The organism is Streptomyces sp. NBC_00690 (genome assembly GCF_036226685.1).
In the GTDB taxonomy this organism is placed as follows: Bacteria; Actinomycetota; Actinomycetes; order Streptomycetales; family Streptomycetaceae; genus Streptomyces.
This window is the reverse complement of record NZ_CP109009.1, coordinates 8,381,989-8,497,331: the sequence shown is the minus strand read 5'-3', so window position 1 is coordinate 8,497,331 and position 115,343 is coordinate 8,381,989. Positions and strand designations below refer to the sequence as shown.

Annotated in this window: 36 protein-coding genes (2 of these 36 only partly in view); 15 read left to right on the top strand and 21 right to left on the bottom strand. The window is 67.6% G+C overall.

Annotated elements, in window-relative coordinates; genetic code table 11:
- On the bottom strand, positions 1-2,585 hold the 5' portion of the coding sequence (locus OID54_RS36110; protein ID WP_329026682.1) for a non-ribosomal peptide synthetase. It extends 916 nt beyond the left edge of the window; the window shows 2,585 of its 3,501 coding nt (coding positions 1-2,585); its start codon is at positions 2,583-2,585; the stop codon falls past the left edge of the window.
- 175 nt (positions 2,586-2,760) lie between these two features.
- On the opposite strand from OID54_RS36110, the gene OID54_RS36105 reads away from it, so the two are divergent.
- Positions 2,761-4,518 (top strand): ABC transporter ATP-binding protein, encoded by a 1,758-nt coding sequence (locus OID54_RS36105; protein ID WP_329026680.1) that lies wholly within the window; start codon positions 2,761-2,763, stop codon positions 4,516-4,518.
- Entirely contained in the window at positions 4,518-6,275 is a 1,758-nt protein-coding gene (locus OID54_RS36100; RefSeq protein ID WP_329026678.1) for an ABC transporter ATP-binding protein, read from the top strand. Before OID54_RS36105 ends, OID54_RS36100 begins: the two co-directional genes overlap by 1 nt.
- Before the next feature lie 255 nt (positions 6,276-6,530).
- On the opposite strand, the gene OID54_RS36095 is transcribed toward OID54_RS36100, so the two are convergent.
- Genes OID54_RS36095 through OID54_RS36080 form a run of 4 tightly spaced genes read right to left on the bottom strand, consistent with a single transcriptional unit; the run spans position 6,531 to position 15,872 of the window.
- Positions 6,531-10,826, bottom strand: a complete 4,296-nt coding sequence (locus tag OID54_RS36095) for a non-ribosomal peptide synthetase (RefSeq protein WP_329026677.1) — start codon at positions 10,824-10,826, stop codon at positions 6,531-6,533.
- Entirely contained in the window at positions 10,823-11,581 is a 759-nt protein-coding gene (locus tag OID54_RS36090; RefSeq protein WP_329026675.1) for a thioesterase II family protein, read from the bottom strand. Before OID54_RS36090 ends, OID54_RS36095 begins: the two co-directional genes overlap by 4 nt.
- A complete protein-coding gene (locus OID54_RS36085; RefSeq protein ID WP_329026673.1) occupies positions 11,578-12,363 on the bottom strand; it encodes an alpha/beta fold hydrolase in 786 nt (261 codons plus the stop codon). Before OID54_RS36085 ends, OID54_RS36090 begins: the two co-directional genes overlap by 4 nt.
- Complete coding sequence (locus OID54_RS36080; protein ID WP_329026671.1) at positions 12,363-15,872, bottom strand: non-ribosomal peptide synthetase; 3,510 nt, start codon at positions 15,870-15,872, stop codon at positions 12,363-12,365. Before OID54_RS36080 ends, OID54_RS36085 begins: the two co-directional genes overlap by 1 nt.
- A 126-nt stretch (positions 15,873-15,998) precedes the next feature.
- Between OID54_RS36080 and OID54_RS36075 the strand changes: the two genes are divergently transcribed.
- Together OID54_RS36075 and OID54_RS36070 are read left to right on the top strand one after the other, a co-directional pair.
- A complete protein-coding gene (locus OID54_RS36075; protein ID WP_329026669.1) occupies positions 15,999-17,621 on the top strand; it encodes a (2,3-dihydroxybenzoyl)adenylate synthase in 1,623 nt (540 codons plus the stop codon).
- A gap of 336 nt (positions 17,622-17,957) precedes the next feature.
- The gene (locus OID54_RS36070) at positions 17,958-19,184 is read left to right on the top strand and encodes a hypothetical protein (RefSeq protein WP_329026667.1); all 1,227 of its coding nucleotides are present in this window, start codon (positions 17,958-17,960) and stop codon (positions 19,182-19,184) included.
- Positions 19,185-19,243: 59 nt separating this feature from the next.
- Here OID54_RS36070 and OID54_RS36065 read toward each other — a convergent pair whose 3' ends face one another.
- From OID54_RS36065 to OID54_RS36055, 3 genes are all read right to left on the bottom strand, one after another.
- Complete coding sequence (locus OID54_RS36065; protein ID WP_329026665.1) at positions 19,244-19,897, bottom strand: class I SAM-dependent methyltransferase; 654 nt, start codon at positions 19,895-19,897, stop codon at positions 19,244-19,246.
- Positions 19,898-20,129: 232 nt separating this feature from the next.
- Entirely contained in the window at positions 20,130-20,942 is an 813-nt protein-coding gene (locus OID54_RS36060) for a glycoprotein (protein ID WP_329026663.1), read from the bottom strand.
- Entirely contained in the window at positions 20,939-21,502 is a 564-nt protein-coding gene (locus tag OID54_RS36055) for an RNA polymerase sigma factor (protein ID WP_329026662.1), read from the bottom strand. The genes OID54_RS36060 and OID54_RS36055 overlap by 4 nt, the downstream gene beginning before the upstream one ends.
- Positions 21,503-22,017: 515 nt before the next feature.
- Here OID54_RS36055 and OID54_RS36050 point away from each other — a divergent pair.
- The 7 genes from OID54_RS36050 to OID54_RS36020 all read left to right on the top strand — a co-directional run bounded on the left by OID54_RS36050 (position 22,018) and on the right by OID54_RS36020 (position 28,665).
- Positions 22,018-22,827, top strand: coding sequence for an SAM-dependent methyltransferase (locus tag OID54_RS36050; protein WP_329026659.1), 810 nt, complete (start codon positions 22,018-22,020; stop codon positions 22,825-22,827).
- 150 nt (positions 22,828-22,977) lie between these two features.
- Entirely contained in the window at positions 22,978-23,844 is an 867-nt protein-coding gene (locus OID54_RS36045; protein WP_329026657.1) for a nucleotidyltransferase domain-containing protein, read from the top strand.
- 158 nt (positions 23,845-24,002) lie between these two features.
- Entirely contained in the window at positions 24,003-24,494 is a 492-nt protein-coding gene (locus OID54_RS36040; protein ID WP_329027988.1) for a DUF5709 domain-containing protein, read from the top strand.
- A gap of 489 nt (positions 24,495-24,983) precedes the next feature.
- Entirely contained in the window at positions 24,984-25,469 is a 486-nt protein-coding gene (locus OID54_RS36035) for a hypothetical protein (protein ID WP_329026655.1), read from the top strand.
- On the top strand, positions 25,466-27,328 hold the full coding sequence (locus OID54_RS36030; protein WP_329026653.1) for a GMC family oxidoreductase: 1,863 nt from the start codon (positions 25,466-25,468) through the stop codon (positions 27,326-27,328). Before OID54_RS36035 ends, OID54_RS36030 begins: the two co-directional genes overlap by 4 nt.
- The gene (locus OID54_RS36025) at positions 27,325-28,194 is read left to right on the top strand and encodes a hypothetical protein (RefSeq protein WP_329026652.1); all 870 of its coding nucleotides are present in this window, start codon (positions 27,325-27,327) and stop codon (positions 28,192-28,194) included. The genes OID54_RS36030 and OID54_RS36025 overlap by 4 nt, the downstream gene beginning before the upstream one ends.
- Positions 28,195-28,335: 141 nt before the next feature.
- On the top strand, positions 28,336-28,665 hold the full coding sequence (locus OID54_RS36020) for a DUF427 domain-containing protein (RefSeq protein WP_329026650.1): 330 nt from the start codon (positions 28,336-28,338) through the stop codon (positions 28,663-28,665).
- A 212-nt stretch (positions 28,666-28,877) separates the two neighbouring features.
- On the opposite strand, the gene OID54_RS36015 is transcribed toward OID54_RS36020, so the two are convergent.
- Positions 28,878-30,053, bottom strand: coding sequence for a DUF418 domain-containing protein (locus OID54_RS36015; protein ID WP_329026648.1), 1,176 nt, complete (start codon positions 30,051-30,053; stop codon positions 28,878-28,880).
- Positions 30,054-30,288: 235 nt separating this feature from the next.
- Positions 30,289-31,080 carry an SAM-dependent methyltransferase gene (locus OID54_RS36010; RefSeq protein ID WP_329026646.1) on the bottom strand — a complete coding sequence of 264 codons (792 nt, stop codon included), beginning with the start codon at positions 31,078-31,080 and terminating at the stop codon, positions 30,289-30,291.
- A 257-nt stretch (positions 31,081-31,337) separates the two neighbouring features.
- Here OID54_RS36010 and ligA point away from each other — a divergent pair, with 257 nt between their 5' ends.
- From ligA to OID54_RS35990, 4 genes are all read left to right on the top strand, one after another.
- Positions 31,338-33,398 carry an NAD-dependent DNA ligase LigA gene (ligA, locus tag OID54_RS36005; protein ID WP_329026644.1) on the top strand — a complete coding sequence of 687 codons (2,061 nt, stop codon included), beginning with the start codon at positions 31,338-31,340 and terminating at the stop codon, positions 33,396-33,398.
- Positions 33,399-33,539: 141 nt separating this feature from the next.
- Positions 33,540-34,349, top strand: a complete 810-nt coding sequence (locus OID54_RS36000) for an alpha/beta fold hydrolase (RefSeq protein WP_329026642.1) — start codon at positions 33,540-33,542, stop codon at positions 34,347-34,349.
- The gene (locus tag OID54_RS35995; RefSeq protein ID WP_329026641.1) at positions 34,349-35,611 is read left to right on the top strand and encodes a SpoIIE family protein phosphatase; all 1,263 of its coding nucleotides are present in this window, start codon (positions 34,349-34,351) and stop codon (positions 35,609-35,611) included. Before OID54_RS36000 ends, OID54_RS35995 begins: the two co-directional genes overlap by 1 nt.
- Entirely contained in the window at positions 35,608-35,964 is a 357-nt protein-coding gene (locus tag OID54_RS35990; RefSeq protein WP_329026639.1) for an STAS domain-containing protein, read from the top strand. Before OID54_RS35995 ends, OID54_RS35990 begins: the two co-directional genes overlap by 4 nt.
- Positions 35,965-36,112: 148 nt before the next feature.
- Here OID54_RS35990 and OID54_RS35985 read toward each other — a convergent pair whose 3' ends face one another.
- The 11 genes from OID54_RS35985 to OID54_RS35935 form a co-directional block, all read right to left on the bottom strand.
- Positions 36,113-36,889, bottom strand: a complete 777-nt coding sequence (locus tag OID54_RS35985) for a thioesterase II family protein (protein WP_329026637.1) — start codon at positions 36,887-36,889, stop codon at positions 36,113-36,115.
- A gap of 135 nt (positions 36,890-37,024) precedes the next feature.
- Positions 37,025-47,116, bottom strand: a complete 10,092-nt coding sequence (locus tag OID54_RS35980) for a type I polyketide synthase (RefSeq protein ID WP_329026636.1) — start codon at positions 47,114-47,116, stop codon at positions 37,025-37,027.
- 83 nt (positions 47,117-47,199) lie between these two features.
- A complete protein-coding gene (locus OID54_RS35975) occupies positions 47,200-58,548 on the bottom strand; it encodes a type I polyketide synthase (RefSeq protein WP_329026634.1) in 11,349 nt (3,782 codons plus the stop codon).
- Positions 58,549-58,573: 25 nt separating this feature from the next.
- Positions 58,574-73,903 (bottom strand): type I polyketide synthase, encoded by a 15,330-nt coding sequence (locus OID54_RS35970; RefSeq protein ID WP_329026633.1) that lies wholly within the window; start codon positions 73,901-73,903, stop codon positions 58,574-58,576.
- 43 nt (positions 73,904-73,946) lie between these two features.
- Positions 73,947-84,986, bottom strand: coding sequence for a type I polyketide synthase (locus OID54_RS35965; RefSeq protein WP_329026631.1), 11,040 nt, complete (start codon positions 84,984-84,986; stop codon positions 73,947-73,949).
- Between the two features lie 87 nt (positions 84,987-85,073).
- Positions 85,074-108,773 carry a type I polyketide synthase gene (locus OID54_RS35960; protein ID WP_329026629.1) on the bottom strand — a complete coding sequence of 7,900 codons (23,700 nt, stop codon included), beginning with the start codon at positions 108,771-108,773 and terminating at the stop codon, positions 85,074-85,076.
- A gap of 192 nt (positions 108,774-108,965) precedes the next feature.
- Complete coding sequence (locus tag OID54_RS35955) at positions 108,966-110,570, bottom strand: GMC family oxidoreductase (protein WP_329027986.1); 1,605 nt, start codon at positions 110,568-110,570, stop codon at positions 108,966-108,968.
- Between the two features lie 88 nt (positions 110,571-110,658).
- On the bottom strand, positions 110,659-110,856 hold the full coding sequence (locus tag OID54_RS35950) for a ferredoxin (protein ID WP_329026627.1): 198 nt from the start codon (positions 110,854-110,856) through the stop codon (positions 110,659-110,661).
- A 13-nt stretch (positions 110,857-110,869) separates the two neighbouring features.
- Positions 110,870-112,066 carry a cytochrome P450 gene (locus OID54_RS35945; RefSeq protein ID WP_329026626.1) on the bottom strand — a complete coding sequence of 399 codons (1,197 nt, stop codon included), beginning with the start codon at positions 112,064-112,066 and terminating at the stop codon, positions 110,870-110,872.
- Between the two features lie 188 nt (positions 112,067-112,254).
- A complete protein-coding gene (locus OID54_RS35940; protein ID WP_329026625.1) occupies positions 112,255-115,131 on the bottom strand; it encodes an AAA family ATPase in 2,877 nt (958 codons plus the stop codon).
- A protein-coding gene (locus tag OID54_RS35935) for an AAA family ATPase (RefSeq protein WP_329026624.1) crosses the window boundary here: on the bottom strand, positions 115,128-115,343 show its final stretch. The gene runs 2,502 nt beyond the window's last position; only the last 216 of its 2,718 coding nucleotides appear in the window; its start codon lies off the right edge, out of view — the gene reads right to left on this strand; it ends in the stop codon at positions 115,128-115,130. Before OID54_RS35935 ends, OID54_RS35940 begins: the two co-directional genes overlap by 4 nt.

Genomic DNA, 115,343 nt, shown 5'->3' with positions numbered 1-115,343 from the left:
TCGCACACCGTGTGGTGGATGGCTGTCTCGGTCGCACCGCCAAGCCCTGCGAAGCGGCAGCCGGGGACCAGTTCACGGAGCCGGCGCGGCAGGTCGACCCCGACCCAGTCGCCGCCGACGAGCACCGTACGCAGTTGGTCGCCCAGTCCATCGGCGGCAGCGGCGCTGAGGATCATGTCCAGCAGTGCGGGCACGCAGTAGAGCTGGGTGACGCGATGGCGCCGGACGAGTTCGGCTGCCCGGTGTCCGTCGCGGCGGGTCGCCTCGTCGGCCACCACCACACTGCCCCCCACGGAGAGCAGTCCGAAGACGTCCTGGACCGAGAGGTCGAACTCCAGGGGCGACAGGGCGAGGCTGCGGTCGTCACGGGTGACGTCGAACATTTCGATGCAGCGCTCGATGGTGTTCACCGCGGCGGAGTGCGGCACCTCCACACCCTTGGGCTCGCCGGTGGAACCCGAGGTGAAGAGCACGTACGCAATGGTGTCGTCGTCCACGGGTACGGGAGCGGACAGCGGCTCGGGGAACGCGGCTGCGGTGTCCAGGCTGAGTACGGGCACGGAGGGTGCGGATCGGTTGTCGGCAGAGGCGGACGGCACGATCCCGAGGACGACTTCACCGATCTGCTGGATGCGGTCGCGCCGCGCCGGGGGCTGGTCGTACCCGATGGGGACGTAGGTGGCGCCGGCGGCCAACACACCGATCGCCGCGATGACCTGGTCCACGCCCTTGGGCAGTTGGATCGAGACGGCCTGCCCCGGACCGATGCCGCGGTCCCGTAGCGCTGCGGCGACGCGCAGTGTCCTGTCGCGCAGGGCGGCGTAGTCGAGCGACTGTCCTTCTCCCCACAGCAGTGCGGTCCGCTCGGGGGTGTCGAGCGCCGCGGTGAAGAACTCGTCGTGGAGGCACCGGCCGGACCGCGGTGCGGTGGCGCCGTTCAATCGGCGCCGCACCTCCTGTTGTGCAGGTGGCAGTTGGGAGCCGAGCGGGCGGCTCCAGTCTGCGTCGTCGGCGAGGAGCTCTTCGATGATCTCGCGGTGGCGCCCGAACATCTCGGCCATCAGCCCGGCCGGGAAGGCGTGTTCGCGCACGTCCCAGTTGAGCAGGAGTCCGCCGCGCAACTCGACGACCTGTGCGTCGAGTACGACCTGCGGTCCTTGGGAGACGATCCACACGGGCTCACCGAAGGTGTCTCGCACCTCGTCGCGGAAGAGTTCGCCCAGATTCAGCCCGCTGGTGTAGACGACGGGTGCGAGCAGTGGTTCCCCTCGGTGGCGTCCGAGGTCGCGCAGTACGTCGAGGCCGGGGTACGCGGCGTGGGAGACCCCGTCGTGAAGTCGTCCTTGCAGGTCACGGGTACGGTCCAGAATGCTGGCGTCGTTCGAGCACTCCATGGCGAGCATCACGGAGTTGCTGAAGTCGCCGACGACCCGTTCGACGTCCGGATGGGTGGGTTCCCGGTTGAACAGGGGGAGGTTGAGGAGGAAGCGCTGCTCGCTCGACCAGCGCCCCACGACTTCGGCGAAGACCGCGGCCAGTACGGTCGCGGGTGTGATGCCGGCCCGGCGCGAGCGGTCGATCAGCCGTTCTTTGCTCGCCGCGTCGATCCAGTGGTCGTAGCGCACGGTCAGGTGTGGATCGGGGCGGTCGGCTTCGGGGACCAGGGGCAGCCGCGGTGGATCGGGCAACTCGGGGAGCTTCGTGTGCCACCAGGCCCGTTCACGCTCGGCCGGCCGGGTCCGGGATGGTTCGGCGAGGTACTCGCGGTAGGTGTAGTCGAGGGCGTCGATCGATCCGTCGCCGTCGGTGTAGAACTCGGCCAGGTCCGCCATCAGCAGTCGATAGCTGAGCGCGTCGGCGGCGAGCATGTCGACGTCGACGTGGAGACGGGTACGCCCGCCGGGGAGTTCGGTGAGGACGACGTCGAAGACCTTGCCGTCCGCTGCGGGCATCCGCTGGTGGGTCATGGTGTGGCGCATCTCGGCGAGCCGGTCCGCCACTTCGGTGTCGGACAGCGACTTCAGGTCGACGTGCCGGAAGACGGGTAACTTGGCCCGGTCGAGGACCTGTTGCCGACCGTGGTCCAGGAACTGGCAGCGCAGCATGGGATGCCGGCGCACCAGGGCGTCCACGGCGCGCGCGAGCCGTTCCGGTTCTACGCCTTGCCCGTCGAACTCGGCGTAGAGGTGGGCGGCGACACCGCCGAGCGCCTGTTCGTCCGACCGGCCGACCCAGTAGGCGTGTTGCATGGTGGCCAGGCCGAAGGTGTCATCGGCCGAGAGGATCTGCGAGGGTGCCGGGCGGGCGGTGTGACGCGCCTCCGGTTCCGCGGGGGGTGGTGTTGCGGTGGATCGTTCGGCGAGGAGCTCTCCCCAACGCCTGACGGTCGGATCCAGCGCCAGATCGCCGAAGTTGACGTCATGCCCGGCGCGCCGCCAGGCAGCCGCCAGCTTGATCATGCCCAGCGAATGCATGCCCAGTTCAACCAGGTTGTCGTCGATGTCCACTTCAGCGCTGGACAAGCCCAGTTGCTCGGCGACCATCGCGTGGATCTCCGACTGGCGCAGAAGACGCTCGTTCCCCACAGCCACAGCTCCCTAAAAAAAGTTAGGTAAGGCTTACCTATTCAAAGGATGAGCGATTGAACCGTCAACCCCCCAAAGCCGCAAGGAGTTAGGTTTGGCTTGCCTAATGACTGGATAGGGTCGGGAGGGTATTCGCCACCCGACCATCGCTTTTCCTTGCCAAGGAGCAATTCGCGTGACCGACCGCCAAAAAAGTTCGAAGCCACCACGGGTCGATCCACGCGTTTTTCATGAACTCACCGCCGACTCAAGAGGGTTACTCCGCAGCGCCCTGTCCCTCCAGGCGCTCTCCGCCGTCCTTTCCCTGCTGCCCTATGTCGGGCTGTGGCTGATCGCGGATGAGGCGCTGGGATCGGGTCGCACCGAACCCATCGTCTTCGGAGTGCTCCTCATCGCCGCCTCCGCCGTGGCGGCACTCCTGCTCCGACTCAGCGCCTACGCCCTGAGCCACCGGGCCGACCTGCGGGTACAGCGCTCGGTCCGCAACCGGGTGGCATCGCACCTGGCCCGACTGCCCTTGGGTTGGTTCACCGCAGGATCGGGCGGACGCACACTGGAAACCCTCCAAGGCGATGTGGAAGAACTGCACGCAGCGGTGGCACACGGTCGGATGGAGGTCGTCGCCGCCGTGGTGACCCCCTCGATCGCCGTGGGCTGGCTGGTCACCGTCGACTGGCGGCTGACACTGCTCGTGATCCTTCCCAGCACCGTGGTCCACTTCCAGCAGCGCCACCTCCTGTCCGGCGCCGGCGAACGTCAGCGCGGGGTGATGGTCGCCCTGTCCTCGCTGGTGGACGCGATCACCCAACTCGTCCGCGATCTGCCCACCCTGCGCGTGGTGCGCAGGGGTGACGGCGCCGGCACCATGGTCGCCGCGAGCGATCGGTTCCGGGCGGCACAGACCTCGGCTTACGTACGTGAGAACCGACGCACCGTACGCAACGGAGCCCTGGTGGACCCGGTCACGACCATGGCCCTCGTGCTCGGTGCCGGCGGCGCCATGGTCGCGGCGGGCTGGCTCTCGGCACCAGACCTGCTGCCCTTCGCCCTGGTCGCAGTGGCCGTCTCCAGCCCGCTCCAGGACATCGCAACGGCCCGCGCCGGAATGCGCACGGCACACCTCGCGGCCGAGCGCATTGGTCGGCTGCTCGACACACCGGCACTGCCGGAACCCGAACTCGATCGACACCCTGCCGGCCGGGACGTGGTGCTCCGCGACGTCACCTTCGGCTACCAGCCCGACGAGCCCGTGCTCCACCAGGTCAGCCTGGAACTGCGGCCCGGCACGATCACCGCGCTCGTGGGGCCTTCCGGCTCCGGCAAGTCCACGGTCGCCGCGCTGCTCGCCCGGTTCTACGACACCGATGAGGGCCAGGTCCTGATCGGCGGTGTGGACGTACGTGAGATGACGACCAGCACCCTCTACCGACACATGGGCTTCGTCCTCCAGGACGCCCAGCTGATCCGCACCTCGCTCCGAGACAACATCCGACTGGCGAAGCCCGACGCCACCGACTCCGAGGTCATCGCCGCGGCCAAGGCCGCCCGCATCCACGACAGGATCGAGGCCCTCCCCCAGGGGTACGACGCGATCGCCGGACAGGACGCCACGCTCTCCGGTGGGGAGCGGCAGCGCATCGCCATCGCCCGGGTGCTTCTCGCCGACCCGGATGTACTCGTCCTCGACGAGGCGACCGCCGGTATCGACCCGGAGACCGAGGCGGAGGTGCAGTCGGCCCTCGCCGTCCTGGCCGAGGGCCGGACCGTGTTGGTGATCGCACACCGACCGGCCACGGTGACCGAGGTGGACCAGATCGTCGTGCTCGACCAGGGACGTGTCGCACAGATCGGTCGGCACGAGGAACTCATCGCGGTGGCGGGCGTGTACCGACAGATGTGGAACGCGTACCGGAGCAAGGAGCACGTGGCCTGATGTTGCGCACACTTCTGGGCCTGTTCGACCCCCAGACCGCACGCGCCTACCGGCGCCAACTGTGGCTCGCCGCCAGCTACGCCCTGCTGGAAGGGGTCGCGTTCGGCCTGACCCTGCCGACGCTCACATCCGTACTCGACGACGGACCGCACACCTGGGCCTGGTTCTCAGCGCTGGCCGTGGCGGTGGTGGCGACCCTGGTGCTTCGTGCCTGGCAGACCGACATCGCCCTGCAAACGACCATCGCCGCCATCAACGCACTCCACCGTCGCATCGCCCATCATCTGGCCACGCTGCCCGTCGGATGGTTCTCCCCCGCCCACACCGGCAGCCTGATCCGGGCGATCTGGCCGGGTGCCGTCGATGTGACGAAGACCGTGCTGCTGGCCATGGCCCCGATGCTGCGGGGCGTGATCACACCGGCGGTCATCGTCGTCGTCACGGCGACCGTGGACTGGCGACCCGCCCTGGTCATGGTGGCGGCGGGACCGCTGCTGTGGCTGGTGCACCGCCGCAGCAGCGCCGTGATCGACCGCAGCGAGGAACGTACCCATCGGGCGCAGTCCGAGGCGACCGCGCGGATCATCGAGTTCGCCGAGGCCCAGCCGACCCTGCGGGCCAGCGGCCAGTTGGGGTTGGGGCATCGACTCCTCGCGGACGCACTCGACGAACGGGAGCAGGTGATGCGGACCGGCGTGGGACGGGAGTTGTTGGCGCGGGCCGGCTTCGGCACCACAATCCATCTGGCGGTGGCGGCGCTGGCTGCGGTCGTCGGTTGGCTGCTCCTCCACGACGACGCACACGTCGCATTGCTCATCGCCCTGCTCATCCTGGTCCTCAGGTTCACCGAACCGATCGGGGCGGTCGCCGAACTCGCCCGCGGGATGCGGTTGTGCGCCGCGTCGATCCGCAGGGCCGCCGACATCCTCGCCGCTGAGCCCCTGGCCATGGCGTCCAACCCCACGCCGGTTCCCCAGCCGGGCGCCGACGGAGGGCTCCGACTCACCCTGCAACAGGTACGGCTTTCGTACCCGGAATCCGACTGGGCGCTGGACGGGATCGAGTTGGATCTGCCCCCGGGCAGTACGACGGCGCTGGTGGGTGCGTCCGGTGCGGGCAAGAGTTCGTTGCTGCGCCTTGCGGCCCGCTTCATCGACCCCGATCAAGGTCAGGTGTTGCTCGGCGGGGTCGATGTGCGCGAGCTCTCGGCCGACGACCTCTATCGCAGCCTCGGGGTCGTCCTCCAGGACGTCGTGCTCCTGGAGGGCACGATCCGCGAGAACGTACTCCTCGGACGCCCGGGAGCCAGCGAAGAGGAGTTGCTGGCCGCGGCTCGTGTCGCCGGCGTGGACGAGATCGTCGCCCGGCTGCCCTGGGGCTGGGAGACACCGGTCGGCTCGGGCAGTTCCGGCCTCTCCGGTGGCGAACGGCAGCGGGTGTCCCTCGCCCGTGTCGCCCTCCAGGACGCACCGGTGGTCCTGCTCGACGAGGCGACGGCCGCGCTGGACCCCATGAACGAGTTGGTGGTGCGCCGCTGGATGCGCGCACTGGCCGGCCGGCGCACCCTGTTGATGGTCGCCCACCGGCTGCACACCGTCGTCGGGGCGGACCAGATCGTCGTACTGGACGCCGGCCGCATTCTCGACCGCGGCACCCATCAGGAACTGCTGACTCGGTGCGCGAAGTACCAGGACTTGTGGCGCAGCCACGAGGAGGCCGCCGGCTGGCGGTTGAGCAGCGGGGCGCGCAGCCGCTGACGGCTCCCTTCCGAGCGCTGCGAGGGCGGATCCCGCCCTCGTTCGAGACCATCTGACGCGACCGCGTCCGGCCCGTACGGTGCCGAACGCGGTCGCGGTGCTGAGCGCGTGGTGCGTCGTGCGTCACCGTTGTGCGTCACCGTTGTGCGCACTCGCCCCATGCATCGGGGCCGGATGTATTGTCCGACCCCGATGCGATTCTTTGCGTTCTCCCGTGCCCGCGGTACGAACCCGGCGAGTACGCCGGGTCAGCCCTCAGCCCTCCAGAGCGGTCACCCAGTCGTGGAGAAGGCCGTCGGCGGCCGAAAGTGCGGCGGGGTCCGCTGTCAGGCCCACCCCACCGCGGCCGTCGAAGGACGCGACGAACGCGTAGAACCGCTCCAGTCCGCGCACGGTGTCGGTGAACCGTTCGCCCTCGGTGGGTTCGACCCCTGGTCTGATCAGCGTGTTCGCCTCCGGCAGTCCGGTGAAGGCGCGCCGGCCCGCCGTGGTGGTGTAGCGGTAGGGCTCGTATCCCCCTGCGGTCGCCGCCAGGGCACGGTCCCGGTCCGCGAGGGTCGCCACGGTGTCTCCCGCCGCGGCGTGCACGGGATGTCGCCAGGAATGGGGCCCGATCGCATCCGTCGGTGCGGGACGCAACAGACGGTCGGTCACCGCGACGTCGGTGTCCAGCCATCGGCGCAGGGCGTAGAGCCAGGCGCCCACCGTCTCGTGTTCGCTGCGCGACGACCGGGTGCGCACCCAGAGATGGGTGCGGGTGGTTCCCGGCTCCCCGGGCTGGGGCCACAGGGCGGTCGCCTGGCGCAGGGGCTCGGCCCACGGGCCGGGTGTCGCCTCGGGCGGGCGGGGCCAGTGCGTGCCCTCCCCCTTCGGTTCCTCCCCCGCCAGGAAGGCGCTGATCTCCAGCCTCAGCAGATCGAGTGAGGTGTCGTCGACGGCCAGCGCATGGGCCGCCAGGACGATGGTGGGACCGGGGGCGAGCACGGCGTGCAGCACCTGCCCACGAGTCACGTCCACCTGGGCGCGCGCCACGGCCACCGCTTCGTCGAGGGAGCCCGAAGCGATGGACGCCAGCGGTCCATCACCCGGCGCGGACTGGATCGACGCCCTCCACAAGGTCTTGCGTCGGGTGTCGACGACCAACCGCAGCGCCTCGTGTCGACTGGTCGCGCTCCGCAGGGCACGTTCCAGATCGGGCAGGGTCACCGCGGTGCCGGGTCGCCACCACAAGGACGTGACGTACTCGCCCACCGTGGCTCCGGAGCGTCGCAACCGGTGTGCGGCGATCGGCAGCGCAACCGGTGTGGCGACGGACCCGGTACCGGAGTGCGCGACGCCGAGCAGGCCGGCCACCGTCCGATGCTCGAAGACGTCCGGTACCGAGAAGGGGAAGCCCGCCCGAGTGGCCTTGGCGACGAGCGAGATGGCGGTGATGCTGTCGCCGCCCAGCGCGAAGAAGTCGTCGTCGGGTCCGCAGGTCGAACCGTCCCGTTCCAGCACCTGGTCGACAACGGCGCACAGGGCGCGTTCCGCCGGGGTGCTCGGTGCCCGGTGGCTGGCGGGGACCTCAGCGGCCGGGACAGGGAGCGCAAGGCGGTTCACCTTGCCGTTGGGCAGGAGCGGGAGGACGGGGAGCGGGACGATCGCCGACGGCAACAGGGCCGCGGGCAGGGCGCGCTCCAGATGGGCCCGCAGGGCGCGGAAGTCGTGGGAGGAAGGGGCTTCCTGCCCGACGGACTGCGGGGTGACGTAGAGGAGGAGTTGGAGCGAGTCCCCGGGCCCCGGTCGGGTGACCACGACCGCGTCGCCCACTCCGGGCGCGGCACGGGCGACGGCGGCCAGTTCACCGAGTTCCACCCGCTGCCCACGGATCTTGACCTGATCGTCCCGGCGGCCAAGGAGGTCCAGCGCGGTTCCATGCCAGCGAGCCAGGTCGCCGGTTCGATAGAGGCGCTCGCCCACGGCGAAGGGGTGGGCGACGAAGCGTTCGGCGGTCAGGACGGGTTGGCCGCGATAGCCACGGGCCAGTTGGGCTCCGCCGATGTACAACTCGCCGACCACTCCGTCGGGGGCGAGGCGCAGTCGGTCGTCGAGGACATACGCGGAGGTGTTCGGCACGGGTCGGCCGATGGGCACGGCGGTGGTCGTGGTGCCGGGCACCGGGCCCGCCACCACATCGCCGGCCAGTTCCGAGCAACCGTAGGAGTTGGCGAGCGCCCCGGGGGGAACCGCCGCGCTCAACTCCGCTGCGAGCTTGGCGGACAGCGGCTCCCCGGTGGAGACCACGCGGGTCATCCCGTCGAAGGCCCCGGGGGTGCCGGCGATGCCGCGCAACAGGCTGGGGACGGCCATCATGTGCCGCACGCCGTGGGAGGCGATCAGCTGGGTGAGGGCCTGTCCGTCGCGGCTCTCCGTGTCGTCGGCCAGCAACAGGGTGCCGCCCGCGGACAGGGTCTCCAGGATCTCCGTGGTGCCGTCGATGAAGGTGAGCGAGCTCTTGGCGAGGCGTGCCTCTCCCTCGTCGAGGGGCCAGAGGTGCCCGGCCCACTGGATCCGGCTCGCCAGCGCACCGCGGGAGTTGACGACCGCCTTGGGGCGCCCGGTCGAGCCGGAGGTGTATCCGATCCAGGCGGCGGCCTCGGGTGGGCTCGGCCGTGGCCAGGTCTCATCCGACGCGGTGGCCGCGACCGTGGCCGTGGCGTCCAGGTCGTCGAGGAGCAGCAGCGGAGCGGTACCGTCCGGCAGGTCGGCAGCGAGTGGCGCCGTGGTGAGCACCGCCGTGGGTGCGCTGTCGGTCAGCATGAACCGCACCCGGTCGGCCGGATAGGCGGGGTCGACCGGTACATAGGCCGCCCCTGCGCCCAGCACCGCGAGGACGGCCGCGACCATGTCCGGTGAGCGAGGCAGCACCAGGGCGACCGTGCTCTCCGGCGCGGCGCCCAGGGCCTTCAGTCGGGCGGTCAGCGCACGGGCCCGGTCCCTGAGCCAGCGATAGGTGTACTGCTGGCCACCGCAGATGAGTGCGGTGGCTTCCGGGTGCCGGACCGTGCGCTGGATGAACTCGTCCAGCAGTGCGGGGGGTGCCTCCGTCCGTTCGCCGGCCCCGCGCGCCAGGAGGGGCGCGCGTTCTGACTCGGTGGGATCGATGAGCGTGCTCACCCGGGCACGGGGCCGCCTGGCGGCCCTGGTGATCGTCTCGCCCACGAGGTCCACCATGTCGGAGACGGTCCGCTGGTCGAACAGGGCGGCGGCGTAGGTCGCCTCGACGTCAAGACCCTCGTCGGTCAGGAATCCCTGGATCGCCAACGGGAAGGCCGTCGCGCCCGTGAAGACCGTCTGCCAGCGGGCCTTGGTACCGGGCAGTCGGGGCCCGCTCACCTCTTGGGAGAGGAAGAGCGCGAGGGAGTCGAAGAGTACGGGCCGATCGGGCTCACCCGGTGGTCGCAGCCGCTCCACCAGGAGGTCGTACGGGTACCCCTGGTGCTGGTAGGCGGTTTCGCAGGTGTGTCGCACCCGGGTGAGCAGTTCGCCGAAGTCCGGGTCACCGTCGAGGTCGAAGCGCAACGCCAGGGTGTTGCCGAAGTTTCCGACGAGGCCCTCCACTCCGGAGGTGTCCCGGTTCATCGCCGTGGTGCCCAGGGTGAGATCGGTGGCGCCGGTGTAGCGGTGCAGGACCAGCAGTTGGCAGGCGAGGTAGACCGTGAAGACGGTGGTGGCGTGCTCGGTGGCGAGTTTGCGCAGGCCCTGGGCGGCGCCGTCGGGCATGCGGCGGTCCACCCGGCCGGCCCGTTCCCCGGCACCGGCCTCGCCCGGCCGGGCTGTCAGCAGGGGTGGTCGTGCCGGGAGCGGGGTGAAGCGGCGACGCCAGTGGGCGAGCGTCTCCTGGTGTGCGGCCTCCGACCAGTTCCGTTGCTCCCAGGCGGCGAAGTCGGCGTACTGCACCGGTAGGGGGCGCAGCGTGGGTTCGCTGCCGTGGAGCGCCTGCTCGTACAGTGCGGTGAGGTCGGCGCTCAGGGCTGCGAACGAGAGTCCGTCCCAGATGATGTGGTGCACGGTCACAACGAGGAAGAACAGTTCGTCCGACGCCTTCGCCAGCAGGAACCTGATGGGACCACCGCGGGCGAGGTCGAAGGGGGCGGCGGCTTCGGCGGCGGCCGGTTCGTCGATCTGCTCGCCCGTGATCTCCAGCCACCGTACGGGGGGTGGGAGTGAGGTGTGGATCTGCTGGTACGGGTGGCCTTCGTCGTCGGTGTGATAGGTGGTGCGGAGCAGTTCCTGGCGTTGTGCGACACCCGCGAGTGCGCTCTCCAGCGCGCGCCGGTCGACTGCCCCTTCCAGGGTGAGTTGGATGCTGACGTTGTAGGCGCTGCTATCTGGATTGACCTGCTGGTGCAGCCACATGCGCCGTTGGGCGAAGGACAGGGGCGCCCGGTATGGATCGTCGCGTGGACGGATCGCCCTGCTCGACGAGGTGTCGTCGGCGAGTTTGAGGGCTTGCAGGCGGCGGCGCAGGAGTTCCTGTCGGGCCGTGTCCTGTCGTGAGGTGCTCACCGCGGGTCACCCGCCTTCGCAGCTCGGCCCTCGCCGAGGAAGCCTTCGATCGCCGCCGCGACGGTGTGCGTCTCGTGGAAGAGCGCGAAGTGGCCGCCCGGCAAGCGCAACCGTTGGCGCACATCCACGAGATCGGACCAGGCGAGCACGTCGGCAGGGGGGATGGCCGGGTCGTCGTCGGCGTACACCAGCAGGATGGGTGCCTTGACCTGGGGGACGGTGCGCGGTGGCGCCAGTACGTCCCCCAGGGCCAGGTCCGCCCGTAGCGGTGGGAGCAGGTAGTCGATCACGTCGGACTCCTCCAGGTCATCGGTCCCGGGACTGTCGAGCAGACGCACGAAGTCCACGAGCTCCGACGGGGTTCGACCGGGGCGGTGCGCTCCCCGGTCGTTGGCGGGCCAAGCGGACAGCACCAGCAGATCCGGGTCGACCCGGGCGGCGAGGGCATGTGCCATCGCCGCCCCCATGCTGTGTCCCAACAGCGCCAACGGACCGTCGACGGTCGGCAGCCCGGCCAGGGCCCGCAGCACGCCGGCGAGCGCCTGGCCGGGTTCGAGGACCGGTTCCTCGGCCATGCGGACACCTCGGCCCGGGAGTTGCACAGCGCGCACGTCCACACCGGGAAGGGCTGCGGCCAGGGAGTGGAAGGCTGCGGCCGAGCCGCCCGCGTGCGGCCAGCACACGAGCCGTGCACGGTGCTCGGTCGCATCGCCGCCCGGGGCACGCAACGGTTGCAACCAGGGGTCGTACGTCATCGATCGACTCCCCCGTGGAGTTGCGCGAATCCCCATGACGGCAGCACCTCGACGATCGCCGCGAGCACCTCGGTGGCGCGCTCCCGGTGCGGTTCGTGCCCGCAGTCCGGTAGATCGAGGCGCCGCACGGGACCGCTCACCCCCTCGACCACGGTGTCGAGCTGGTGTCGGGTGCCGTACGGGTCGTCCTCGCCCTGCACCAGGAGGACCGGGCAGTCCACCAGGGGGAGCAGCTCGGTGACGGACCAGTTGCGAAACCCTTCGGACAGCCACACCGTGCTCCACCGCTCGAAGACCGTGGCCGGGTCATCGTGGAAGACCGCGAGGCGGGCCGCGAGGCCCCCCGTGGCGAATTCCTCGGCGGTGGCGCGGATGCCTTCCAGTGTCCTCGGCTCCACGATGACGTGCGGCGCCATCAGGACCAGTCCGGAGACGGGCTGTTCGGCGGCGTGCACCAGGGCGATCGAGGCGCCGTCGCTGTGGCCCACCAGTACGGGTGAGGTGAGCCCGAGCGCGTCCAGGAACTCCGGGAGCGGGCCGCGGGCCTGGTCGTGGAGGTAGCTCACCGGGAACGGGCCGTCGAAGGGCCAGGACCCGCCGTAGCCGTGACGGGAGAAGGTGACGACGGTACGACCGGTCGTCCGGGCGAGTTGCGCGGGGAACCTGCGCCAGAGGGCGGCGCATCCGAGCCCCTCGTGGAGCAGCACCAGCGCCGGCAGATCGGGATCCCCCTCGATCCTCAGGTATTCGACGGGGCCGCCCTTCAGCAGGACTTCCGGCATCAGTTCGCCACCTCGTCGGTGACCTCGTCATCGGTGAGGGCCGCGACGTCGAGATAGACCTCGGCCACCTGCTCCAGCCTGCCCGGCGTCGATTGCCGTTCGGCCAGCCGGGTCGCCAGTGCCTCCACGGTGCGGGCCGCCATCAGGTCGGACACCGCGGCCTCGGTGGTGTCCAGCCACTCACGGACCCGGGCGATCGCCCCGGTCGCCAGTACGGAGTCACCGCCGCTGGCGAAGAAGTCGTCATCGATGCCGAGTCGGTCGAGCCGGAGGACTTCGGCGAGGATGTGGGCGAGGGCACCTTCCAGGGGGTTCTGCGGAGCACGGTAGACGTTCTTGCGGGTGGCTCCGCCCGTCAGCAGTCGACGTACCGCCCTGCGGTCGATCTTGCCGTTGGGTGTCAGGGGGATCGCATCGACGATGTCGATCCGGTCCGGCACCATATAGGGCGGCAGTCGCTCGGCCAGCGCGGCGCGGATGGCGCTGTCCCACTCCGCGGACGCCCCGGACGCCTCCTCCTGTTCCTCCGTCCCGATCGGTTCGTCGAGGCTCACCACCGCGGCGAGGCTGGGCACGGTGGCGTCGATGCGTTCGACGATCGCCTGGCGCACCCCATCGACCGATCGCAGGGCCGACTCGACCTCGCCGAGTTCGATCCGATAGCCGCGGATCTTCACCTGTTCGTCGCGCCGGCCGAGGAATTCCAGGCTGCCGTCGGGCAGATAGCGGGCGAGGTCTCCGGTGCGGTACCAGCGCCCTCCCTGGTGGTCGACGAATCGATCGGCCGTGCGTGCCGGGTCCCCCCGGTATCCGTGGGCGACACCGCGCCCGCCGATCCACAGCTCACCGCCCACCCAGTCCGGGCAGTCGAGGCCGCGTTCATTGACGACTCGACAGACGACGTTGCCCAGGGGCACGCCGTAGGGCACGCTCCGCCAGTGGGCAGGTGCCGGCCCCTCCACCTCGCAGACGGTGGAGTGGATGGCGGTCTCGGTGGTGCCGCCGAGCGCCGCGAACCTCGCGCCCGGGACCAGTGCCTTGAGCCTGCCGGGCAGATCCGCGCCGACCCAGTCGCCGCCGAGCAGCACCACCCTGAGCCCGTCGGAGAGGCCCTCCGGACCGGTACCGGCTTCCAGGAGCATGTCGAGGAGCGAGGGTACGCAGTTGAGCACCGTCGGGCGGTGGGTCCGGACCAGCGCCGCGGTGGCATCGGCGTCACGACGGGTCGCGTCGTCGACCGCGATCACGCTGCCGCCTTCCGAGAGCAGCCCGAAGACGTCGTAGACGGAGAGGTCGAACTCCAGGGCGGACAGCCCGAGCGAACGGTCCTGCGGACCGATGCCGAACCGCTCGTTGAGACAGTCGATGGTGTTCATCGCTGCCGCGTGGGAGACCTCCACGCCCTTGGGCTCGCCGGTGGAACCGGAGGTGAACAGCACATAGGCGATCTGTTCGGGTTGGACGGGCACGGGCCCGTCGAGGGGGTTCGCGCGCTCGGCCTCGGCGAGGGCCAGTGAGCGCGGACCGGATTGCGTGGTCGGCTCCGCGGTCACCGCGAAGTCGACCGCTCCGATGTCCTGGATGCGTTCGCGCCGCGCGTCGGGCTGGTCGGCGCCGATGGGTACGTACGCCGCTCCCGCCGCCAGGACTCCGAGGGCGGCGACGATTTGGTCCGGGCCCTTGGGCAGTTGGACCGACACCGTGTCCCCGGCTCCCACCCCGGCGGCGGCAAGTGCTCCGGCCACCCGTAGGGCGCGATCGCGCAACACTCCGTAGCTGAGGCTCTCTTGGCCGCTGCCGAGTACCGCCGTGGCTTCGGGAGCGGTCGCGGCATGGGCGAAGAAGCCTTCGTGCAGGGTGCGCCCGGACACCGGACGCGCGGTGTCGTTGGCCTTGCGGCGCGCTTCCGCCTGTCCGGCCGGCAGGGCGTCGATGACCGGTCGGTCCCAGCTCGCTTCGTCGGCCAACAGCGCTTCGATGGTGTCGCGGTGCCAGGCGAACATCGCGTCCATCATGCCGTCGGGGAATGCCTCGGCGCGTACGTCCCAGTTGAGCAGGAGACCGCCCCGCAGCTCCACGATCTGGGCGTCGAGGACCACCTGGGGGCCCTGGGAAATGATCCACACCGGCTCACCCAGGGTGGTGAGGACCTCGTCCGCGAACAGTTCGCCGAGGTTGAGGCCGCTGGTGTAGACGACCGAGGCGAGCACGGGCTCCCCGCGGTACCGCCCGAGGTCGCGAAGGACGTCGAGACCCGGGTAGGCGGCGTGCGACGCACTGGTGTGCAGGCTCTGCTGGAGGGACCGGGCACGTTCGGTCAGGGTGGCGGAGGCAGTGAGGTCGACATCGAGGAGGACCGAGCTACTGAAGTCCCCGACCATGTGTTCGACATCGCCGTGGGTCGGTTCGCGGTTGAACAGCGGCAGGTTGAGGAGGAAGCGCTGCCGGCTCGACCAGTGCCCGACGATCTCGGCGAAGACGGAGGCGAGGACCATAGCGGGGGTTACCCCGTGCGCATGGGACCGGTCGATGAGCCGCTTCTTCTGCTCGGGGTCCAACCAGTGCTCGTAGCGGACGGTGCGCAGCGGGTCCGCACGCTCCGACTCCGGTACGAGAGGCAGCGCGGGTGCGTCGGGGAGCGTGGGTACGCGCTCCTCCCACCAGGAGCGCTCGCGCTCCACGGCCTTCGCGTTGAGGGCCGCGTAGTCGCTGAGGTAGTGCTGATAGGCGTAGGCGAGCGGGGCGCTGTCCTCGGCGTCGCTCTGGTAGAAGCGGGCCAGGTCGGCCAGGAAGATGCGGTAGCTCAGGGCATCTGCCGCGAGCATGTCCACATCGACGTGGAGTCGGGTGCGCCCCTCGGGAAGGAGGGTCAGCGATATGTCGAGTACCTTGCCGAGTTCGGCGGGCATCCGCTGGTGCGTCTTGTGTTCTCGGATCTCGGCGAGCCGGTCGCCCACCAGGCTCGCGTCAGCCGTGCGCAGATCGGTCAGTTCCCACACCGGCAGACCGGGCCGGTCGAGGATGCGCTGGGTACCGTCGCCGAGGAACTGGCTGCGCAGCATTCCGTGACGGCGCACGAGTCGCTCGACGGCGCGCTCCATGCGGTCGGGGTCGATGTCGTGCCCGTCGAACTCGGCGTAGAGATGGGCGGCGACACCCCCGAGCGCCTGGTCGTCGCCGCGTCCGATCCAGTAGCCGTGTTGCATGACCGCGAGCCCGAACGGCTCTGTGTCGTCCGCCCTGGGTTGCGCGGCGGTGTCCGGCCGCGGCGAGGCGGCACCTGCGGCCAGCAGTGTGTACCAGGACCGCACGGTTGGTTTCAGTGCGAGGTCGGCGAACGTGACATCGGCACCGGTGCGTCGCCAGCGCGCCGCCAATTTGATCATCCGGATCGAATCAAGTCCGCGTTCGACCAGGTTGTCATCGAAGGCCACCGACTGCGGATCGAGCCGCAGTGCCTGGGCGGCTAATCCTCGGATCTCTTCAAGGCTGGGGCATGAACTGTCCACAAGCTCTCCATCAAGACCTCGACTACATGCATGTGAGAGCACCGTAAGTTAGGTTAGCCTTACCTTTCAAGAGCCCATCCGGACTGCCGCGGCGTCAAAACCGCGGTGAGAAGAGGAGCCTTGACGATGCCGATCGACCTGACCGAGTGGCCTTCCGAAGCCGCGAATTCCTATCGCACGGAAGGCTTATGGCAGGGCACTACCTACCCCGAACTACTGGCGTCCCTGGTACGGGACTTCGGCTCCCGCACCGCCGTGATCGACGATCGCGCCCGACTCACCTACAGCGAACTCGCCGACAGGTCCCATGCCGTGGCACGGGGATTGCGCAGGCTCGGCATAGCCGACGGCGACCGTGTTCTGCTCCAACTCCCCAACCGTGTGGAGTTCGTGATCACCTGGTTCGCGCTGATCACCCTGGGCGCGGTCCCCGTGCACACCCAGCCGGGCCACCGTCGTAGCGAAATGACCCATCTGGCTGCCCTCTCCGAGGCGACCGCCTATGTCATACCGGATGAACACTCCCAGTTCGACCACCGAGAGCTCGCTGCCGCGGTACGCGCCGAGTCTCCACGACTCCAGCACGTCATCGTGGTCGGCGACCCGGGAAAACACAGCGACTTCGTCCGCTTCGCCGACCTGGAGGACTCCCCTTCGGACGACGTTCCCGTCACCTCGTCGGCAGCCCCGGAGGACATCGCCGTCCTCCTGCTGTCGGGAGGCACCACGGGACTTCCCAAGCTGATCCCCCGGACCCACGACGACTACCAGTACAACGCTCGGGCAGCCGCCGAGGTGTGTCATCTCGGGCCGGACACGGTCTATCTGGCCGCCCTGCCCATCGCCTTCAACTACACCTGGAACTGCCCGGGCGTCCTGGGTGCACTGAGCGTGGGCGGAACCGTCGTCATGGCGAGCAATCCGGACCCCTCGTACTGCTTCGGCCTGATCGAGCGCCACGGGGTGACGATCACCGCGATCAACCCCCAACTCGCGCCGGTCTGGCTGGACGAGGCCGAGGCCACCTCGGTGGACCTGTCCGGTCTGCGCGTCCTCCAGATCGGAAGCGCCCGGCTCGCGGACGACACCGCCCGGCAGGTCATCGACGGTTTCGGCGCCACGCTCCAGCAGGTGTTCGGCATGGCCGAAGGGCTGCTCTGCCTCACCCGCCTCGACGACCCGCCCGCCGTCCTCGCCACCACACAGGGCAAACCGATCTCATCCGCCGATGAGGTGCGGATCGTCTCGGGCACCGACGAGGAGGTGCCCGAAGGGGAGGCAGGTGAACTCCTCACCCGCGGCCCGTACACACTGCGCGGCTACTACCGCGCGGACGAGCACAACACCAAGAGCTTCACCGGCGACGGCTTCTACCGCACCGGCGATCTGGTGCGCCGAACCCCGAGCGGCCATCTCATCGTGGTCGGCCGGGTCAAGGACCAGATCAACCGGGGCGGCGAGAAGATTGCCGCAACGGAGGTCGAGGGCCATCTCCTCGCCCATCCGGCCATCCGTTCCGTCGCCCTGGTCGCTTGCCCCGACGAGGACCTCGGCGAGTCGTCCGTCGCCTTCGTGGTGGTCTCGCAGGGCAGCCAGGCTCCCACTCGCGCGGACTTGGCGGCCTTCCTGAAGGAACGGGGGATCGCTGCCTACAAGACTCCTGACCGGGTGACGATCCTGGAGACGATGCCGCTCACCCCGCTGGGGAAGATGGACAAGAAGGCGCTCACCGAGCTGCTGCCCCGCTGATCAAAAGTTCCGCCCTTCCGTTCGGGGTGCCTCGCCCGGTCGACGCACCCCGAACGGAGCAGCCGGCCTCCGGTGATCTTCGCGGAGACCGTACGAGCATCCGGAATTGGCCGAAATTCGCCGTGGACCTGCGCATATCCATCGCACTTCCCTGTCCGCAGCCCCCGGATGAGCCACCCCCCGGGGATGCGTCGACCGCCCGTTCCCAACGGGCGCCGTTGCGGCGCGACAGGCACGATGTGAGGGCCTGTAGTACACGAGAACCGGTACGAAGGGGAGTGGCCGGCGCAGGTCGGGAATCCACGGACACCCCGGCGTCGGCAGCCCGGAGGACTCATGCGACGACACGTTCGCGCGCTCATCGGCAACCTACTCACATCCGTCGTCCTCGTATCGGTCAGCTTGCTGAACGCGGGGCCCGTACATGCGGGCGCACCCCCCGTGGCGGGGGCGATCCGGACGGAGCAGCGGGCGGCGGCACTGCCCGTGAGCGTCGACGGCGGCACCTGGCAGTCGGGGCACCTCCAGGGCATGGCCATCGACCACGCCCGGGGGTCCATGTACTTCTCCTTTACCGATCTGCTGGTCCGAACCGATATGAGCGGCAATCCGATCGGTTCGGTGACCGGTTTCACCGGCCACCTCGGGGATCTGGACTTCAACCCGGACGACGGCCGTGTCTACGGTTCGCTGGAGTACAAGGACGCGCCCGCCTTCTACATCGCGATCTTCGACGGCGAGAGCATCACTCAGATGAACATGGACGCCCAGTCCACGGGAGTCGTCTCCACGGTCCACCTCAAGGAAGTGACCGAGGACTACACGGCCGACCTCGACCACAACGGTGTCTTCGGCGGCGACACCGCCGACACTGCGGACCACCGCTACGGTTGCAGCGGCATCGACGGCATCACTTTTGGTCCCTCCATGGAGCGCAAGGACCGGGTGAAGCTCACAGTCGCGTACGGGATCTACTCCCACACCGGCCGCACCGACAACGACCACCAGGTGCTGTTGCAGTACGACGTGCGGTCGTGGCGGAAGTACGAGAAGCCCCTGTTGGAGAGCGCACCTCACACCAGTGGGCCCGTCGCGCCCGAGGGCAAGTTCTTCGTCCACACCGGCAACACCACGTACGGCGTGCAGAACCTGGAGTACGACGCCCACAGCGGCAACTGGATCATGGCCGTGTACCGGGGCAAGAAGGCGGCGTATCCCAACTACTCCCTCTTCGTCATCGACGGGTCCAAGGCGCCGTCCTGGTCGGCGGTCCAGGGCCAGGCACGCCCCGAGGTGGGTCGGGTGCTCTCCCTCCTCCCCCAGGGCCTCCACGACGAGATGACCGGGCAGTATGGGTATCGAGCACGCGGGCAGTACGGGTTGGTCTCGCTGGACGACGGCCGCTTCTACCTCGCACGGGCCGGCACCGTCGGCACGGGCGAGACGAGCCGTCAGACCGGACGCGCGGAGCTCTACCGCTGGATCGGCAGCACTCCGGATCCGTTCACCCCTGCTGCCACCCCTGCCGCCACGCCTTCCGCAGCGGGCAACGGTTCCAGCTGAGGCCCGCGCCGCCCAAGACCACTCCATCCTGCGCGATGGTGCTGGAGGGCTTCGTGGGTTCACACCCTGGCGATCACCGCATGACGCTCATCCGTCACCGATCGCCCCCAGAGGGCCGCATGGTGGCTGAGCGGTTCGATCCGCACCGCGGTGGCGAGGGGCCGTACCGCATCGGCCAGATCCTCGGCGCCGATGCCGCCGTCCCAGGGCAGCGGGTCCGCATCCGTGCCGTAGGGCGCTGCGCTCGGTTCTGACTCGCGCCAACGACCCTCGATCAGGACGAGCAGACCGCCGGGGCGTAGTCGGCCGGTCCAATCGCTCAGGGCGGCCTGTGGATCGGGCAGGGTCCACATCAGATGGCGGGCGAGGAGGACATCGAACCGCTGGTCCCCCGTGGGCGGGGCGGCTGCGTCACCCACGAGGAAGCGGCCCGTCAGACCCGCGCCCGTCAGCTTGCCCCGGGCCTGCTCGACCATCCGCGGTGACAGGTCCACCCCGGTGACCCGGTGACCGGCTTCCGCGAGCAACTGGGACAAGGACCCCGTACCGCAGCCGACGTCCAATACGTCGAGCGGGGCGGACGGCAGCCAGGAGTTGAGCAGGTCCGACCACGCGTCGCGGGTTTCGGGGGCTCGTAGGCCGTGGTCCGGTTCCTCGTCAAAACGGGATGCAGCGGCGTCCCAGTACTGGGTGATGGCAGCGGAGAGCGTCATCCGACCATCGTGTCAGTCGGTACTGACATCGCCCTGCCACCGGAGGAGAGCGCTGTTCCTCCCGGTGGCAGGGCGGGCTCGGCAGGGCGTCGCGCCGGCGGTCAGCCGGTCAGGTCGGAGCATGGGGCCGTGAGTGGCGATCACTCATTCCCTGCCCTTCTTGACGGACGGGCCGACCTCCTTCCATCCGTACGGCCCGGTCTCCGACCTTGGCTGCGCCCTGCCGAGCGCCTCAGAACCCTCGCGGGCTGAATTCCATGATGAGAGCCCCTCCTTGGGCGGGCTCGGTCGTTTCGGTTCGGGATGCGGGCTGGTGCTGTTCCAGTGAGGCGAGCCGGTCGTCCGGCCGGGGGATCTCCCCGAAGACCTCGTCGTCGCACTCGACGGGGAGACTGTGGATGAGTGCTCTCACCCTCGGGGGCAACAGGGGTCGATCGCCCTGGTGACAACGGACGATGAGGTCGGAGCGGATGCTCTCGGGCAATAGCCCCGGCGGCACGGAACGCCTGGGCCGTCGACGACCCCGGACCCAGCGCCACAAGCGCGACGACCGTCGGGACTCACGGGACGCCCCGGGCCCTCGCACCAGGTCCTTGCCCTGGTCGCGCCAGTACCGGGCATCACGGAACTCGGCCTGTTGCTCATGCAGGAGGAATAGACAGAAGGCGGCTGTGGCATCACCGGAACCCGCCGCGAACTGCCACCAGAACTGGGCGCCCTCCAGGTATCCCGCGAGGTAGAGGAGCGTCGCGAAGACGAGTGCCCCGGCCGGGTCGATGCGCTCATGGTCGAGGAAGCGCTTCAAGCTGGTGGCGGCCTGTGGCGCATCGACGATCAGCGCGGCAGCCAGATCGAGGTCGTGGGCTGCCTGTTCGGTGCGGCTGAGTGGTTGGCGTGCCTCCTGGGGAATGGGCGAAGATCGTGGGGCAGGGGTGCCGAGGCGACCGAGCGCGGCTTCGGTGTCGTAGTCGTCGTACTCGTGGGTGAGGACCTGCGCATCACGCAGGGCGTCATCGACGCGGATGGGGTCGGCGGGCTCGATCAATCGCTGTCCTCGTGTCGCATGTGCAAGGCGGTGGCGATCCTGCGGCGTGCGTGACGGATATGGGATCGGACGGTGCCGGTCCGGATGCCGAGGAAATCGGCGGTCTCCTCCTCGGTGCAGTTGAGGACGAACCGCAGGACGATCACGTCCTGCTGGCGTTCCGGCAGCTCCGAAATGGCGGTGTAGAGGCCGATCTCCTCACTGAGCACCGCGAATTCATCGCAGAGTTCCTGAAAGCGCGCCCGCTGGATAGCTTGGTAGAAGGCCGCGGTTCCCACCAGTTGGGGTTGACGGTCACGTGCCGCGAGCCAAGTGTCGACCTCGTCCTTGAGTAGGGTCCAGGCGTACCGCGGTACGGACTCCTGTTGCAGGGCGTGGTCCCAGTTCTGCTGCAGCCGTGCGAAAGCGGCCTGTACGACGGCTTCCACCGCTCGACCGCCGACCTGGGTGTGTGCGTAGCGCATCCACATCTTGCGGTGGAAGGTGTGAAACGCCTGGAAGGTGACTGACCGCGACTGCACGACGGCGGCACTGGCGGCGGGAAGGCGCGGATCGCTCACGAGCCGGCTCCATCGGGAGGAGCCATCGGCTTGCCGAGATCCGACGGAGCCGAGGCCGTTGGGTCCGCTGCACCGGCTACGACGGCGACTCCTTGCACGGGGAGGGCCGCCGTAGGGGCGCCGACGGCAACGCCGTCGCTCCCCAAGGGTGTTGCGATAGGGACGATGTCCACTTGCACTGAGTTCCTTCGAGGGTGTCAGGACACCGGACCGGCCCTCACAGGAGGGCGGGTGGTCGGTTGGGAAGTTCTCCCACCTTCAGCCAACCGGAAGCACCGCCCGTTCGTGCAAGACGACCCTCGAACTTTTTCTCGGAAGGTGAATATATGATGGCATGTACGGTGATGACGATCCGTCACATACCTTTCGACAAGGCCCTCTTAGGGCAACAGCGGCGCGCCACACCTCTTGCCCGGGCGCGTCACGGCGGGTGCACTGGTACGAGCGGGCCGGCCGGGCGTGTGTGCACCACACACCGAATACGGATGGGCAACAACCGACACGTGGGAGACGACATGAGTGATGACGCGGTGGATCTGGCGATGGATCGCGCCCATTCGGCCCGGATGTACGACTTCTACCTCGGTGGCATCACCAACTTTCCCGCGGACCGCGAGGCGGCGGCCAAGGCGCTCGCAGCCTTCCCCTCGGCCCCCATCGCGGCCCGCCTCAACCGTCGATTCATGCATCGCTCCACCCGCTATCTGGCTGCGGAGCTGGGCATCCGACAGTTCCTCGACATCGGCACCGGCATACCCACCTCGCCCAATCTCCATGAGATCGCCCAGGAGGTCGTTCCGTCCGCCCGGGTGGTCTACATCGACAACGACCCGATCGTCTTGGCCCACGCCCGTGCCCTGCTCCGCAGCCACCCCGACGGCACCACCACCTATGTGGAGGCCGATGCCCGGGATCCGCAGCGCATCCTCGACCACCCGACACTGCGCACGACCCTGGACTTCGCCGAACCCATCGGTGTCAGCCTCATCGCCCTGCTGCACTTCCTCCCTGACGAGGAGGCGGCCCACACCGTCGTGGACGAAGTGAAGAAGGCGCTGCCGTCAGGCAGCACCCTGGCCATCAGCCATGCCACACCCGACTTCGCTCCGGAGGCCATCGCCCAGGTGACTCGCGCGTATGCAGCAGTGGGGACCCATGTGCGCCCCCGCACCAGGGACGAAGTCCTTCGCCTCTTCACCGGCTGGGACCTGCTGTCCCCCGGTCTGGTCCCCACCCACCGTTGGCTCCCCGATCCGGACGACCCCATGCTGACCATCACCGATGCGGACGCTTCCTGCTACGCCGGAGTTGCCCGCAAGCCCTGACGCGCCGCCCGGGCCGGAGCACATCCAACGCGCTCCGGCCTGCCCCGCCTCCTCCCCCACGCCTCGCCTATGATGCCGATCGTGGGCGTTTCCTGAGCAGCTGACTTCGGTCCGAGATCATCGCCCGGCAGGTCGCCGGGCCTCGTTGCCATGTCTTCGTACGAGCTCAGAAGAGAGAGTGCCACCGTGCCCCGTCGTTCATCTGCCCATGCTTTGGACACCCGTATCAGCCTGCTGCGCGACATCGCCCACGCCGACCAACGGCTGGAGGGAGTGTTGCTCTATGGATCGTGGACGCTGGGTGAGGCGGACGCCCATTCGGATCTCGACGCGTACCTCTTCGTCAATGACGCCGATGCCGACACCTTCGACGGACGGGCGTTCGTGGAGCAACTCGCCCCGCTCAAACTGGCCTACACCAACATGTACGGCATCCTCGCCGTGGTGTTCGACGATCTGATGCGGGGGGAGTTCCATGTGGAGGCGGCGGGCTCGGCGGTGGCCGAGATGGCGTCTTGGCGTGGGGTCGTGCACTTTCCCGACCCTGACCGCGCGGTCCTGCTCGATCGCACCGGGCGGCTCACCGCAGCGGCCCGAGCCCTCGCCGAGTACGAACCGCCCGAGCCGGTCGCCACGGCGCAGCAGTTGACCGACGAGCTCGCCAACTGGACCCTGATGCTGGCCCATGTACTGGCACGCGGCGAGACCGCACGGGCGTACGCCCTCCTCCACACCGTCATCGCTCCGCAACAACTCCAGTTGTGTCGGCTGCTGAGGGGCTCGACGACCCATTGGCTGACCCCCAGCCGGGCGCTGGAAGAGGACCTACCCGCCGGGGACCAGGAGCGGTACACGGCCACCACGTGCCGCGCGGTGGACGCGGGCGTACGCGTCGCCGCCCGGAAGAGTTGGCAGTGGACCCGGGACCTGGCCACCGAAGCGGCCCAGCGGTGGCGCATCGCGCTTCCGCTGCCGCTCCACGAAAACATCGGCACCCAGCTGGCGGCCGAACGGTAGGCCCAGGCGCTCCTGGCCGTGGGGGACCCGATGCCGGTGAGGGGGCCTGGTGGGAGGGGCGTCGGGTGCGCTCCGCCTCCATCCAGTGGACGATGGGAACAGAGCCCCGTCCGCCCCGGCCCTATATCTCCGGGGCACTCCTGAAGGAAGGCGTAACCATGGTCGGCAAGGACGTGCCCGACGACGCCGCGGGCGACGAGGTCTATCAGCCGGCGTCACCGGATGACAACGAGGTGCCCGAGGACGAGGGTCTGCTCGACCCGGAGGACACCCTGCTCGACCGTGGTGTGGACCCTTACGACGAGGGCTGGTCCCCTCCCGAACGCCCGCTCGGCGTCGGGCGCAGCGGAACCACCGCGCGTGAGCAGCACGAGGGCGAGACACTGGACGAGAGGCTGGCGGAGGAAGTACCCGACGCCGGAGCCGATGCCTGGCGGGGCGACGGGATCGGCGATGCGTCCGACACTGATGGCGAGGCGCTCGACGACGAGGTGGGAGACCGCCGCGCCGGCCGTCTCGTGGCTCCGGACGAGGGCGCACACGAGGACACCGAGAAGGATCTCTTGGCGTGGGACGTGGGCATCGACGGGGCTGCCGCTTCGGCCGAGGAGGCGGCGGTGCACGTCGTCCCGGACGACGAATCGCTCTGAGCGACGGCACGGGTGCGTGCCGCACTCGGAGGCCGATCGATCATCCTGTGCAACGCGTCGCGCTCGCCCGTGCTGTCGTCCTGACCCGTTCCACACTGCCCCCCTTCCATCCACACTGACTTCCAGGTGGGGCTTGCGCGGCCTGGATACACCACCCCCGTCGTGCGCCCCGGCGCTCGTACGCACCTCGCACTGCTTCCGGGTCCGGCTCCGGCCTCTCCTTCTCGCTGTGGGGCAGATAGCAGGCCGTACCAGGTGATTGCGCTCGAACATCGCGCGTGCCATCCGAGCATCACCGATCGAAGAACCCACTTCGAACACCAAGGGTGTTCGATCGCTCACCATCAGCCAGATTCCCCCGCATGAATCCCCGACTCCTGAGGTAGGGATGTCGGCTGATGCATCAGGGGTGGGATGCACTGGCAGGGAGAGGGGTTTCCAGACGATGTCGTTGAGAGTCCTGCGCCAACGCCATGAGCGGGGTGCCGGGTGACCCTTCCCGACACCGAGGGCCCATCTCCCACCGGGACCACCGAAGTCGAGCAGTCCACCGAAGCCGAGCAACTCATCGACGTCGAGCAGTTCATCGAACTCTCCGTCACCCTCACCGGATTCAACGCAGCCGAACTCATGGGCACCGCCATGGCGGGGGTCTACCACGCATGGGTCTGCCAACAGGTGGACCCTGGGCTCTGCACCGAGTTGATCGGCGCCTCGGCCGATGGATGCGCCGAGCTCGACGAAGGCCCCGTACGGGAACTCGCCCGCTCGATCTGCCATCTCTGGTACCTGGGAGTGTGGCCGTGCCCAGACGGGCAAGAGCACCCGACGGCCCCCACAGTGATCTCCGGTCGGGCCTACGCACAGGGATTGGTGTGGCGCAGTTTCGGCGGCCACGCACCAGGTGCCGGCACTCCCGGATACGGGTCGTGGGCCGAGCCACCGGCCGAAACCAGCGGAGGTGAGGAGCGTTGACCGCATCAGAGCACTTCGATGTGATCGTGGTGGGGGCCGGTGTTGCGGGCTCCCTCATCGCCCGGAGCCTGGGGGATCGGGGCTGGCGCGTCCTGGTGCTCGAAGCCGGGCGGGGCGATGGGGCCGGTGCGCCCGCCGTGGACGTGGAGCGATTCCGTTCGGCACTGGTCAAGGTGCCGAGCGCGGCCATCGCTGCCAACCCCCTGGCGGCCTCGCCCGATGTGTTGGACCTCCGCGGTGATCCCGGCGGCGGATACCACGCCGACGGATACCTTCTCCAGAACGGCCGGCTTCCCTATGCGAGTGGATATCTGAGGGTCAATGGCGGTACCGGTACAGCGTGGACCGGCCTCACCCCTCGGATGCACCCGGAGGACTTCGACACCGAAACCTTCGGCTACGGACGCAACTGGCCTATCGACTATGCGGTGTTGGAGCCCCACTACCGCGCCGCTGAGCTGGAGTTCGGCGTGGCCGCCGATGTGGCGGAGCAGCGGGATCTGGTCAGTCTGCCCCTGCCCGACGGCTATGCCTTTCCCCACTCCCCCGTTCCCGCCAGCCACCTCGACCGGGTGGTGGCCGGCGCATTGGACGGACACGGTGTCCAGGACCCGTTCGCCACCCGTTCGACGGAACTCCGCGTGGTGGGTACCCCACAGGCGCGCAACACCACGAGCACCGAAGCGCACGGCCCGGTGTGCGAGGGCAGCGCGAGTTGCATTCCGGTCTGCCCCACCGGAGCGAAGTACACACCGGGGCGCACCCAGGCCCGGTGGAGCCCCTCGGTCGCCCTGGTGACCCGGGCGGTGGTGGGGCGAATCATGCCGGATGCCGTGGGGCGAATCCGCGGTGTCGAGTACCAGCGGTACGACGACCCGGCTTCACCGGCCGGCGTGATCCGGTGCACGGCTGATGCGGACATCGTCGTACTGGCTGCCCATGCCATCGAGAACGCCCGGCTCCTCCTCGCCTCCGGCCTCGCCAACTCCAGTGATCAGGTGGGCCGCAATTTGATGGACCATCCGGTCCTGCTGACCTGGGGGCTGCTGCCGGAGCCGATCGGCCCGTACCGGGGGCCTGGGTCGACCTCCGGGCTGGAGGGGTTCCGGTTCGGTCCGGTCCGGGGTGCGCGTGCGCCCTTCCGCATCGAGATCGGCAACTGGGGTTGGAACTGGGCCGTCGGGGCGCCGGACGTCGAGGTCAGGGCACTGCTGCGGGACGCAGGACCGACCTTGCCCGGTGGTGGCGGCCGGCGCGGGTTGCTCGGCACCGCGCTGCGGCACGCCGTGGGGAATCGGATCGGTCGACAGTTCGCGTTGCAGTTCGAGATGGAGCAGTGCGCCGACCCCATGAACCGGGTGACCCTCGCACCGGGGCAGTTCGACCTGTTGGGTAGTCCCCGCCCGCTATTGACGTACGACCTGTCCGACCATGTGAAGGCGGGGATCGTCGCCGCCAAGTCCGTGTCCGACCAGATCTTCGCCCTGCTGGGCGCGGAGGACCACAGCCGGTACGAGCCCGGTCCCTTCCAGCCGGGATGGTTCGAGTTCGAGGGCCGGCCCTACGCCTACCGTGGCGCAGGGCACGGGGCGGGCACCCACATCATGGGGAACTCGCCCGCCACGTCCGTCGTCGACTCGTGGCAGCGCTGTTGGGACCACCCCAACCTCTTCGCCGTGGGCTGCGGCAGCATGCCTTCGCTGGGCACATCCAACCCCACCCTCACGATGGCTGCGATCACCCTGCGCAGTGCCGAACGGATCCACCGCGACCTCACCGCACTCAACGGGCCGATTCGCCTCTCGGCTCGTGGTCCGTACCGAAACCCCCGTATCGGCAAGGAGAACGACAACGCATGAGCGAGCTGGATCTGCCACCCGTCGCAGCGCCCTATCTGCTGCCCTTCCACTACGGTGCACTGCACAACATCGGAGTGGACTTCCTGGTCGACCCTGCTCCGGTGCGCTCGGTACTGGCCGAACGCCATCCGGATCTGAGCGTGGCCGAGTTCGACGGCGGCACCTGTGCAACGCTCAACTACCAGCTGTACTTCGCCCAGTACCCGAACGGCGGCGGCATCACCCAGGAGATCGAGTACAGCGTGATCGCCTACCCGACGGCGAGCGCCGATCGTCTCGCCCGGTTGTCGTACGACCAGTTCGCGCGGGGGTACGACCAGACCAAGCTGTTGGGGATCGCCCGGCTCCATGTGCTGTGCGACAACCCCTTGGCCATCGCGGCGGGCACCACGCTCTACGGAGAGCCGAAGTATCCGGGCGGTTTCGAGGTGACACTGCCGTCGCCGAACGGCCCGGTGGCGGACCTCTGGCACATCGTCTGTCGGCAGGCCGCGCCTTCCGCCGCGGAGGAGGGGTCCACGGGTGAACTGCCGGCGCTGCTGTCGTTGTGGGCCGATCTCACCGGCGTTCCCAGGACTGCGGTGAACAACACGCCCATCACCGGCTACGGCACCGATGATGCTGGTCGACCATTGGCCGGTCCGATGAACGTCTATCAGCCCTACCAGTACACGTCCTTGACCGAAGCCGACGCCGAACGGGTGCGATTGACCGTCCATGCCCCCAATTCGCCCGTCGGTACCGACATCGTCACGCTGATCGGTGCTGCCCCGGCCCGCGGGGTGTGGACCTATCAGTCGCCTCCGGTTGCGGCCCACAACCGTCCGTACTACGTGCCGCGGAGCAGCACCCGGCGGAGCGTCTGATGCGGAACGCCATGGACGGACCGGCCCGCGCACACTCGCCCCCGCCGACCCCGGGTGCCAGCAACGACTTCCGGCCGTCCGTGCGTCGATCGGGCGACGCCCGCCCGTGCGGGGAACAAGCCCGTGGAGTCGGGCGCTGACATGGATATGACTTCTGGACACCGCATCAGCATCGAGCAGGGCAGCCAGCGCGTACGGGTCGTGAAGGACGGACAAGTGCTCGCCGAGAGCACCAGGCCCGTCGTGCTGCGCGAAACGGGTTGCCCGGTCCGCTACTACCTGCCGCCCGAGGACGTACGCGTCGATCTCCTGACCCGCTCGCAGACCAGCACCCACTGTCCGTTCAAGGGCGACGCCGCCTATTGGTCGGTTGCGGGCGCGGATGATCTCGTCTGGGCCTACCCCGACCCCAAGCCCGAGGTGGCGGAGATCAAGGATCACTTCTGCTTCTACGACACCGAGCTCGGCTGACCCCGGATCGCACCGACCCACCCGTCTCAGGTCTCGTGGAGCTCCTGGACGGGTGGGCTCACCCAGCGGTGTCACCGCATCGGGTGAGACTTCCGGTGGGACGGATCGCTACGGTCGCCGAGCGGGGGGAGCCACGCCAAGTGAATTCTGCCTGGGCCGCCGACCGTTCGAGAAGCGACCCATGCGTACTCACGCCCTGTGCCGCACCCGTGTCAGCGGCGAAGTGCGCGCTTTTGCAGGGCCTCCAACGGTCCGGTGTCGAAGCGTCGCAGCCACAAGGCTGAGCCCACCATCAGCACAAGGCAGACTCCCGCCCACAGACCGATCACCCACCACGGCCGCCAGGTCTCCCCGAACCGGTGTGCCAACCCGAGACCGATGCCGTAGGCCAAGAACATGCACAACACGTTCTGGAGGACATAGCCGGTCAGAGCCGTTCTGCCCACGCAGATGAGGCTGTGGAGCACCGGACCCGTACGTCGGACTCGGTCGGTCAGCAGGCCGATGAGCCCGATGTAACCCAGCGCCGACAGCGGTCCTGCGACATAGCGATCCAGCAGGAAGTAGTCGCCTCCCGCCAGTGACGCCATCACACTCAAAGGAACGCCGAGCCCCAGGCCCCACAGCAGGAGGCGGGCACGAATGCGACGACCGGTGTCGTCCGCGCCGAAAGCACCGGCCCGGAAGAGTCGTACGCCCAGGAGGAACAGGAAGACCAGCAGACAGAAGGACAGTACGGGCTCCAGCCTCAGGGCCAGCATGTTGTCCAACCGGAACTTCACCTGATCCAGATAATCGCCGTGCGCATAGAGATCACTCACCTCGCGGGAGACCCTCTCACCACCCCCGGATTCCGCGGCGACGAGAGCCGTCGTCAGCAAGACCATCAAGGAGACGTGGATGCCCGCCGCCCACCACATCACGCGGCTCTGAGCGGTGGCGGAACGGGTGAGCAGCCATGCCACCAACAATGCGGTGACGGCGTACCCCATCAGCACGTCCCATGCGAAGACGAAGACGAAGTGGATCGTGCCCTCGGCGAAGAGGAAGAGGGCACGCCATCGATAGCGTCCGGGCCACGGTTCATCGCGCCGCTTCGCCGAGCGGTACTGGATGGCCAGCCCGACGCCGAAGAGGATCGTCAGGAGGGCCAGGAATCGTCCGTTCGCCACGAGGCGCAGAAGGCTCTCCACCGCAGCCGGAAAGGAGTCCAGGGAGAACTCCGCCGTGCCCTGGGCGAGGACGCCCCACTCGGCCCCCGGAGCCGTGAAGATCCACACATTGGTCAACAACGTGCCGAGGATCGCCACTCCCCGCAGTATGTCGAGCAGTGCGAGACGGCTACTCGTGGCCGAGGTGGCGACCGGTGATGTCCTTAAATTCGTCATGCTTCCATCGTCTCGACGCAGGGCTCAGACACGTCATGACCAGGGACGAAGACGACCTACACCGAAAGTCGTACCGGTTGCGCGATGGGGCTCGGGGTCTGACTCGACCGCCTCCGTGCAGGCAGGCACAACCTGTCAAAGGAGGGCTCCTTGAGGGCGTCGTCACCCGCGGTGGGCGTCGGGCGCGGTCCGTGTGACGTCCTCATCCGGACGAACGGCACACGGACCGTGGCAGCTACGGAATGCGCGCGACGGCGCCCCAACCGGCTCGTTCGGTGACCTTGCCGGTGGTGGCGTCGGGCCGCCAGTTCGGCCAGGAGACCAACCCGGGCTCCACCAGATCGAGCGCGTCGAAGAAGCGCGCGATCTGCTCCGGGGTGCGGAAGACATAGGGAATGGCGCCACTGGAGTTGTAGGCGTCCTGGGCCGCGGCCTGCGCGGGACTGTCCGCATTTGCATGGCTCAGGGCGAGGTGGCTTCCGGACGGCAACTCGGCGACGAGCCGGGCGACCAGGGCCAACGCCTCGTCGAAATCGACGATGTGACCCAGCACATCGGAGATGACCAGGGCCACCGGCTCGCTCAGATCCAGTGTCTCGGCCGCTCCGGCGAGCACCTTCGGGGTGTCCCGCATATCCGCCTCGATGTAGGAGGTGGCGCCCTCGGAAGTGCTGGTCAGGAGCGCCTGAACGTGGAGGAGGACCAAGGGGTCATGGTCCACGTAGACGATTCGGGCATCCGGTGCAATGCGTTGGGCGACCTCATGGGTGTTGTCCGTGGTCGGTAACCCGGCCCCCAGGTCGAGGAACTGTCGCATTCCGGCTTCGGCCGCCAGATAGGTGACAGTACGTCGCAGGAACGCACGGGACTCCTTCGCCATGACCTCGATCAGGGGAAATGCCTCCCGGTACGCGTCGCCGGCGATTCGGTCGGCCGGATAGTGCTCGTTCCCGCCCAACCAGTAGTTCCAGACCCTGGCGGAGTGCGCCACCGAGGTGTCAATGCGCGGTTGGGGATCTTCGCTCACGGTGTTTCCCTTTCGGTCGTCTGTGTACGAGTCGTCCGGAGCATGGCCGTGTGGTGCGCGGCTCACCCATCGGGTGCACCGCCAGGTGCTCCTCCCGGTGATCCCCCACAGGCTGCCCCACCCGCCATCTGAACATGGCGATCGCCCGTGATGGAGTCCTTCCCGCAAGTCATCCGATGACCGGTCCTGCCGTTCGGGCCGCGGTGACGGGGCTCCGCTTCCGGCCGTTGTCAGACCCGTGGTGCAGGATCGCCCCCATGACGATCACCACCGCCACTGCGTTCGCCAGCCGCGAGGAATACCACCACGCGGTCGACTCGGCCCTGGCTGCCTCCGCCGCGTACTACGGCGACGGCAGCAGCCCGCTCGACGACGCGACGTTCGACCTGCTCGCCCGCAGGATCGTCGCGCATGAGGCTGAGCATCCGGAGCACCTGCGGTCCGACTCGCCCACGGGCAAGGTCGCGGGTGGTGCGGCTCCCGTCGGGGATGTGGCCCACAGTGTCCCGATGCTCTCCCTCGACAATGTCTTCGACGCCGAATCACTGACGAAGTGGGGCGCTTCGGTGACCCGACGGCTGGGTGCACCCGTGGCCGGCGGCTTCGCCGTGGAGCCGAAGTTGGACGGTGCGGCGATCGCCGCGCGGTACCGCAACGGCCGGCTGGTCCAGTTGGTCACCCGTGGTGACGGCGTACACGGCGAAGACGTATCCCATGCGATCGGCAGCATCGTCGGCCTTCCCGAAAGACTCGACACGGACCTCACCCTTGAATTGCGTGGTGAGGTCCTGATGACCCACGAGCAGTTCGAGAGGGCGAATGAGACCCGTCAGGCACACGGCGCCAAGGTGTTCTCCAACCCGCGCAACGGCACGGCGGGCACCCTACGGGCCAAAGACCGCCCGTACACGATCGAGACCACCTTCTTCGCGTACGGCGTGGCCGGGGTGGACGCTGAGGCTCCGGGCCTGCCCGGGGATACCCACGAGGCCGTGATGAACCTGATCGCCGCGGCCGGGGTCCAGACCACCGCCACGGCGGGGGTGGGGATGCGCGTCCATGCGACATTGGAAGAGGTCCAGGCCCGGGTCGAGGAAATCGCCGGGCTGAGGGCCGCGTTGCCGTTCGGCATCGACGGCGCCGTGATCAAGGTCAATGACTTCGGGGAGCAGAAGACAGCCGGAGTCGCCACGCGTCACCCCCACTGGGCCGTCGCGTACAAACTCCCGGCGGTCGAACGACGGACCACCTTGGTGGCCGTGGAGTGGAATGTGGGGCGGACCGGCATCATCGCCCCGCGCGCCGTGTTGGAGCCGGTCGAGGTCGACGGCAGCATCGTGCGGTACGCCACCCTGCACAACCCGGCGTTCATCCAGGCCAGCGGCATGATGGTCGGCGACACCGTGACGGTGTGGAAGGCCGGGGACATCATTCCCCGCATCGAGGCGCCCGTCGTCGACCTGCGTACGGGTGCGGAGACGCCGATCGTCTTTCCCGATGCGTGCCCCAAGTGCGGCGGTGCCATCGACACATCCGGGGAGCGTTGGGAGTGCGCGGGCGGGACCGGTGGAGGCTGCGGTCTCCTCGCCTCCTTGAGATACGCCGTGGGTCGGGACCAACTCGACATCGACGGTCTGGGCACGACCTACATCGAGGCGCTGGTGGATGAGGGGTCGGTGGTCGACGTGGCCGATCTGTTCACCCTCAGCAGGGATCAGCTGGTGTCGGCAACGCGCAGCGAAAGGCGCGCTGACACGCTGTTGGCGAATATCGCCGCGGCCAGGAGCAAGCCTCTGAACAGGGTTTTCTGCGCCTTGGGCATCGTCCGGACGGGTCGTACGCTGTCGCGACAGATCGCCCGGCACTTCGGCACGATGGATGCGATCCGGGCCGCGGACGCCGATGCACTCTCCGCGGTGCCGAAACTGCCCGGTGCGAATGCCCCGAAGATCGCCGCGCACATCGCCGCAATGGGTCCGGTCATCGACAAGCTCGTCGCCGCCGGCGTGAACATGACGGAGCCGGGAGGCCCCGCCGAGACCGAGGTGGCCGGCGAAGTGACGGAGCTGCCGTTGTCGGGCCAGGTCGTCGTGGTGACCGGTGGGATGAATGGACCGTTGGCGGGGCGCAACCGCACGGAGATGAATGAACTCATCGAGCGAGCGGGCGGGGTTTCCTCGGGCAGTGTGTCGAAGAAGACCACGATCGTGGTCGCGGGTGAGAGTGCCGGATCCAAGCTGGCCAAGGCCAGGACACTGGGGACGAAGGTCCTCACGGAGCAGGAGTTCGCGGACGTCCTGGGGGATCACCTCGGCTGATCCTGACCGGCCCCCCGTAGCGCCCCCACCCATGTGCAGCACCGCCTGCTCCGCCCGCCCCCTGACCGGGCGGGGAGGACGGCGGGCCTTAAGATCCGGTCGGCGGCAGACCCGGGCGATTCGTCTGCGAGGATGAGGCGCATGGATGTACGAAACAGGCACCATGTGACGGTCAGCGGTCGCGAGGGCGGTCGGGTCGTGGTGCTGTCGCACGGGTTCGGGTGCGATCAGAACATGTGGCGTCTGGTGGTCCCGGCGCTGGAGCGCGAGTTCACCGTCGTCCTCTTCGACCATGTGGGGGCGGGACGCTCGGATCTGTCGGCATGGAGCGAGCAGCGGTACTCCACGCTGGACGGCTATGCGACGGACGTACTGGATCTCTGCCGTGGGTTGGCACTGGGCCCGGTGACCTTCGTCGGGCACTCGGTGAGCGCGATGATGGGCGTTCTGGCGGCGGCGCGCGAGCCGGAGGCGTTCGACGGTCTCGTTCTGCTCGCTCCCTCACCCTGCTTCATCGACGACCCGGCGACCGGCTACCGCGGCGGTTTCAGCGCCGCGGACATCGAAGAGCTCCTGGAGTCCTTGGACGCGAACTATCTGGGATGGTCCGGGGCGATGGCACCGGTGATCATGGGCAACCCCGAGCGTCCTGAGTTGGGCGAGGAGCTGACCAACAGCTTCTGCCGGACGGATCCGGAGATCGCCCGGTCGTTCGCCCGCGTGACGTTCCTCTCCGACAACCGCGACGACCTGTCCCGGGTCACCGTCCCCACCCTGGTGGCACAGTGTTCCCGCGATGCGATCGCTCCGCCCGAGGTGGGCGCTTTCCTAAAGGAGCAGATAGCGGGAAGCAAGCTGGTCACCCTGAACGCCACGGGTCACTGCCCCCAGCTCAGCGCCCCCGAAGAGACCGCCGCGGCGATTGCCGCATTCGCCGGCGCGCCACGGTGATGTGCACGACCAGCGGCGACCACGACCACGATGCCGAACCGGCCGAGCAGCCGCAAGACGATCGGGCCCTCTTCTCCTCCCTGCTGGAAGACAGTGCCGAGGACCTCTATGAGCATGCGCCCTGCGGATATCTCTCCACTCTGCTCGACGGACAGATCGCCAAGATCAACACCACGCTGCTTCGCTGGCTGGGTTTCGAACGCGGTGAGGTGGTCGGAAAGAAGCAGTTCTCCGAACTGTTGACGGTGGGCGGCAGGCTCTATCACGAGACCCACTACGCGCCGCTGCTCCGGATGCAGGGGGAGGTCAGCGGAATCGCCTTGGAACTCAGGGCCGCGGATGGGACGCGTCTGCCCGTGTTGGTGACCTCGACGGTGAAGACCGGTGGCGACGGACAGCCCCTGCTGATCCGCACCACGATCTTCGACGCCCGTGACCGTCGCGCCTACGAGTCGGAGTTGTTGCGCGCACGACAGGAGGCGGAGCGGGAGCGCGAGCGCCTCCAGCGGCTGGCCACCACCCTCCAGCGGACCTTGCTGCCCCCGACCCTGGCCAATGTTCCCGGCCTCGATGTCGCCGCGTACTACCACATCGCCTCGGCCGACGAGGTCGGTGGTGACTTCTACGATCTGTTCCCCCTCGGCTCCGGAACGTGGGGCATGTTCCTCGGGGACGTGTGCGGCAAGGGAGCCGCCGCCGCTGCTATCACCTCCCTGGCCCGCTACACGCTCCGCGCCGCTGCGGTCTACGACCCGGACCCGGCCGCGGTGCTGCGCAATCTCAACACCGTCCTGAACCATGAGTACAACGGTCAGGACCCACGGTATTGCACCGTCATCTTCGGTCTGCTCACCCCGGAAGGCGAGCAGGGCGGCTTTCGGGTCACGCTGGCCAGCGGTGGACACCCGCCTGCACTGCTGATGCGCAGCAACGGCCGGGCTGCGTTCGTGCCCACTCCCGGGGGGCAGCTCATCGGTGTGCTCCCCGATGCGCACATCGCCACCACCACGGTGCATCTGGATCCCGGCGACACCCTGCTGTTGCACACCGACGGACTCACGGAGGCGCACAGTGCCCTCACCGGTGACCGGTACGGTGACGAGGCCCTGTTGGACTTCGCGCAGGGTCTGGCTCCCACCAGCGCACCGGTTGCCCTCGCGGCGATCCGCGAGCTGCTCGACACCCTCGGCAGCGGGGTGGACGACGACACGGCCGTGTTGGCCATCAGCATCCCCCCTCCCCCGAGCGAAGAGCCCCAGTGACGCAGCTGAGCATCCATGTCCGCAACACTCCCGCCGGGCCGGTCATCGAGCTCAGTGGGGAGCTCGACCACCACAGCGCGCCGGAGGTGAGAGGCCGGCTGCCCGGGCTGGATCTTCGGTCCGGTCAGCAGTTGGTGATCGATCTGGCCGCGCTCACGTTCTGCGACTCCAGCGGCATCACCGTACTGATCGCGGCCCGCAATCGCGCGTCCGCTGCGGGGGCCTCGATCGCCCTGGCCGCGGTACCGGACCAGGTCAGCCGGATCTTTCGGATCGTGGGACTGACACAGATCTTCCCCACGCACCCCAGCGCGGATGCGGCCGAAGCCGCCTGGACGTCGACGGACGGCTGATCGCCCTCGGAGCGGCATGGGCTCCCCGCGAACGCGGCGGTTCGCCCGGGTGGCAGGGTCGTTCGTTCCACCGGCGCCCCCGGGAAGCGCGATGAACATGCGTGCCCGCCCGCGGGAACCGGCGCGGCTCCCGCGGGCGTGACCCGGCTCAGACGGAGGGTGCTCCCGCCGCGCGGAGGTGTTCCGTCATGGTCCGGATCACCTCGTTCGCATGGTCCGTCAGATAGAAGTGACCGCCCGGGAAGACCTTCATGGTGAACGGTCCTGCGGTGTGCTCGGCCCAGGCCGCGGCTTCCGCCACGGTCACCTTGGGGTCGTCGTCGCCGACCAGTACATGCACCGGGCAGCGCAGCGGATCCCCAGGTTCCGGCAGATAGGTCTCAGCCGCACGGTAGTCGGCGCGGAGGGCCGGGAGGATCATCTTCTGTACCTCCTCGTCGCCGAGCAGTTCGGAGTCCGTGCCGCTCAGCGCGGCAACCTCTTCGAGCAGCCCGCGATCGTCCCGTAGATGGGCGGTCTCGCGACGCAGTGCTGAGGGCGCCCGACGGCCCGACGCGAAGAGCGCCGCAGCGATGACGCCCTTCTCACGCTCGAATCGTCGGGCCACTTCGAAGGCGAGGGATGCGCCCATGCTGTGTCCGAAGAACGCCAACGGTCGATCGGCCCAGGGCAGGAGCGCCGCGAAGACGTGGTCGGCGAGGTCGGGGATGTTGTCGATGAGGGGCTCGGTACGGCGGTCCTGACGACCGGGGTACTGCACGCACAGCACATCGGCGAACTCCGGCATGGCACGTGCGACGGGTACGAAGTAGCTGGCGGAACCGCCCGCATGGGGAAGGCAGACCAGACGTACTGCGGCCCCCGAACGGGGCTGGAACCGGCGTATCCACAGGCTGTTCTCGTCTGAGCCGGCGCGGGTGGTCATCAAGCTGATCGAGTCCTTTCGGGAACTGCCCGGGGGTGCGTTGTTCTCGTCCTTCTCACGACGGTGGTCGCGGTCTGTCTCATCGAGGCCGCTCTCGCCGGTCTCCCGGGGCGAGCGGCCGTGGACCGGTGAGTCTCACAGGGTATCGACCCATGCGCTGACGGCATCGGCCGTCGTCGGGGCATGGCGCTCCATGAGCGTGTAGTGGTCGCCGGGTACTTCGACGACGGTACTGGCGTGCTCCGGGAAGGGCGGACGGTCATCGGAGGACGAGGCGTTGGGCGCCATCCAATCAGCCGCACGCACCACGAGCGTGGGCGCTTTGACCTGCGGAGCCTCCCAGTCCTGGAAGAGGTTGAGGTATCCGCCCATCGCGGCGAGTTGGTTGCCTGGGGCGGAGATGAAGTCGAAGCGCTCCGCCTGCCGTGTCACGATCGCCGACTGGAACCGGTCACCCATACCGCGTGCACGGGTGAAGCTGTCGAGCATCACGATGCCTTCGACGGGCCTGCCCAGCTCCTCCAGTCGGCAGGCCACGGCGTGCGCGACCCAACCGCCGGAGGAGTAGCCGATGAGGACGATCGGTGCGTCGCCCACCCGCCGGTCGATGGTTTCGATGTGTGCGGCAACCAGTGCGGCCACATCGCTCGGCAGGGACTCCCCCGGTGCGAACCCGGGCTCGGGCAGTGCCCAGATACCGCGCCTACCGGCGAAGGAGGCCGCGAATCGCGCGTACTGGTGTACGCCTGAGGGTGCCATGTAGGGCCCCAGGCAGACCAGTTGGGGGCCTTCGGCCGCGCGGGCGAGTTGGACGGGTTCGGGTCGGTGAGCCGCGGCGGACGCCTCGTCGAAGGAGGGGAGGAGTCGGGCGGTTGCCTTGACCATGTCGATGGCTTCGGTGAGGCGCCCTTCTTCGGATGCCCGACGGTAGAGGGTGACGAGGAGGTCGTCGCCCTGGTCCGTCGGTGCGGTGCGCGCGGAGCCGGTGTCGTCCGGTAGGAGTTCGATCAACCGGGTGGCGACCGCAGCCGGCGTGGGATGGTCGAAGACCAAGGTGCCGGGGAGGGTGAGGCCGGTGGCCCGACCGAGAGCCTTGCCCAGCCGCACGGCGGTGAGCGAGTCGAATCCCAACTCCAGGAAGACACTGTGTTCCTGGACGGCGTCGGCGGAGGGATGACCGAGGACCGCGGCGGCTTCGGAGCGTACGAACGCGACGACGGCCGAGCGGTGTTCTTCGGCCGGCAGGTCTCCGAGGGTGCGTTGCAGTAGCGGTGCGGTGCCGGAGGCGGAGGTCCGGTCGTCCTCCTCCTGCGCCAGGAGCCGGGCCACTTCGGGTACTCCGCTGATCAGCGGACTCGGGCGGGCGGAGGTGAACCCGGGCACGAACCGGCTCCAGTCCACATCGGCGACGATCACATAGGTGTCGTCCTGTTCGACGGCCCGGCGCAGGGCGAGCACCCCGAGGTCCGGGGGCATCACATCGAGGCCGCGCAGCCGTGACCGTTCTTCGGCCACACGATCCACCATGCCTCCTCCGCCCCAGGCGCCCCAGGCGATGGAGGTGGCGGTCAGACCGCGATGGCGACGGTCCTCGGCGAGGGTGTCCAGCAGGGCGTTCGCTGCGGCGTAGGCACCCTGGGCTCCGCTGCCCCACGCTGCCGCCCCGGAGGAGAACAGGATGAAGGCGTCCAGGTCGCGTTCACCGATCAGTTCGTCGAGATGGGCCGCTCCGACGGCCTTGGCGGCGAGTACGGCGGCAAGGTCGGCGGGCGTCGTGTCGGTGAGCATTCCGGGCGTGCCCACCCCTGCGGCATGCACCACCGCGCTCAGCGGGGGGTGTTGTTCGAGGGAGTCGACGAGTGCGGAGACCGCGTCACGGTCCGCCAGATCGCATGCGGCCAGGGTCACGCCCACGCCGGCCGCGCTGAGTTCATCGCGCAGTGCGCTCGCTCCGGCGGCAGCCTCCCCGCGTCGCGACGCGAGCACCAGGTGTTCGGCTCCGCTCGCCGCCAGCCAGCGTGCGACCTGGCTGCCGATGTGCCCGGTCCCTCCCGTGATGAGGACCGTCCCGCGCGGTTGCCAGCCGGCCTCGGGGTCACGACCTGGGGCGTGGACCATGCGGCGGCCGTAGCAGCCGTCCGTACGCAGTGCGCTCTGGTCCTCGCCGGTGACACCGGCCAGGACTGCGGCGAGTCGACGCCCGGTGTGCCCGTCAGTGGCCCGCACGGATGTGGGCAGATCGATGAGTCCGCCCCAGCGTCCGGGGTGTTCCAATGCGGCCACCCGCCCCAATCCCCAGACCGCGCCTTGACGCACGGATGTGATGGGATCGGTGGCCGCCGTTGACACCGCTCCTCGGGTGGCGCACCACAGGGGCGCGTCCAGGTGCACATCGTCGAGGGCTTGGACGAGGAGCAGGGTCATGGCCAGGCCGATGGGCAGACCGGGATGGCTCGGATGGTCGCGTTCGTCGAGCGCCAGCAGGGACAGCACCCCGTGCGCGCCCTCGGTTGCCGCACCGAGCAGAGCGCCGAGCGCGCCACGGTCCACGTCGTCGCCCACGGTGAGCACGATCGGCTCGGCGCCGTGTGCGGAGAGGGCGTTGAGGACGAGTTCGGTGGACGCATCGTCGATGCTGGTGGTGGGGATGAGGACGAGCCAACGGCCGCTGAGTGCCGGGGTTGCGATGTCGCTGACCGGTCGCCAGGTGATCCGATAGCGCCAGGTGTCGACGCTGGCATCCTCGCTGCGTCCCCGGTACCAGGAGGAGAGTGCGGGGAGCGCCGACCGCAGGGTGGTGTCGGCGTCCAGTTGTAGGGCGTCGGTGAGGGCCGTCAGATCCTGCCGTTCCACAGCTGCCCAGAAGGCCGCGTCCACGGTGGGACCGGCTGCCGTCGTACCGTCCGCGGTTGTGTCGACCACGTCGAGCCAGTACCGCTGGCGTTGGAAGCGGTAGGTGGGCAGGTCGGTACGGGGGGCGGGGCCGTCACCGAACACACTCCGCCAGTCGACCGGCACGCCGTGACTGTGCGCCTCGCCGAGTGAGGAGAGGAATCGACGGACACCCCCGTCGCCGCGCCGCAGCGTCGGCACGACGGCATGGGCCCGAGCCGTGTCAACGGCCGCGTCCGCCGCGGTTTCCTGAAGTCCGTACGCAAGGATCGGATGGGGGCTCATCTCGATGAAGACCCGATGTCCATCGGCGAGCAGACGACGCGTCGCCTCCTCGAAGCGGACGGTCCGGCGCAGGTTGAGGTACCAGTACGCGGCGTCCGGAGCGGTGTCGAGTGGTTGACCGGTCACGGTGGAGACGAAGGGCACCTCGGGCGGTACGGGTGCGAGCGGGGCGAGTTCAGCGGCCAGGTCGTCGCGTACCGCCTCGACCTGCGCGCAGTGCGATGCCAGATCGACGGTGATGCGTTTGGCCGGTATCGCATCGGCTGCGCAGGTTTCAAGGAATGCGGTGAGTGCGTCGGGTTCACCGGAGACCACCGCGGTACGCGGCCCGTTGACGGCGGCCACGCTCAGCCGATCGCCCCAGGGGGTCAGTCGATCGGTGACCTCGGCCGCGGACAGGGGTACGGATGCCATGCCGCCTCGGCCTGACAGCCGACGCAGGAGGGCGCTGCGGCGTGCGACGAGCCGCGCACCGTCGGAGAGCGTCAGCGCGCCGGCGATCACGGCCGCGGCGATCTCGCCTTGGGAGTGCCCAACGACGGCAGCGGGCCGTACGCCACAGGAGCGCCACAGCTCGGCCAGGGAGACCATCACGGCCCACAGCACGGGCTGGACGACGTCCGGGCCCTCCAGACGGGGAGCGTCTTCCGTCTGGCGCAGCACGTCCTGCAGGCTCCAGTCCACGAAGGGCTCAAGTGCCTGCTCACACGCGGCGATGGAGTTCCGGAAGGCGGGCGAGGTGTCGAGGAGTTCAACGCTCATCCCCGCCCACTGGGAACCCTGGCCCGGGAAGACGAACACCGGCTGAGTGTCGCCGGCGGCCGAACCGCGCACCAGGAGTTCATGGGAGCCGCCGGCCGCCAGTGCCTCCAGCGCGGTGACGAGTTCGTCCCGGTCGTTCCCGACGACGACGGCTCGTTCATCGAATCGGGTACGGGTGGTGGCGAGGGCGTGGCCGATCTCGGCGGGTTCGGCGGCAGGGTCGCGCAGAAGTACGGCGAGGTCGCGGGCCTGCTCCTCCAGGGCGATCGGCGTTCGGGCCGACAGGAGCAGGGGTACGGCTGCACTGTCGACGACCGCGGCCGTCGATTCCCCGGCCGTTCGGTCCGGCGTGTGTTCGTCGGCGGGTTCGGTTGGGGGCAGGTCGTCGGACGGCGGTCGGGGTGCCTCCTCGATGATGATGTGGGCGTTGGTGCCGCTCATGCCGAACGACGACACTCCCGCCCGGCGCGGACGTTCCCCAGCGGGCCAGGGGACGGGGGCGTTCAGGAGTTGGACCGCGCCCGCAGTCCAGTCGACCTGGGGGGACGGGGTCTGGGCGTGCAGGGTCATGGGGATGGTTCCGTGGCGCAGGGCCTGCACCATCTTGATGACACCACCGGCTCCCGCGGCGGCTTGGGTGTGTCCGATGTTGGATTTGAGCGAGCCCAGCCACAGCGGACGGTCCGTGGGGCGGTCCTGGCCGTAGGTGGCGAGGAGCGCCGACGCTTCGATGGGGTCACCGAGACGGGTGCCGGTGCCGTGGCCCTCGACCGCGTCGACGTCTGCTGTGGAGAGTCGAGCGCTGGTGAGGGCTTGGCGGATGACCCGCTGCTGAGCACGGCCGCTCGGCGCGGTGAGACCGTTGGAAGCGCCGTCCTGGTTGACCGCGCTGCCGCGTACGACGGCGAGCACCTGGTGGCCGTGGCGTCGGGCGTCGGAAAGTCGTTCGACGAGGAGCATGCCGGCTCCTTCGCCCCAGCCGGTCCCGTCGGCGTCGGCGGAGTACGCCTTGCAACGGCCGTCCGCGGCGAGCGCGCGCTGACGACTGAACTCGACGAACGCCCCCGAACTGGACATGACCGTCACACCACCGGCCAGCGCCATGTCGCACTCGCCCTGGCGCAAGGACTGCACCGCCATGTGGAGGGCGACGAGCGAGGAGGAGCAGGCGGTGTCAACGGTGACCGCAGGGCCTTCGAGGCCGAATGTGTAGGCGATGCGCCCGGAGACGACGCTTGCCGCGTTGCCGGTGCCGAGGTGGCCTTCGACGTCCTCCGGTACGGCGATGTCGCGCCGGATGTAGTCCTGGTACCCGGAGCCGATGAAGACGCCGGTGCGACTGCCCCGTACATCCGGGGCGGGGATGCCGGCCCGTTCGAACGCCTCCCAGGAGATCTCCAGCAGCAACCGTTGCTGTGGGTCCATGGCGAGCGCTTCACGCGGCGAGATGCCGAAGAACGCCGCGTCGAAGTCGGCCATGTCGTACAGGAAACCCCCGGCCCGCGCATAGGTGGTCCCGGGGTGGTCGGGGTCCGGATGGTAGAGCGCTTCGAGGTCCCAACCGCGGTTCGACGGGAACACCGACATCGCATCCGTACCCTCGTCGACCAACTGCCACAGCTCCTCCGGCGAACGCACTCCGCCCGGATAACGGCAGCTCATGGCGACGATCGCGATCGGCTCATCGTCGGGGAGGGCGGTGTGCGGTCCGGAGTCGGAGGGTTCGTCGGAGCCGAGGAGCTCTACGAGGAGTCGACTGGCGAGGTCGATCGCCGAGGGGTGGTCGAACACGACCGTGGTGGGCAACTGGATCCCGGTTGCCCTGGTCAGCCTGTTGCGCAGTTCGACGGCCGTCAACGAGTCGAAGCCCAGGTCCCGGAAGGCGCGACCCGGTTCGACGGCTTCCGGACCAGGGTGACCGAGTACGGCCGCGGCCTCGACCCGTACGAGGTTCACCAGGGTGCGGTCGCGCTCGTCGGGAGTCCTGCGCGCCAGCTCGCTCCGGAGCGCTGCTGCGGTGCCGGTGGTCTCATCACCCGTGAGGGAAGCGGTGCGGGCGATGTCCTCCCGCACTTCGGGCAGGTCACTCAGAAGCGGGCTGGGGCGCCCGATGGTGAAGGTGGGAGCGAATCGCGCCCAGTCCACATCGGCGATGGTCACCGCGGTTACGCCCTGGCCGACTGCCCGGTCCAGTGCCGCGACTGCGGTGGTGACGGCCAGCGGCTGAAGTCCCCGCCGCTGAAGACCTTCGGCAACCTCGGGCGCGGCTGCCATGCCGAAATCGGCCCAGGGGCCCCAGGCGATGGCTGTCGCGCTCAGGCCACGGGCGCGCCGGGCCCAAGCGAGGGCGTCCAGGTGGGCATTGGCGGCACCGTAGGCGGCCTGGCCACCCGCTCCCCACACTCCAGCGATGGACGAGAACAGAACGAAGGCGTCCAACTCATGGTCGACGAGGAGTGCATCGAGGTGCTCGGCGCCCGCGCTCTTTGCGGCGAGAACCGCCGCGAATGCCTCCGGGTCCGTCGTGGCCAGTGCCGCGGGGGTGTCCACCCCGGCCGTGTGGACCACGGCGGTCAGGGGATGTTCGGCATCGGCGATGTCACTGATGAGCTGCGCCAGGGCCGCCCGGTCCGACACATCGCAGGCCGCGATCGTCACTCGTGAGCCGTGCGACTCCAACTCGGCCCGCAGTTCGTCCGCGCCCTGTGCGGTGGAGCCCCGTCGGCTGGTGAGAACGAGGTGGTCAGCGCCGCGTTGGGCGAGCATCCGGGCCACCGTACCGCCGAGGGCGCCCGTGCCTCCGGTGATGAGCACGGTGCCCCGGGGCTGCCAACGCGCATCGAGGTCAGGGGCGGTGTGGGCGGCACGCCCGAGCCTGCGGGCGAACACACCGCCGGAACGGACGGCGAGCTGATCTTCTTCTCCTGCGGAGCCGAGGAGCCGAACGAAGCGTGCGAGGACCGCTGCATCACCCTCCGCAGGTAGATCGACCACTCCGCCCCAGCGTTGCGGGTGCTCCAGAGCGGCGGCGCGGCCAAAGCCCCAGAGCTGCGCCTGAGCAGGCGCGGTCACGGGGTCACCGTCCGGCAGGGCGGATACGGCCCCTCGTGTGACACACCACAGCGGGGCTTGCACCTCGGCATCGCCGAGAGCCTGGAAGAGGTTCAGCGTGGCGGCCATTCCGACGGACAGGGAGCCCAGGATTCCCGCAGGCCGTTCGTCAAGTGCCAGTGTCGAAACCACCCCGCGAGGTGGGTCGACAGTCAGTAGGTCCCGCAGCCTCACCGCGAGCGCTTCCCGACCCGAAGTGTCGTCGACGGTCAGCTGTGTGACGCGTGCACCGCCCGCGAGGAGGGCATCCCGTATGCCGTCCACGAGGTGCTCGACGGCGCTCGGGCCGTCGGGGGCTGAGACGAGGAGCCAGTGCCCCTCGACATCAACACCGGCTTCGGCTTCGGCTTCGGCTTCGAGGGGATCGGGTAACCGCTTCCAGTTCACCGTGTACTCAAGGTCTCGATCCGTGGACCGAGCCGACTGAGGGCTCCTGGCAGTCAGCCAGTAGTGCTGGTGCTGGAAGGGGTAGGTGGGGAGGTCGATGAGCTGGGCATCACGGCCGGTGTAGAAGGCGGACCAGTCGATGACAGTGCCGTGGACATGGAGGTGAGCCAGTGCGGCGGTGAGGGAGAGGTCTTCGGCGGTGTTGGGGCGGAGGGTCGGGATGGCTGTTGCATGGTCGAGATTGGTTTGCGTCAACCCGGTCAGGACTCCGCCAGGGCCGACTTCAAGGAAGACACTCACACCCTGCTCGGCCAGTGCCTGGACCGCATCGGCGTAGCGGACCGGTTGGCGGATGTGCTGAACCCAGTACTCGGGGTTCGACATCTCGCCGGTGGTGATCGGGCGTCCGGTGACCGTGGACACGATCGGCACGGTCGGCTCATGGAAGGTGACGCTCTCCGCGACCGTGCGGAACGCGTCCAGCATCGGATCCATCAACGGTGAATGGAAAGCGTGGGAGACGGTCAGTGCCTTCGAACGCCGGTCCCCCAGCTGTTCTACGACCGCGGTGACCGCGTCGTGGGTGCCGGAGAGCACGATCGAGGTGGGGCTATTGACCGCCGCAATCCCCACCCGGTCCTCCAAACCGGCCAGGAGCGGGAGGACGTCGGCCTCGGAGGCTTCGACCGCGACCATCACCCCACCGGACGGAAGGTCCTCCATCAACCGGCCACGAGCCACCACCAACCGGCACGCATCCTCCAACGACACCACACCCGCCACATACGCCGCAGCGAACTCACCCACCGAATGACCCGCCACCACAGCAGGAACCACACCCCACGACCCCAACAACCCACACAACGCCACCTCCACCACAAACAACGCAGGCTGAGTCAACCCCGTACCAGCCAACCCCGACCCATCACCCTCAAACAACACCTCCCGCAACGAACACCCCAACAACCCATCCAACCCGACACACACAGTGTCAAACACATCCGCAAACACCGGAAACAACTCATACAACCCACGCCCCATACCCCACCACTGACTCCCCTGCCCCGAAAACACAAATGCGGTCCTGCTCTCGCGCTCAGTAAGGCCGGTGATGACCTGCGTGGCGGAGGTGCCCGCGGCCAGTGCTTCGAGTCCGGCGAGGAGTCCCGGCTGATCGTGACCGACCACGACCGCTCGGTGTTCCAGGACTGCTCGTGCCGTGGCGAGGGAGTGCGCAATGTCCACCGGACGCGACGAAGCACCACTTCCGGCCAGGCTTGTCAGCAGACGTTGCGCCTGCTCCCGCAAAGCTGGTGCCGAACGCGCCGAGAGGGTCCAGGCGATGGGGAGGGAAGCAGAGAGGGACGATATGTCCGTCGAGTCCCCTGCCTTCTCGCCTTCGAGGCCCAGAGGTGCTTGCTCAATGATGGTGTGAGCATTGGTACCGCTCACTCCGAATGAGGAGACAGCAGCACGGCGGGGGCGCCCGGTCTTGGGCCAATCGACGGGCTCGGTCACCAACCGCACCGCACCGGACGTCCAATCGACGTGTGGTGACGGCTCATCCACATGCAAGGTACGCGGCACCACACCATGCCGCATCGCCTCCACCATCTTGATCACACCACCCACACCCGCAGCGGCCTGCGTATGACCGATGTTCGACTTCAGTGAACCAAGGAGCAGCGGACGGTCCGCCGGGCGGTCCTGACCATAGGTCGCCAGTAGCGCCTGCGCCTCGATCGGATCGCCCAACGACGTACCCGTGCCATGGGCCTCCACCACATCCACATCGGCCATCGACAGACCGGCTGAAGCTAGGGCCTGTTCGATGACCCGCTGCTGTGCGGGCCCGCTGGGCGCGGTGAGACCGTTGGACGCACCGTCCTGGTTCACCGCAGAACCCCGCACCACAGCGAGGACCGGGTGCCCGAGGCGGTGGGCGTCGGACAGCCGCTCCACCAGCAACATCCCCACACCCTCACCCCAACCCGTACCATCCGCAGCCGCCGCGAACGATTTGCAGCGACCGTCGACGGCAAGGCCCTGCTGACGGCTGAACTCGGTGAACATCCCGGTGCTCGCCATGATCGCAGCCCCACCGGCGAGCGCCATGGAGCACTCGCCTTGGCGCAGCGCCTGCACGGCCAGGTGAAGGGCGACCAGTGACGAGGAGCAGGCGGTGTCAACGGTGAGCGATGGGCCTTCCAGACCGAAGGCGTACGAGACACGACCGGACGCCACACTGGGTGCCGTACCGGTGAGGAGGAACCCCTCCAGTTCCTCCAGGGATGCGCCGCTACCGGCGTATCCCTGGTAGGCGAGGCCGACGAACACACCGGTGCGGGTCCCCTTCACCGACGACGGGTCCACACCGGCCCGTTCGAAGGTCTCCCAGACGGTTTCGAGGAGCAGCCGCTGTTGAGGATCCGTGGCGAGCGCTTCCCTGGGGGACATCCCGAAGAATCCAGGGTCGAACTCGGCTGCATCGTGCAGGAATCCACCCTCGCGGGTGTAGCAGGTGCCCGACGAGGTCGGATCGGGGTCGTAGAGGGCTTCCAGGTCCCATCCGCGGTCGGTGGGAAAGTTGGTCACGGCGTCGGTGCCGCTCGCGACCAACTGCCACAACTCCTCGGGGCTGTTGGCCTGGCCAGGGTATCGGCAGCTCATCGCGACAATGGCGATGGGTTCCTGGCCCTTGGTCTCGGCCTCGTGCAGTCGTCGTCGGGTCTGCTTGAGATCTGCCGTCACACGCTTCAGGTAGTCGAGTAGCTTCTGCTCGTTCTGCATGTCTGGTCACCCGCCAAGATGTCTGAGTCGTACGTGGTGCGGTGGTGCGGGCCGCGTGGTGTGCACCGTGCCTGCTCGGGTGCTCAGGAGCCGTCGAGTTCCTGGTCGATGAGTGTGAAGATGTCGTCGATGGTCGCGGCCTGGAGCCGTTCGTCCGCGGTGCTGGCCTGGTCGCCGTCCGGTGTTGCAGCGCCCGGGGCATCCGGGGTTCCGTCGGGGCCAGCGGGCAGGATGCCTGGCGGGGTCGGCCGGCCCTGATGTGCGGGGCGGTCGTTGAAGTCGGTCAGTGCGCTGCGCAGTCGGGTTCTGACCCGGGACCTGATCAGTTCGTCGTCCTCGCCCACCGCTGCGAGGGCGGCTTCCAACCGGTCGAGTTCGCCGAAGATCGCTAGGGCTGAGACCTTCGGCTTCTGAGCGGGCGCGAGGTCGGTGTGGATGCGTTGGGCGAGGGCGGCCGGGGTGGGGCAGTCGAAGACGAGGGTGGCGGGGAGTCGGAGTCCGGTTGCGGCGTTGAGTCGGTTGCGGAGTTCCACCGAGGTCAGCGAATCAAAGCCGAGCAGCTTGAACTCGCGGTTTCGGTCGATGTCCTGAGGTGACCCGAGGCCGAGTACCCCGGCGACTTGTGTGCGTACCAGATCCAGCAGCACGGTCCCCTGCTCGGACTCCGACAGTCCACCCAGGCGGTCCCGCAGGGTGTCGACGGAGTCACTCACCGCGGCCGGCCGAGCGGTGCGCCGGGCCGCCGGGCGGACCAGAGCACGCAAGACAGCTGGTACCGCACTGTCCTGGGGGGCAGCTGAGGTGTCGAACCGCACCGGTACGGTGACCGCGTTCTCCCCGGCGAGAGCGGCGTCGAAGAGGGCGAGCCCCTCGGATGCCTTGAAGGGGACGAGTCCGGAGCGAGCCATGCGGCTCTGCCCCGCCTCGTTCATCCCGGCGGCCATGCCGCCTTCGGCCCAGGGCCCCCAGGCCATGGCGACGGAGGGCAGCCCAGCGGCCGTGCGGGCGAGGGCGAGCGAATCGAGGAACGCGTTGGCCGCCGCGTAGTTGCCCTGGCCGGCACTGCCGAGGGTCGCAGCGACGGACGAGAAGAGCACGAAGGCCGCCAGGTCCATCGTCTTGGTCAGTTCGTGCAGATTGAGTGCCGCTTCGACCTTGGGGCGCAGTACCGACGCCAGCCTGTCCGGTGTGAGTGACTGGATCAGTGCATCGTCGAGCACTCCGGCAGCGTGAATGACACCGGTGAGGGGGCGCTCCGCGGGGACATCTGTGAGCAGTTGTGCCAACTCGTTGCGGTCAGCGGCGTCACAGGCGGCCAGGGTGACTGTTTCGGCCCCTTCTGCGAGGAGTTCGGCCCGCAGTTCGGTGGCTCCCGGGGCGGCGGGGCCACGCCTGCTGGTGAGGAGGAGATGCTTGGCCCCGTGTTCGCGCACCAGATGGCCGGCCACGAGCGCACCGAGCGCACCGGTGGCACCCGTGATCAACACGGTGCCATGGGGGTCGAGCGCCGTGGGAATGGTCAGAACGAGCTTGCCGATGTGACGGGCCTGGCTGAGGTGTCGTAGTGCTTCGGGTGCGCGGCGTACGTCCCAGCAGGTGAGAGGCAGTGGCCGCAGTGTTCCCGCTTCGAAGAGCGTCACCAGCTCGCTCAGCATCGCAGCAATGCGATCGGGGCCGGCTTCGATGGTGTCGAAGGCGGTGTATGTGGCGCCGCGGTGCTCAGCGGCGACCACTTGGGGGTCGCGGACGTCCGTCTTGCCCATCTCCAGGAATCGTCCGCCGTCAGCGAGCGTACGCAGCGAAGCATCGACGTAGTCACCTGCGAGCGAGTTGAGTACGACGTCGACGCCCCGCCCTCCGGTGGTGTCGAGGAACTTCTTCTCGAAGGCCAGGGACCGGGAGGAGGCGAGATGGTGTTCGTCCAGGCCGGCTGCCTCCAGTCGTGCCCACTTGCCAGGGCTCGCGGTGCCGTAGACGTCGGCTCCGAAATGGCGGGCGAGTTGCGTTGCCGCCATGCCCACGCCACCTGCGGCCGAATGGACGAGGAGGGACTGACCTGCGCGTAGCCCTGCCAGATCGACGAGTGCGTAGTACGCGGTGAGGAAGACGATGGGCACCGACGCGGCTTCGGCGAACGTCCAGCCGTCCGGTGTCCGTGCCACCATCCGTTGGTCGGTGACGGCCAGTGGACCGAATGCCTCCGGCACCATGCCGAAGACCCTGTCCCCAGGTGTGAGCCGCGTGACTCCTGGACCGGTCTCCACCACGATCCCTGCGGCCTCGCTGCCAAGGGCTGCCCCACCCGGGTACATGCCCACGGCGATCAGCGCATCGCGGAAGTTGGCCCCCGCGGCACGAACTGCGATCCGGACCTGGCCTTCCTCCAGTGGGGCGGTGGCGGCGGGATTCTCGGTCAGTGCGAGGTCATCGAGAGTGCCGGCACCCCCGCTGGAGAGCCGCCAGGCGCGAACACCGGAAGCGGGGAGCAGCGCGTCATGCGTCGTGCGTCGGGTGAGCCTGGGTACGTACGCGGCACCGGCTCGTAGAGCGAGCTGGGGCTCTCCGGTCGCTAGCGCGGCGAGCAAGGCGTCCTCTGATGCCTCCAGCCCGTCAAGATCGACGAGGACGAGACGTGCGGGGTTCTCCGACTGTGCGGATCGTACGAGCCCCCAGAGCGCGCTCTGGGCTAGGTCGCCGACAGTGGTGCCGGGCTCGGGTGCAACGGCCCCCCGAGTGAGAAGAACGAGTGTGGAGCCGGCGGTGCGGTCGTCGCCAAGCCAGGTTCGTAGGAGTTCAAGGCCGGCGCGGGTCACCTCATGGACGCTGTCCGCCGTGGTCCCTCCTCCGTACCGGGGTACGGGAACGAGCACGATCGTCGGAGGCAGCTCTCCCGGGACGAGCCCGGTCAGCAGGTCCACGAGTTCGCCGTGGTTCTCCACTCTGACCGGGGTGTCGCCTCCGGTCGGCGATGCCAGCTCAGTTGCACCCGTCCGCGGTTCGTGCTCAGTGAGGGCGAGTGTGGGCCAGTCGAGTCGGAGCAGTGTCTCCTGGTGTTCGAGCTGCTGCCCGGTGGGCAACTGATCAGCTGAGATCGGACGGAGAACGAGGGAGTCGATCGTCGCGACCGGTCGGCCGGTCCCATCGGCAACGAAGAGGGTCACCGTGTCCGAAGCAGGTGTGGCGGTGATTTTGACTCGTAGTTGGGTGGCACCGGTCGCGGTGAGCTGTACCCCGCTCCACGAGAAGGGAATGCGCCCCTGCCCGGTGTCCTCCAACACTCCGGCCACGCCAAGGGCATGCAAAGCCGAGTCCAACAGCGCCGGATGCACACCAAACCCATCAACCACCGTCCCCTCAGGCAACGCCACCTCAGCAAACACATCGGAACCCCGACGCCAAACCCCCCGTAGCCCCTGGAACAACGGACCATAGCCAAACCCAAGACCGGACAACCGCTCATACACACCGTCGATGGAGACCCGCTCGGTATCGGACGGCGGCCAGACGAGAAGGTCCGCCGTGTCAGCGTCTGCCTTCGTGGCAGGAGTGGTGCTCAGACTCTTGGCGGATGTAGATGAGGCGTTCATGGCCAGGACGCCGGTGGCATGTGCGACCCAGGGCTGGTCGTCTTCTGCGCTGTCGGGCCTGGAATGCAGCTGAATGGCGCATCGTCCATCGTCCTCCGGGCGAGCGACGGTCACCTGAAGGTGTACTCCTCCCCGTGCCGGTACGACCAGCGGAGTCTGGAGGGTCAGTTCATCAACGATGGAACATCCCACCTGGTCAGCAGCGCGGATGGCCAGATCGACCAGAGCGGTACCGGGAAGCAGCGTCGTCCCCATGACCTGGTGTTCGGCGAGCCAAGGCTGTGCGGAGACCGCGAGGCGTCCGGTGAGAACGACACCCGAGCCGTCAGCCAACTGGACTGCGGCCCCGAGGAGGTTGTGATCGGCTGTGCGAAGCCCTGCCCCGGTGAGATCGCCGATATTGGCTGGTGTTTCGAGCCAGTAGCGGTCGCGTTGGAAGGGGTAGGTGGGGAGGTCGACGAGCTGGGCATCACGGCCGGTGTAGAAGGCGGGCCAGTCGATGGCAGTGCCGTGGACGTGGAGGTGGGCGAGGGCGGTGGTGAGGGAGAGGTCTTCGGCGGTGTTGGGGCGGAGGGTCGGGATGGCTGTTGCATGGTCGAGGTTGGTTTGAGTCAACCCGGTCAGGACGCCGCCAGGGCCGACCTCAAGGAACACGCTCACGCCCTGCTCGGCCAGTGCCTGGACCGCATCCGCGTAACGGACGGGTTGGCGGATGTGCTGGACCCAGTACTCGGGGTTTGACATCTCGCCGGTGGTGATCGGGCGTCCGGTGACGGTGGACACGATCGGCACGGTCGGCTCATGGAAGGTGACGCTCTCCGCGACCGTGCGGAAGGCGTCCAGCATCGGATCCATCAACGGTGAATGGAAAGCATGGGAGACGGTGAGTGCCTTCGAACGCCGGTCACCTAGCTGTTCCACGACCGCGGTGACCGCATCCTCCACGCCGGAGAGCACGATCGAGGTGGGGCTATTGACCGCAGCGATCCCGACCCGGTCCTCCAAACCAGCGAGGAGCGGGAGGACGTCGGCTTCGCATGCTTCGACCGCGACCATCACCCCACCAGCCGGAAGATCCTCCATCAACCGGCCGCGAGCCACCACCAGCCGGCACGCATCCTCCAACGACACCACACCCGCCACATACGCGGCAGCAAACTCACCCACCGAATGACCCGCCACCACAGCAGGAACCACACCCCACGACCCCAACAACCCACACAACGCCACCTCCACCACAAACAACGCAGGCTGAGTCAACCCCGTACCAGAGAGACCCGACCCATCACCCTCAAACAACACCTCCCGCAACGAACACCCCAACAACCCATCCAACCCGACACACACAGTGTCAAACACATCCGCAAACACCGGAAACAACTCATACAAACCACGCCCCATACCCCACCACTGACTCCCCTGCCCCGAAAACACAAACGCAGTTGGCTGGTGTGATGGTGCAATACCTCGAATGACGGATTCCTGGGGCTGCTCCCCGTCACCGTGCGCCGCCAGTCGGCGAAGTCCCGGTAGGAAGTCGAGCAGGTCGGATCCGAGTACGACGGCACGGTGCTCCAGTGCGGCGCGGCTCGTGCTCAACGAGAGTGCTACATCGTTCGGGGCGAGTTTCGGATGGCTGTCCACGTGCTCCAAGAGCCTGCTGGCCTGATCGCGGAGAGCGTCAGCACCGGCTCCGGAGAGCGCCCATGGGATCGTGGCCTTGAAGGGCTTGGCGGTATCTGCCGCGCTTTTGATGCGGTCAGTGGGCACAGTGTCCGTCGTGCCGGACTCCAACGGAGGTTCCTCGACGATCACGTGGGCGTTGGTGCCGCTCACTCCGAAGGAGGAAACCCCCGCCCGGCGAGGACGCCCCTCAACTGCTGCCCATTCCACCGGCTCGGTTATCAGCTCGACGGCTCCTGCCGACCAGTCGATATGCGGTGACGGCTCATCCACATGCAACGTATGCGGCACGACACCATGCCGCATCGCCATCACCATCTTGATCACACCCGCCACACCCGCAGCGGCCTGGGTGTGACCGATGTTCGACTTCAGTGAGCCGAGAAGGAGAGGACGGTCCGTCGGGCGGTCCTGGCCATAGGTCGCCAGTAGCGCCTGCGCCTCGATCGGGTCGCCCAGCGACGTACCCGTGCCATGGGCCTCCACCACGTCCACATCAGCCGAGCTCAACCGCGCGTTCGCCAACGCCTGGCGGATCACCCGCTGCTGGGCAGGACCATTCGGCGCGGTAAGACCGTTCGACGCACCATCCTGATTTACCGCAGAACCCCGCACCACAGCCAACACCCGATGCCCCAGCCGACGAGCATCCGACAACCGCTCCACCAGGAGCATTCCAACGCCTTCACCCCAGCCCGTACCATCCGCAGCCGCAGCAAACGCCTTGCACCGACCGTCAACGGCCAACCCACGCTGACGACTGAACTCCACGAAGGCAGTGGGGCTGGACATCACCGTGACACCACCCACGAGAGCCATGCCGCACTCGCCCCGACGCAATGCTTGGTTCGCCAGATGCAGGGCGACCAGGGACGAGGAGCAGGCCGTGTCCACCGTCAGTGTCGGCCCTTCGAGACCGAAGGTATAGGCGATCCGGCCCGAGACCACACTGCCCGAGCTGCCCGTCCCAATGTAGCCTTCCAGATCTGCCGGGACGCTGAGCAGGCGTGCCGCGTAGTCCTGGTAGCCGGAGCCGATGAAGACGCCCGTGCTGCTTCCGCGCATGGCAGTGGGATCGATGCCCGCCCGTTCGAATGCCTCCCACGACGTCTCCAGCAGCAACCGCTGCTGCGGATCCATCGCCAGCGCCTCACGCGGTGAGATCCCGAAGAACAGTGGGTCGAAGTCGCCGACCTGGTGGAGGAATCCTCCGCGTCGGGTGTAGGTCGTACCGGACCGTTCGGGGTCGGGGTCGTAGAGCGCGTCCAGGTCCCAGCCCCGGTCCGTGGGGAAGTCACCGATCGCGTCCCGGCCGTCGGCGACGATCCTCCAGAGGTCTTGGGGGGTACTCACTCCGCCTGGGTAGCGGCAGCTCATGGCCACGATGACCATCGGATCGTCGTCCCCGTCAGATGGGCCGGACGCCGTCGCCGTCAATGAATCCGATGGGCCGTTCTCGACCGTCGGTACGTTCGTCAGTGTGGTCGTGAGATGAGCGGCCAGAACGTCAGGGCTCGGATAGTCGAAGACAAGGGTGGCCGGCAAGCTGAGACCGGTTGCCCTGGCGAGCCTGTCGCGCAGTTCAACAGCGGTCAACGAGTCGAAGCCCAACTCCCGAAAGGCCCGGTCGGCGGCAACTGCCCCCTGGTCCTGATGCCCGAGGACCGCTGCCGCATCACTCCGTACGAGTTCGAGCACGGTGTTGGCTTGTTGCGATCGGGGCATGCCTGCGAGACGGCGTACGAACTCCGTCACCGGACCACCGGTCGAAGCATCCCTCGCAGAGTCGGCGGATGCGGTCAGCACAGCGGCGGCTTCTGGTACATCACTGAACAACTGGCTGGGGCGAAGGATCGTGAAGGAGGGTAGGAAGCGTTCCCATGACACATCGGCGACGACGAGCGTGGTTTCGTCCAGCTCGATGATTCCGCGCAGTGCGGCAATGGCCGACAGGGGGGCGATGGCGGGTAGCCCCAGCTTACGGAGACGGCTCTCAGCGTCCCCATCGGCAACCATGCCTCCGTCCGCCCAGGGGCCCCAGGCCACAGCCGTACCGACCAGTCCCCGTGCCCTGCGGCGCTCGGCGAGTGCGTCGAGTGAGGCATTCGCAACGGCATAGGCGGCTTGTCCTGCCGCACCCCAGACACCCGAGATCGACGAGAACATCACGAACGCATCGAGCTTTCGCTCACCGAGCAACTCGTCGAGATGCTCCGCGCCCACGGCTTTGGCCGTGAGGACATCGGAGAACGCATCGAGTGTCGTTTCCGCGATCAGACCCGGATCACCGACGCCGGCCGCGTGCACGACTGCTGTCAGCGGCCGGTCCGTGGGCAGATCATCGAGAAGTCGGGCGATCGCCTCACGGTCGGCCATGTCAAGAGCTGCGAAGGTGACGTGTGCGCCGAGTCCCTCCAACTCTGCCCGCAAGGCATCGGCGCCCGGCGCCAAGGCGCCCCGACGGCTCGTCAACACCAGGTGTTCCGCGCCTGTGCCCGCCAGCCAGCGTGCCACATGCGCGCCGAGCGCCCCCGTTCCCCCGGTGACGAGAACGGTCCCCGTCGGCCGCCATGTCGCGCCGTTGGGGTTCTGGGGGGCACGATTCAAACGTCGTACGAAGACTCCCGAGCCGCGGATCGCAAGCTGGTCCTCTCCGTCAACCCGAGCGAGTGCGGTCACGAAGCGGCGCGCGGTCCGCTCATCGACCACCTCCGGGAGGTCGACCAGACCACCCCATCGTGCGGAGTGCTCCAGTGCAGCGGTCCGCCCGAGCGCCCAGACCTGAGCCTGGTGGACACTGCGGAGCGGGTCGGCTGCACCAATCGAAACGGCTCCCCGGGTCACGCACCACAGTGGCGCGCTCAGATCGACATCGCCCAGGGCTTGCACCAGTCCCAGCGTGTTGCTGAGGCCCTCGGTGACCTGATGGTGCGTCGCGTTGGGTTGCTCGCTGATCGAGAGAAAGGAGAGAACCCCGATCAGGGTTTCGTCATTGTCGGTGATGTTCTGGGTGGCTGTGAGCAGTTGATGGGCCATCTCCTTTCGACCCGACCCTGATGCGATCGGCAGGAATTGCAGCTCTGCCCCGGCCTCACGAAGCGACCTGAGTGCGGAGTCCACCCATGGATCCGTCGTAGCACTCTCGGGAAGGACCACTAGCCATGGGCCGACCTGAGGCGCCTGTGTCCACACGGTGGGCAGGGGCTTCCAGGCGATCCGGTAGCGCCAGTTGTCGACGGTGGACCGCTCGTGCTGCTTGCTCCGCCACATCGAGAGCGCCGGCAGCACCGAACTGAGCGGGGCATCTCCTGGAACGTCGATGCGTTGTGCGAAGGCTTCGAGATCGGCTCGTTCTACGGAGTCCCAGAATCCTGCCTCTGCCGGGGTGGCGTTCGCCGTGGAGGTCTGGCGAGCTGAGAAGGCCGTCGATTCCAACCAGTAGTGCTGGTGTTGGAAGGGGTAGGTGGGGAGGTCGACGAGCTGGGCATCACGGCCGGTGTAGAAGGCGGGCCAGTCGATGACAGTGCCGTGGACGTGGAGGTGAGCGAGGGCCGTAGCGACGGAGAGGTCTTCGGCGGTGTTGGGGCGGAGGGTCGGGATGGCTGTTGCATGATCGAGGTTGGTTTGAGTCAACCCGGTCAGAACTCCGCCAGGGCCGACCTCAAGGAAGACACTCACCCCCTGCTCGGCCAGCGCCTGCACCGCATCCGCATAACGGACCGGCTGGCGGATGTGCTGAACCCAGTACTCAGGGTTCGACATCTCGCCTGTGCTGATCGGGCGGCCGGTGACCGTGGACACGATCGGCACGCTCGGCTCATGGAAGGTGACGCTCTCCGCGACCGTACGGAACGCGTCCAGCATCGGATCCATCAACGGTGAATGGAAAGCATGGGAGACGGTGAGCGCCTTCGAACGCCGGTCCCCCAGCTGTTCTACGACCGCGGTGACCGCATCCTCCGCGCCGGAGAGCACGATCGAGGTGGGGCTATTGACCGCGGCGATCCCGACTTGGTCCTCCAGACCGGCCAGGAGCGGGAGGACGTCGGCTTCGGAGGCTTCGACCGCGACCATCACGCCACCCGGCGGAAGGTCCTCCATCAACCGGCCACGAGCCACCACCAGCCGGCACGCATCCTCCAACGACACCACACCCGCCACATACGCGGCAGCGAACTCACCGACCGAGTGACCCGCCACCACAGCAGGCACCACACCCCACGACCCCAACAAGCCACACAACGCCACCTCCACCACAAACAACGCAGGCTGCGTCAACCCCGTACCAGCCAACCCTGACCCATCACCCTCAAACAACACCTCCCGCAACGAACACCCCAACAACCCATCCAACCCGACACACACAGTGTCAAACACATCCGCAAACACCGGGAACAACTCATACAACCCACGCCCCATACCCCACCACTGACTCCCCTGCCCCGAAAACACAAACGCCGGACGAGGCTTCTTCGAGGCGGCCGTTCCTTGGACGGCGTTCGGGGATGACACTCCGCTGACCAGCGCTGAGACACCAGTCAGAAGCTCTTCGAGATCACGTCCCACCGCCACAGCCCGGTGCGGGAGGAGCGCCCGAGTGGTCGCGAGAGCGTGTGCGAGGGTCGCCGCCGAGAGTTGTGGGTTCTGCTGCGCGTAGCTGAGGAGCCTTCTGGCCTGTTCGGGCAAGGCTTCGGGGCTGCGTGCGGAGAGCTGCCACAGAAGGGCCGGCGTCTGTTCGGACGGCTCGTCCGAATCAGCTTCACCTTCGCCTTGCGAAGGAGCCTGCTCCAGAATCACATGGGCGTTGGTGCCGCTCACACCGAAGGATGACACTCCCGCTCGCCGCAACTCATCGTCACGGCCGGGCCAAGGTGTGGTCTCAGTCAACAGGCGTACATTGCCGGTGGACCAGTCGGCGTGGGGCGTCGGCTCATCCACGTGGAGCGTGCCGGGCAGGGTCTGATGACGTAAGGCCATGACCATTTTGATGATGCCGGCGACTCCGGCCGCCGCCTGGGTGTGACCGATGTTGGACTTGAGTGCCCCGAGGAGCAGCGGACGGTCCTCGGATCGGCCTTGCCCATATGTGGCCAGTAGTGCCTGGGCCTCGATGGGGTCACCGAGTCGGGTGCCGGTGCCATGTGCCTCCACGGCCTGCACATCAGCGGCGGATAGACCGGCATTCGTGAGGGCCTGCTGAATGACCTTCTGTTGTGCGGGCCCGCTGGGCGCGGTGAGACCGTTGGACGCACCGTCCTGGTTCACCGCACTCCCCCGCACCACAGCGAGGACCGGATGACCGAGCCGACGGGCGTCCGACAGCCGCTCCACCAGCAACATCCCCACACCCTCGGCCCAACCAGTACCGTCCGCAGCCGCAGCAAACGGCTTGCAGCGGCCGTCCGGGGCAAGCCCGCGCTGGCGGCTGAACTCCATGAATGCCCCTGGAGTGGACATCACCGTCACCCCGCTCACCAGCGCGAAAGAACACTCGCCCTTGCGTAGCGCCTGTGCGGCCAGGTGGAGGGCAACCAGCGACGAGGAGCACGCAGTGTCAACGGTCACCGCGGGCCCTTCCAGGCCGTAGGTGTAGGCGAGACGGCCGGATATGACTGCGGCTGCGTTTCCCGTACCCAGGTAGCCGTCGAAGTCCTCGGGAGAGTTGGAGAGGCGGGCGTAGTCCTGTCCGTTCGTCCCCGCGAAGACACCGGTCCGGCTACCGCGCAGGGTCGCGGGATCGATCCCGGCCCGTTCGAAGGCTTCCCATGCTGTCTCCAGAAGGAGTCGCTGTTGGGGGTCCATCATCAGGGCCTCGCGCGGCGAGATGCCGAAGAACTCCGCGTCGAAACCACCGACACCTTCGAGGAAGCCTCCATGACGGACGTAGCAGGTGCCGGCGTTGTCGGGGTCGGGGTCATAGAGGGCGTCCAGGTCCCAGCCCCGGTCCGTGGGGAAGTCACCGATCGCGTCCCGACCCTCGACCAGGAGCTGCCAGAGCTGCTCGGGCGATTCGACGCCACCGGGGAAGCGGCAGCTCATCGCCACGATGGCGATGGGCTCCCGGGATTCGGCTGTCAGCTTCTGGTTCTGTCGGCGCAGCTTCTCGGTCTCCTGAAGAGAGGCCCGCAGTGCTTGAACGATCTTCTCGTTCGATGTGGTCATCTTCCGCTCCGTACTCGGGCCACTGTCAGAGGTCGCTGTCGCCAAGGGCGAGTTCAATGAGGTGATCGACGTCCATCGTCGCGATCGCCTGATCGGACTCCGGGCTGTCGTTGTGATCGTTTGTGTCATCCGCTGCCGTGCCCTGCTGGCCCGGGCCGGCGAGCTTCAGCAGAACGTCCATCAATTCCGCTTCTCGCAACCGTGCGAGCGGGATCGTTGCGAGCGCCCGCCGAATGGCCTCTTCTCCACTGTCTGCGTCGACGGGCGAGTCCGGTGCGGCCGTGCCGGGGAAGAGTTCACTCCGCAGATGGTCGGTGAGTGCGTCGGGGGTGGGGTGGTCGAAGACCATGGTGGTGGGGAGCTTGAGGCCGGTGGCGGTGCCCAGTCGGTTGCGGAGCTCGACTGCCGTGAGCGAGTCGAAGCCGAGCTCTCGAAATGCTCGCTCGGGTTCGATGGCGTCGGTGTGGGAGTAGCCCAGCACAGCGGCGGCCTCTCGCTGCACGATCTCCAACAGAAGGTCGTGCCGGTCCTGAGCGGAGAGGTCGGATAGCTTCTGCACCAGTTCGACCGCGTCTCGCCCGGGCTGGGTGACGGTGCTCCCTCCGCTGTTGGCGCTGTCGCCTTCCAGCGCCGCGCGAGCTTCCGGAAGGTCTGCGAGGAGGGGGCTCGGGCGGCCGATGGTGAAGGAAGGAGCAAACCGCTCCCAGTCCACATCGGCCACCACCACCGCGGTCTCGTCACGGTCCATGGCGAGTTGTAGGGCCGATACGGCGAGGTCAGGCGAGAGCGAGGGCAGTCCGCTGAGTCGAAGGTATTCCTCGGCGCCACCGTCGGCCGCCATTCCGCTCTCGGCCCATGGGCCCCAGGCGACGGCCGTCGCGGCGAGCCCCCTGGCACGACGGTCGTGGGCCAGCGCGTCGAGGAAGGCATTGCTCGCCGAGTACGCGGCCTGCTTGCCGCTGCCCCACACTCCGGACACGGACGAGAAGAGGATGAAGGCGTCGAGTTCTCGATCTCCCAGCAGCTCATCCAGGTGGGTCGCCCCCGCGACCTTCGCGGTCACCACTGCGGCCAGTTCCTCCAGGCTGGTGTCGGTGATCGAGTTCAGCTGGGGAAGTCCTGCCGCGTGTACGACTCCGGTGAGCGGGGCCGCGTCGTCTGCGAGGGAGGCGAGGAGTCGGGCGACCGCCGCCTTGTCAGCCACATCACAAGCCGCGATGGTGACCCTGGTGCCCATGTCCGCCAGTTCTGCTGCTAGTTCCGCTGCGCCTTCGGCCTGTGCCCCACGACGGCTGGTGAGAACCAGATGGTCGGCTCCGGCACGGGCCAGCCATCTGGCGGCGTGCCCACCGAGTGCACCCGTACCCCCGGTGATCAGGACGGTTCCGCGGGGCTTCCAACCGTTGTGGGTGACGGGGCCGCTGGTCCGGGGTGAGCGGGTCAGTCTGCGTACCAGCACGGTCGCGCCGCGTACGGCGAGCTGGTCCTCGGCATCGGCTGCGGCCAGGACATCCGCGAGCCGGCTGAGTGAGCGGTCGTCCCGTGTGGCAGGCAGATCGACCAGCCCGCCCCAACGCTCCGGGCTTTCCAACGCAGCCGCCCGCCCCAGGCCCCATAGGAGCCCCTGCAGCGGCCGTAGTGGCGGCTCGGAGGAACTGACGGAGACCGCGGCCCGTGTGACACACCACAGGGGAGCGTTCATCGTCATGTCGGTCAGTGCCTGGATCAGTGCGACGGTGGACGTCAAACTGGACGGTAGACCTGGCTGGTCCGGGTGCACCCGGTCATCGATTGCCAGCAGCGACAACACACCGGTGATGTCGTGCTCTTGGCGGCTGTTGAGAGATCCGTCGTGGCCGGCCATGGCTTTGCCGAGCAGCACGGCCAGTGATTCCCTGTCGACTCCAGGGTCGGCGACCGTCACCAACAGAGGTTGCGCGCCCCTGCTCCGCAGCATGCGGATGTAAGGTCCGGCTTCTTCCTCTTCGGGTGTCACGACCACCCAGGTACCGGAGAGGGCTGCGGATGAGAGATCGGTCTTCGGCTCCCACACCGTGTGGTAGCGCAAGCCGTCCAGAGCGGTGCGGGTACGGTTCTCGCGCCGCCAGGTCGCGAGTGCGTCGAAGACCGAGTCGACCGAGGCGCCTTGCTGAAGCCCAAGCCATTCGGGCACGGCATCGGGCCGTCCGTTCTCAACGGTGTCCCAGAACTCCGACTCCGCCGGATCTTCGGGGTTGAGGGAACCAACGGCGTTGGTGTTGCCTGCGTCGAGCCAGTAGTGGGCTCGCTGGAAGGAGTACGTGGGCAGGTCGATACGCCGCATCCGGTCCGGTCCCAGGACTGCCGACCAGTGGAGGTCCACCCCGCGCACATGGAGACGGGCCGCCGCTGCGAGCAGCGCAGCGTCTTCGCTCCGGGCATCTGCTCGTAGGGTCGGGACGGCGGTTGCATGGTCGAGGTTGGTTTGGGTCAACCCGGTGAGGACTCCGCCAGGTCCGACTTCAAGGAAGACATTCACCCCCTGCTCGGCCAGTGCCTGGACCGCATCGGCGTAGCGGACGGGTTGGCGGATGTGCTGAACCCAGTACTCGGGGTTCGACATCTCGCCGGTGCTGATCGGGCGGCCGGTGACCGTGGACACAATCGGCACGGTCGGCTCATGGAACGTGACGCTCTCCGCGACCGTACGGAACGCGTCCAGCATCGGATCCATCAACGGTGAATGGAAGGCATGGGAGACGGTCAGCGCCTTCGAACGCCGGTCACCTAGCTGTTCCACGACCGCGGTGACCGCGTCGTGGGTGCCGGAGAGCACGATCGAGGTGGGGCTATTGACCGCCGCAATCCCGACCTGATCCTCCAGGCCAGCGAGGAGCGGGAGGACGTCGGCTTCGCATGCTTCGACCGCGACCATCACCCCACCAGCCGGAAGATCCTCCATCAACCGGCCGCGAGCCACCACCAGCCGGCACGCATCCTCCAACGACACCACACCCGCCACATACGCGGCAGCGAACTCACCCACCGAGTGACCCGCCACCACAGCAGGAACCACACCCCACGACCCCAACAACCCACACAACGCCACCTCCACCACAAACAACGCAGGCTGAGTCAACCCCGTACCAGCCAACCCCGACCCATCACCCTCAAACAACACCTCCCGCAACGAACACCCCAACAACCCATCCAACCCGACACACACAGTGTCAAACACATCCGCAAACACCGGAAACAACTCATACAAACCACGCCCCATACCCCACCACTGACTCCCCTGCCCCGAAAACACAAACGCCAGCCTGGCATCAGACGAAGCAAGACCGCTGACTGTCTCGGCGGAGTGCACTCCTCTGCCCAGCCCATCAAGACCGGCCGTCAGTTCGGCTGTGGTCCGACCCAAGACAACAGCTCGGTGCGCCAGAGCCGTACGCGACTCAGCCAGGGAATGGGCGACGTCCATCGCGGCAATCCCCTGAGCGTTCCGCGCGAAGGTGGCGAGATTGCGCGCGTTGTCACGCAATGCCGCCTCGTCCCTACCGGACACCACCCAGAGTTGGTGGCGCTCACCGTCGCTGCTCTCCCGTTCGGCCGGTTCGTCGGCGGACGCCGGTGCCTGCTCGATGATGGTGTGGGCGTTGGTGCCGCTCACACCGAAGGAAGACACCGCTGCCCGTCGAAGCCGGCCATTGTCCTCCCACGGCACCGACTCAGCGAGCAGTTGTACCGTTCCGCCCGACCAGTCCACATGCGGTGACGGTTCGTCCACGTGCAGGGTCTTGGGAAGCAGGCCGTGCTGAAGCGCCAGGACGGTCTTGATGACGCCGGCGATGCCCGAGGCGGCTTGAGTGTGTCCGATGTTCGACTTGAGTGAGCCAAGAAGGAGGGGACGGCCTACCGGCCGTTCCCGGCCGTACGTGGCCAGCAGAGCGCGAGCCTCGATCGGATCGCCCAGTGCGGTCCCCGTGCCGTGGGCCTCCACCGCATCCACGTCGGAGGCCGATAGACCGGCTGAGGCCAGGGCCTGCTCGATGACTCGCTCCTGTGCGGGCCCGCTGGGCGCGGTCAGACCGTTGGACGCACCGTCCTGGTTCACCGCACTCCCCCGGACCACAGCGAGGACCGGATGACCGAGCCGACGGGCGTCCGACAGCCGCTCCACCAGCAACATCCCCACACCCTCACCCCAACCCGTACCATCCGCAGCCGCGGAGAACGGCTTGCAGCGGCCATCGGTCGCAAGTCCCCGCTGGCGGCTGAACTCGATAAACGCGTTCGGGCTGGACATCACGGCAGCGCCGCCGACGAGTGCTAGTTCACACTCGCCCTGCCGTAGCGACTGAACGGCCAGGTGCAGGGCGACCAGCGATGACGAGCAGGCCGTGTCAACCGTGACGGCAGGCCCCTCAAGGCCAAGCGAGTAGGCGATCCGACCTGACATGACGCTGCTGCTGGAGCCGGTGAGCAGATGCCCCTCGACACCTTCCGGCAGGTCGGCCAGGCCCGCGCCGTACCCCTGGTAGCCGGAGCCGATGAAAACTCCCGTTCGTGAGCCGCGCAGGGAGGATGGCGCGAGCCGTGCCCGCTCCAGAGCCTCCCAGGAGGTCTCCAGCAGCAGCCGCTGCTGCGGATCCATCGCCAACGCCTCGCGGGGGGAGATTCCGAAGAACCCGGAGTCGAATCGGCCTGCGTCGTAGAGGAAGGCACCCTCATCGACGTACGTGGTGCCGGCGTGCTCGGGGTCCGGGTGGTACAGAGCTTCGAGATCCCAGCCACGATCGGTGGGGAACCGGGAGACGGCATCGACTCCGTTCGCGAGTAGCTGCCACAGCTCCTCGGGAGAGTTCGCGCCGCCAGGGAAACGGCAGCTCATGGCCACGATCGCCATCGGCTCGCCGTTGCCGACCACCGATCCGGAGAAGGTGTGGCCAGCTGCCGTCGATGTTGATTCACTCGACCGGTCTCCGCTCCCGGCCGTGTCATCGCCGGCGAGCTCGGAGCTGAGGAAGGTGGCGAGTGCTTCCGCGTTGGGCTGGTCGAACACCAATGTGGTCGACAGAGAGAGACCGGTGAGATGTTGCAGTCTGTTGCGGAGTTCGATGCCGGTCAGCGAATCGAATCCCAGGTCCTTGAATGCCCGGTCCGACGCCACGCCTTCGGGTCCGACGTGTCCCAGCGCTCGGGCCACCTCGGTACGTACGAGTTCGAGGAGGGTTCGGCGTCGTTCGATAGGCGAGAGTCGGGCGAGTCGCGATCCCCCTGCCGCTGCCCCGTTCTCCACCGCTCCGGTGGCAGAGCCTTCCGACACGGTCAACGCACTTTGGGCCTCGGCCAGATCGGCGAGCAGCGCACTGGGCCGGGCGACGGTGAAGGCGGGAGCGAAGCGGTCCCAGGCGATGTCGGCCAGCACGGTGGCGGTGTCGTTCAGTTGCAGGGTCCGCTGGAGGGCATGGAGTGCCAAGTCGGGTGACATCGAAGGCAGGCCGCGGCGCCGAAGATGGGACTCCGCCTCGTCGTCGCCCGCCATGCCCGCGTCGGCCCACGGCCCCCATGCCACCGCCGTGGCGGTCAGCCCTCGGGACCTGCGCTGTTCCGCGAGCCCGTCAAGGAAGCTGTTGGCGGCGGAGTAGGCCGCCTGCCCGCCGCTGCCCCATACTCCGGCGACGGAAGAGAACAGGACGAAGGCATCCAGCTCTCGATCGCCCAGCAGCTCATCCAGATGGATCGCCCCGGATACCTTGGCGGAGAGTACGGCCGCAAGATCGGCACAGCTCAAGGAATCGGTGGGACTGAACTGGGGAACACCAGCCGCGTGCACCACCGCGGTCAAGGGGTGGTGCTCGACGGGGAGTGACGCAAGCAGATCCGCTACGGCCTCACGGTTCGATACGTCACAGGCCGCGATGGTCACCGTCGCGCCCAGGGCCTCCAGTTCCGTGGCAAGTTCCACGGCCCCGGGAGCCTGCGCCCCGCGCCGTCCGGTGAGCACGATGTGTTCGGCTCCGGCCCGGGCCCAATGGCGTGCGACCTGTGCTCCCAGCGCACCGGTACCGCCGGTGATGAGAACCGTGCCGCGCGGCTGCCACTCCGACTCGGCGGAGCCGCTTGCGACGATAGCCCGGCGTAGACGACGGACGAACACTCCAGAGGCCCGCACAGCGAACTGATCTTCGCCCCCCGGCGATGTGCCAAGGGTCGACAGCAGTCGCTTTGCGGCACGGTCGTCCAGCTTCGCAGGCAGGTCGACCAGGCCGCCCCAGCGCGAGGGATACTCCAACGCCGTGGCGCGCCCGAGCCCCCAGATCATGGCTTGTCGGGCGCTGTTCACCGTCTCAGAGGAGCCAACCGCCACTGCGCCCCTGGTTGCGCACCACAGAGGTGCCGCCAGTTCTGCATCGCCCAGCGCCTGAATCAGTACGGTGGTGAGGGCCAGCCCTGCGGGTAGTTCATGGTGGTCAGGGTGTGGTTCTTCGTTCAGCGCCAGCAAGGAGAGCACCCCCGTGGGGGCCTGCCCTTCGTCGAGCAACTTCCGGATGCGGCCGGCGAGGGACTGTCGGTCTTCTTGAACGGCCACGGCGAGTCGTACGACGTCTACACCGTGGCTTTGTAGAGCTTGGGAGATTCCGTGGGCGGTGGCGGTGACATGCTCGGTTTCTTCGGGCAGAACCAAGAGCCACGACCCGCTTGGAGCTGTGGATTCCTGACTGGTGAGTGCCCTCCAGAACACTTGGTATCGCCAGCCGTCGATGGTCGACTGATCACGCTGGTGCCGGCGCCACTGCGAGAGTGCTGGAAGTACGGTGCCGAAAGGGGTGTCGGCGTCGACCTGGAGCTCAAGCCGTTCGGCCATCGCCGCAAGGTCCTGGCTCTCCACCGCATTCCAGAATTCGATATCCGACGGATGCGTCCCGACTTCGGGGTCGCGAGCCCCAATCGGCGATACCCAGTAGTGCTGGTGTTGGAAGGGGTAGGTGGGGAGGTCGATGAGCTGGGCGCCGCGGCCGGTGTAGAACGCGGGCCAGTCGATGGGGGTGCCGTGGACGTGGAGGTGGGCGAGGGCGGTGGCTACGGAGAGGTCTTCGGCGGTGTTGGGGCGGAGCGTTGGGATGGCGGTTGCGTGGTCGAGGTTGGTTTGGGTCAGCCCGGTCAGGACTCCGCCAGGTCCGACCTCAAGGAAGACATTCACCCCCTGCTCGGCCAGAGCCTGGACCGCATCGGCATAGCGGACCGGCTGGCGGATGTGCTCGACCCAGTACTCGGGGTTCGACATCTCGCCTGTGGTGATCGGGCGTCCGGTGACGGTGGACACGATCGGCACGGTCGGCTCATGGAAGGTGACGCTCTCCGCGACCGTGCGGAACGCGTCCAGCATCGGATCCATCAACGGTGAATGGAAAGCATGGGAGACGGTCAGCGCCTTCGAACGACGGTCCCCCAACTGTTCCACGACCGCGGTCACCGCATCCTCCACGCCGGAGAGCACGATCGAGGTGGGGCTATTGACCGCCGCAATCCCGACCCGGTCCTCCAGACCGGCCAGGAGCGGGAGGACGTCGGCTTCAGAGGCTTCGACCGCGACCATCACCCCACCAGCCGGAAGATCCTCCATCAACCGGCCACGAGCCACCACCAACCGGCACGCATCCTCCAACGACACCACACCCGCCACATACGCCGCAGCGAACTCACCCACCGAATGACCCGCCACCACACTAGGAACCACACCCCACGACCCCAACAACCCACACAACGCCACCTCCACCACAAACAACGCAGGCTGAGTCAACCCCGTACCAGCCAACCCCGACCCATCACCCTCAAACAACACCTCCCGCAACGAACACCCCAACAACCCATCCAACCCGACACACACAGTGTCAAACACATCCGCAAACACCGGGAACAACTCATACAACCCACGCCCCATACCCCACCACTGACTCCCCTGCCCCGAAAACACAAACGCCGTCTTCACTGTGGGCAGCGCGGTGCCGGAAACCAAGTCCTGGTGGGCTTCGCGATCCGTCATGGTCAGCGCGGACAATCCGCGCAGCAACTCATCACGCCCGTTGCCGACGACTGCTGCCCGGTGAGGGAAGAAGGCGCGCGTGGTCGCCAGTGAGAGGGCGATGTCGCCAAGAGGAAGGGCCGGGGTGCTCTGGACATGGGCAAGGAGGAGTTCCGCCTGAGCTCGCAGTCCCTTCTCGTCCTTGGCTGATATCAGCCAGGGCTGAACGACCGGACCGGAGTCCGGCTGCGGATCCGTGTGTGTCGTGGGGTCCTCGACCGGGGCTTGTTCGATGACGACGTGGGCATTGGTGCCGCTCACTCCGAAGGAGGACACCCCCGCCCGACGAGGACGCCCCTCAACTGCTGCCCATTCCAGCGGCTCGGTAGCCAGCTCGACGGCCCCCGCCGACCAGTCGATATGCGGAGACGGCTCATCCACATGCAACGTACGCGGCACGACACCGTGCCGCATCGCCATCACCATCTTGATCACACCCGCCACACCCGCAGCCGCCTGCGTATGACCAATGTTCGACTTCAGTGAGCCGAGAAGGAGAGGACGATCCGCCGGGCGGTCCTGACCATAGGTCGCCAGTAGTGCCTGCGCCTCGATCGGGTCGCCCAACGACGTACCCGTACCGTGCGCCTCCACCACATCCACATCAGCCGAGCTCAACCGCGCATTCGCCAACGCCTGCCGAATCACCCGCTGCTGCGCAGGACCATTCGGCGCAGTAAGACCATTCGACGCACCATCCTGATTCACCGCAGAACCCCGCACCACAGCCAACACTCGATGCCCCAGCCGACGAGCATCCGACAACCGCTCCACCAGCAGCATCCCCACACCTTCGGACAGTCCCGTGCCGTCGGCAGAGGCGGCGAAGGCTCGGCAGCGGGCGTCCTTGGCGAGGCCGCGCTGCCGGCTGAAGCCGATCAGTGCGCCAGGCGTGGACATGACGGTGACTCCACCGGCCAGCGCCAGATCGCATTCGCCCTGCCGCAACGACTGAACCGCGAGATGCAACGCCACCAACGACGAAGAACACGCCGTATCCACCGTCACCGCAGGCCCCTCAAGACCAAAGGTGTACGACAACCGCCCCGAGACCACCGACGCCGAGTTGGCAGTCAAAAGATGGCCTTCCAGGGCGTCTTCCGATTGATCGGTCAGCCCGGCCGCGTAGTCCTGTCCGTTGGTTCCCGCGAAGACACCTGTCCGACTGCCCCGCAGTTGTGCGGGGTCGATGCCTGCACGCTCGAACGTCTCCCAGCTGACTTCGAGTAGTTGTCGCTGCTGAGGGTCCATGGCCAGGGCTTCACGTGGTGAGATCCCGAAGAAGTCGGGGTCGAACCGGGCAGCGCCGTGCAGGAAGCCGCCTTCACGGACGTAGCTGGTGCCAGGGTTCGCCGGGTCCGGGTCGTAGAGGGTGTCCAGGTTCCATCCGCGGTCGGTTGGAAGGCCGGTGATGGCGTCGGTTTCCGTGACCAGCAGGTGCCAGAGGTCCTCAGGTCCGGACACATCACCGGGGAAGCGGCAGCCCATGCCCACGATCGCGATGGGCTCATCGATACTGCGGTGGGAAGGCACAACAGCACGTGCGGCGGTGACCGCCTTCGGACCGGCTCCGGGGATCTCTCGAAGCAGGTGCTCTGCAAGCGAGGAAGGAGTTGGGTGGTCAAAGACGACAGTAGCCGGCAACCGGACGCCGACGACAGTGCCGAGCCGGTTGCGGAGTTCCATGGCGGCGAGGGAGTCGAAACCGAGCTCTCGGAAGGCCCGCTCAGGGTCGATGGCGTCGGGGGCCGCGTGGCCGAGTACAGCGGCTGCCTGAGCCCGTACAAGTGTGACCATGGCCGCTGTGCGTTCGCCGGGGGGCAGCTCGGCTAGTGCTGCCAGCTCAGCCGAGAGTGCGCCTTGGGCACCGGTGAGTGTCGATGTGGTGGCGGAGCGTCGGGACGGTGTGCGGATCAAGCCGCGGAGGAGGGGAGGCACCGGACCTGATGCGGCTCGGGCGCGCAGTGCGGCCAGATCGAGGTGTACGGGTGCAAGCACCGGGTCGCCGAGGGTGAGTGCGGTGTCGAACAGGCGCAGGCCCTCGCTCGCTTCGAGCGGTACGAGTCCGGCTCGGGTCATGCGGTTCAGGTCGCTGGTCTTGAGTCGGGTCTGTTCGCCCCGCGCGTCCCAGACTCCCCAGGCGAGGGAGGTGGCAGGCAGGCCGTGTGCCTTTCGGTGTTCGGCGAGTGAGTCGAGGAAGGCGTTGCCGGCAGCGTAGGCGCTTTGTCCGGCGCCGCCGAGTGTGCCTGAGAAGGACGAGAAGAGGACGAAGGCCGCCAGTTCCATGTCTCGGGTGAGCTCATGGAGGTTGAGGGCGGCATCGACCTTGGGTCGCAACACCAGGTCGAGATCGTCTCCGGTGAGGGAGGCGATGAGGCCGCCTGCGACGACAGCGGCGGCGTGGACGACTGCGGTCAGAGGCCGGTCTTCGGGGAGGGAGGCGAGGAGGTCGGCGAGGGAGCCTCTGTCGGCTGCATCGCAGGCCGCAATGGTGACGGTCACGGAGTCGCCGAGCGCGGACAGTTCGGCGAGGAGCTGCTCCATGCCTTCGGCGTCCGGACCTCGGCGGCTGGTCAGAACGATGTTGCGTATGTGGTGGTGGGTGATGAGGTGTGCCGCAAGCAGTCTGCCGAGAGCTCCCGTACCACCGGTGATCAGTGCAGTGCCGTGTGGATTGAGTTCATTGGGGGCGGTGGATGTCGAGGGCGCACCGATCGTTACTGGTGCCAACCTCGGTACGGACATCGTTCCCGTGCGAAGGGCGAACTGGGGCTCGTCGGTCGCGATCGCATCGGGGAGGTGGCGAAGGGACGCCGACTTTCCATCGGTATCCGCGAGGACGAACCGGCCTGGCTGTTCAGACTGGGCCGAGCGGATCAGGCCCCAGATGGCAGCGTGCTCGGGGCGGGTGTCCGGTGTTCTGCCGTCCGGTCGGGGCAGGGCGGCTGCACCTTGGGTGAGCATGACCAACCGGGTGTCGGCGAATCGTCGGTCGCCGAGCCATGCCTGGATGAAGGCAAGGGTGTCCTTCGCGATCTCTCGCACGACTGCCGCATCAGTGCGCGTGTCGTTGCCTGCCATTTCGTCGAGTGGACGTGCGTCAGCACCGCCGGGCATCGGCGCAATGGCGATGACCGTTTCGGGCACGAGTGCGCCGGCAGAGATGGAGTCGGCGAGGGCTGCGAGGTCTTGGTAGACGTCCGGGCTCGCCCCACTCTCACGCAGTCCCTCGGCCTCACGATCCATGGGGCTGTTCGCCGTGACTCCGACGAGGGCACATGCCCCGATCGTGTTCACACCGGCGTCCGTGAACGGAGTGCCGTGCCAGTCCGTGCGGTAGAGGGCCCGATGCTGCTCGGCCAGTGCGGCACGCAAGTGTTCTTCGCGTGCTTCGCGGAAGGTGAGGGTGTCGACGGAGGCAACCGTCCGACCCGTGTCATCGGCCACGACCACGGCCACGGCATCGCTGCCCGCGGGGGTGATGCGCACCCGCAGCCGTGTTGCTCCGGTGGCGTACAGGCGTACGTTCTCCCAGGCGAAGGCGATCCGTCCGGCGCCCATGTCGCCGATGGGGCCGAACCCGACGCCGTGGAGAGCCGCGTCGAGGAGTGCCGGGTGGAGACCGAACCTGGCTGCGTCGCCCTGGATGTCAGGGTCCGCCGGCAGGGACACATCGGCGAACACCTCGTTCCCCCGGTGCCAGGCGGCGCGGAGCCCTTGGAATGCGGAGCCGTAGCCGAAGGAGTGTTCGGCCAGACGGTCATAGAAGTCCGTGAGGTCGAGGGGGGTCGAACCGGTGGGCGGCCAGACGTCCGATTCGGTGCCGTCCGGGGTAAGGGTCGCCGTGGTGGCGCCGGGGTCATCGGGCATCAGCACACCGGTGGCGTGGCAGGTCCAGGTGCCGTCGGGGTCCGTGTCCTCGGCGCGCGAGTGGATGGCGAGGGATCGTTCGCCGAAGCCGCCGGCTTGGCCGACCGAGACCTGTACGACAACACCGCCGTGTTCGGGGACAATCAGCGGCGCCTGGAGGGTCAGTTCGGTGAGGAGGCCGCAGCCGAGGTGATCCCCCGCGCGGATCGCGAGTTCCACGAACGCCGCACCGGGCAGGATGACGGTACCCATCACGACATGGTCCGCGAGCCAGGGATGAGTTCGGGTGGCGAGCCGGCCGGTCAACAGGAGACCGTCGGCATCGGCGAGACCGACGACCGCGCCCAGCAGCGGGTGGTCCAATGACGTCAGCCCGAGTCCGGCTACGTCACCGGAGGTGCGCGGCGCGTCGAGCCAGTACCGCCGGCGCTGGAAGGCGTACGTGGGCAGCTGGACCCGGCGGAGGTCGGCCTCGGCGAAGACCGCGGGCCAGTCAAGGGCGACGCCCTGGGCGTGGGCCTCGGCCAAGGACTGAACGATGCGGTCCAGGCCGCCTTCGTTGCGGCGCAGGGTGCCGAGGGCGACGCCGGTGCTGTTGAGGTCGTCGAGGGTCTCCTGCATACCGATGGTGAGCACCGGGTGGGCACTGACCTCGATGAGTGCGGTGTGTCCGTCGTGGACCAGGGCACGGGTGACTTCGTCGAAACGCACGGTCTGCCGGAGGCTGCGGTACCAGTACTCGGCGTCCAGTTCGTCCGTCGTCAGCAGCGTTCCGGTGACCGTGGAGTAGAAGGGCACGTCACACCGTTGAGGAACGATGTCCGCGAGTGCGGTGAGCACTCGTTCGCGTACCTCTTCGACGTGTGCGGAGTGGGAGGCGTAGTCGACGGCGATCATCCGCGCCCGGATGTCTTCGGAGTGCAGGGCGTCCCTGAGCTCCGTCAGGGCGGTGGGGTCGCCCGATACGACGATGGACGTGGGGCTGTTGACGGCTGCGATCGAGATCCGCTCTCCCCAAGCCTCCATCCGTGGGGTGAGGTCCTCCAGCGACAGTCCGACGGACAGCATGCCGCCCTTGCCGGCGAGGGCGATCAGGGCTCGGCTGCGCAGTGCGACCACCTTCGCGGCGTCCTCAATCGAGAGGGCTCCCACGACACAGGCCGCTGCTATTTCTCCCTGACTGTGTCCGGCGACAGCCGAGGGACGGACACCGTACGAGCGCCACACCTCGGCCAGCGACACCATGACGGCGAAGAGCACCGGCTGTACGACATCGACCCGTTCGAGGCCCGGCGCCCCCGGTGCACCTCGTAGCACCTCGGTGAGCGACCAATCGACATGGGGAGCCAGGGCCTGCTCACACTCGGCGATCCTGTTTCGGAAGACCGAGGAGGCATCCAGGAGCTGGAGCGCCATCAGCGGCCACTGGGAGCCTTGTCCGGGGAAGACGAAGGCGACCTGTCGGGTGTCGTCGGCGATGCCGCGTACCACGTGGGTGCCCGTGGGCGCGGCCGTGCCGTCGGCGAGTGCGTCCAGGGCCGCCGCCAGGCCCGATCGGTCGTTGGCGAGCAGCACGGCGCGGTGGGCCAGGGCGGTGCGCGTCGTGGCGAGGGAGTACCCGATGTCGCTCGGGCTCGGCTGGCTTGATGCCGCCGCTCCTACGGCTTCCTTGGCGAGATGGGAGCGGAGTCGATCGGCTTGATCCGCCAACGCTGTCGCATTCTTGCCGGAGAGCGGCCAGGGGATGAGCGCCTGCTGACCGGGCCCGGCCTCGGCCGTCTCCACGGTGTGGCGCGGTAGGGCGTCGGTGTGTACGGTCCCGGTCTCCTGGGGCCCGGTTGTGGTGCGGCCCTCATCGATCGATGTGTCCGACGGGCCCGCGGCCTCACCGGTCGGCGCCGGAGCAACGCGGTCTCGTCGAGTGGTCGGGGGGTTCGGCTCCTCCGGCACTGCGGGGTGGGAGTTCCCGTTCGCCGTGCCCGCCCGTACCGGGTCGGAAGGCCGGGACGAGGGCTCGGCGGCGAGTTGGGGCTCGTGCTGTTCGATGACGACGTGGGCGTTGGTGCCACTGACACCGAACGCTGAGACGGCCGCGCGTCGTGGTCTGTCCAGTTCAGGCCAGGGAGTGTTGGCGGTGGCCAGGTGCACAGCGCCGGCCGACCAGTCGACGTGCGGAGTCGGGGAATCGATGTGCAGGGTCTTCGGCACGACTCCGTGGCGCAGTGCCTGCACCATCTTGATCACACCGGCCACGCCGGCCGCCGCCTGGGTGTGTCCGAGGTTGGACTTGACCGATCCGAGCCACAGCGGACGATCGCCGTCGCGGTCCTTACCGTAGGCGGCCAGCAGCGCCTGCGCTTCGATCGGGTCCCCCAACGACGTACCCGTACCGTGCGCTTCGACGGCGTCCACATCGGCAGGGGCCAGCCTGGCATTGGCAAGGGCCTGGTGGATGACCCGCACCTGGGAGGGGCCGTTGGGTGCGGTCAGCCCGTTGCTCGCGCCGTCCTGGTTGACGGCCGAGCCACGCACCACGGCCAGGACCGGGTGCCCGAGGCGGTGGGCATCGGACAGCCGCTCCACCAGGAGCATCCCGACGCCTTCGGACCAGCCGGTGCCGTTCGCGGAGGCCGCGAACGCTCGGCACCGTCCATCGGGTGCCAATCCGCGCTGGCGGCTGAACTCGACGAACGTCGTGGGGCCCGCCATCACCGTCACGCCCCCCGCGAGGGCGAGGTCGCATTCGCCCTGCCGCAGTGCCTGGACGGCGAGGTGGAGTGCGACGAGGGAGGAGGAGCAGGCAGTGTCGATCGTCACCGCCGGCCCTTCCAGACCGAGCGTGTAGGCGATTCGGCCGGAGACGACACTGCCGGTGTTTCCGGTGCTCACATAACCTTCGATGCCCTCGGGCATGACGGGCAGCCGGGAGACGTAGTCGTGGTACATGACTCCCGCGAAGACTCCGGTACGGCTGCCCTTCAGCGCCGCGGGGTCCAGTTCGGCCCTCTCGACCGCCTCCCAGGCGGCTTCCAGGATGAGGCGCTGCTGCGGGTCCATGGCGAGCGCCTCGCGGGGGCCGATGCCGAAGAAGTCGGCATCGAAGTCCGCGGCATCATGGAGGAAGCCACCTTCTCGGGTGTAGCTGGTTCCCGGGTGTTCCGGGTCCGGGTGGAAGAGTGCGTCGAGGTCCCAGCCGCGGTCGGTGGGAAAGTCCGATATTGCGTCACCGCCGGATTCGACCAGGTTCCACAGGTCCTCGGGGGACCGCACCCCGCCGGGGAACCGGCAGCTCATCCCGACGATGGCGATCGGTTCACGGTTCTTGCTCTCGGCCTCGCGCAGCCGCTGACGTGCATGGCGGAGATCGACAGTGGCACGCTTGAGGTAGTCCCGGAGCTTGTTCACATCAGTGGTCATCTGAATTCTGTTCCTCAACGCCAGGGGAATTCGTGCTTGTCGATCAGTGGGTGCCGAGCTCGTCGTCGAGCAGCTCGAAGAGTTCGTCGTCGGAGGCGGCTTGTACCGCTAGTACGGCATCGGCTTCTGCAGCCGTGCCGGTGGCGGCCTCACCGTTCGCTCCCGTGCTCCGGCCCGCGTCCTGCCACTTCGCGAGCAGGACTTCCAGCCGCATGGTGACGGTGGCGCGGGTTCCCTTGTCGTACGGAGAGTGGTCGAGTGCTGCTGCCAGTCGATCGATCTCGGCGAGCAGGGAGGGAGCCATGGCCTCCGGTGTGCCGCCGGCCGAGGTGCGCGGTAGTGCGGCACCGAGGTGTTCGGCGAGAGCATTGGGGTTGGGGTGGTCGAAGAGGAGGCTCGCCGGCAGGCGCAGTCCGGTGGCAGCACCGAGCCTGTTGCGGAGTTCGACAGCGGTCAACGAATCGAACCCGAGGTCCCTAAATGCCTGCGCGGCTCCGATGGCTTCGACCGACGCATGTCCCAGAACCGCCGCGACCTCGGCCCGCACGACGCTCAGCAGTGTGGATCTGCGCTGCTCGTCGGAGGCGCCTGCCAACCGCTCGGCGAGGTCGGCCGGCGCCGGGGCGCTGGAAACGCGCCGGCCACCGGGCACCTGGACCAGATCGCTCAGCAGCGCGGGGAGCGATCCATTGACCGCCCTGTTGCGGAGGGCGGTGAGGTTGAGCCGGGCCGGGATGTACACGCCCTCCGCCGGTACGGCGGGCAGGTCTGGTTCCGGCGCGGTCTTCAGATCGCTCCGTGGTGCGCCCGTGTTGTCCGTGGCGACGGCCGCCGTTGCCATGTCGAAGAGTGCGAGCCCCTCGTCCGTGGACAGCGGCGACACACCGGCTCGGGCCATTCGGGCGAGCGCCTGAGGATCGGCCTCTCCCGCCATGCCCGAACCGTCGGCTGCGCCCCCTCCTGCCCAGGGTCCCCAGGCCAGTGATACGGCCGGAAGGCCCTGTGACGCCCTGAGCTGCGCCAGGGCATCCATATAGGCGTTCGCGGCGGCGTAGTTCGCCTGTCCCGCATTGCCGAAGGTGGCGGCGAGCGACGAGAACAGGACGAAGGCCGACAGGTTGAGCTCCCGGGTGAGCTGGTGCAGATGGAACGCTGCCTCGACCTTGGGGGCGAAGACGCTCTCCAACCGTTCGGCGGTCAGCGACCCCACCAATGCATCGTCGAGGACTCCCGCGGCATGGATCACTGCGGTCAGTGGGTGGGCGCTCGGAATGGCGTCGATCATCGCAGCGAGCGAGGCCCGATCGGACGCGTCACACGCCACGGTGGACACTTCGGCGCCCAGTGTCGTCAGTTCCTCCTCAAACGCGGCGGCTCCCGTTGCGGCTGCGCCTCTGCGGCTGGTCAACACCAGGTGGCGTACACCGTGGGAGGTGACCAGATGACGGGCGATCAGCCGGCCGAGTGCCCCGGTCGCACCGGTCACCAGGACGGTTCCGGCAGGGGCGAGCCCCAGGTCCGCGGAGGTTTGTACAGGTCGCGCATTCGTCACTGCGCGAGTCAGTCTCGGTACGTAGGCCCGATCTCCGCGCAGTGCGATCTGTGGCTCATGAACCGGTACTGCGGCCAACAGCTCAAGAACTGCCTCGGGGTCCACCCCCGCTGTGTCATCGTCGTGCGTGTGGCCGCTATCAGTCACCACCCCGGGCCCGTCGTCGGGCCCACGCCCCACGTCCACCAGGACGAAGCGCTCCGGATGTTCCGCCTGCACGGACCTGAGCAGGCCCCACACGGTGGCCTGTGCCACGTCGAGCCCGCCAGCATCCCGAGCATCGACGGCCACGGCGTTCCTCGTCACCAGAACGAGCCGCCCATGCTCCTGCCTTGGCGAAGACGATGGTTCCAACCACTCTTGTACGAGTTCCAGGGCGCGACGGGCATGCGCTCCGGCCGCTTCAGGAGACGATGTCGAGCGAGCCGAGTCGAATATGACAACACGACCTGCGGCACGGGCGGCCCCACTCCCCGCCGTATCCACCCCTCCTCGGAGGGATAGTTCCGTCCATTCCAGACGGAAGATCGAGTCCCGTGATCGACCGCTGCGGGCAACAGCCAGCTGCTCGGTCGATATCGGACGCAGAACGAGGGATTCGACGGACACAACGGGTCGTCCGGACGCATCGGCAGCCATCAGCGACACGGAGTCGGGCCCGGTCGGAGCGATACGGACGCGTAGTGAGCGGCTGGTGGAGGGGTGCGCCAGGTGGGCGGTGACACCGCTCCACGAGAAGGGAACTCGGGCCGACCGCTCAGCAGGAGGGCTGACCGCGCCAAGCTGATCGCCGAGCGCCATCACATGCAGGGAGGCATCCAGTAGTGCCGGGTGAACACCGAACCCTGAGACGTCGGCTCCGGCCGGCAACTCCACCTCGGCGTAGAGAACATCCGATTGGCTCCATGCACTCTTCACTCCACGGAACAGGGGGCCGTAGTCCAGACCCAGATCCGTCAGTTGGCCATAGAGGAACTCGGTTGCGATGGGCTTCGCTTCAGGTGGGGGCCATAGGGTCAGATCACTGGACGGGAGGGATGTCGCGGCTGCGGTGGGAGGCAAGATCGTGCCATTGGCATGACTCGTCCAGGGTTCGTCACTCGTCGCAGGAAGGGCACGGGAGTGAATTCTCAGAGCCCGCTCGCCGTCTGCACCCGGTGCAGCCACCCTCAGTTGCAGTTGGACCGCCGAATCCTCGGGAATGACGATCGGTGATTCCAGGGTGAAGTCATCTATCCGGTCACAGCCGACGCTCTGCTCACGTGCCGCGTGCAGGGCGAGGTCGACCAGGGCAGTACCGGGAAGGAGTACGGAGCCCATGACAGTGTGCTCCGCGAGCCAGGGGTGAGTGGCAAGCGCTATTCGGCCCGTCAGGACGAGCCCTTCGTCATCGGCGAGGGAGACTGCAGCGCCGAGGAATGGGTGACCTGCGTCCTCCACTCCAGCGACGGTGAGGTCCCCGGCTGTGGGAGAGGCTTCGAGCCAGTAGCGGTCGCGTTGGAAGGGGTAGGTGGGGAGGTCGACGAGCTGGGCGCCGCGGCCGGTGTAGAAGGCGGGCCAGTCGATGACAGTGCCGTGGACATGGAGGTGAGCGAGTGCGGTGGTGAGGGAGAGGTCTTCGGCGGTGTTGGGGCGGAGGGTCGGGATGGCGGTTGCATGGTCGAGGTTGGTTTGCGTCAGCCCGGTCAGGACGCCGCCAGGGCCGACCTCAAGGAAGACACTCACCCCCTGCTCGGCCAGAGCCTGGACCGCATCGGCATAGCGGACGGGTTGGCGGATGTGCTCGACCCAATAGTTCGGGTTCGACATCTCGCCGGTGGAGATCGGGCGTCCGGTGACCGTGGACACGATCGGCACGCTCGGCTCATGGAACGTGACACTCTCCGCGACCGTGCGGAACGCATCCAGCATCGGATCCATCAACGGTGAATGGAAAGCATGGGAGACGGTGAGCGCCTTCGAACGCCGGTCCCCCAACTGTTCCACGACCGCGGTGACCGCATCGTGGGTGCCTGAGAGCACGATCGAGGTGGGGCTATTGACCGCCGCAATCCCGACCCGGTCCTCCAGACCGGCCAGGAGCGGGAGGACGTCGGCTTCAGAGGCTTCGACCGCGACCATCACCCCACCCGACGGAAGGTCCTCCATCAACCGGCCACGAGCCACCACCAACCGGCACGCATCCTCCAACGACACCACACCCGCCACATACGCCGCAGCAAACTCACCCACCGAATGACCCGCCACCACAGCAGGAACCACACCCCACGACCCCAACAACCCACACAACGCCACCTCCACCACAAACAACGCAGGCTGAGTCAACCCCGTACCAGAGAGACCCGACCCATCACCCTCAAACAACACCTCCCGCAACGAACACCCCAACAACCCATCCAACCCGACACACACAGTGTCAAACACATCCGCAAACACCGGGAACAACTCATACAAGCCCCGCCCCATACCCCACCACTGACTCCCCTGCCCCGAAAACACAAACGCCAGCCTGGCATCAGACAAAGCAAGACCGCTGACCGCAGAAGCAGAGGGTTCACCGTGCGCGAGGGCAGCCAATCCCTCCAAAACCTCTTGTGTGCCAGTCGCACACACGGCGGCACGGTGACTCAACGCGGCTCGGCTTGTCGCCAGCGAGTACGCAATATCCGTGGCGATTCGAGGTCCATCGACTCCTTGCAGCTGCCCCCGAGCGAACAACAAGGCACGATGCGCCTGTTCACGCAGCGCCTCCGGGGTCTTGGCCGAGAAGACCCAAGGGAATGCCAACTGTCCGGTGGGCTCCTCAGCATCCTGTTGCCTGGGAGATACAGCCGACTGCGGCTCTTCGAGAATGACGTGTGCGTTGGTGCCGCTGAAGCCGAAGGACGAGATCGCTGCTCGGCGGGGCCTGGCTGGGTCCTCGGCCCATTCCATCGGTTCGGTAGCCAGCTCGACGGCCCCCGCCGACCAGTCGATATGCGGAGACGGCTCATCCACATGCAACGTACGCGGCACCACACCATGCCGCATCGCCATCACCATCTTGATCACACCCGCCACACCCGCAGCCGCCTGCGTATGACCAATGTTCGACTTCAGTGAGCCGAGAAGCAGAGGACGATCCGTCGGCCGGTCCTGACCATAGGTCGCCAGTAGAGCCTGCGCCTCAATCGGATCACCCAACGACGTACCCGTACCGTGCGCCTCCACCACATCCACATCAGCCGAGCTCAACCGCGCATTCGCCAACGCCTGCCGAATCACCCGCTGCTGGGCAGGACCATTCGGCGCGGTAAGACCGTTCGACGCACCATCCTGATTCACCGCAGAACCCCGCACCACAGCCAACACCCGATGCCCCAGCCGACGAGCATCCGACAACCGCTCCACCAACAGCATCCCCACACCCTCAGCCCAACCCGTACCATCCGCAGCCGCAGCAAACGCCTTGCACCGACCATCAACAGCCAACCCACGCTGACGACTGAACTCCACGAATGCCCCTGGGGTGGACATGACGGTAACTCCACCGGCCAAGGCCAGATCGCATTCGCCCTGCCGCAACGACTGTGCCGCCAAATGCAACGCCACCAACGACGAAGAACACGCCGTATCCACCGTCACCGCAGGCCCCTCAAGACCAAACGTGTACGACAACCGCCCCGAGACCACCGACGCCGAGTTCCCCGTGCCGAGGAATCCTTCCACGCCTTCGGGAACCGTTTGGAGGGAGGATGCGTAGTCGTGGTACATCGCACCGGTGAACACACCGGTGCGACTCCCCTGCAGAGTTGTGGGGTCGATTCCGGCCCGTTCGAACGCCTCCCACGACGTCTCCAGCAGCAACCGCTGCTGCGGATCCATCGCCAGCGCCTCACGCGGCGAAATCCCGAAGAAGCCCGCGTCGAACTCGCCCGCCTTGTAGAGGAACCCTCCCACGCTTGTATCGCTGGAGCCGGAGGACCCTCCTTCGGACAATAGGGCAAGATCCCAACCACGATCGGACGGGAAGTCCGAGATGGCGTCCCGACCGAGTTCGATCAGCGCCCAAAGGTCCTCGGGGGTTTCCACTCCGCCGGGGTAGCGGCAGCTCATGGCGACGATGGCGATGGGGTCGTCCGATGCGGGCACCGCAACAGGCGTCGATGCGGCGGCCCCGGCACCCAGTAGTTCCTGGCGTAGATGCTTGGCAAGCGCCTGCGGCGTCGGGTAGTCGAAGACGAGTCCGGCCGGCAGCCGCACACCGGTCGCTGAAGCAAGACGATTTCGCAGCTCGACGGCTGTGAGCGAGTCAAAGCCGAGCTCGCGAAACGCCTGGTTCGCCTGTACGGATTCAGGCCGGCCGTGCCCGAGGACGGCAGCGGCATGTGTGATGACGAGCTCGACAAGGGCGTCGTGTTGGCGACTCTCGGTCAGCTCGGCCAGTTCCTTGGCGAGGGTGGTGCTCGCACCGCCCGACGGCGTGGCTGCGGCCCGCACCCGTTGTGTGGACACGGGGACCATGCTCCGTAGAAGTACGGGGAGTGACCCGGATCGGGCCTGGTCACGCAGTACGGGGAAGTCCCAGCGGGCGGGGACAAGCGCTGGCTCGTCCACACCGAGTGCTCGGTCCAGAAGTGCGAGACCCTCCGAGGTCTCCAAGGGGAGAAGCCCTGAGCGACTCATCCGGTAGTGGTCGGCCTCAGCCAACTCGGCGGAGAGTGTACTGGTGTGTGCCCACAGGCCCCATGCGAGGGAAAGCGCCGGCAGGCCGGTGGTACGGCGGGTGGTGGCCAATGCGTCCAGGGCGGCGTTGGCAGCCGCGTAGTTGCCTTGACCTGCATTGCCGAACGTGCCGGCCGCGGAGGAGAACAGTACGAACGCGGTGAGGTCCAGGTCCTTCGTCAGTTCATGGAGATGGAAGGCGGCATCCACCTTCGGCTTGAACACAGTGGCAACACGTTCGGGGGTCAGTGCAGAGATCACACCGTCGTCGGTGACACCAGCGGCATGGATGACGCCGGTCAAGGGGTACTCCCCCGGTACTCGGTCGAGCAGCCGCACGAGTGCCTCACGGTCCGAGACGTCGCAGGCGACCGTGTCGATGATGGCGCCCAGTTCGCGCAGCTCAGCCGAGAACTCTGCCGCGCCTTCAGCGGCTGGACCGCTACGGCTGGCCAGCACGAGGCTTCGTACCCCGACCTCGGCCACCAGATGGCGTGCAACGATCCGCCCCAACGTGCCGGAAGCCCCGGTGATGAGGACCGTTCCTTCGGTGGAAGAGAGCTGACGGTTGGAGGTCGGCAGCGTCTGCTCCACTTGCACCAGGCGTGGCACAAGCACCTGCGACCCACGCAGTGCCATCTGCGGCTCATCCGTGACGATCGCGATCGTCAGCTCAGTGGTGTCTTCACCATCGTCCAGATCGACGAGATCGACCAGGCCGAATCGACCGGGGTGTTCCAACTGGGCGGACCGGACCAGCCCCCAAACAGCCGCTTGCGCGGCGTTCGCTTCACCATACGGTTCCGCAGTCGCGCTGTGGCCAGCAGCATCGCCCGCGGCATGGGTCGGGCGCAATCCCGTCGTCACGGCGCCCTGCGTCACAAGTACCAGCCGCGATAGCTCGAACTCAGGTTGCGAAAGCCATTCTTGTATGAGGAGCAGGGTTGCTTGAACGGTTGCAGTGGGTGCCTGGGATCCGCAGCCCGACAGCATCGGCACCCTCACCGCCACCACGTCCGGAACCGGATCCAAGTCGCCAGCCAGTCCGGTCAGGGAGTCACGGAGAGGAATCCGAACGTCGTTGACCGCAAGGGAAGCCGTGTCCCGTAGGGGTACCCAGTCCACCCGGAACAGCCCGTCGCCGCTTGTGTCCCCCGCCCGGGAGAGCTGGTCTGCATCGACCGGTCGGAGATCCAGGGATTCGACTGAGAACACCACTGTTCCCTCGCCGTCCGCAGCGAGGAGTGATAGCGCGCCCCGCCCGCCTGTGCTTGCAGGCGCGATACGCAGGCGAAGGGAAGTGGCGCCCGTGGCATGAAGCCGGACACCGCTCCATGCGAAGGGCACGAGTGGTCCATCGGTCCGCTCCTCGGGTCCCACCAAACCCACCGAGTGGAGGGCGGAGTCGAAGAGGGCCGGATGGATACCGTAACCAGCCACTGAGGTCTGCTCGGGTAGGGAAATCTCGGCAAAGAACTCCCCGTTGCGGCGCCATCCGGCATGCACGCCACGAAACACCGGCCCGTATTCCAGGCCGACCTCGGCCAGTTGGTCGTACAGGGCACTCACATCAACGGGCTCAGCACCTATTGGGGGCCACTCGGCTAGATCAACAACTGGTTCCTGGAGCGCAGAATCGCTGCTTCCCTGTGTGTGCGACACCGCTCCGACAGCGTGGCAAGCCCAGGCTTCGGTCGCCAAGGCATCATCTCGCTGTGAGTACAGTCGTATCGGTCGATGACCATGCTCGTCGGGTACGCCCACCGCAACCTGTAGTCGAAGGCTGCCTGTCTCCGGAAGCACGAGCGGCGTCTGAAGAGTCAGCTCTTCGAGTCGCCCGCATCCAATCTGATCACCCGCTCTGATCGCCAACTCGACCAATGCGGTACCGGGAAGGATCGTTGTTCCCAGAACAACGTGTTCAGCGAGCCAGGAGTGCGCGGCCATCGAAAGACGGCCGGTGAGCAACACTCCATCGCCCTCGGCCATGGCAACGACTGCGGCAAGCAACGGGTGCTCAGCGTCCCTAAGCCCCGCTTCAGCAAGATCACCAGCGTCAGACCGGACGTCGAGCCAGTAGCGGTCGCGTTGGAAGGGGTAGGTGGGGAGGTCGATGAGTTGGGCATCTCGGCCGGTGTAGAAGGCGGGCCAGTCGATGACAGTGCCGTGGACGTGGAGGTGCGCGAGGGCGGTGGTGAGGGAGAGGTCTTCGGCGGTGTTGGGGCGGAGGGTCGGGATGGCGGTGGCATGGTCGAGATTGGTTTGCGTCAGCCCGGTCAGGACTCCGCCAGGGCCGACCTCAAGGAAGACACTCACGCCCTGCTCGGCGAGCGACTGGACCGCATCCGCGTAGCGGACCGGTTGGCGGATGTGCTCGACCCAATAGTTCGGGTTCGACATCTCCCCCGCCGTGATCGGGCGGCCGGTGACCGTGGACACGATCGGAACGGTCGGCTCATGGAAGGTGACGCTCTCCGCGACCGTACGGAACGCTTCCAGCATCGGATCCATCAACGGTGAGTGGAAAGCGTGGGAGACGGTCAGTGCCTTCGAGCGCCGGTCACCTAGCTGTTCTACGACCGCGGTGACCGCGTCGTGGGTGCCGGAGAGCACGATCGAGGTGGGGCTATTGACCGCCGCAATCCCGACCTGGTCCTCCAGGCCGGCCAGGAGCGGGAGGACGTCGGCCTCGGAGGCTTCGACCGCGACCATCACCCCACCCGGCGGAAGGTCCTCCATCAACCGGCCGCGAGCCACCACCAACCGGCACGCATCCTCCAACGACACCACACCCGCCACATACGCGGCAGCGAACTCACCCACCGAATGACCCGCCACCACAGCAGGAACCACACCCCACGACCCCAACAACTCACACAACGCCACCTCCACCACAAACAACGCAGGCTGAGTCAACCCCGTACCAGCCAACGCCGACCCATCACCCTCAAACAACACCTCCCGCAACGAACACCCCAACAACCCATCCAACCCGACACACACAGTGTCAAACACATCCGCAAACACCGGGAACGACTCATACAACCCACGCCCCATACCCCACCACTGACTCCCCTGCCCCGAAAACACAAACGCCATCGTTTGCTGCGGAGCCGCCACGGCCTTTGCCACCAATGAGGTGCCTGCGTCCGTCTGAGTTCCTCGCGCCAGAACTTCCAGTGCTACCCGAAGTCCTTGTCGATCCGTAGCTACGATCGCGGCGCGGTGCTCCAACGCGGCACGTGATGTTGCCGACGAGAACCCCAGGTCCACCAATGAAGCGGACCCGGCGTGATCCATGTGCAACAGCAGCTTGGCCGCTTGGTCACGGACTGCGGTGTCTGTCTTCCCCGAAATCAAGATGGGGGTCGGGCGCCACTCCCGCTGCCCTTCCTCTTCGGTCCGCACCTGAGGTTCTGGACTGAGTACTTCCTCGATGATTGCATGGGCGTTGGTGCCGCTGAAGCCGAAGGACGAGATCGCTGCTCGGCGGGGCCTGGCTGGGTCCTCGGCCCATTCCATCGGCTCGGTAGCCAGCTCGACGGCTCCTGCCGACCAGTCGATATGCGGAGACGGCTCATCCACATGCAAGGTACGCGGCACGACACCGTGCCGCATGGCCATCACCATCTTGATCACACCACCCACGCCCGCAGCCGCCTGGGTGTGACCGATGTTCGACTTCAGTGAACCAAGCAGCAGTGGACGGTCCGCTGGGCGGTCCTGACCATAGGTCGCCAGTAGTGCCTGCGCCTCAATCGGGTCGCCCAGCGACGTACCCGTACCGTGCGCCTCCACCACGTCCACATCAGCGGAACTCAGACGGGCGTTCGCCAACGCCTGGCGGATCACCCGCTGCTGGGCAGGACCATTCGGCGCGGTAAGACCGTTCGACGCACCATCCTGATTCACCGCAGAACCCCGCACCACCGCGAGTACCGGATGGCCCAGCCGACGAGCATCCGACAACCGCTCCACCAGGAGCATTCCAACGCCCTCAGCCCAGCCCGTACCATCCGCAGCCGCAGCAAACGCCTTGCACCGACCATCAATAGCCAACCCACGCTGACGACTGAAGTCCACAAAAGCGGTTGGGGTGGACATGACGGTGACTCCGCCGGCCAGGGCCAGATCACATTCGCCCTGCCGCAGTGCCTGAACTGCGAGATGTAACGCCACCAACGACGAAGAACACGCCGTATCCACCGTCACCGCAGGCCCCTCAAGGCCGAAGGAATAGGCGATCCGGCCCGAAATGACACTGGCAGCGCTGCCGGTTCCGATGTAACCCTCGACGTCCTCCACCGCTTGTTGCAGCACCGACGAGTGATCGTGATACATCACTCCGGCGAATACTCCGGTGCGGCTTCCCCTGAGGGATGTGTGGTCGATTCCTGCTCGCTCAATGGTCTCCCAGGTGGTCTCCAAGAGCAGGCGCTGCTGGGGGTCCATGGTCTGTGCTTCGCGGGGCGATATCTCAAAGAGGCCCGCATCAAATCGGTCGATCTCTCCGAGGAACCCGCCCTCCCGAACATGGCTGGTTCCACGATTGTCCGGGTCCGAGTCGAAGAGTGCTTCCAGGTCCCAGCCTCGATCGATCGGAAAGCCGCCGATCGCGTCATGGCCGTCCGAAACCAAGCGCCAGAGGTCTTCAGGTGAGGTGACCCCGCCGGGATACCGGCAGCCCATCGCGACGATGGCGATCGGCTCGTGCTGGGCAGCATCGAGTTCCTGGAGCCGCTCGCGAGCTTCGTGGAGGTCTGTGGAAACCCGCTTGAGGAAGTAGCGCAGCTTCTCTTCGTTACTCTTTGCCTGAAGTTCAGTCACCTGGGATCACCTTTTACAGAGGAGCCTTTTGGGCCCGGAGGTCAGCAAATGGTTGAGGCTGGCACGGGTGTCCGGCAGCCTGCTGATTCAGGAGATCCCGAATTCCTTACCAATGAAATCGAACATTTCGTCGTCGGTAGCTGCATCGAGTCCATCCTTCGCTCCAGAACCCTGGATGGGCTCGGTGTCGATTCCGTTCCCAGGAATTCCGTTCGACCACCGGGTCGCCAATGTCTGAAGGCGCATGCCTATTGCGCCGCGCTGTGTCACGTCCGCCACTGCACTGTTGTGCAACGCCTCTTCCAGACCGTCCAACTCGGCCAGTAGCGCTGTGATCGCCAACTGTTGGGGAGCAGCCTGGGCCTTCAGATACTCGACGAGATCGGCCGGAGTGGGGTGGTCGAAGACCAGTGTGGGCGGCAGTTTGAGGCCGGTTTCCGTGGCGAGCCGATTGCGGAGCTCGACTGCCGTCAAGGAGTCGAATCCCAGATCCCGCAGGGTGTGCGTTGGCCTCACCACCCGTGCGGAGGGAAGCGCGAGCACTGACGCAACGTGCTCGGATACGAGGTCGAGCAGCAGCTTGCGCTGTTCGACCTCGGTTCGGCCTTCCAAGCGAAGGGTGAGGTCTGTTGTGCCGTTGCCTTCCGGTGAAGGGTTCGCTGTGCCATGGGCGGAGTCGCTGCCGTTCGCACCAGCCGTGTGTGTCAGTCCGCGTCCGCCCGGAGTGGGGAGGAGTGACGAAAGCAGAGCGGGCAGCTCACCGGCCGTGGCCCTTTGCCGAAGCACCCCCAGATTCAGGTGTATCGGGATCAACGCAGCTCGGGGGTGACCGATCGCCGCATCGAAGAGTTCGAGCGCATCGCTGACGGGAAGTGGCTCTATGCCGCCGCGGGTCATGCGTCCACGGTCCGTTTCGCTCATCGAGCCGGTGATGCCGCCACCACCGGACCACAGACCCCACGCCAGGGACACCGCCGGAAGTCCGGCCGCACGTCGGGACTGGGCCACTGCATCGAGGCAGGCATTGGCCGCGGCATAGTTCGCCTGCCCAGCTGCGCCGAACACCCCGGCCGCGGAAGAGAACAGAACGAAGGCGCCCAGATCGCTGTCACGAGTGAGTTCATCCAGATGGATTGCTGCATCCACCTTGGGGCGGAGCACTCGTTCGGTCTGGTCCTTGGTGAGCCCGGCGACGATACCGTCTTCGGTCACTCCGGCGGCGTGCACAACGCCGGTCAGCGGATGCTCCGGCGAAACCTCTGCGAGGAGCTTCGCAAGCGCCCCCCGATCCGAAACATCGCAGGCCGAAAGGGCCACTTTTGCCCCGTCAACGGCCAGGTCTGCCGCGAGTTCGGCCATGCCTTCAGCCGCGCCACCGCTTCGGCTGGCCAACAGCAGATGACGTACGCCGTGCTCGGTCACCAGGTGTCGGGCCATGACCTGGCCGAGCTGCCCCGAAGCGCCGGTCACCAAGACCGTACCCTCGGCCTCGAAGGGGGCGGTGGGCACATCGTTGCGTGTCGAATCTTCGGCATGCGCCAGTCGAGGCACAAAGGCGGCGCCTGCTCGCACGGCGAACTGATCACCCGCGGTATTGAGGAGTTCGGGCAGCATGCGCACCGAGTTGGAGTCACGGTCCGTGTCAACGAGGACAAAGCGTCCTGGATGCTCGGACTGCGCCGAGCGCACCAAACCCCACATCGCAGCCTGAGCCGGTGCGATGACGCCCTCCCTGCCGTTTGCGATCACTGCGTCGTTGGTCACGACCACCAGCCGGGACCGCTCCCACCGAGGGTCTGAGAGCCATTGCTGTACTACGTCCAGAGTTCGGTACACCGCGGTGTGGACGGATGCCACCGAGACTTCACTGTCACTGTGACCAGGGCCGACGGAGACGAGGACGACTGAAGGAGAGGGTTGTCCGCTGCCGCCTGTGCCGGGCTCGGAGTTGCTCTCCGAGTGGCCGGGCAGATCGGCATAGTAAGTGGCGTGCAGTCCGGCCTTGTCCAGGGCTGCTTGTAGTTCACTGCCCTGTCCTACGACAGGCCATTCTTCGACCGACCGGCCCGGAGAGAGCACATCCGTGTCTCTCACCACCAGAGGAAGCGGAGTCCAGTCCAGGTAGTAGAGGGATTCCTGCGGACTCTGTTGCCCCCGCGCCTGATCCAGTTGCTCGGGCGAGACCGGCCTCAGCACAAGAGAGTCCACGGTGATCACCGTCTGCCCCGACGGCTCGATGGCGGTCAGAGCGACCTTGTCTGCTCCAGTTGAGGTTATTTTGACTCGTAGTCGGGTGGCACCGGTCGCGGTGAGCTGTACCCCGCTCCACGAGAAGGGAATGCGCCCCTGCCCGGTGTCCTCCAACACCCCAGACACACCGAGGGCATGCAAAGCCGAGTCCAACAGCGCCGGATGCACACCAAACCCATCAACCACCGTCCCCTCAGGCAACGCCACCTCAGCAAACACATCGGAACCCCGACGCCAAACCCCCCGCAACCCCTGGAACAACGGACCATAGCCAAACCCAAGATCGGACAACCGCTCATACACACCGTCGATGTTCATCGACTCGGAGTCATGGGTTGGCCAGTCGTTGGATCCGTTCAAGAATGACGGACCGTCCGGTTCCTGAACGGCCTGATCGCTCGGATCTGGGGCTTGGAGCTTGGCGTCGGACAGGTAGCCCGTCGCGTGGCGAAGCCATTCGGCGCCGCTGTCCCTCTCCGTGCGCGAGTGGATGCTCACGGCACGACGGCCTGCCTCGTCCGGCCCACCGACAACGACTTGGAATTGCGAGGACCCTCGATCGGGTAGAAGCAGCGGAGCGCCTAGGACGAGCTCATCCACTCGGTCGAATCCCACCTCGGAGGCGGCCTGCACGGCCAGTTCCAGCAGGGCGGTTCCGGGCAGCAATACAACGCCATTGACCATGTGTTCGGCGAGCCAAGGATGGGTGTCGAGGGACAACCGACCTGTCAGCAGCGCTCCATCACCGTTGGCGAGCACTGCAGTCGCACCGAGCAGGGGGTGGCCGGCTGAGGCGAGCCCGAACGAGGCCACATCGCTCACGGCTGGGCCTGACTCCAGCCAGTAGCGGTTGCGTTGGAAGGGGTAGGTGGGGAGGTCGATGAGTTGGGCACCACGGCCGGTGTAGAACGCGGGCCAGTCGATGGGGGTGCCGTGGACGTGGAGGTGGGCGAGGGCGGTGGCTACGGAGAGGTCTTCGGCGGTGTTCGGGCGGAGGGTCGGGATGGCTGTTGCGTGGTCGAGGTTGGTTTGGGTCAGCCCGGTCAGGACTCCGCCAGGTCCGACCTCAAGGAACACGCTCACGCCCTGCTCGGCCAGTGCCTGGACCGCATCGGCATAGCGGACCGGCTGGCGGATGTGCTCGACCCAGTACTCGGGGTTCGACATCTCGCCTGTGGTGATCGGGCGTCCGGTGACGGTGGACACGATCGGCAGAGTCGGCTCATGGAAGGTGACGCTCTCCGCGACCGTGCGGAACGCGTCCAGCATCGGATCCATCAACGGTGAATGGAAAGCATGGGAGACGGTCAGCGCCTTCGAACGACGGTCCCCCAACTGTTCCACGACTGCGGTGACCGCATCCTCCGCGCCGGAGAGCACGATCGAGGTGGGGCTATTGACCGCCGCAATCCCGACCCGGTCCTCCAGACCGGCCAGGAGCGGGAGGACGTCGGCTTCGGAGGCTTCGACCGCGACCATCACCCCACCAGCCGGAAGGTCCTCCATCAACCGGCCACGAGCCACCACCAACCGGCACGCATCCTCCAGTGACACCACACCCGCCACATACGCGGCAGCAAACTCACCCACCGAATGACCCGCCACCACAGCAGGAACCACACCCCACGACCCCAACAACCCACACAACGCCACCTCGACCACAAACAACGCAGGCTGAGTCAACCCCGTACCAGCCAACCTCGACCCATCACCCTCAAACAACACCTCCCGCAACGAACACCCCAACAACCCATCCAACCCGACACACACAGTGTCAAACACATCCGCAAACACCGGGAACAACTCATACAACCCACGCCCCATACCCCACCACTGACTCCCCTGCCCCGAAAACACAAACGCCAGCCGGTTCAGTGAGCGCTCAGAGTCGCCCCGGATCACTCCGTCAGTCACCTGACCTGAGGCGATGGCCATCAGTCCGGCCAACAAGGCACCACGATCGGTGCCCACGATGGCCGCGCGCTGTTCCAGCACCGCTCGCGATGTTGCCAGAGTCAGCCCGACGTCAGCTGACTGCACCTGGGGGTGGGCGTCTAGATGCGCAGCCAGGCGTTGCGCCTGTGTCCTCAGGCTGTCCTCTTCCTTCGCGGAGAGAACCCATGTGACCACGTCTGACAACGGTCCCGACTCAGGGGCGTTCACCGGTCGCTCAGCCTCTGGGGCTTGTTCGATGACGACGTGGGCGTTGGTGCCGCTCACTCCGAAGGAGGAAACCCCCGCCCGACGAGGACGCCCCTCAACTGCTGCCCATTCCAGCGGCTCGGTAGCCAGCTCGACGGCCCCCGCCGACCAGTCGATATGCGGAGACGGCTCATCCACATGCAACGTACGCGGCACCACACCATGCCGCATCGCCATCACCATCTTGATCACACCCGCCACACCCGCAGCAGCCTGCGTATGACCAATGTTCGACTTCAGTGAGCCGAGAAGGAGAGGACGATCCGCGGGGCGGTCCTGACCATAGGTCGCCAGTAGCGCCTGCGCCTCGATCGGGTCGCCCAGCGACGTACCCGTACCGTGCGCCTCCACCACATCCACATCAGCCGAGCTCAACCGCGCGTTCGCCAGCGCCTGGCGGATCACCCGCTGCTGCGCAGGACCATTCGGCGCAGTAAGACCATTCGACGCACCATCCTGATTCACCGCAGAACCCCGCACCACAGCCAACACCCGATGCCCCAGCCGACGAGCATCCGACAACCGCTCCACCAACAGCATCCCCACACCCTCAGCCCAACCCGTACCATCCGCAGCCGCCGAGAACGCCTTGCACCGACCATCAACAGCCAACCCACGCTGCCGACTGAACTCCACAAACGTGTTCGGCGTCGCCATCACGGTGACACCACCCACCAACGCCATCTCACACTCACCCTGCCGCAACGACTGCGCCGCCAAATGCAACGCCACCAACGACGAAGAACACGCCGTATCCACCGTCACCGCAGGCCCCTCAAGACCAAACGTGTACGACAACCGCCCGGAAGCCACGCTGCCGGACGTGCCCATGCCCAGATGTCCTTCGACTCCGTCCGGTATCACCTGCCCGAGCTGGGAGGCGTAGTCGTGGTACATCACGCCGGCGAAGACGCCCGTACGGGAACCACGTACCGACGACGGATCGATGCCCGCCCGTTCGAACGCCTCCCACGACGTCTCCAGCAGCAACCGCTGCTGCGGATCCATCGCCAGCGCCTCACGCGGCGAGATTCCGAAGAACGACGGGTCAAATTCACCCGCTCCGTAGAGGAAGCCGCCTTCTCGGGTGTAGCTCGTCCCAGCATGATCAGGGTCAGGATGGTACAAAGCCTCCAGATCCCACCCACGATCACCCGGGAACCCACCCACGGCATCGCCACCCTCACTCACCAACCGCCACAAGTCCTCCGGCGACCGCACACCCCCCGGATACCGGCAACTCATCCCCACAATCGCCATCAGCTCATCCCCGACCGGCAGGGATACCGGGGTGTTCACCAATGCGCCAGAGGCATTCGATGTGACGAGTTCGGCCAGAAGGAAGCGGGACAGCGCCTCGGGTGTCGGGTGGTCGAACACGAGGGTCGCGTTGAGTCGGAGTCCCGTAGCGGTGTTCAGCGTGTTGCGCAGCTCCACAGCGGTCAGCGAGTCGAACCCGAGCTCCTTGAATTGGCGGTCCGCCACGATCCCGGTATCGGTCTGGTGGCCGAGCACCGCCGCAATCTGTGTCCGTACCAGGTCCAGGACGAGGTGATACTGCTCGGCCGGTGCCAGGGCGTTGAGCCGCTGGACCAGGGAGAGCGCACCCACCGACTCGGAAGTCGCGTCAAGCATGCGGCGCGCAGGAGTCCGCACCAGCCGACGAAGTACCGGGGACAGCGTTCCATTTTGTGCCTGTGTCTGGAGCGTCCCCATGTCGAGCTGGACCGGGATCACAACGGGCAGTGCGGAGCGGCTTGCCTCGTCGAAGAGGGCCAAGCCCTTTTCGGCCTGGAAGGCGATCAGTCCTGAGCGGCTGATCCTGTGGCGGTCAGCGTCCGCCAGGTCTTCGGTGAGCGTGCTGGATTCGGCCCACAGCCCCCAAGCCATCGACAGCGCGGGCATACCCGCGGCTCGTCGCGATTCTGCCAGAGCGTCGAGGACACAGTTCGCGGCGGCGTAGTTTCCCTGGCCGGCGCTTCCGAGCGTGCCGGCCGCGGACGAGAAGAGAACGAAGGCGGAGAGCTCCAGGCCCAGAGTCAGCTCATGAAGGTTCATCGCGGCTATCGCCTTGGGTCCGAAGACCCGGTCGATGCTCTCTGGGGTAAGGGTCGGCAGGGTGCCGTCGTCCACGACACCGGCGGCATGGACAATTCCGGTCAGGGGACGATCGGCGGGGATGGTGGCCAGCAGTTCGACCAGCGCGGCCCGGTCAGCGACATCGCAGCTGACCGCAGCTGCATGGGCACCTAGCCCTTCCAACTCGGCGATGAAGTGCTGGGCCCCTTCGGCGTCCGGGCCTCGACGGCTCGCCAGTACCAGGTGCCGCACCCCATGCGTCGTCACCAGATGGCGGGCAATGAGCCTGCCGAGTGTGCCGGACGCTCCGGTGATCAGAACCGTACCCGTGGAGGAGAACGTGGTTGCCTTGGAAGGAGTCCCCGAACCGGTGCGTGATCCCGCGTCGATGCGTGCGAGACGTGGCACGAGCAGGCGGCCTTCACGGATCGCGATCTGCGGTTCACCCGTCGCCGCCGCTTCCGACAGGAGTGTTGTGTCGTCGGTGTCGCAGTCGACCAGGGTGAAGCGGCCGGGGTTCTCCGACTGAGCAGAACGCACCAGTCCCCAGACTGCAGCCTGCCCCATGTCGACGTCGGCTGCCGTACCGTCCTTGTGGGAGGAGGAAACCGCTACGGCGCGTCGCGTCATCACCAGCAGTCGGGAGGCCGCAAACCTCTCCTCGGCCAACCACTCTTGGAGGAGGGGCAACACGCTCTGTACGGGGGCTGAGCAGAGGAAGTCGGATTCCGACCCGGCCCCAGCAACGCGAATCGCCACCATCTCGGCCGCCGAGGTCTGGGCGGAGCCGAGTTCCGACAGGGTGTCGAGCACTGCCACGGGTACGGGGGTATCCGTGGTCGATGGTTCGTGTTGCTCCCATTCGATGCGGAACAGTGAGTCGCGGTGAGGATCAGAAGCCGCCTTCAGTTGCTCTGGATCCACCGTGCGCAGTGTGAGGGAGTCGACGGATGCAACCACCGATCCCACACCGTCGGTGATCCACAGCGAGATTGAATCGGAGCCTTCAACGGCATGCGGCAGCCTGACTCTTACGGCTTCGGCTCCCGTGGCGTACACACTGACCCCGTTCCAGGCGAACGGAAGCCGTCCTTCATGGCCCGCCGTCAGGAAGTCGGCTGCCCCCAGGGCGTGCAGCGTTGCATCGAGCAGGGCAGGGTGAAGGGCGAAACCGTCGACGGAGGCACCTTGTGGCAAGGCGACCTCGGCAAAGAGCTCTTCGCCTCGCCGCCAGAGCTGCCGCAGTCCCTGGAAGACCGGTCCGTATACGAAACCGGACGCGGCGAGCTGCTGGTAGCTGCCGTCGAGATCCACGACAGTCGCACCGATGGGAGGCCATTCCTCCGCTGAACCATCGGTGCCGCGGCCGGTCATGGCGTAGTGGCGATCGGTGTCGGGGGTGAGGAAGCCTGTGGCGTGGCAGATCCACGGGCTCTCTGGCTCGGCATCGGTCGAGCCTTCGGGTCGGGAGTAGACCTTGACCGTACGCCGGGCGCTCTGGTCGGCCGAGATGCCGACGATCAGACGGAGCTGGACCGCTCCGGTGTCGGGAAGCACAAGCGGTGCGGCGAGGGTGAGCTCATCCACACGACCGCAGCCGAGCTCGTCGCCTGCTTGGATGCACATCTCCAGGAAGGCTGTGCCGGGCAGCAGGCACACTCCGGATACGGAGTGGTCAGCTAGCCACGGATGCGTAGTGAGGGAGAGGCGGCCCGAGAACAGGGATCCTCCGCCATCGGGCATTACGGTCATGGCGCCGAGGAGCTCGTGATGGGTCGCGGTCAGCCCTGCGGCAGCGATACCACCGCGGGGAGCCGGAACATCCAGCCAGTAGCGGTCGCGTTGGAAGGGGTAGGTGGGGAGGTCGATGAGCTGGGCGCCGCGGCCGGTGTAGAAGGCGGGCCAGTCGATGACAGTGCCATGGACGTGGAGGTGCGCGAGTGCCGTGGTGAGGGAGAGGTCTTCCGCGGTGTTGGGGCGGAGGGTCGGGATGGCGGTTGCATGGTCGAGGTTGGTTTGCGTCAGCCCGGTCAGGACTCCGCCAGGGCCGACCTCAAGGAAGACACTCACCCCCTGCTCAGCCAGGGCCTGGACCGCATCCGCGTAGCGGACGGGTTGGCGGATGTGCTGGACCCAGTACTCGGGGTTTGACATCTCGCCGGTGGTGATCGGGCGGCCGGTGACGGTGGAGACGATCGGAACGGTCGGCTCATGGAAGGTGACGCTCTCCGCGACCGTACGGAAGGCGTCCAGCATCGGATCCATCAACGGTGAATGGAAGGCATGGGAGACGGTCAGTGCCTTCGAGCGCCGGTCCCCCAGCTGTTCTACGACCGCGGTGACCGCATCCTCCGTGCCGGAGAGCACGATCGAGGTGGGGCTATTGACCGCCGCGATCCCGACCTGATCCTCCAGACCGGCCAGGAGCGGGAGGACGTCGGCTTCAGAGGCTTCGACCGCGACCATCACCCCACCCGACGGAAGGTCCTCCATCAACCGGCCACGAGCCACCACCAACCGGCACGCATCCTCCAACGACACCACACCCGCCACATACGCCGCAGCGAACTCACCCACCGAATGACCCGCCACCACAGCAGGAACCACACCCCACGACCCCAACAACCCACACAACGCCACCTCCACCACAAACAACGCAGGCTGCGTCAACCCCGTACCAGCCAACCCCGACCCATCCCCCTCAAACAACACCTCCCGCAACGAACACCCCAACAACCCATCCAACCCGACACACACAGTGTCAAACACATCCGCAAACACCGGGAACAACTCATACAACCCACGCCCCATACCCCACCACTGACTACCCTGCCCCGAAAACACAAATGCGGGCTTTTCCGCCCCGCCGATGAGTCCCTTCGAGGGGTCCGTGCGTTGCACAGCTTGAGGGTTGGTTCGCCCCGCCGCGATGGCCTCGATGCCTTCCATCAACTCATCGTGGCCAGCTCCGATTGCCACGGACCGGTGGCCCAGTGCTGCCCTTGATGTCGCAAGAGAGAGGCCCACATCGACCAGTCGGGCATCTTGATGCTCAGCCATGTGCGCCAGCAGGCGCTGTGCTTGTGCACGAAGTGCCTGCTCAGTCTCAGCTGATAGGAGCCAAGCAGTGGCGGTGCCCTGGGCAGGCACCTTTGTGGAATCAGATTCGGGCTCTGGTTCGGCCTCTGGGGCTTGTTCGATGACGACGTGGGCGTTGGTGCCGCTCACTCCGAAGGAGGACACCCCCGCCCGACGAGGACGCCCCTCGACTGCCCATTCCACCGGCTCGGTTATCAGCTCGACGGCCCCCGCCGACCAGTCGATATGCGGTGACGGCTCATCCACATGCAACGTACGCGGCACGACACCATGCCGCATCGCCATCACCATCTTGATCACACCCGCCACACCCGCAGCCGCCTGCGTATGACCAATGTTCGACTTCAGTGAGCCGAGAAGGAGAGGACGATCCGCGGGGCGGTCCTGACCATAGGTCGCCAGTAGCGCCTGCGCCTCGATCGGGTCGCCCAGCGACGTACCCGTACCGTGCGCCTCCACCACATCCACATCAGCAGAACCCAGACCGGCATTCGCCAACGCCTGCCGAATCACCCGCTGCTGCGCAGGACCATTCGGCGCAGTAAGACCATTCGACGCACCATCCTGATTCACCGCAGAACCCCGCACCACAGCCAACACCCGATGCCCCAGCCGACGAGCATCCGACAACCGCTCCACCAACAGCATCCCCACACCCTCAGCCCAACCCGTACCATCCGCAGCCGCCGAGAACGCCTTGCACCGACCATCAACAGCCAACCCACGCTGCCGACTGAACTCCACAAACGTGTTCGGCGTCGCCATCACGGTGACACCACCCACCAACGCCATCTCACACTCACCCTGCCGCAACGACTGCGCCGCCAAATGCAACGCCACCAACGACGAAGAACACGCCGTATCCACCGTCACCGCAGGCCCCTCAAGACCAAACGTGTAGGCAACACGACCGGAGGCGATGCTTCCCGCGCTGCCATTGACTAGATAGCCCTCAAGCCCTTCAGGTGCGGTGGAGAGTCGAGAGCCGTAGTCGTGGTACATCACGCCGGCGAAAACACCCGTACGGGAACCACGTACCGACGACGGATCGATTCCCGCCCGTTCGAACGCCTCCCAGGACGTCTCCAGCAGCAACCGCTGCTGCGGATCCATCGCCAGCGCCTCACGCGGCGAGATTTCGAAGAAGTCGGGATCGAACTGGGCGGCGTCATGGAGGAAGCCGCCTTCTCGGGTGTAGCTCGTCCCAGCATGATCAGGGTCAGGATGGTACAAAGCCTCCAGATCCCACCCACGATCACCCGGGAACCCACCCACGGCATCGCCACCCTCACTCACCAACCGCCACAAGTCCTCCGGCGACCGCACACCCCCCGGATACCGGCAACTCATCCCCACAATCGCCATCAGCTCATCCCCGACCGCGGAGGTCGACTCGGGAAGGTTGGGGACAGGACTCCCCGAAGGGGCCGGTGCCGATCGGTCGCCCAGGATCTCGCTGCGGAGAAATCGAGTGAGAGCGATGGGGGTGGGGTGATCGAAGACGAGCGTGGCGGGCAGGCGAGTGCCGGTCGCGGCATTCAGCAGGTTCCTGAGTTCCACGGCGGTGAGCGAGTCGAAGCCGAGTTCCTTGAAGGCCCGCCCGGGTTCGATCTCGTTCGGAGAGGTGTGACCGAGGACATTCGCTATCTGACGGCGCACCAGGTCCATCAGCAGACGGTCCTGTTCGGCTTCCGGCAGTGCGACCAGATCGTCCGCGAAGGTGGCGGCCCGGTCGGCGATCCCGCCCGGCGTGACGCCACCCCGCGTGGCCCGGGAGATCCGCATCGGTGCCTTCACGAGTCCGCGAAGTAGTGCGGGGACTCGACCCTCGGCAGCCTGTGTTCGAAGACCTGACTTGTCCAGAGCAGCCGGGTAGAGAACGTCCTCCCGGCTCAGGCAGGCCGCGTCGAACAGGGCGAGGCCCTGTGCGGAGTCCATGGAGAGGAGGCCCATCCGGCGGATACGCGCATGATCCGCGGTGTCGAGCACACCCGTCATGCCGCTGTCATCGGCCCAGAGTCCCCAGGCCAGCGATACGGCGGGCAGTCCGGCTGCCCGGCGCTGTTGGGCCAGAGCGTCCAGATAGGCATTGGCGGCGGCGTAGTTCCCCTGCCCTGCCCCGCCGAGGGTGGCCGAGATGGAGGAGAACAGGACGAATGCGGAGAGGTCGAGGCTGGAGGTGAGCTCGTGGAGATTGAGTGCCGCGTCGACCTTCGGGCGGAACACACTGTCGAGTCGATCGGAAGTGAGTGCGCCGATGGTGCCGTCGTCCGTCACTCCCGCGACGTGCACCACGGCGGTCAACGGGTGCTCGGCTGGGATGGCATCGAGCAGGGCGCCCAGTTCCGTACGGTCGGCGATGTCACAGGCCACGGTGATGGCCTCGGCTCCCAGCGCTGTGAGCTCCTCGGTGAACTCCGCGGAGCCCACGGCGTCCGGGCCTCGACGGCTCGCCAGTACCAGGTGTCGCACCCCATGCGTCGTCACCAGATGACGGGCGAGGAGGCGGCCCAACGTACCGGTCGCTCCGGTGATGAGAGTGGTGCCCTCAGCCGGGAACGTGCTGTCCGTGCCCTCGGCCTCACTATGGGTCGCCCTGGTGAGACGGGGCAGAAGGATGCGGCCGGAGCGCATGGCGATCTGCGGCTCCTCCATGGCTAGCGCCGGGTGGAGGGACGACAGGTCATCGTCGTCGGTGTCCACGAGGATGAAGCGAGCGGGGTTCTCCGACTGAGCCGCGCGCACCAGCCCCCAGACCGCGGCCTGGGCAGGATCGAGTGTCGAGCGCTCCTCGGCAGAGACGGCGACCGCGCGATGGGTGACCAGGACGAGTCGCGCCGAGTCGAAGCGCGTGTCCGTCAACCATTCCTGAAGGAGCCGGAGGGTTCGGTGAGTGGTGGCCCGAATGGTCTGGGCAGTTGATGCCAGCTCCGAGGATTCGTCGGTAGCCGTTGCGATCCTGGCGATGACGAAGTCGGTTTCCGGTACTGCGTCAGCGGGGTTGAGATCGGCGAGATTGATGAGCCGGGTGGACGCATGGGGGGTGCCCGGTTCACCCTGGACCCAGTCCAGGCGGAACAGCGCATCCTGCTCGATTGATGCGGTGGGCTTCAGTTGTTCGGCCGTCACAGGGCGTAGGACGAGACTGCCGATCGATGCGATGGGTTGTCCGGACCCGTCAGCGATCAGGACGGACATGGTGTCCGTTCCCACCGGGGTGAGTTCGATCCGTACGGTGTCGGCGCCGACTGCCGACTGCCGCACTTCGCCCCAGGAGAAGGGGAGCAGTCCCTGCCCCGTTTCGGACCCGGAGAGCAGACCGAGCCATGAGGCGTGGAGGGCAGCATCCAGCAGGGCCGGATGGAGTCCGTATGCGGAGGCTTCCGTAGCTGCGTCTTCGGGGAGGGCTGCCTCCGCGAACAGGGTGTTTCCCTGCCGCCACGCGGCCTTCAGCCCTCGGAAGACCGGGCCGTATCCGAAGCCGATCGTGTCAAGTTGGTCGTAGAGGTTCTGGGTGTCGACCTCTTCGGCTCCTCGGGGTGGCCATACGGTCAAATCGGCCGCGGTGTGCTGCTGTTGGTCGAGGGCCAGGGAGCCACTGGTGTGTCTGGTCCACACCGTGTTGGTGGGGTCGGCGTCAGACCGCGAGTGCAGGGTCAGAGTTCGGCGGCCGGCCTCATCCGCGGCTCCCACAGCCAGACGGAGCTGGGCTCCTCCGTGTTCTGGCAGAACGAGCGGGGCTTCCAAGGTGATTTCTTCGAGCAGGTCGCAACCGGCCTCACGGCCAGCGCGCAGGGCCAGCTCTACGAAGGCCGTTCCGGGTACGAGAACCACCCCGGCGAAGGCGTGATCGGCGAGCCAAGGATGGGTGGCCAAGGACAGTCTGCCGGTGAGGACCATACCGCCGTCGGGGAGCATGACGGTCGCCCCCAGCATCGGATGATCGGTGTCCGTGACACCGATGGCCTCGGTGTCGAACTGGGGCGGGACCCGTAGCCAGTAGTGCTGGTGTTGGAAGGGGTAGGTGGGGAGGTCGACGAGTTGGGCGCCACGGCCGGTGTAGAAGGCGGGCCAGTCGATGACAGTGCCGTGGACGTGGAGGTGAGCCAGTGCGGTGGTGAGGGAGAGGTCTTCGGCAGTGTTGGGGCGGAGGGTCGGGATGGCTGTTGCATGGTCGAGGTTGGTTTGCGTCAACCCGGTCAGGACTCCGCCAGGGCCGACCTCAAGGAACACATTCACACCCTGCTCAGCCAGCGACTGCACCGCATCCGCATAACGGACCGGCTGGCGGATGTGCTCGACCCAATAGTTCGGGTTCGACATCTCCCCCGCGGTGATCGGGCGGCCGGTGACCGTGGACACGATCGGCACGGTCGGCTCATGGAAGGTGACACTCTCCGCGACCGTACGGAACGCATCCAGCATCGGATCCATCAACGGTGAATGGAAAGCATGGGAGACGGTCAGCGCCTTCGAACGACGATCCCCCAACTGTTCCACGACCGCGGTGACCGCATCCTCCGCGCCGGAGAGCACGATCGAGGTGGGGCTATTGACCGCCGCAATCCCGACCCGGTCCTCCAGACCGGCCAGGAGTGGGAGGACGTCGGCTTCGGAGGCTTCGACCGCGACCATCACCCCACCGGGCGGAAGGTCTTCCATCAACCGGCCACGAGCCGCCACCAACCGGCACGCATCCTCCAACGACACCACACCCGCCACATACGCGGCAGCGAACTCACCCACCGAGTGACCCGCCACCACAGCAGGAACCACACCCCACGACCCCAACAACCCACACAACGCCACCTCCACCACAAACAACGCAGGCTGAGTCAACCCCGTACCAGCCAACCCTGACCCATCACCCTCAAACAACACCTCCCGCAACGAACACCCCAACAACCCATCCAACCCGACACACACAGTGTCAAACACATCCGCAAACACCGGGAACAACTCATACAACCCACGCCCCATACCCCACCACTGACTCCCCTGCCCCGAAAACACAAACGCAGGTGCAGCAGTGTCCTGGACGCTGCCGACGACGACCTGCGCCGCTCCCTCCGTACGCTCATCGGCGGCCAGGGCGGCAAGTGCTCGTAGCAGATCTTCGGGGTCGGTGCCCACGAGGGCGGCGCGGTGTTCCAGTGCGGCTCGGCCGGCCGCCAGGGACAACCCGACATCGGCCGTTGTCGGCATCGACTGGGCTGCGCGGTCGGTGAGGTGCGCATGGAGCCGGGCGGCTTGGGCCCGGAGCGCGGTGGTGGTCTTCCCTGAGAGCAGCCAGGGCACGGCTGTCCGTGCCGCAGCGGTGGTCGGTGTTCCGGCCCCCGAGCCGGCGGGTTCCGAGGGAGCCTCCTCGGTCGCCGGCTCGGGGGTCTGCTCGACGATGACGTGGGCATTGGTGCCGCTCACGCCGAACGACGAGATTCCGGCCCTGCGTACGCGATCGCTGTCGCCGGGCCATGCAACGGGTTCGGTGAGTAGCTTCACGGAACCCGCCGACCAGTCGACGTGCGGGGTGGGCGCGTCGACATGGAGGGTCTTGGGGAGTACGCCGTGCTGGAGAGCCAGCACCATCTTGATCACACCGGCGACACCGGCAGCGGCCTGGGTGTGACCGATGTTCGACTTGAGTGAGCCGAGAAGGAGAGGACGATCCGTCGGCCGGTCCTGACCATAGGTCGCCAGTAGCGCCTGCGCCTCGATCGGATCACCCAACGACGTACCCGTGCCATGCGCCTCCACCACATCCACATCAGCAGAACCCAAACCGGCATTCGCCAACGCTTGGCGGATCACCCGCTGCTGCGCAGGACCATTCGGCGCGGTGAGACCGTTCGACGCACCATCCTGATTCACCGCAGAACCCCGCACCACAGCCAGCACTGGATGCCCGAGCCGACGAGCATCGGAAAGCCGCTCCACCAGGAGCATTCCGACGCCTTCACCCCAGCCCGTACCATCCGCAGCCGCCGAGAACGCCTTGCACCGACCATCCGCGGCAAGCCCACGCTGACGACTGAACTCGACGAAGTTGCCCGGCGTGGACATCACGGTGACACCGCCGGCGAACGCCATCTCGCACTCGCCCTGCCGCAGTGCCTGTACGGCGAGGTGCAGCGCGACCAGGGAGGACGAGCAGGCGGTGTCCACCGTCAGCGAGGGGCCTTCGAGGCCGAATGTGTAGGAGATGCGGCCGGATACGACGCTGGCCGCACGACCGGTCAGGAGATACCCCTCGACGCCTTCCGGTGCGCGCCCGAGGCCCGATGCGTAGTCCTGGCCGTTGGAGCCAATGAACACCCCGGAGCGCGAGCCCTTGAGGGTGCCCGGGTCGATGCCGGCGCGTTCGAATGCTTCCCAGGCGACTTCGAGGAGCAGCCGCTGTTGCGGGTCCATGGCGAGGGCTTCACGGGGGGAGATCCCGAAGAACGCGGCGTCGAAGTCGCCCGCGTCATGGAGGAAGCCGCCTTCTCGGGCGTAGGTCGTGCCCGGGTTCTGGGGGTCGGGGTGGTAGAGGGATTCAAGGTCCCAGCCGCGGTTGTCCGGGAATCCGGACAGAGCGTCGGTGCCGGCCGTGACCAGCTGCCAGAGGTCTTCGGGTCCCTTGATCGAGCCGGGGAAGCGGCAGCTCATCGCAACGATGGCGATGGGCTCGTCGTCCGTGGCACGGGGTGTGAGGGCGATGGTGGCGGGGGTGGTCGGCTCGTGACCCGAGATCTGGGTTTCGATGAGATCGGCGAGGTCGGCGGGGGTGGGGTGGTCGAAGACCACTGTCGTCGACAGCCGCATGCCGGTGGCGGTGGAGAGTCGGTTGCGCAGTTCGACGGCTGTGAGGGAATCGAAGCCGGTCTCACGGAATGCGCGCTGGGGCTGGATGGCGTCCGCCCCGGAGTGGCCGAGAACAGCGGCAGCCTGGGCACGGACGAGTTCGAGGATCGCTCGGGAACGCTCAGGGCCGGAGAGCCCGACGAGGCGTTGGGCGAGTATCGGTCCGTTCATCGCGGCGGCGGTGGTGGAGTCTGACGGGGTGAGGGCTTGCTGCGCTTCGGGCAGGCGACGCAGCAGCGGGTAGTCCCCGTCGACGGCGAATGCAGGGACGAAACGTTCCCAGTCGATGTGGGCGAGCGTGAGCGCGGTGTCGTTCTGTTCGATGGCGCGCCGTAGTGCAGCGATGCCGAGGTCGGCGGGCATGGGGAGGATGCCGCGGCGGATGAGGTGCTGTTCGGCGTGATCTCCCATCATCCGGCCACTGCCCCAGGAGCCCCAGGCGATGGCGGTGGCGGGCAGCCCTTCGGCGCGGCGTTGGTGGGCGAGCGCGTCGAGGAAGGCGTTCGCTGCGGCATATCCGCCTTGGCCTCCGTTGCCGATGACACCGGCGATGGAGGAGAAGAGGACGAAGAGGTCCAGCTCGTGTGCAGCGGTGAGTTCGTGCAAGTGACGGGCTGCGTCGACTTTGACCTTGAGGACGTTTTCGAGGCGTTCGGTGGTCAGCGCGTCGAGGATGCCGTCGTCGAGGACCCCTGCCGCGTGGATGACACCGGTGAGCGGAGTGTCGGCGGGCAGTGAGTCGAGCAGGCGACGCAGGTCTTCGCGGTCGGCGACGTCGCAGCTGGCGATGGTGGTGGAGGCGCCGATGGCGTTCAGTTCGGCTTGGAGTTCCGAGGCGCCGGGTGCGTCGGGGCCGCTGCGACTGGTGAGGACGAGATGGGTTGCGCCCTGGTGGGCGAGCCAGCGGGCGACATGGGCACCGAGGGTGCCGGTGCCACCGGTGATCAGGATGGTGCCGTGTGGGCGGTAGGGCGTGGGGTCTGGGGTTGGGGTGGCACGGATGAGGCGACGGCACAGGATTCCGGTGGCTCGTACAGCGATCTCGTTCTCGCGTTCGACACCTGCGGAGTGTGCGCCGAGGGCCGAGCTGAGGAGGTCGGCAGTGCGTGCGTCGAGATCCTCGGGTAGGTCGATGAGGCCGCCCCAGCGTTCGGGGTGTTCGGCGGCGATGACCCTACCGAGGCCCCAGAGCTGTGCCTGGAGTGGGTTGCGGAGGGGATCGGCGGGGCCGGTGGAGACCGCTCCTGTGGTCACGCACCAGAGGGGCGCATCGATCTCGGCGTCGCCGAGGGCTTGGACGAGGGTGAGGGTGGCGGCTAGTCCTGCCGTCACCCGGTGGTCGGCCAGGGTGTTCTCGTCGTCGGCCAGGAGGGAGAGGACCGCCGTCGGCGCTGGGGCGTCGTCGGCCCGTTCCAGGTGCCGGACCACCGCCGTACGGTCGGTGTCGGCTGCCGGGTCGAGTGTGATGCGTTGGACGTGGCCGCCTCGGGCGGTCACCGCATCGTGGATGGCGGTGGCGCGTTCGTCGTGCTGACGGCTGGTGGAGGTGACGAGCAGATAGGTGCCGTCGAGGGTGGTCGGTTCACCGCGTCGAGGTTGGGTGGCGGTGGGTGTCCAGGCGATGCGGTAACGCCAGTCGTCGATCCGAGCGCTCTCGTTGGATTGGCGTCGCCAGTCGGCGAGGTGGGCGACCAGTTCGTCCAGGGAGGCGTCGGGGTCCAGATCGAGCGAGCTGGTCAGTTCGTTGACGTCGGCGTTCTCCACGGCCTGCCAGAACCTGGCCTCGGCCGCACTGTGCTGGTCGAGGACGGGATTCGCCGAGGTGGTGTGGGCGTCGAGCCAGAAGCGACGGCGCTGGAAGGGGTAGGTGGGGAGTTCGACGGTGCGGGGCTGGTGCGGGAAGTCCTTGGTGGAGGCTTCGTGGTGCGCGGTGAAGACCGCCGGCCAGTTCGCGGCGACGCCGCGCGTGTGGGCGTCCGCGAGTGAGGTGAGGAACCGTGCGGGGCCGCCTTGTCCTCGGCGCAGGGACGGAATGACGTCCGCGGCGACGCCGGCCGCTTCGGCGGATTCCTGGAGGCCGATGGCGAGGACCGGGTGGGGGCTGCACTCGATGAAAACGTGGTGTCCGTCGTCGAGGAGCTTTCGGGTGGCGGGCTCGAAGCCGACCGTGGTGCGGAGGTTGGTGTACCAGTAGGTGGCGTCGAGTTCCGCGGTGGTGATGATCTCGCCGTTGGCGGTGGAGTACAGCGGGATCGTCGGAGTGAGCGGAGTGATGCCGGCGAGGGCTTCGGCGAGTTCGTTTTCGATGATCTCCACATGGGTGGAGTGGGACGCGTAGTCGACGGGGATGCGCTTGGCGCGTACGTCGGCGGCGACGCACGCTTCGAGCAGCTCGGCGAGGGCGTCTGCGTCGCCCGAGACGACGACGGAACTCGGACCGTTGACGGCGGCGATGCCGATGCGTCCGTCCCAGGGTTCGAGACGCTGGATGACGTCGGCGAGCGGCTCGGGCAGGGAGACCATCCCTCCCAGCCCGGCGAGCCTGGCCAGCAGCCGGCTGCGCAGGGCGACGACCCGTGCGGCGTCATCGAGGCTCAGGGCTCCTGCGACGGCCGCGGCGGCGATCTCGCCCTGGGAGTGGCCGACGACGGCGGAGGGATGGACGCCGAGGGAGCGCCAGAGTTCGGCGAGCGAGACCATGACCGCCCACAGCACTGGCTGGATGACGTCGTCGGCACTGTCGATGGCCGGGGCACCGGGTGTACCGCGCAGTACGTCTTCCAGTGACCAGTCGACGTGGGGTTCCAGGGCTTGGCCGCAGGCGTGGAGCCGATCGCGGAAGGCGGGGTAGGCGTCGAGGAGTTCGACGGCCATGCCGACCCACTGGGAGCCTTGACCGGGGAAGACGAATGCGATTCGGCGGCCTTCGACGGCGACTGCCTGCACGGTCTGCCGGGTGGTACCGCCGGCTGCGATGGCCTTGAGCCCGTCGACGAGTTCCGATCGGTCGGTGCCGATGGCGACGGCGCGGTGTTCGAAGGTCTGGCGGGTGGTGGCGAGTGAGTGGCCGATGTCGGCGGGGAGCAGTTGGGGCTGCGCTTCGGTGTGGACGAGGAGGGCGCGGGCTTGTGCGGCGAGCGCTTCGGGGGTTCGGGCGGAAAGCAGCCACGGTACGGCGGGGGTGTCGGTGTGGTTGATGGAGCGGCGGTCGTTGTTGCTGAGGTCGTCGGTGCTCGCTTCGGTGCCGGAGATCGTCACCGCGGGGTCGGGTTCGGTGGTCACCGCAGGGTGTGTGGGTGCGGTGACCGGTGTGGGCGCCTGCGTATCGGTCTCGTCGGTGGCTTCGACCACGGCGTGGGCGTTGGTGCCGCTGATACCGAACGAGGAGACGGCGAAGCGACGGGGGCGGCCGCTCTGCGGCCAAGCGGTGGCGTCCGTCAGGAGGCGTACGTGTCCACCGGACCAGTCGATGCGTGGTGACGGAGTGGCGGCGTGAAGGGTCTTGGGGAGTACGCCGTGCTGGAGGGCCAGCACCATCTTGATCACACCGGCGACACCGGCAGCGGCCTGGGTGTGACCGATGTTCGACTTCAGAGAACCGAGAAACAGCGGACGGTCCGCCGGGCGGTCCTGACCATAGGTCGCCAGCAACGCCTGCGCCTCGATCGGGTCGCCCAACGACGTACCCGTGCCATGCGCCTCCACCACATCCACATCAGCAGAACCCAGACCGGCATTCGCCAACGCCTGCCGAATCACCCGCTGCTGTGCTGGTCCGCTGGGGGCGGTGAGGCCGTTGGACGCGCCGTCCTGGTTGATGGCGGTGCCGCGGATGACCGCGAGTACGGGGTGGCCGTTGCGGCGTGCGTCGGAGAGTCGCTCCAGGAGGAGCATGGTGGTGCCTTCGGCGAGGCCGAATCCGTCCGCGTCGGCGGAGAACGCCTTGGATCGTCCATCAGGGGCGAGGGCGCGCTGTTTGCTGAATTCGACGAAGGAGCCCATGGAGGGCAGAACGGTGACCCCGCCGGCGAGGGCGAGGGTGCATTCGCCGGTGCGCAGTGATTGGGCGGCCAGATGGAGGGCGACCAGGGAGGAGGAGCAGGCGGTGTCGATCGTGACGGCCGGGCCTTCGAAGCCCAGTGTGTAGGCGAGTCGGCCGGATGCGACGCTGGCGGTGTTGCCGGTGAGGAGGTAGCCGCTGAGCTCCTCGGGTGCCTCGTGGAGCCTGGGTCCGTAGTCCTGGGTCATTGCTCCGATGAACGTTCCGGTGCGGGTGCCGCGGAGCGTCTCGGGTCGGATGCGGGCACGCTCCAGGACTTCCCAGCCGGTCTCCAGGAGCAGCCGCTGTTGGGGGTCCATGGCCAGGGCTTCGCGCGGGGAGATCCCGAAGAACTCGGGCTCGAAGTGCGGTGCTTCGTGGAGCAGTCCTGCTTCACGCTGGTAGTAGCGGCCGGGCCGACCCGGTTCGGGGTCGTAGAGGCCCTCGATGTCCCAGCCTCGGTCGCCGGGCAGGGGCGCCACGGCGTCGGCCCCGTCGGCGAGCAGTTGCCACAGGGCTTCGGGGGTGTGGATGCCCCCGGGCAGTCGGCAGCTCATGGCGACGATGGCGACGGGTTCGTCCCAAGCGGCGGTGGTGGTGTCGACGTCGGTGGTGTGAGCCGTGCCGAGGGCCTCGGCGATGAGTCGCTGGGCCAGGGAGTGCGGGGTGGGGTGGTCGAAGACGACGGTGTGGGGCAGTTCGAGGCCGCTGAGTTGGTTGAGGCGGGTGCGCAGTTCGACAGCGGTGACGGAGTCCAGACCCAGATCGCGGAAGGTGCGGCCGGTGGGTAGGGGCACCGGTCCGGGCGCGCCGAGCAGTGCGCCGGTCGCGGCGGCGATGAGGGCGAGGACGGTGTGTTCGCGTGCGGACTCGCTGAGGGGAACCAGTTCGTGGCGGAGCTTTGAGGTGTCGTCGACTGCTCGGGCGGCGAGGTCGGTCCGTTGGAACGGGTAGGTGGGGAGTGGCACCCGATCGGCGGGGATTCCGGGGAAGGCCGGGGACCAGTCGACGTCTACGCCCTGTACGTGCGCTTCGGCGAGCGACGTGCGGAAGCGGTGGGGGCCGCCCTGTCCTCTACGGAGGGTGCCGATGGTGACCGCCCGGCGCCCCGCGGAGGCGGCGATCTCCTCCATCACTGCGGTGAGCGCGGGATGGGGGTTGACCTCGATGAGGATTTCATGGCCGTCGGCGAGCAGCGCCTGTGTTGTCTGCTCGAATCGGACCTGGTGGCGCAGGGTCTCGAACCAGAAGTGGGCGTCGAGGGTGCGGCCGTCGACGATACCGCCGGTGGCCGACGAGTAGAAGGGGGTGTGCGTGGCGCGGGGTTCGAGGGTGGCGAGTTCGCTCAGTATGCGCTCTCGAACGTCGTCGACGTGGTGGGAGTGCGCGGCGACGCCCACGGCGATGATGCGGCACCGGATGTCGTCGGCTACCAGTGAGGCATGGAGTTCCTCGACGGCGTCGCGGTCGCCTGAGACGACGACGGACTCTGGGCCGTTGCGGACGGCGAGGCCGAGTCGACCTGCCCAGGGTTGGAGGATCGAGTCCATTCGGTGTGCGGGCAGCGAGACGAGGAGCATGTCCCCACCGCGAGCGCGCAGTTCCGCCAGGCAGTGGCCCCAGGTGGTGATGAGGCGGGCGGCGTCCTTGAGCGTGAGTGCGCCGGACAGGTGGGCGGCGGCGACCTCGCCCAGGCTGTGTGCCGCGTAGGCCGCGGGGCGTACTCCGTGGGCTTGCCAGGTTTCGGCCAGGGCTACTTGGACGGCGAAGGTGGTGGGCAGGCTGACGGCGATGCTGTCGAGTCCGGGGGCCTCGTTGGTCTCCCGTAGGACGTCGGTGACGGTCCAGTCGGTGTGGGCAGTGAGTGCGTGTTGGCAGCGGAGGAGGGCGGCCCGGAATTGTGGTGACGAGTCGAGCAGTTCCACTGCCATGCCGGCCCATTGCACACCGAGGCCGGGGAAGACGAACGCGGTGGGGCGGGTGGTGGCGACGCCTTGAACGGCGTCGGAGGTGAAGCCGCCGTTCGCCATGGTGTCGAGGGCTGTGAGGAGTTGCTCTCGCGTGTCGCCGAGGATCACCGCGCGGTGCCCGAACTGGTGGCGGGTGTTCGCGAGAGCGAGACCGACGGCTTCGGGCGTGAGTTCTGGGTGTGCGGTGAGGTGCTCGTGCAGTTGCCGGGCACGGGCGCGTAACGCGTCGTGGCCGGCAGCGGAGAGGGCCCAGGGCAGCGGGTGTTCGATCGCGGTGTGCGCGAGTGGGGGTGTCTCGCCGTTCGATGCGGTCGCAGGCTTCGCGCCGTCGGGGATGCGGGTGTCATCCGTTGTGTCGAGCAGTGTCTGTGCTTCGAGGGCGGGTACGGGTTCGCTGCTGCGGTTGTCGGCGGTCTCGCCCGGCGTGATCGGGCGCTTTCGGCTCTTGCGCCCCTTCTTCTTCGCTGCCTTCGTGGTGTCGGCGGGTGGCGCGGCGACGGCCTCGGTGGCGAGTGGCAGCAGTCGTCCATCGACGGTGAGAGCACCACAGATGTGGTCCCCGTCGGCGAGGGCTCGGGGGTACGACTTGAGCACGGTGGCCCCGTACGCGGTGGCCCCTTCCTCCAAGGTCGTGGTGGGGTCGGGGAGGTGCAGTCCGGGTCCTGCGACGAGGGCCACGGTGCAGCCGTGCTCACGAAGGCGGGTACGGGCAGCGCTGAGGGCCTGTTCACCCGAAGCAACTCGATGCACGGACAGCGTGGGGTGCGGGGTCGTGCGGGAACGCTCGGCGCTCGGCAGGTGCAGGATCGCGGCCACGGTCTCGGCGAGGCGGGCGTCCCCGCCGAACCCCGCCTCCGGCTCGCCCGCACTCGGCGCCACGGAGTCAGAGCCGGAAGTGGAGCTGGAGCCGACGCCTGAGCCGAAGTCAACGCCGGAGCTGGAGCCCACGCCTGAGCCGGCAGGCACGACGAGGAAGAGATCGATGCTCAGGCCCGCGGTTGCCGACGGGACGATGCCCGCGTGTTCCACTGCCTGCCACCACACCTCCGCGGCTGCGGGCCCGTACGGCAGCGCGCTCCGCCAACCGTCCGCGGTCGCGACCTCTCCGAGCGCCTCGGCGAAGAACTCCGTGTCGAACCGCGGAGGGCCGGCGGTGGCGGCCTCGGGGCCGTCCGGTGTGTCGATGGCGTCGGTGGCCACGGCGGCGCGGATGAGGCTCAGCGGCCGAACCGCCGCGCCCACCACCACGATCGTGTCCTCGGCGCCGTCCGAGGAACGGTCGCCCGGCAGAGAAACAGACTCAGTCATCGCATGCTCCATGGCCCCGTCGCACTACTGTCACTTGCCTGTCCCAGGCGCCTTCGGGCGCGCCTGCATTCCCCGGTGGCTAGACCCGGTTCACCCTGCGGCACATGTGGCGTGATTCGGCCAGCTGAACCGCATTCATCAATCGCGCTTGCATCTCTTACCGAATGGAATCCGTTGGATTTTCGCGCGCCCTCATGAGGAAGCAGCGAAGTCCTGTTGGATGACGCGTTCAATATTCCGCTCGGCGAGCGCTGTGATCGTCAGGAGCGGATTGACCCCAAGGGAACCGGGGATAAGCGCGCCGTCGGTCACATAGAGGTTGGGATATCCATGCACCCGGCCGTAGGCGTCGGTCGCCTTGCCGAGCACGCAGCCGCCCAGCGGGTGGTACGTGAAATCGTCGGAGAAGTTCTTGGCCCGCGGGCCGAAGAGGTCATAGCGGTACATCGTGGCGTTGGCCCGGTTGATGCGGTCGAAGAGGGACTTCGTCGCGTTGACCGAGGGGGTGTTCTGGTCGCGTGTCCAGTTGAGCTTCGCCCGGTCGCCGGCCACGTCGTAGGTGAACCGACCGCGCTCGGGGTTCTTGGTGATGGCGAGGTAGAGGCTGACCCAGGTCTCCAGCCCGGCCGGCATGGGGGCGATCTCGGCCAGGACGGGTGCGGCGGGGTTGTCCCAGTCGTCGATGGCGAGCGCGGGGATGGTCGACTGCCGGATGCCCGTGGTGTTCCAGATGTGGTTGGCGCGCGCCGTCATGATGTTGCCGTTGGGGCCCCATCCCTCACCGATCTGGGCGTTGAGGTTCGGCAGGGTGCCGGTCTCCCTCGCCCTCAGCAAAAGCTCGGTCGAGCCCAGGCTGCCCGCCCCGAGGAAGAGATGGCGACAGGAGATCTCCTTGGTCGCGAGGAGCGCGCCGTCGGCGTTTCGCTGTTCGACGGTCAGCAGATAGGTGCCGTCCGCCCGGCGCCGGATGGTCTTGGCCTGGTGCAGGGTCTCGATGGTCACCCTGCCGGTACCCAGCGCCGCCGCCAGATAGGTCTTGTCGAGGCTGTTCTTGCCGTGGTTGTTGCCGTAGATGACTTCCGTGTCCAGCGCTGACTTGGGTGCCTGCCCCTGGGACTCGCGCCGCATGTGGTCGAAGTCGTAGACATTGGGGATGAGTACGGTGCCCAGTCCGGCGTTGGCCGCCTGCTCACCGGAGACCCTGGCGTACTTGTACCACTCGGTGGCGTTGAACCAGCCTTGGTCCACCTGGTTCACCCGGAGCATCGTGCCTGCTCTGGGGTAGTGGCGCGCGTACATCTCCGCGGCGTCGACGCCGGGAAGCACCTCTTCGAAGTAGGAGCGTCGGGGGGCGACCGCCATCCCCCCGTTGACGAGGGATCCCCCGCCCACTCCACGACCGACGTACACGGACATCTGGTCGAAGTTCACCCGGTCCAGCACTCCCGCGTGGGGAGTGATGTCGCGGTTGGCGATGTCCAGCCAGAGGAAGGAGCCGAGCGGAGCCTCAGTGCGGGACTTGAACCAACTGGAGCGCCGGTCAGGGTTGAGCATCCCGCAGAAGACCTTGCCGTCGGGGCCGGGCTGGTTCCACAGCTGCCCCATCTCCAGCATCAGGGTGTTCACCCCTGCTTCGGCCAAGCGCAGGGCCGAGACGGCGGCACCGTAGCCGGTACCGATGACCACGGCAGGCACGAAGGTGCCGCTGCTGGTGGCCCCGGAGGCCATTGCGCGGGGCGCGCCGACGGTGGTGGCGCCCGCGGCGGCAGCGGCTCCGAGGGCTGCGAGTCCGAGCATGCGACGGCGCGACAGATCGTGCTTCACGCGTTGTACCTGGCCTTCCGATGGAGGTGCGGGCCGCCGGCGGCACGGCGGCAGTTCGTGGTCAGTGGTTCTCGTGGATGGTGATCGCCGCGCAGGGGCATTGGTCGGCTGCATCGCGTACCGAGTCGTGTGTGGCGGCCGGCGGGTGGCGCTCCAGGAGCAGCACGACCCCTTCGTCGCTCTGGTCGAAGACCTCGGGCGCGACCAGCGTGCACATTCCGGCTCCGCAGCAGCGCGACCGGTCGACGTCGACGTTCATCCGGGGAGCCGGGTCACCAGGTGACGGGCAGTGCGTACACCCCGTACACCTGCATGTCGTGCCGCAGCCTGATCTCCTCGGGCGGACAGGCGAGGCGCAGTCCCGGGAAACGCTCCAGCAGCGCGGCGAATCCGACGCGCAGTTCGATGCGGGCAAGTTGTTGGCCGAGGCATTGGTGGATGCCGTGTCCGAAGGCGAGGTGACCGCCGGCGGGCCGGTTGAGGTCGAAGACCTCGGGGTCGGCGAACCGTGCCGGGTCCCGGTTGGCGGCTGCGAGGGACACCATGACGACCTCGCCCTTGCGGATGGTGGCGCCGTCGATCTCGACGTCTTCCAGCGCGGCGCGGGTGGGGCCGTGGTGGACGATGCTGAGATGGCGGAGCATCTCTTCGACCGCACCGTCGATCAGGGTCGGGTCGGAGCGCAGCGCGGCGAGTTGTTCGGGGTGCTGGAGGAGGGCGAAGGTTCCGAGAGCCAGTTGGTTGGCGGTGGTCTCGTGTCCGGCGACCAGGAGCAGGAAGGCGATCGAGGTGAGTTCCTCGTCGGTGAGGTCGGGGTCGACGGTGATGAGACCGCTGAGGATGTCGTCGGTGGGTTCGGCGCGCTTGAGCTGTATCAGGTGCTGGAGGTAGGTGCCCAGGGAGAGGAACGCGCGGGTCACCTCTTCGGTGGAGGTGCCGAAGCTGCTCCAGACATGGGTGTCGTGTTGGAACGCGTCGCGGTCGGCGTAGGGCACGCCGAGGAGTTCGCTGATGACGAGGGAGGGGATCGGCAGGGCGAAGTGTTCGAAGAGGTCGACCGGAGGGCCGAGCAGTTCGAGGGCGTCGAGCCGTTCGGCGACGATCTTCTCGATCCAGTCGGTCAGCAGACGCATGCGACGGACGGTGAACTGTCCCACCAGGAGCTTGCGGTAGCGCTGGTGTTCCGGCTGGTCGTGCTGGATGAACATGCCGGGCGGTGCCGCGGGGGGCTCTTCCAAGGTGGCCGCGCGGGGCACCGGGGGGTGCTTCAGTTCACCGCGGGCACTGAATCGGGCGTCGGCGAGTACGGTTCGGGCGGCTGAGTATCCGGTGACCAGCCAGCCAAGGTGCCCGTCGGCGAATTCCATACGGGCCACCGGCTCGGTCTGGCGCAATATCTGCGTCATCACCGGCGGATTGAATAATCCCTCGCGGACCGTCGTGAAGTTCACGGGTGCGGCCTGGCTCATGTCCTTCCCTTTCCCGAGCGCCGTTCTCATATGGGCAGCACTCATGGCGAAGAGCGGTCGCTGCGGATCGCTTTCGTAGGCACTGGCGGATTCATGGATCGAACGTCAGAACGAGTCGAACGTTGACCGTTACATATGACGGTATGAAGGCACCGGAATGGATGTCAACGAATTCGAGTCGTGGCGCGCTAAGCCTGTGGGAGTCGACCGAAGGTACGGTTACCCGCGGTACCGTCAACGCTTCGGTTCGGTTCGGTCGGTACGGCAACTACGGTCGAAGGGGGCCGTGCGGACGGGCGCGGACGGGGAGCCGCCTCGATCGGCAACAATCCGGCCATGGCGACGAGTTCGGTGCGTCCGCGGATGCTCAGCTTGCGGTAGGTGCGGGTGAGGTGCTTCTCCACCGCGCGGGAGGTGACATCGAGCCGTTCGGCGATCTCCTTGTTCGAGGCTCCACCGGCGGCGAGCCCTGCGACATGGCGTTCGGCCCGGGTGAGGCTGGCGATGGCGTCCGCTCGGTGCGCCCCGGCATCCGCGTGAAGCGCGTCGTCCGCAACACGAGCAAGCCAGGGCACCCCGCAGGCGAGGCCGTCCGCCCGGGCTTGAGTGAGGCGGCGCTCGGCCTCCGCGGTCCGGCCCGCCTCCAACAGTCTCCGGCCGAGCAACAGCGACGTCCGGGCCCGTTCGAGCATGTTCACCGAACCGTCCAGGGTCTGGGCCGACTCATGGAGGAGGGCGAGGCCGTCCACACCCTTGCGGAGGGCGCCCCGCACCCGCTGGGCACGACCGATGGCTACCGGTCCACCCCAACGGACCGCCCGCTCGTACTCCTCCTCGATGAGGTCGTGCGCACGCTCCGGACGTCCCATCCGGTAGTGGAGGCCAGCCGTCCAGGACCGCCAGGGCACCAAGGCGGGATTGCGCCAGTCGGCGCGCTCCGCAGAACGGCCCCAATCGAGGAGACATTCCAGCGCGGTGGCGAGATCTCCGCGTTGTGCTGCGGCCGAACCGCGCAGGAGTTGCCGCAGGGCGGGGCGATGGCCGTGGTCGGCGCCATCGCGACCATCGGTCAGCAGTCGCAGGGTGAGCTCCGTGTCGCGGGCCTGGGCCGCGACGAGGGCCAGGGGTGTCAGCGTCTGGAGCGTGGCCCAGGCGGTGACGCCGAGGGAGAGCGCCTCGTCGGCATGGACCCTGGCCTGGTCGATGCGTCCATGTGCCAGGGCGAGTTGGGTGAGTTCGACAGCGATGACGGCGCGCGCCACCGAGGCGTTGTCACGACGAGCCCGCTGGTAGGCGGATTCGAGCCAGGGGCCGATCGTGGCGAGGGAGTCCGATGCGATGAGGATGTCGGCCAGCAGCGGGAGGGCGGTGTGGATGTGGTCCGGAGTCGCCGGCTCGTGCTGGAGCACCCGTTCGGCGAGCGGCACCGCCTCCGCGGCGGTCGTGCGCTGGGTCAGGGTGGCACCGTGCAGCAGTACGGTGATCAGTTCGCGGTCGGCGGTGGTGTCCAGGTCGGGCATCGGCCCCAAGGACCTGAGCCGGTCCGCGCATTGGAACAGTTCGCCGGGGCCTGCCACCGATCGGTGCCGCAGCCTGGCTTCGAGGCGCAGGGCGAGCCCCCGCCCGATCTCATCCGCTGGTGCGGGCACCGCGAGTTCACCGTGCGCGCGCACCACGGATTCGATCGCGGCGGGTGGGCAGCCATCGAGGAGGAAGGGCGGTATGCGGCCGGCCACCCTGGCACGGTCCGCGGGATCGGGCAGGAGGAGCAGTGCCTGGGCGAAGTGCCGCAGGGCGGCTTGGGGTGCGAAGGCGCACTCGATGGTGGCGAGGTCCGCGAGCAACTCACCCCGATCGGGCCCTTCGGGTGAACTTCCCAGCAGGGCGTGGCGAAGGTAGCGGGCCGCGGCGTTGGGATCGGTACGGCCCAGGGCGGTGGTGGCAGCGGTGCGCAGTACGCCGACGGCCCAGGGGGTGTGGCAGGAGGTGGCGACCAGTAGCCGGGCGGCGCTCTCCGGGGGGTGTCCGCCCTCATGCAGCAGCAGGGCGGCGCGGACCCGGGTGTCCTCGGCGTCCGCCGGGGTCATGGCCTGTTCGACGCCGTCCCGTACTGCTTGGTGGATGAAGCGCGGTACGGGATCGTTCGCGAGGAGGCCGAGTTTGCGCAGGGCGGCGATGGCCTCGGTGCGGCCGGTGTCGTCCAGGCCGGTGAGTTGACCGGTCAGCTCGTCGTCAGCGGCCTCGTCGACGACGGCGAGGACCTTCGCGATCGACCACACCGCTTCGCTCTGGTAGCGCAGTACGGCCGCGAACCTTTCGTGCAGGGTCAGCAGCCGCGTGCCGTCGACTTCTTTGGCGCGCTCCGCGGTCGGTTCCTCCCTGCCGAGTGCGGCGAGGGTGGCGGTGAGCAGCAGGGGGTGCCCGTCGGTGGTCCGGTGGCAGGCGTCGGCGTAGGCGGGGTCGACGGGGCGTCCGGTGTGGGCGGCGATGAGGGCGGCGGTTCCTGCGGAGGTGAGCGAACGCAACGGCAGGATGTGGTGGGCATGGTCGGTGAGCCGGTGGAGATGGGTTTGGCTTCCGACGGACCCGTCTTCGCGTACGGCGACGACGAGGGCGACGTCCAGGCAGGGAAGGCGGCGGGTCAGCCGGTCGAGCCAGCGCAGGGAGGGGGCGTCTGCCCACTGGAGGTCGTCCACCAACAGGAGCAGGGGTCGGTGCGCACTGTGTTCGGCGATCAGGTCGAGGAGTTCGGCGTCGCGCTCGGATCCCTGTGGCGGTGGGACGCAGTCGCCGGGCAGGGCGGTGGTGTCGCCGGGGATGAGTGCGGTCAGCAGTTGGCTGACGACGCCGAAGCCGAAATCGCGCTCGTGTACGGCTCCGCTGGCCGTCAGGACTCGTACGCCGCGCTGCTCGGCGACCTTCGGCAGCGCTCTGAGCAGGGCTGTCCTCCCCATGCCGAGGCCGCCGGTGACCACGGTGAGCGAGCCGGCGCCCCCGCTACCCAGGGCGTCCAGCGCGGCGGTGATCACGACGAGTTCGGCCTCGCGGTCGAGTAGGGGTCTCATGTGTTCTCCCTCGGTGTCCGCCCCAGGGCCGCGGCGAGTTGTGGACGGCCTTGAATCCCCAACTTGCGGTAGGTCTTGGTGAGGTGGAGTTCAACAGCCCGGGTGGTGACCGACAGTTCGGTGGCGATGGCTCGGTTGCCAAGCCCGTCAGCGGCGAGATGTGCCACCTTGCGCTCCGCTGCGGACAGTGCGGCGCTGCCCCCGGCGGGTGG

Bases quoted from the DNA above. Each gene is read 5' to 3' on its own strand.
- OID54_RS35970 (WP_329026633.1), bottom strand. From the start codon at position 73,903: ATGACCACTGATGTGAACAAGCTCCGGGACTACCTCAAGCGTGCCACT.
- OID54_RS35980 (WP_329026636.1), bottom strand. From the start codon at position 47,116: ATGCAGAACGAGCAGAAGCTACTCGACTACCTGAAGCGTGTGACGGCA.
- OID54_RS35975 (WP_329026634.1), bottom strand. From the start codon at position 58,548: ATGACCACATCGAACGAGAAGATCGTTCAAGCACTGCGGGCCTCTCTT.
- OID54_RS36065 (WP_329026665.1), bottom strand. From the start codon at position 19,897: ATGACGCTCTCCGCTGCCATCACCCAGTACTGGGACGCCGCTGCATCC.
- OID54_RS35955 (WP_329027986.1), bottom strand. From the start codon at position 110,570: ATGCTCGGACTCGCAGCCCTCGGAGCCGCTGCCGCCGCGGGCGCCACC.
- OID54_RS36100 (WP_329026678.1), top strand. From the start codon at position 4,518: ATGTTGCGCACACTTCTGGGCCTGTTCGACCCCCAGACCGCACGCGCC.
- OID54_RS36085 (WP_329026673.1), bottom strand. From the start codon at position 12,363: ATGCCGGAAGTCCTGCTGAAGGGCGGCCCCGTCGAATACCTGAGGATC.
- OID54_RS36020 (WP_329026650.1), top strand. From the start codon at position 28,336: ATGGATATGACTTCTGGACACCGCATCAGCATCGAGCAGGGCAGCCAG.
- OID54_RS36040 (WP_329027988.1), top strand. From the start codon at position 24,003: ATGGTCGGCAAGGACGTGCCCGACGACGCCGCGGGCGACGAGGTCTAT.
- OID54_RS36070 (WP_329026667.1), top strand. From the start codon at position 17,958: ATGCGACGACACGTTCGCGCGCTCATCGGCAACCTACTCACATCCGTC.
- OID54_RS36050 (WP_329026659.1), top strand. From the start codon at position 22,018: ATGAGTGATGACGCGGTGGATCTGGCGATGGATCGCGCCCATTCGGCC.
- OID54_RS36090 (WP_329026675.1), bottom strand. From the start codon at position 11,581: ATGACGTACGACCCCTGGTTGCAACCGTTGCGTGCCCCGGGCGGCGAT.
- OID54_RS35960 (WP_329026629.1), bottom strand. From the start codon at position 108,773: ATGACTGAGTCTGTTTCTCTGCCGGGCGACCGTTCCTCGGACGGCGCC.
- ligA (WP_329026644.1), top strand. From the start codon at position 31,338: ATGACGATCACCACCGCCACTGCGTTCGCCAGCCGCGAGGAATACCAC.
- OID54_RS36025 (WP_329026652.1), top strand. From the start codon at position 27,325: ATGAGCGAGCTGGATCTGCCACCCGTCGCAGCGCCCTATCTGCTGCCC.
- OID54_RS35950 (WP_329026627.1), bottom strand. From the start codon at position 110,856: ATGAACGTCGACGTCGACCGGTCGCGCTGCTGCGGAGCCGGAATGTGC.
- OID54_RS35945 (WP_329026626.1), bottom strand. From the start codon at position 112,066: ATGAGCCAGGCCGCACCCGTGAACTTCACGACGGTCCGCGAGGGATTA.
- OID54_RS36000 (WP_329026642.1), top strand. From the start codon at position 33,540: ATGGATGTACGAAACAGGCACCATGTGACGGTCAGCGGTCGCGAGGGC.
- OID54_RS35995 (WP_329026641.1), top strand. From the start codon at position 34,349: ATGTGCACGACCAGCGGCGACCACGACCACGATGCCGAACCGGCCGAG.
- OID54_RS35985 (WP_329026637.1), bottom strand. From the start codon at position 36,889: ATGACCACCCGCGCCGGCTCAGACGAGAACAGCCTGTGGATACGCCGG.
- OID54_RS36015 (WP_329026648.1), bottom strand. From the start codon at position 30,053: ATGACGAATTTAAGGACATCACCGGTCGCCACCTCGGCCACGAGTAGC.
- OID54_RS35940 (WP_329026625.1), bottom strand. From the start codon at position 115,131: ATGAGACCCCTACTCGACCGCGAGGCCGAACTCGTCGTGATCACCGCC.
- OID54_RS36075 (WP_329026669.1), top strand. From the start codon at position 15,999: ATGCCGATCGACCTGACCGAGTGGCCTTCCGAAGCCGCGAATTCCTAT.
- OID54_RS36045 (WP_329026657.1), top strand. From the start codon at position 22,978: ATGTCTTCGTACGAGCTCAGAAGAGAGAGTGCCACCGTGCCCCGTCGT.